This window comes from Mesorhizobium sp. M0598 (assembly GCF_040320865.1).
Classification (GTDB): Bacteria; Pseudomonadota; Alphaproteobacteria; order Rhizobiales; family Rhizobiaceae; genus Mesorhizobium.
Genome location: NZ_JAMYQL010000002.1, coordinates 218,640 through 331,130 on the forward strand (window position 1 = coordinate 218,640; position 112,491 = coordinate 331,130).

A 112,491-nucleotide genomic window follows, 5' to 3' on the forward strand; every position below is an offset into this window, starting at 1 on the left:
ACGGCGCGGCAGGCGCGCATGCAGCAGGCCTACGAAGACCGCATCTCGGCACTCCGCAGCCAGGTCGACCGCATCACCAGCCGCCAGCTACTCGATCAGCAACTGATGGAAACCAAGGTCAGCGAGCTGCTGGAACGGCAGAGCCAGCTCAGCCTGCGTCACGGCCGCCTCGGCCCGATCCTCGAACGAGCCGAAAACGAGGTCGCAACGCCGCCCGTGCCGACGGCAAAGCCGGACGAACATGCCGACGCGACCGGCAGCATCCAGCCGATGGCCTATTCCGTCGCCAGCCTTGCTGTGCCCCTTCCCAGCAACGACACCAGGCCGTTCTCACTGTGGTCGACCCGCGCCGATCCGCTGCCGAGCGAAAGTGCGGCCGACCGGGCAGACAAGCTCTTCGTTTCGATCAACAACTCGCTGAAGGCAATCGAGAGCCAGCAGCTCACCCGCATCGCCACACTTGCCGACAATGCCTACAAGAGCGCCGACGCGATCTCGCAGGCGCTCGAGGCCGCCGGCCTGCCCGTCGATAGCGAATTCGAAAAGAGCGACGTCGGCGGGCCGCTGATACCGCTCGACAGCTCGTTGGTTTTCGACAGCAAGGTCAAGGAGTTGGACGAAGCGCTTGACGCGTTGGATCATCTGAAAAAGGAGGCACGCCGGCTGCCGCTCGCCAACCCCGCCCCCGGCCGCAGCGTTACCAGCCCATTCGGCGTGCGCACCGACCCCATCCTCGGCACGGCCGCCTTGCATTCCGGCATGGATTTCAGGGCGCCGGTCGGTATGCCGGCCAAGGTCACGGCAGCCGGCGTTGTCGTCAAGGCCGGCTGGAACGGCGGCTACGGCCGCATGATCGAGGTCGACCACGGCAACGGTTTTGTGACGCGTTACGGGCATCTCAGCGAAATCGAGGTCGCCGTCGGACAGAAGCTCGATGCCGGAGACATCATCGGCAAGACCGGCAACAGCGGCCGCTCAACCGGCCCGCATCTGCATTACGAGGTCCGCCACAACGGCGAGGCAATCGATCCGCTGCGGTTTCTGACGGTCGGCAAGAAGGTCGAGCGGTATCTGTAGAGCCGGCGATTCATTCGGCGTGAAGCCTGGCGCGCGGCCAACCGCCCGCCAGGCAATATCAAAGATAGATCGCTTTCAGCCCTCAGCAGCAGCCATGAACGCGCCGAGCCGCCGGTTGAACGGCTCACCGGTCTGCTGAACGCTGTGCCCCGCGCCGGCGATCACGGCACGATCGGCACCAAGCACGTTTTCGAGCACGTCGCAGACGGCGTCGAATGCTGCGCTGTGCCCGCCGGATACCACCAGTTTCGGGAACGGCGCATCGGCAAGTTGCCGAAGCGGAATTTCGGCCTCCCATGGCCCGCGTTCGACGACGAGCATGGCCGCCCCTTGCGCGAGCGGGGGCGGCAGCGGGTCTGGCAATTGTATCGCCGAGCCGACCAGATGGAGGAACTGGCGCAAGAAAAGCGCGGGATCGTCGCGGGGTCCGCTTTGCCAGTGGGTCTTCAGGCGCGTCACGAGTTCATTCACGGCAACATCCCCGCGCGCAAGGTCAAAGGCCGGCGGCTCGATCACCGTGAGCGAACGGATTGCTCGCGGGCGCATCGCTGCTGCAAGAAGAGAGATGACGCCGCCATAGGAATGCCCGACCAGATGGACGCGGCTTTCGTCCCAGAGGTCATGCGTCCGATCGAGGAATCCGGCGACCAGTCTGGCGTCGACGACGAAATCTTCGCGTTCGGCAGGGGAACTTGATCCGTATCCGGGCCGGTCGACCACAACCAGCTTCCAGCGCTCCGCAAGCGGTTGCTGGGCGGACCATGTCATCATGCCGTTCGTGACGCTGCCGTGGACGAACAGAACCGGCGGCCCGTCGCCCCGCACCTCATAGCCGAGATCAATCCCGTCGAGGGTCAGCTTCGGCATCGCATCTCCTCCCGCAGACCGGCGAGAGGAAGTATGCTCCCTGCAACGGAAAGGCGCAACGAACTCCGATCCCTGGCCGGCTCACAGGCGGGTTCCGAAATGTGCTTCAGGGCGCTGATCGGATTGCCGGCCAAGGTCATGCCTGGCTCCCGTCCAGCCGGTGGCGCTTCATACTGGAAAATTACCAGAGTTGGCCCATCCGCCGGCGGGCGCGAATTCGCCGGCGTTAGAAGGACCTTGGCCACAGGCGAATTATTTTTGAATTCCATTTGACTGAATAAATCTTCAGTGCCAGTCTGGCCTCTCTCGAGGGCACAAGGCATGGCACTGCGGGGAACCAATCAGGAGTTCGGGCGGCCGTATAACCGGCGCATCGTGCTCGAATCCATCCGCCTTCACGGACCGATCGCCCGCGGCGACATTGCCAGGCGGGTCGGGCTCACCGTGCAGACGGTGTCTACCATCGTTCGCGAGCTGGAAGAGCACGGTTACGTGTTGTCGCTGCGCGAAGAGCCCAAGGGGCGCGGCCTGCCACCGGCAACGCTGCGCATCAATCCGGAAGGCGGCTACGCCGTCGGCATCCACGTCACCCCGCTGGGCATCAATGCCGCCCTGATCAACCTAAGCGGCGATGTTATCGAGAGCACCTACCGCGAAGCCCCAAATGCAACGCCCGACCACGCTTTCGAGCTGATCGGCGCCATGGTGCTCGAATTGACGGCATTGCGGCCCGGTGGCCGCGTTCTCGGCATCGGCATGGCGCTGCCCGGACCGTTCGGCGTGGAGTCCATGAGCTTTGTCGGGCCGACCACCATGACCGGCTGGAAGGATGTGGCGCTGCGCGAGCGGCTGGCCGCCTCGACCGGACTGCCGGCCTTTTTCGAAACCGATATGGCGGCGGCTGCTATCGGCGAGCGCCTCTACGGCCTCGGAACGGCATATTCCGAGTATTACTATCTTTATTTCGGCGTCGGTCTCGGCGGCGTCATGGTGCATGACGGGGCGGCATTGCGCGGCGCCTGGGGAAACGCCGGTGAAATCGGCCACATTCCCGCGGTGCCGGGCGGCGAGCCCTGCCCGTGCGGCAATCGCGGCTGCCTCGAACGGTATCTCTCGCTCGAGGCGCTGCGGCGCCGCAACATCGCCGACGCCGAGTGGGTGAGCGAGATTGCGCCGATCTTCCGCAACGCCGTCACCATCATCGAAAACCTGTTCGATCCCGAAACCATCATCCTCGGCGGGCTGGCGTCCACCGACCTGCTCGAAAGGCTTGCCGGCGCGGCCGCGCACCTGCCCAATTCGGTCTCGGCGCGAAGCGATCGCACGACGCCCCGCGTCAGCGTCGCACGCGGCGGCCAGCATGCGGTGTTGCGCGGCGCCGCCGCACTTGCCGTTTCGGGGGTGCTTTCGCCGCGCTTCGGCCAGATCTTCACCGCCGAACGCGAACGCGGTCGGGATCTCTTGCATAACAAGGGGATCGCAGCATGAGCGAACCGCTGCTGGTGCTCGACAACGTCGCCAAGAATTACGGCGCCATCGAAGCGCTGAAAGGCATCAGCTTTTCGATCGACAAGGGCGAAGTGGTGGCGCTTCTGGGCGACAACGGCGCCGGCAAATCGACGCTGGTCAAGATCATTGCCGGCGGCCTCGAGCCGACCTCCGGCCGCATGCTGTTCGAAGGCAAGGAATTCCTCGCCAAATCCCCCGCCGAGGCCAAGGCCGCGGGGATCGAGACGGTCTACCAGGACCTGTCGCTTTGCACCAATGTCGACGTGGTCGCCAATTTCTTCATGGGCCGCGAGATCACCAGGAAGGTTCTCGGCATTCCAGTGCTCGACGAGCGCGCCATGGAGCAGGTGATACAAAAGGCACTGGCCAGCGCCGGCACCCGCATTCCCTCGCTTCGCACCAATGTCGAGCACCTCTCGGGCGGTCAGCGACAGGCCATCGAGCTCAACCGGTTCGTGCATTTCGGCGGCAAGCTGGTGCTTCTCGACGAGCCGTTCGCAGCGCTTGGCGTCGAGCAGACGCGGCGCGGCCTCGACATGATCCGCCAGGTGGCGAGCCAGGGCATCGGCGTCGTCATAATCACTCATATCATGCAACAGGCCTTCCAGGTCGCCGACCGGATCGTGGTGATCCGGCAAGGCGTCGTGGCGGGCGACGTCGCACGCAACAAAACAAGTCCCGACGCGGTGATCAACATGATCACCGGAGAGACGCTCGCCGGTGCCGGACCGGCGAGCTGAGGGACAAATGAGGGGTCCGGCGCAAGAGGAGCGAACGACATGAAGAAAATACTTCTTTCCGTCTTCGGTATCCTGGCACTGGCCTTTGCCACGCTCACGCCGGCATTCGCCCAGTCCAAGGGCACCGTCTACTACATGGTGCCGACATTGCTCGATGAGTTCCAGACCGGCTCGGTGAGCGCGCTGGAATTGTTCCTGAAGCAGGTCGGCTACGAGATGAAGACGCTGAACGCCGACAACAAGACCGACGCTCAGCAATCGCAGATGAACGACGTCATCGCGCTGAAGCCGTCGGCGATCATTCTTGCCGCCGTCGATTTCAATGCGCTGAAACCGTCGATCGAGGCCGCCCGCGCCGCCGGCATCCCGGTCGTCGAGTTCGACCGCCAGATCACCTCGACCCCGTCCGACTTCACCTCGGTGGCCGGAACCGTCGAGATCGGCTACGTCGCCGCCGACCAGGCGCAAAAGCTCCTGACCGCGAAAAACGGCTCGGTGAAGGGCAAGATCCTGCAGGTGCTCGGCGATCCGGGCGATCCCTACACGCTCGATATCCAGAAGGGTTTCGAGGAGAAGATGAAGGCGTTCCCGGACGTCAAGATCATCTCGCTGCCGGCCATGCAATGGGCGGCGGATGCAGCCGGGACCATCGTGAACGACCAGCTGCTCGCCAACCCCGACATCGACCTGATCTTCAGCCATGCCGCGCATCTTTCGGTCGCTGCCGTTGCCTCGCTCGAGGCCGCCGGCAAGAAACCGGGCGACGTAATGCTGATGAGCTCGAACGGCGCTCCGGTCGGCCTCGACCTGATCCGCAAGGGCTGGCTCAATGTCGAAGTCGAGCAGCCGCTCTACGCCCAGGCCGCGGCGGTCGCGATGTTCATGGACAAGGTGGTCAACAAGCAGGAGATCAAGCCCGGCGAATATGATGTGCTTGGCCTGAAATCAACCCTGACCAAGGAAGCGTGGGGACCGAACATCAAGATCCCCGGCGCTGCGATCACCAAGGAAAATGTCGATAACCCGGCGTTCTGGGGCAACATGAAGCCGCCGACCGAAACCATAAAGCCGGTCGAATAGCAAACTCGCCAGAAGCTCCGGGCCATGCCGGCCCGGAGCCCAGCCCTGCAGCCTCAGTGCGTTCAAACGGACGCGCACGGGTATGCTGCAGCAATTTTCAACCGCGCCTGGTCTTTCCGAAGGACGAATGGTTTTCGGGGTCATGCGCCAACCGGATCCTGAGATGAACCCCCGCACGCGCCAAACCCTCGAGTTCATCCTCGACAATCTTGTCTGGTTCATGCTGGTCTTCGTGCTGGTGGTCTTTTCCATCCTCATCCCGAACTATTTTCAGCTCGGCATTTTTGCCAACATCATCGAGGCGTCGAGCGTGCTCGGCGTCATGTCGATCGGCCTGGCGCTGGTCATCATCGCCGGCCACATGGACCTGTCGGTCGAATCGGTGGCGGCGCTCAGCGCCATGGCGGTCGGCATCCTGTTCTGCTCGTCGGGCATCGGCCTTGGCATCCAGTTGCAGCCGCAATGGCTGATGGTTCCGGTTTCGCTGCTCATCGCGCTTGCCGTCGGCGGCCTCATCGGCGCCTTCAATGGCTACCTGGTGGTCAGGGTCAAGATGAGCGCCTTCATCATCACCCTGGCCTCTTACATCTGGGTGCGCGGCCTGGTGCTGGTTATCTCCGGCGGCCGCTCGGCGCAGGACCTTACGCCGGCAATCCGCTGGTTCGCCATCCAGCGCCTGGGCGGCCTGCCGCTGACCGCCTGGATCGCCATTGCGTGTTTCGTGGTGTTCTCGCTGATCATGGCCAAGACGCCCTTCGGCCGGCACCTGGTCATGATCGGCGGCAACGAGACGGCGACCTTTCGCGCCGGCATCCGCGTCAACCGCAACCTGGTCATAGCCTTCGTTCTCGCCGGCGCCATCGCCGGCCTTGCCGGCTGGCTGCTGGCGATCCGCACCTCCGGCGCGACAGCTAATCTCGGCGTCGGCCTGTTGTTCAATGCCTTCGCCGCAGTCGTCATCGGCGGCGTCAGCCTGAAGGGCGGCGTCGGCACCTTGCCCGGCGTCTATGCCGGCGTGCTGCTGCTCTCGGCCATCAACACGGCGATCAATTTGATGGGCCTGCCGGCCAACTTCACCCAGGTGATCCACGGCCTGCTCGTCCTCGCCGCGGTGCTGCTCGACGCATTCAAGCAAACCATCCGCCAGAGGCTCGCATGACCGGCCGTCTGGAAGATAAGGTCGCGCTGATCGTCGGCAGCGCACGTGGCATCGGCAAGGGCATCGCACAGCGTTTTGCCGAAGAGGGCGCGAAGCTGGTCCTGGCCGACACCGAGGCCGAGGCCGGGCAAGCGACCGCGAACGAACTCGGCGCCGCCTTCATCCGCACCGACATCTCGCAGATGGCCGATGCCGAGGCTGCTGTTGCACTGGCGCTCGACCGTCACGGCCGACTCGACATCATGGTGCAGAATGCCGGAATCTATCCCTGGCAATTGCTGGAAAACACCAGTCCCGACGATTGGGACCGGGTCATGGCGGTGAACTTGCGCGGCAGCTTCATCGCTGCTCGCGCCGCACTGGTGCCAATGAAGGCACAGCATTTTGGCAGCATGCTGTTCACCTCCTCGATCACCGGCCCGCATGTCACCAGCCCCGGCCACGGCCATTATTCGGCGACCAAGGCCGGCATCAATGGGCTGATCCGTTCGGCTGCGCTCGAATTCTCGGGCTACGGCATTACAGTCAACGGCGTCGAGCCCGGCAACATCCTGACCGAAGGCATAGAGCAGCATCGCGGTGCGGCCTTCATCAAGAACATGGAAGACGCCATCCCGCTCGGCCGTCTCGGCAGCCCTCGCGATGTGGCCAATGCCTTCCTGTTCCTGGCCTCTGACGATGCCAGCTACATCACGGGCACGACCATCATCGTCGACGGCGGGCAGCTTTTGCCCGAGGGCAAGGATTTCCGGCTGCTGCCGCCATGATCCTCGATTTCGGCGGCGGTTTCTTCCTGCGCCGGGCGACCACCGCCGATCGTGCAGCGCTTGCGATGATCTGTCTCAAGACCGGCGATGCCGGCAAGGACGCCAGCGGCCGCGAGGACGACCCGGAACTGCTCGGCCTCCTCTACACTATTCCCTACCAGGTGCTCGAACCCGAGCTGGCCTTCATTATCGATAGTCCCGCAGGTGCGGCCGGCTACCTGCTTGGCGCGGCCGATACGAGCGCTTTCAATGCCAGCCTGGCATCAGACTGGTATCCCGACCTGCAGCGGCGCGTGGCAGACCCGGGACCCGACAGCTCGCGCTGGCGCGGCAGCGACTGGGCGCGGCATCGGGTCCATCATCCCGATTTCGCTGTTCCGCCTGCGCTGACCGCCTATCCGTCGCATGGCCATATCGACCTGTTGCCGCAAGCGCGCGGGAAAGGCATCGGCAGGCGCGCGATGGCCTTCCTCGAGCAGGGGCTTGCCGCGAGCGGCTCGACCGGCATCCACCTCGAAGTCATGCCGGAGAACGATGGTGCGCTAAGGTTCTACAAGGCGATTGGATTTGAGGTGGTGCAGGACGCTGATTCATCGAAGTGTTGTGTTTATGTGGCGAAACGGATTGCTCATGCTCCGGCGATTGCAGACTGATCTGCGACAAGCCAATCGCCCAAGTTGCAAAGAACCGGGAGGCCTATGGAAGTACAATGCTGCCGTTCTGCAGCAGCCAGTTGCCCCGCGTGAACATCTTTGCCGCGGGAACGAAACCTTCGTCGCGTGCTCCACCGCAGACGCGAAAGTCACCAGCATCAACACGGTGCGGGGCTAATTCGAGTGTTGGCGGAGCGTCTACTAGTTCAGTATGGGCGGCAGGGGAACATCCGCGACCGTTCCCCCGGCCACAATCGAGAGCACATAAAGCAGATAAATGGCTAATACCAACAGGGCGAGGAATGAACCGCTGGCAAAGACTCCTGCAACCGCGGCGTCGGGATAAGCTTCGACTTGTTCTTTCTTGAAGGTGTCTTCTTCGTTACGGGTTGTCTTCACAACCCGTTCGCCTGGAAGCCGGTTTTTTTCAGCTTCCTTCGATATCTTATCCGCGAGATCTCCTGCGATCACGGGATCGTCCGGAAGATGACCCACAAGCCATCCAGGAATATTTTCGCTCCCGCCCATGCCCATACGCAATTGAGATACTGCAAGTTGTAGCTTTCGGCAATCGTTTCCCTCATGAGAGGCAAGCAGATCAGACTTAAGTCCCTGCGGAAAGACAGTTTGAATCAGACCAAAGTCCGAGTAGCACAGTGGTCGGATGCGTCTCACCTGGGCGATCAGCTTGAGCGGTGTAGCCCAAACTGAACACATCGAGGAAAATGGTGGGCGATGACGGGCTCGAACCGCCGACATCTTCGGTGTAAACGAAGCGCTCTACCAACTGAGCTAATCGCCCGCCCCGGGCCGGACCTTTAAGCAGTTAAGACCGGCTTCGCAAGGCCAAATGAGCGGCGAGTGGCTTGGCCGGGAGCCGGTTTCGGCAACAAAGTTCGGCTTGTCAAAAAACCTTCTCCTGTTTGCCGTTATGCTGTCCGGGTCCGCTTGACACCCGGTGGCTTACCCCTTATCCACCGCCCCAACGACGAACACGGCTGACACGTGCTCGTCCATGCGCGGGTGTAGCTCAGTTGGTTAGAGTGCCGGCCTGTCACGCCGGAGGTCGCGGGTTCGAGCCCCGTCACTCGCGCCATTTCTCAGTCAATTGCTGATTGAGAAGTGGCCAGTAGTCTGAATGCCAAACCGGCAATTCAGACTTTTCACGGATTCGGTCCAGCGAACCGCCTTCCTGACTTGAGAAAACGTCAAAGAGTCTGCGATCCCATTCCTATCGGCCAGAGGCTTCTGACGATCCAGAGGCTTCAGAAGATGTGGTGCCCTCTACCTCATAGTCTCCATCTTGATCCTCTGGCGGGCTAAGGCCTATGAAAATCTCTACTGCGTCAGACGCCTCGCTTGCCTCCGGCAGAGTGTGAACTGGCTCTTCCTTAAACACGAAGTGCGAGAACGCCGCCGAGCGAGCGATGCGATTTGCGCGATCAGAGGCTGCTCGGGCGACATTCCTCGCATAAGAAATCACATTGGCGTCCTGAGAACCCCAATCCTTTTCTTCCAATCGGAGCAGACTATCAACTCTATGACCGAAGGTGATGAGGTTGTTTGAGATTTCCAGCAACTTGTCCTCATTGAACGGAATCCTATCTTTTCGTCCGGCCAATTCCAAAAACATCGTGTAAAAGTCCGATTTTTTCTTCCATCGAGTCCCTGCTAATTTGGGTATTATTCTCCCCACTTCAGACGTGACCGCGCTAAAAGATTTTACAAGGTTATCTCGATCTTCAAACTGCTCTTCATAGAGCTGATAATAATGGTCGAGCCGATCTTTTTTGTTTTGAGGACCATGTAAATATGCAATAGCCAATTCGCTAATATACTCGTGATCGTTCATACGTCGGTGATCGTTTGCGGAGAAAATTCCACAGTCGGCCCAGAACGAATCCTCATCAGCCATATGTTGTATTGCCTTGATGAACGGCCCCCAATAGGTCGCGTTCCGAAGCTCTTGGTCCGTCAGTGCAACAACATTCTTATTCAACCTTGCGAAAATCCGGCGGATGTCCTCCTCTTTTAGTTCCGGTGGCAAAATACGAACGACAAACTTATAGTTAAAGATAGTTTTTTTGTCGTCGACAGACAGGTCGTCAAATTTTAAGCCGCGCCAATTTTTGGCAACATCGTTCCCCTCGAGCGAGAATGTGGCTAGAACATACTCAAGGACCGCTCGTATACGCTGCTGCCCATCGACGACGATATGCTTCTCTTCGCCGGTCTCATTTACAAGATCCTGCATATAAAGCTCAGGTATCGGCAACCCGTTCAGAACAGTGTCAAGCAAATATGATTTCTGAAGGTTCGTCCAAACCGGATTCCGTTGGAAAGGGGCGGCAAGAACAAGCTCATTGTTCGCGAACGCCTTTTTAAACCACGTAATTGTTCGATGTGTCGTATGGAGAAAGTTATCAGGCTGGGTCATTCGCCGTCCTCAATCAATATGTCGTCGCTGTCGTTATTTCCGATTGGTTCGGACTCAGCCTGCCCGCCGAGCGAATCTCGCAAACGCTCAACATTGCTAGCTTGGTAGTATCGCAAAGAATCAAAGTCCTTATAGAGACGCAGCTTGACGTCTCGCCCTTTTGTCGGATCGATCTGACTCATTGTATCAAGCGCCGCCTGCCACGTCTGGCCAAACGGAAGTATTCCAAGCATCTTATCGGCAGCAATGGTCCCTGCAAACACGTAAGTCTTACGATGGCTTGTAATTGCATTTCTAGTCGGCTGCGGGAGCGAAAGCCATGAGACTCTCAACTGCCTCAAATACCGCCAGGCTATATCAAAGTAGTAGCTGCTAACTACACCGCAATCAAAATCTGAACCGTTATCAAATGCCTTGAAATCGTTGTGCGGGTTCAGGCTGTAACCAACTGCCGCGCTTCCCGTCATCACGATATCTTGCGGATCGACGTCAAGTGCGTCCGCAAGTTTGCGTTTCCATTCAATCCACAGGGCGAGGTCATCTTTGAAAGCAAAAGGGATTGGTTCGAAAATGTGGTGCGAGACGAACGACTTCGGCTCTTTATTAAGTAAGGCAGCCTGCAAGGCTGCGACATCAGAAAACACGCAAGCTCCCCCAAGCGTTTGCAACGTTCTGTTCTACGGGATCCATATCCCAATTCTGTCGTCAGGGGCAGCTGCGAAATCGAACCAGTGAATCTTTCCGAGACGTCGTCGCCCTTAATTCTCGCTAGGCCTCTGTCGTCGCCGCTCTTAATTGTCGCTAGGCTTCTGTCGACGCGTCGGTTCCTATCCACCTATGATTTCAAACCCTTCTTCCTGCGGGAAGAGTTTCGCACGCAACAACACCTGTTTGTGGCTTTCGCCAAAAAGCTGAACGAGCACAGCTACCTGGGTGGTCATAGGAAAAGAGCTTACGATTTCGTCTCCAGCCGAAGCGGCAAGCTTGAATTGTGCGACTCTAGGTCCTCGACTTCTGTCTTCCCATCCTCGCAGGTAGTATTCACTAGGGTTCTCGATCACGTTCCCATCGATTTTGTATTCCATTACTCCTGTTGTCGAACCGTCGATCCCCTGAATTTCGAGGTCCCAGATTACCAGTCCGCGTCTATTCCAATTCACGATGCGAACTACAATCTGCTCATGGTCCTCAAGATCCAGCGTGATATCCATGGTAGGGGATGCGTCGCCGAGCTGAAACTCAGTCTGTTTCCTTTGCTCTTCAATCTGCCGGTAAAGCGGATAAATTGTGAGCGCGCCTACCAGAACAGCCAAATACCCCGCCGAAGATCCATACCATTCGCGGAAACACTCGCCAGCCGTTTCGTCGGCGCCGCAGAGATCTGCGAAATCCCAGTGGTACGTGAACCACATCGCCAGTAGGATTGCGGCAAACATCGCAATCGCCACGGCGACTGCCCAAGTCCCGTCCTTCCAAAACCCACCCATCATTCCGCAATATCACGACGGGCGATCACTTGTGAACAGGGTCAAGTGCTTACTGACCAGTTCAAAGTTCTTTCGGCTTGTCCGCATCTGTTTGAAGTAGGAGGAAATTCCAACCCGGCTTTGCATAGCCTGTCACGCGGGAGATCGCAGGTTCTAGCCGTATGAGCTTCGGCACTGACGAATCGAACTTCAACCTCTCGCCAGCAGCGCCTCGACCTCCTGCAGCGTTGGCATGGACGGCGCGGTGCCCCGGCGCGTCACCGAGATGCCGGCGACGGCGCAGGCGAAGCGCACCGCCTGCAGGGGTTCCATCGCCCTCGACAGCGCCGCAGCCAGGCCGCCATTGAAGGCGTCGCCCGCACCCGTGGTCTCGATGACCGGGCCGGCGGCGACCGCTGCGACATGCTCGGAACGGTCGGCCGTGTGCAGCAGCGCGCCCTTTTCGCCGAGCGTCACGATGACAGCGCCCACGCCCTTCTCGAGCAGGCTGTCGGCGGCACGGCGGGCATCGTCGATGGAGGATACCTTGATGCCGGTCAGTTCCTCGGCCTCAGTCTCGTTCGGCGTGACATAGTCGCAAAGCGTGTAGATACGGTCCGGAAGCCTGGCCGCCGGCGCCGGGTTGAGGATGGTGGTCACCCCTGCCCCGCGCGCGATCTCCAGCGCCCCCAGCGCCGCCTCGATCGGCTGTTCGAGCTGGGTGACGAAAACGCCGGCCGCGCGGATCAGGCCGGCATTTGCCTCGATATCGGCGGGCGAGATCAGCATCGCCGCACCAGGGCTGACGATGATCGCGTTGTTGCCGCTCGTCTCCTCGATGAAGATATAGGCGGCACCGGTGTAGCTTTCCGGCGTGTCGATGACGGCGCTCTTCACGCCGGCGTGCGACCAGGTCTGTCTCGCCATATCGGCAAAGGGATCGACGCCGAGGCGGGTAAGGAAGGTGACATCGGCGCCGAGCCGGCCGGCTGCCACAGCCTGGTTCGAGCCCTTGCCGCCTGGGCCGAGCGTGAAGGACGTGCCCAGGATCGTCTCGCCCATGCGCGGCTGGCGGGCGGCGCGGTAGGCCGTATCGGCGACGAAGACGCCCAATATGACAACCGGCTTCATGACGATCGGTTTCGCCGGCATGCCGCTACTCCGCATCCGGTGGCACGACGCCCTTGCGGAACGCAAAACAGCCATAGAAGCGGCGCTCGCCGGTCTGGATGACGCAATAGGCCTTCTTGGCGCGTTCGTAGAAGGCGTAGCGCTCGACCGAGATCATCGGCCAGGCCTTGCTCTCGGCGGCATCGATCTCTTTTTGCACTTCCTGCTGCACGGCGGGAATGTCGTCCGGCTTGCCGACGATCTCCATGCGCGCGGCCGCGTCGTCGACGAAGGTGTCCAGCGGATAGAGCGACAGTACCGCTTTGACCACGTCGGCCGCCGACGCATCGATGCGCAGCAGCCGGCCAAGCACGGTCTGGCGCGCCACCGAATCGGACGGGAAATTGGTGTCGGCGATAATCAGATCGTCACCGTGGCCCATCGCCCGCAGCGCCTGCAGCACATCGGCATTGAGCAGCGGATTGATTCCTTTGAGCATGGTATTCCTCGCGAAGTTTGCTGGGGCGAAATCAGAGACGCTTGCCGGTCTCTGCGTCGAAGAGATGCACCTGGTCGAGCCGCGGTTTCAGGTGCAGTGTGTCGCCCGGCTTGAAGTCGTGGCGCTCACGGAACAGCGCCACCATCTCGCCCTCGCCGAAGCGCAGGAACACCAAAGTCTCGGAACCGGTCGGCTCGACCACCGAAATCTTCGCCGGAACACCATCGGGATGGATTTCGAGATGCTCGGGCCGCACGCCGTAGACGACATTACGGCCATCCTCGACGGCGCTGGTCGCCGCAATCGGGAACGGCGTCCCGGCGATCTCGACGACGGGCTTGTCGCCCTTGCGCACAACGCCCTTGAGCAGGTTCATCGAGGGCGAGCCGATGAAGCCGGCGACAAACAGGTTGGCCGGCCGGTCGAATAATTCCAGCGGCGCGCCGACCTGTTCGATGCGACCGTCGCGCATCACCACGATCTTGTCGGCCATGGTCATGGCCTCGATCTGGTCGTGGGTGACGTAGATGGTCGTGGTCTTCAGCCGCTGGTGCAGTTCCTTGATCTCGGTGCGCATCTGGACACGCAGCTTGGCGTCGAGATTGGAGAGCGGCTCGTCGAAGAGGAACACCTGCGGGTTGCGCACGATGGCGCGGCCCATGGCGACGCGCTGGCGCTGGCCGCCGGAGAGCTGGCGCGGATAGCGCTTGAGGTACGGATTGAGGTCGAGGATGTCGGCGGCGCGCTTGACCCGCTCAGTGACCACCGCCGGGTCGGTTTTGCGCAGCTTGAGAGCAAAGGCCATGTTCTGCTCGACCGTCTTGTGCGGATAGAGCGCGTAGTTCTGGAACACCATGGCGATGTCGCGCTTGGCCGGCGGCAGATGGTTGACGACGCGCTCGCCGATGGCGATGGTGCCGCCGGAGACCGTTTCCAGCCCGGCCACCATCCTCAGCAGCGTGGACTTGCCGCAGCCGGAAGGCCCGACCAGCACCACGAACTGCCCGTCGGCGATGTCGACGCTGACATCGTGCAGAACCTTGACGGTTCCGAACGCCTTGGCCACATTGCGGATCGCGACTTGAGCCATCATTCCCCCTTCAGTTGCCGTGAAGCTAAACAACGCAAACGGCGAGGGCAAGTCAGTCTCTTATAGATAAAAAACCCATTCACGTTGACACCGCACTTCGTTGTGCGAATAGTGACAGTGTCCGGCTTGTGACCCTGTTCCGGGCGCACCGGTACGCTTGTCCGGCACTGAATGCCAAGCGTCGCGGGAGGGAGAATTCGGGCCGCTATTTACGGGAGTCGCTGTCGTTGGGGAACATAATCGGCGCTCCACCATCTGAACCAATTCACAATTGACCTTCTGGGAGGAACGAAATGAAAGTCAGCCTTTATAACCAACTTGTCCGCGCCGGGGCCACCCGCCGCGACGTGCTGAAGGGAGCGGCCAGCATGGCCGCCCTCGCGGCGGCCTCAAGCGCCGGACTTGGTGCGCTGACGCGCACGGCTGCGGCCGCCGACGACCTGCGTGCGCAGATCCTGCAGATCCCGGGTGTCGGCAAGGGTCAGCCGACCGATGCCGACTTCCAGCAGGTCGGCGAGCTTTGCCTTGGCGCCACCAAGGCCAATGTCAAGGAAGGCGAATTCGCCGGTGTCGAACTCACCTTCATGGGCCTCAACAATCAGAACCTGCACAATGTGCTGTTTCGCGGCTTCCTGAAGCCGTGGGAGACCTATACCGGCGCCAAGATCAACTGGATCGACCTGGCGCAGGCTGACTACAACGCCCGCCTGCAGCAGTCGATCGCGACCGGCACCGTCGATTTCGACATCATCGAAATGGGGGCACCGTTCGAAGGCGACGTCTGCGGCAAGGGTCTCACCTCCGAGATGCCGGACTGGGTCAAGGACCAGATCGACATGAAGGATGTCGTGGCCTATCTGCAGCCGCCGGTCGGCACCTGGGACGGCAAGCAGTATCGCGTCACGGTCGACGGCGACGCGCATAACTTCAACTACCGCACCGACGTGTTCGCCGATGCCGACCTCGCCAAGGCCTGGAAGGACGGCGGCGGAGAAGGCGAATGGGGCGTGCCGAAGACCTGGCAGCAGGTGCAGGCGGTGACGAAATTCCTCAAGGGCAAGCAGGTGAAGGGCCAGGATGTCTTTGGCTACCTCGATGCGCCCAAGCCCTGGGGCGGTTTCGGCTTCTATTTCCTCGGCAGCCGCGCCAGCGCCTACGCCAAGCATCCCGATGACAAGGCCTGGCTGTTCGATGCCGACACGATGAAGCCGCGCGTCAACAATCCGGCATGGGTGCGGGCGATCCAGGACGTCATCGATGCCCTGCCCTCCGAACCTGCCGACCAGATCAACGCCGACCCGAACACCACCGCCTTCCAGCAATTCCTGGCAGGCACCGGTTCGATGGTTACCTGGTGGGGCGACGTCGGTTCGAACGTCAAGACCAACGATTCCTCGGTCGTCGGCGACATCACCGGCTTCTCGATCCTGCCGGGCTCGGACGATGTCTACAACTCCAAGACCGGCCAGTGGGACAAGCTCGCCAGCGGCCCGAACCATGCGCCGAACTGCGCCTATCTCGGCTGGGGCGTTTATGTCATGGCCCGCGTCGACAGCGACGAAAAGAAGAAGAAGGCGGCATGGTCTGCCGCTGCCCATCTAGGCGGCAAGGACCTGTCGCTCTGGTGCGCGGCCTATCCGTCGGGTTTCCAGCCCTATCGCAACTCGCATTTCAACATTCCGGAATGGGTGGCGGCGGGCTACGACGAGGCGTTCATCACCTCGTATCTGAAGTCGGAAGCCGACAGCTACAACCATCCCAACGCGGCGATCGAGCCGCGCATCCCCGGCATCTTCCAGTACTACAGCGCTGCCGAGGACATTTTGGCCAACACTTTTGCCGGCAAGATGAAGGCGCAGGAAGGCGCCGACGCCATCGCAGCCGCCTGGGAGAAGCTGACCGACCAGATCGGCCGCGACAAACAGGTCAAGCTCTACAAGGCCTCGCTCGGCATGTAGGCTGAGATCGTGAAACCTGGTCCGGCAGCGCACAGCCGCCGGACCTCCGCTTGACCGGCCTGGCCTCGACCGGCTCGGCCGGATCATCGAGCCTCCTGTGAACGGGCAAGACGCGTGGCTGACCGGACCCTGGCTGACCAGACTTTGTCGACAAGTGAATGGCCGGCAGGCGCCGTGCCATCCGACCTGATACCGCGGAGCCGCAAACGGCTTGGCTGGGCGCTGATGGCTGCTGCGACGCTCGGCCTTCTGGCGGTGATCGCGCTGCAAATCCTCTACAAGAGCGAGGTCGACACTATCGGCTTTGAGACCTGGCGGCCGGTCGTCTACGCCTACGTGCTGTGGGGTGTCGCGCTCGGCATCGGCCAGGTACTGACGCGCGGCGAGGACGGCCAGCGCGCGCTGTTCCTGCTGCCGGCGCTGCTGTTTACCATTGCCATGGTGATCTTCCCGACGCTGTTCGGCTTCTACATCGCGCTGACCGACTGGAACCTCAGTTCCTTCAGCGGACGGCAGTTCAACGGGCTCGACAATTTCTGGCAGATGCTGAACGACGCCTATTATCGCAATGCGCTGTTCAACATGGTGCTCTACGTGCTGGCGGTGTTCGTCGAATATGTCATCGCCTTCGGCCTGGCGCTGCTGCTCAACGCGCAGATCCGGGCACGAAAATTCTTCCGCGTCGTGTTTCTCATGCCGCTGATGCTGTCGCCGGTGGCGGTGTCGTGGATGATCGGCAAGTCGCTGATGGAATACCGCTTCGGGCCCGCCGCGACGCTGGCGCGCCATCTCGGTTGGGAAAACCCGGCCTTCTTCTCCAACCCGATCACCGCCCGCATCTCGATCATGGTGCTCGACGCGTGGACGTTCATCCCGTTCATGATGATCATGCTGCTCGCCGGCCTGCAGGCGATGTCGCGCGAGGTGCTCGAGGCAGCGCGTGTCGATGGCGCCACTGCCTGGCAGACCTTCTGGCAGGTCACCTTCCCGCTGATGCTGCCGGTGTCGGTGACAGCGGTCATCCTGCGCATCATCTTCAAGCTGAAGCTCGCCGATATCATCATCACCGTCACCTCCGGCGGGCCGGGCGGCGCGACCGATTCGGTGTCCAGTTTCATCTACCGCGAATATCGCGACCGCTCGAACGTCGGCTACGGCACGATGCTGGCGATGGCCTATTTGATCATCATCATCGTGTTCGTGACCTGGCTGCTGAAATTCGCCAGCCGCTTCGTGCGCAACGTCAACTGATCGGGCCGGCGAGATGAGCGTTCAAACCACCGACTATGCCGCCTCCGAAATCCGCTCGCCGGCGAGCTTCGTCGCCAACCGCGTCTTCATCTACGGCGCCCTCATCTTCTGGGCTTTCATCTGCCTGTTCCCGATCTATTGGACGATAACCACCTCGTTCAAGACCGCGGTCGACGTCACCCAGGGCCATCTGATCCCGTTCGTCGACTTCCGGCCCGACTGGAAGGGCTGGCGTTCGCTCGGCCTGTCGCCGGACTCGATCTTTCGGACGTCGACGGTCCGCGACGAATTCATCAAGCGTTTCATGAATTCGGTCATCACCTCGGTCGGCGCGTCGAGCCTCGCCATCGTCATCGGCAGCCTCGCCGCCTACGGGCTGACCCGCTATCGTTACAAGTTCGCCTGGTTCAGGAACGAGGATATTTCCTTCTTCTTCCTGTCGCAGCTGATCCTGCCGCCGGTGGTTTTGGCCCTGCCCTTCCTCGTGCTTTACCGGGAGGTCGGCCTGCTCGACACACGCGTCGGGCTGATCCTGCTCTACACGCTGATGGTGTTGCCGATCGTCATCTGGATCATGCGCGACCAGTTCAACTCCATCCCGGTGGAGCTGGAGGAGGCAGCACTCGTCGACGGCCTGTCGATCTGGGGCGCCTTCTTGCGCATCGTCATGCCGATCGCGCTGCCGGGCATGGTCGCCGCCTTCATCCTGGCGATGGTGCTGTGCTGGAACGAGTATTTCTTCGCCGCGCTTTTGACCTCGACCGACGCAAAGACCATTCCTGTCATGGTGGCCAGCCAGACCGGCTCACAAGGCATCAACTGGTGGTCGATGGCAGCGCTTGCCACCGCCGCCATCACACCGCTCGCCGTCATCGGCATCGCGCTCGAGCGTTACCTGATCATGGGCATGACAGCGGGCGCGGTGAAATAACTGCGCCGGCTCTCCCTTCTCCCCTTGTTGTGGGAGAAGGGAAAAGCGCGCTAACCCGAAAGTGTTGCCCGCAAATGCTCGAGGATCATGGCAACCCCTTTTTGCCCCAATTCCGCCGAGGCTTCGGGCGCACTTGCCGTGTACCAGCCGGTGTTGTCGGCGAAGCGGCCGGCATCCACCGCTTCCGGGCACAGCGCCAGCATCAGTGACGTCTCGCCGGTGCCGGCATGGTCGAACGGGTACCGGCTGTGCATTGAAGCCGGCATCAGTGGATGCACCCGCACCCAGTTGAAGAAATTGCTGCCCTCGGCGTGCTCGGCATAATAGTCGGCCATAGCCGGAGAGCCCCACCAGCCTTCGCCACGTTCTTTCTCCAGGAAGCGGAAGATCGCCTGCCGGCCGGCGGCCTTGAAGGCGAGATCGGTCGGCATGCCGGCGGCAAAATTTTCGGTCTGGTGGTGAATGACGGCGTGGATGTTGCGGAAGCCGATGCGCAGCAGGCTGTAGAACAGTTCTTCCGCAAATGGCGCCAGCACATTGCCGCCGACCTGCAGCGAACCACTGCCCTCCGGTGCTGCAACAGCATAGCTCGCCGCGCCGTAATGGAAGGGCGGCAGAATGACGATCTCGGCTTCTTTTTCGAACAGTTCCAGGCTCTTGACCACCGCCAGCGTGTCCATTCCGACGGCCATGTGCTCGCCGTGATATTCGAGCACACCGAGCGGCAACACGACCGGCCGGTTCTCGGCGATCGCCTTGCGGATCTGGTGCGGCAGCATCAATTCGTAGCGCATGACACCTACTCCATATTGGTGTGGCGGGCGCGCATCGCTTCCGGCGAGACGCCGGTCAGATCCCTGAGCTTCAGCACCATCACTTCGAAGAGGACGAACAGCGCGCCTTCGAAAACCGAGCCCATCGGCAGGACGGATGTCTTTTCAGGGCCCTGGTCGTCGGCCATGGTCTGAGCCGGGATAAGCAGTGTGAAATCGGCCAGCTTCGCGGCAGTGCTGTCGGCTTGTGCGGTGAGCAGCAGGACTGTGGCACCGGCCTCGCGCGCGACCTGCATCAAGGTCAGCACCGTCGACGTCTCACCCGGGCCGGAACTGGCGAGGAAGACATCGCCCTCGCCCAGCGGCGGCGTGGTCATGTCGCCGACGACCGACACCGGCAGACCGAGATGGTAGAGCCGCATGGCAAAACCCTGGACCTGCAGCGCCTCGCGGCCGCAGCCATAGGTGACGATCTTTTTCGCGCCAGCCAGGATGGCGCAAGCCGCGTCGATGCGGCTTGCGTCGATACGCTCCAGCACGGTGCCAAGCTCGCTCAGCGCAATCCCAAACAGGTTTTCGCCGGCGTCCGTCATGACATTTGCACCAGCTTGCCGGTGCCGGAGAACCATTTGAATATCTCAGTCACATCTGCCCCGAACAGCTTGTTTTCACTCATGCTATCACCGCGAAAATCGGTGTCCAACGACACGCAGTGCTTTTGATGCGCCACAGCCGTGATAGTGTCACGGCAAATCGCAAATGAGGAAACGGCAGCATATGAAGACACGGCATTTCGACCGCATCGGCAATGGCGGCATCACCTTCACCGAGCTCGGCTTCGGCACTGCGCCGCTCGGCAATCTTTATCGCGCCGTATCCGATGAGGATGCCAATGCTACGCTGGAGGCGGCATGGCGGGTCGGCTGCCGCTACTACGACACCGCGCCGCTCTATGGGCTGGGCCTTGCCGAAACGCGGCTCAATCCGTTCCTGCGTTCGAAGAAGCGTGACGACTACGTGCTGTCCAGCAAAGTCGGGCGCATCATGCGCGCCTGCCCGCCGGAACAGCGCACCGGCATCGGCAAATTCTTCGACACCCCATCGCGCCGCGAGGTCTACGATTACAGCTATGACGGCGTCATGCGCTCCTTCGAAGCCTCGCTGGAACGGCTCGGCGTTGACCGCATCGACATCCTCTTCGTGCATGATGTCGACATCTTCACCCATGGCAGCAAGGAAGCCTCGGACCAGCGCATTCAGGAATTCATGAGCTCCGGCTACTACGGATTGCTGGCATTGCGCGACCAGGGCGTGATCAAGGCGTTCGGCGGCGGCATAAACGAGTGGCAGGTTGCCCAGACGCTGGCCGAGCGCGGCGATTTCGATCTGTTCCTGCTTGCCGGGCGTTACACGCTGCTGGAGCAGGAAGCGCTGCAGTCTTTCCTGCCGCTATGCCAGCAACGCGGCATCGGCATCGTTCTCGGCGGGCCGTACAATTCCGGCATCCTGGCAACCGGGCCGAAGCCCGGCGCCTACTACAACTATTCGGAGGCGCCGCAGGACATCATCGACCGCGTCACCCGCATCGAGGCCGTCTGCAAGCGCCACGGCGTGCGCCTGATCGAGGCGGCGCTGCAGTTCCCGCTGCTGCATCCTTCCGTCGTCTCGGTAATCCCCGGCGGCCAGCGGCCGGGCGAAGTCGAAAGCAATCGCTCGCTGCTCGACGCGAAACCGCCATCGGCGCTGTGGGCCGATCTCAAGACAGAAGGCTTGATGCGCGCGGATGCGCCGACGGCATAGTGCCGCCTTTCCAACGACGTTGCGGGCACAGAAAAGAAAAACCGGATATACCGGCTTTTCTTTTCTCTGAAAGACTTAAGGAGGCGCTTAGTTGACCGCGTCCTTGAGGCCCTTGCCGGCCGAGAACTTCGGCACGGTGCGCGCCGGGATCTTCACTTCCGCACCGGTCTGCGGATTGCGGCCGGTCGACGCGGCGCGTTGTGACACGGTGAAATTTCCGAAGCCGACAAGCCGGACATCGCCGCCCTTTTTCAGTTCGCCGGTGATGACGGAAAACACCGCATCAACCGCCGACTGCGCGTCACCCTTCGAAATACTCGCGGCATCGGCGACAGCGGACACCAGTTCGTTCTTGTTCATAAAAATTCCCTTCCATGAGAAAACCGGAACACTCGACTCATCCGGCAGGAAACGGACTTTAGAAAGAAGCGCTCCGGCAACCAAGTCGAAAAGCGCCGGGAAAGTCGAAAAAAGCCCGGAAATCCGGGGTTCTTCACATGAAAAAGCCGGGCTCAAGGCCCGGCTCTCTCTTTGTGCATTGCAACTTTAGCAAGAGCTAATGCGCCAGCGATTTACCAGCTTCGTCCCCGACATCGACCACGGCCGGCGCATTGACGGGTTCAACCCACTGGATCGGTTCCGGCATGCGCACCAGCGCATGGCGCAACACTTCGCCAACCCGTGAGACCGGAATGATCTCCATGCCGCTCTTCACGTTCTCCGGAATCTCCGCCAGATCCTTGGCGTTCTCTTCCGGGATCAGCACCTTCTTGATGCCGCCGCGAAGTGCGGCAAGCAGCTTCTCCTTGAGGCCGCCGATCGGCAGCACCCTGCCGCGCAGCGTGATCTCGCCGGTCATCGCCACATCGGCCTTGACCGGGATTCCGGTCAGCACCGAGACGATCGCCGTCGCCATCGCCACGCCAGCCGACGGTCCGTCCTTGGGCGTTGCGCCTTCCGGCACGTGGACGTGGATATCGCGCTTGTCGAACAGCGGCGGCTCGACGCCGAAATCGATGGCCCGCGAGCGGACATAGGACGCCGCCGCCGAAATCGATTCCTTCATAACGTCGCGCAGATTGCCCGTCACGGTCATGCGGCCCTTGCCGGGCATCATGACACCTTCCACCGTCAACAGCTCGCCGCCGACTTCCGTCCAGGCGAGCCCGGTGACCACGCCGACCTGATCGTCGCTCTCGACCTGGCCGAAGCGGAAGCGCGGAACACCAAGATAATCGGCAAGATTGTCCGCCGTGATGTTGATCGTCTTCTTCTTCGTCTTCAGGATCTCGGTCACCGCCTTGCGCCCGAGCTTCATCAGCTCGCGCTCCAGGCTCCTGACGCCCGCTTCACGGGTGTAGGTCTGGATGATGCCGCGGATCGCGTCCTCGCCGACGGAGAATTCCTTCGGCTGCAACGCGTGGTCGCGGATCACCTTGGGCATCAGGTGACGCTTGGCGATCTCGATCTTCTCGTCCTCGGTGTAGCCGGCGATGCGGATGATCTCCATGCGGTCCATCAAGGGCGCAGGGATGTTCAGCGTGTTCGCCGTCGTCACGAACATCACGCTCGACAGGTCGTATTCGACCTCGAGGTAATGGTCCATGAACGTCGAGTTCTGCTCGGGATCGAGCACCTCGAGCAAAGCCGATGACGGATCGCCGCGGAAATCCTGGCCCATCTTGTCGATCTCGTCGAGCAGGAAGAGCGGGTTGGATTTCTTTGCCTTCTTCATCGACTGGATGACCTTGCCGGGCATCGAGCCGATATAGGTGCGGCGGTGACCACGGATCTCGGCCTCGTCGCGCACGCCGCCCAGTGCCATGCGGATGAACTCACGGCCGGTCGCCTTGGCGATCGACTTGCCGAGCGAGGTCTTGCCGACGCCGGGAGGTCCGACGAGGCACAGGATCGGCCCCTTCAGCTTCTTCTGGCGGCTCTGCACGGCGAGGTATTCGACGATGCGGTCCTTGACCTTGTCGAGGCCGAAATGGTCGGTATCGAGCACGTTCTGGGCAAAGGCCAGATCCTGCTTGACCTTGGAGTTCCTGCCCCACGGGATCGACAGCAGCCAGTCGAGATAGTTGCGCACGACGGTCGATTCAGCCGACATCGGCGACATCGTCCGCAGCTTCTTCAGTTCGGCTTCCGCCTTTTCGCGGGCCTCCTTGGAGAGCTTGGTCTTCTTGATGCGCGCCTCGATCTCGGCGGCCTCGTCGCGGCCGTCCTCGCCCTCGCCGAGCTCCTTCTGGATCGCCTTCATCTGCTCGTTGAGGTAGTATTCGCGCTGCGTCTTCTCCATCTGGCGCTTGACGCGCGAGCGGATGCGCTTCTCCACCTGGAGCACCGAGATTTCGGCTTCCATGAAGCCCATCGCCTTTTCCAGCCGTTCCTTGACGGACAGCGTGGCGAGCATCTCCTGCTTCTCGGGGATCTTGATGGCAAGATGCGAAGCGACCGTGTCGGCGAGCTTGGAATAGTCGTCGATCTGGCTGGCGGCACCCACCACTTCGGGCGAGATCTTCTTGTTCAGCTTGACGTAGTTCTCGAAGTCGGTGACGACGGAACGGGCCAGCGCCTCGACCTCGACCTCTTCCTCCTCCGGTTCGACCAGCGCCGCAGCACGGGCTTCATGGAAGTCGGGACGGTCGGTGAACGCGACGATTTTCGCGCGCGAGGCGCCTTCGACCAGCACCTTCACGGTGCCGTCCGGCAGTTTCAGCAATTGCAGCACATTGGCGAGCGTGCCGATGTCAAAGATGGCATCGGGCTCCGGATCGTCGTCGGCGGCATTCATCTGGGTCGCAAGCAGGATCTGCTTTTCCTGACCCATCACTTCTTCCAGCGCCTTGATGGACTTTTCACGCCCGACGAAGAGCGGAACGATCATGTGCGGGAACACCACGATGTCGCGCAGTGGGAGGACTGCGAAGACGCCGTCGCTGGGAGCCTTGGATAATTTGGCCATTGTCCAACCTTTCATGTCGCGGCCGCCAATCGGCCAACCGCGAATCTCATATTAACGACCGGGGATCGTTCCGCCTACCACCGTTTGTGACGGGAGTTTTACAGCACAGAATTCGGCACCACGGCCTTCTGCCTTTAGTTGGAGGCACGGCGGGTAAAGATCAAGGGTCAACACGGTCCGTCCCTCCAATCCGCAGCCATTAGGCGGCGCCGTACGCGGTGTGCGACAGCAAAACGGCGCCCTGCGGCGCCGTTTCAGAAAAATCCATTGCCGGCTCACGTCAGGCGCTGACGTTGCCCTTCTTTTCCTTCTGCTCGGAATAGATGTAGAGCGGCCTCGCGTTGCCTGACACCACCTCTTCCGAAATAACGACTTCGCGCACGCCTTCCAGCGCCGGCAGCTCGAACATGGTGTCGAGCAGGATCGCTTCCATGATCGAACGAAGGCCGCGCGCGCCGGTCTTGCGCTCGATGGCGCGCTTGGCGATCGCCGACAGCGCGTTCTCGTGGAAGGTCAGGTCGACATTCTCCATCTCGAACAGCCGCTGATACTGCTTGACCAGCGCGTTCTTCGGCTCGGTCAGGATCTGGATCAGCGCCGGCTCGTCGAGGTCCTCCAGCGTCGCCAGGACAGGCAAACGGCCGACGAACTCTGGAATGAGGCCGAACTTCAAGAGATCCTCAGGCTCGACCAGGCGGAAAACATCGCCGGTGCGGCGATCCTCGGGCGAAGCGACGATGGCGCCGAAACCGATCGAGGTCTTCCTGCCGCGATCCGAGATGATCTTGTCCAGGCCGGCGAAAGCGCCACCGCAGATGAACAGGATGTTGGCGGTGTCGACCTGCAGGAATTCCTGCTGCGGATGCTTCCTGCCGCCCTGCGGCGGCACGGAGGCGACAGTGCCTTCCATGATCTTCAAAAGTGCCTGCTGCACGCCCTCGCCCGAGACGTCGCGGGTGATCGAGGGATTGTCCGACTTGCGCGAGATCTTGTCGATCTCGTCGATATAGACGATGCCGCGCTGGGCGCGCTCGACATTGTAGTCGGCCGACTGCAACAGCTTCAGGATGATGTTCTCGACATCCTCGCCGACATAGCCGGCCTCGGTCAGCGTCGTCGCGTCGGCCATGGTGAAGGGGACGTCGATGATGCGGGCCAGCGTCTGCGCCAGCAACGTCTTGCCGCAGCCGGTCGGGCCGATCAGCAGGATGTTAGACTTCGCCAGTTCGACGTCGTTGTTCTTGCCGGCATGGGCGAGGCGCTTGTAGTGATTGTGGACGGCCACCGACAGCACGCGCTTGGCGTAGGGCTGGCCGATGACGTAGTCGTCGAGAACCTTGAGGATTTCCTGCGGGGTCGGCACGCCCTCGCGCGACTTCACCATCGAGGTCTTGTTCTCCTCGCGGATGATGTCCATGCACAGTTCGACGCATTCGTCGCAGATGAACACCGTCGGCCCGGCGATCAGCTTGCGCACTTCGTGCTGGCTTTTGCCGCAAAACGAGCAATAAAGCGTGTTCTTGGAATCACCGCTGTTGTTGCCGACCTTGCTCATTTTCCTGTCCTTTCATGGCCGCCCGCCGATGGTCTGGTTGAAAGGGCGCATATTCAATCTATCGCGGGAATCCGCTGCCGCCAGTGCCCCGGCTCCCGCAACGCATTCCGTACGAAACACAAATCGGAAAACGGGGCAATGATTCGAACAACCCCACGCAAAGCTAAGCCGTCGAAAATCAACATAGCCTTAACGTAGGCAATTGCACCCGTCGAGGGAACAGCCAATTGTGGCCGAAATGCCGCAAGCCGCGCCAAAAGCGCGTGATCCCGCCACTCATTGCCACCGCGGGGCCACCGCGGGCCTATAAGGCAATACCTTCGACCGGCTCACGTGACGAAATGACCTTGTCGATGAGGCCGAAATCCCTGGCCTCGTCGGCAGTCATGAAATGGTCACGGTCGAGCGTTTTTTCAATCTCATCGTAGCTCTTGCCGGTGTGCTTGACGTAGACCTCGTTGAGGCGACGCTTCAGCTTGATGATGTCCTGGGCATGGCGCTCGATGTCGGAAGCCTGGCCCTGGAACCCGCCGGAAGGCTGGTGGACCATGATGCGGGCGTTCGGCGTGGCAAAGCGCATGTCCTTGTGGCCCGCCGTCAAGAGCAGCGAACCCATCGATGCGGCCTGGCCGATGCAGAGCGTCGACACGGCAGGCTTGATGAACTGCATCGTGTCGTAGATCGCCATGCCCGAGGTGACGACGCCGCCCGGCGAGTTGATATAGAGGTTGATTTCTTTCTTCGGATTCTCCGCCTCGAGGAACAGCAGCTGCGCGCAGACCAGCGTCGCCATGCCATCCTCGACCGGGCCGGTGATGAAAATGATGCGCTCCTTGAGGAGCCGCGAGAAAATGTCGTAGGCCCGCTCGCCGCGATTGGTCTGTTCGACCACCATCGGAACGAGGTTCATGTAGGTTTCGACGGGGTTCTTCATGGACTATCCCTTTTTGAGGATGGGATTCCGGCGCCGGAGATTTGCAATCGGGCAGAATCGGTTCTGGATCGTTATTGTGTAAATAGGATGCCGGCTCACCCTAGCGCAAGGCCGCCTCTCCTAGCCATCCGGTTAAGTCGAATCAAGGTTTCCAAACCAGTTTCGCCTGTCGCCGTGCCTGTAGCCCTCTCCTGCCGTGGGAAGGGGCGCTCATGCTTGGCCGTTGTTTAGCAGTTTCTTAACCGCATCGCTTAACGAAAAGTGGTGAAACCGCTTTTTCCGGCCACGGCTTGCCCTACAATTCAACGTTGAACTCGCTTCACGCAGTTCAAACAGGGGGAGTGCGATGATCAAGAAAGTTGCTTCCTTGGCCCTTGCCGGCATCAGCGTTCTCGACATGGCGTCCGAAACGGCTGCCGGCGGACGCGCGGTCGAATGCTACGAGCAGGTCAATCGGCCGGCCGTCTACGACACCGTCTACGAGGAGGTGCTCGTCAGCCCAGCCGGCCAGCAGGTGCAGTATGAAGCGCCAATCTACGGGACGCGTGAGCGCGTGGTGCAGATCGCGCCGGCGCGCGTCAGCTACGAGACCGTGCCCGCCATCACCCGCACCATCTACCGGTCCGTGAGGGTCGATGACGGCGGCTATTCCTGGGAATGGCGCATCATCGATGGCCGCAAGGTGCTGTGCAAGGTCAGGCACAAGGCGCGCTATGAACGCGTGGCCGAGATCGTCGTGGTTGAGCCGGAACGCCGGCGGCGCGTTGTCCTCCCCGCCGAATACGAGAGCGTCGCCGAAGAGGTTCTCGTGCGGCCGGAGCAACGGCGCATCATCGACATTCCTGCGTCTTATCAGACAGTGGCTCGCCGCGTGGTGGTCAGGGAGGGCTCATCCAGCTGGCGGCGCGTGCATATTCCGAGGCATTGCCGATACTAGGCGCTCAGGCGCCCTCCGCCCTGAGCCATATCTTCAGGCCGTCGACATCGCCATTGCCGACGCAGGCTGCAACACGCCGGCCGACCGCCGCGCCGAACTTGTAGCCGTGGCCGGAGCAGGCCGAGACGACCAGGCATCTGCCTTTCCGGTGGGCCAGAAATTTCTCGTCGGCGGTGAATGTGTAGGCGCAGGTGACCACTTCGGTGACCTTGTACTCCTCGATACGAGCGATCGGCGGCGAAAACAGGTTGCGGATCGCCTCACCCTCGCCCGGTACCGGCTGACGGTTCCAGTCTGCATCGCTGGTCGGCACCCTGTGCAGGCCCGAGCCGAATTTCATGCCGGCGCCGCCTGTCGGCGGGATGGCGTAGCCGTCGACAGTGCCGCCGATGTTGAGGACGACCGGTGCTGCCTGCCAGACCGCTTTCAGGTCCGTCGGCGGTTCGACATAGGCGAGCGCGGTGCGCCAGGTTTTCAGCTCGCCATCCAGCTCCGGGAACAGTTTTAGCACCCAGGCGCCGGCAGCGACGACGATCCGTTCGGCCTGCATCGTTTCGCCGCCCGCAAGCACAACATGCCCGGCGTCGGCGTCGATCTCGACCACCTTGCTGTTTTCGTAGACATTGGCGCCGTTCGCGCGCAGCCATCTGGCGAGGCCCGAGGCGATCTTGCGGCAGTGCAGCGCGCCGCCGTCCGGCGAAAAATACGCATAGCGGAATGAACCAGGTTCTAGGAACGGCCAGCGTTCGACCGCGGCATCCGGCTCGAACAATTCGAACGGGTAGTTCCCGGCTTCCATGCCTTCTCGGTATTCCTCGGCCTCGTCTCCCGGCTGGCGCGAAATGCAGACGAAGCCGCGCGGATCGAGATGGCTTTCACCGAGATCGGCCCACATCTCATCCCAGGCTTCATAGGCTTCGGTGATCAGGCGGCCGTAGCCCGTTCCGGCCCGGTAGGCGCGGCGGATGATGCGATGATGATCGCCGGAGGCGGCGAGCGGATTGGGGATCGGTCCCTGCTCGACGATCGAGACGAGGTGACCGGCCTTGGCCAGCGACCACGCCGTCGAAAGCCCGGCAATGCCCGCACCGATCACGATCACATTCATGAAACCGTCCTTCCGCAACCGCTTCGGCGGCTCACCTCACGGGAGGGCCAACATACGGTCTGGCACCAGACAGGCAAGCCGCGCTAATGATCTGGCATGACCGAATTGAAGCCGCCCTACCTTGCCTTTGATCCAGCCACGCGTCGCCTGCGGCTCGATCCGCACGAGCCGGCTTTTTTCCAAGACCCTTACGAAGCTTACGCCTTCCTGCACGGCGCATCGAACGCCTTCGTCTGGGAAGAATTTGGTTTCTGGTGCTTTGGCGGCCTCGACGACGTCAACCGTCTGCTGCGCGATCGCCGCTTCGGCCGGCAGAACCCGGCCGGCATTCCGGACAGCCGAGGCATCGGTCAGGACCGCACGCACCTCAGCGCCTTCGACGGCATCGAGGCCAATTCGATGCTGGAGCTGGAGCCGCCTGTCCACACACGGCTCAGAACGCTGGTCAACCGCGCCTTCGTCTCGCGCCAGGTCGAGCGGCTCAGGCCACGTGTCGAGGCGCTGGCCAACGAACTGATCGACCGTTTCGAACCAGGAGGAGTCGACCTGCTGCCGGCATTCGCAGCTCCCTTGCCGATCACCATCATTGCGGAGATGCTCGGCGTGCCGGTCGACATGGGGCCGCAGCTGCTCGACTGGTCGCATCGGATGGTCGCCATGTACATGCATGGCCGCACCCGCGAGACGGAGGACACGGCCAATCGCGCCGCGCGCGACTTTTCGAGTTTTTTGCGCGGCTATGTCGCCGAGCGGCGAAAGAGGCCGGGCGAGGATCTTCTGTCGCTGCTGATTGCGGCACAGGAGGACGGCCAGAAACTGTCGGAGGACGAGCTGGTATCCTCGGCCATCCTTTTGCTCAATGCCGGCCATGAAGCAACTGTCCACCAGACCGGCAATGCGGTGCGCTCGATCCTTGCGCAAGGCGGCGACCCGCGCCGCTTCTTCGCCTCACCGGAAGCAACAGCCGCGACGGTCGAAGAGTGCCTGCGCTTCGACGCGCCGCTGCACATGTTCACGCGCGACGCCTATCAGGAGGTCGAGGCCGGGCCGGGGATCATCGTCCAGCCGGGCGAGACGATCGGTCTGCTGCTCGGCATGGCCAATCGCGATCCAGTCGCCTTTGCCGAGCCCCTCGCCTTCAGGCCGAACCGCGCCGACCAGAAGAACGTATCGTTCGGCGCCGGCATCCATTTCTGCATCGGCGCGCCGCTCGCCCGGCTCGAATTGCAGGTGTCGCTGAAAACCTTGTTCGAACGGCTACCGCAGCTGCATCTTGCCGAACAGCCGCGCTTCCGTGACACCTATCATTTCCACGGGCTGGAAACGCTTGCCGTCAGAATCTGAGGACGGCTTCCGACGACAGGCTTCGAAAGCCGGCTCCGGCGAATTCCGGTCAAATAGGTAACATCTCAAGGGTCGCGAGTACCAAATAATCGCTGATCGAACGATGAAGCTACCGGAAGCAGGACCTCACACTAACAATCCCGGATGCCTATAGAAATTCGGTCATGAAGCTTGAAGAGAGACGGGATTTGAATCTTTTTGCGTCGTCTCGCGGACGATGTCGAGGAAGGCCTTCAGCACCGGCGAGGGTTGTTCATGCCGGTAGATGATTGAAGTGTCGATAGACAAGGTTCGTCCCTGGATAGGGCGATAAACGACGCCGCTCCGGCGCAAATTTTGCAGACAGGCGGGCAGCAGCGAGACGCCCAGCCCGACGGATACAAGTCCGATGATTGTCTGCTTCGGCGTTGCTTCTCGAACGATCCTCGGGCTGAACCCGGATGAACGGCACAACCCGACGATCTCGTCATAGAGGGATGGATTGATGCTGCGCGGGAACTGAATCAACGCTTCGGAGGCCAAGTCGGCTAGCGCGACCTCTGCTTCCGAGGCCAGCCGATGCGTTTCCGGCAAGGCCACGATCAGGGGTTCGACCAGTATGCTTTCGACCTTCAATGCGTTGTGAACGACGGGAGGATGAACAAAACCGATATCGAGCTGGCGTTCGGCCACAGCCCTGACTTGATTGGGAATGCGCAGGTCGGTCAGGCTCAACTCGACCTCGGGATAGCGCTTGGTGAAGCGTTGGACGACAGAAGGCACCACACTGTAGATAGCCGCGTCGATGAATCCGACAGCAAGATGGCCGGTTTCGCCACGATCGGCTTTGCGAGCAAGCTCCACCGCCTGCTCTGTCTGCTGAAGCACGGCCCTAACCTCATCAAGGAACACACGCCCCGCCGCAGTCAGTTCGACCTTGCGCTTGGTGCGCTCCAGCAAGCGCACACCCATCGCCTGTTCCAGTTGCTGGATCTGCTTTGTCAGGGGCGGCTGTGAGATATGCAAGCGCGCTGCCGCGCGCCCGAAATGCAGCTCTTCGGCGACGGCCATGAAGGACTGCATCAGCTTGTGGTTCATCTTCAGCCTTTAATTTCCCAAATAGAATTACCCATGGCTCAAACGATATTGGACGGAAAGTATCGGAATCTGCAAAACCCGGAAAGCTGCAAAATCCGGGAGACGCGCTTTGAAAAATTCCGAGATTTCACGCCGCCAGATGCTGAAAGTGCCGCTCATCGGCGCGACGATCGCCGCGGCATCTCAATCCGGTCTTGTCTGCGAGGCCTTTGCCCAACCCGTTCCAGCTTCGTCGCCAGCGCCCCCTGGCGCTTTCGCCCACAATGTCGAAGCAGTGGGCTATACCGATCTCGATCATCGCCCAGCCTTCAAAATGGCGATCAGGCAGGTTGGCGAACGTTGGTATCTCTACACTGGGCACTTCTGGCACTCCGGCTGGAGCATCGTGGACGTGACCGACCCGGCCAAGCCCGAGACGGTCAAGTTCGTGCCCTATCTCGGCACGAACACTTGGACTCTACAAATAGATTTGTCCGGCGACACGATGGTGACCGCCCTCGAAAAGCCCTTTGCTAATTTCGGCGGTGACCCCGACGCACCGTTCGGCGAAGGCGTTCTGATCTGGGATATCGCGGACCCCATCAATCCGAAACAACTCAGTCACTACCGCACCGGCGGAAACGGCACGCATCGCAACCTCTATCCCGGTGGACGTTATGTCCACCTTGCCGCCGGCATGCCGGGTTACAGGGGCAACATCTACGTCATCCTCGATATTTCGGATCGCTCGAATCCGCGCGAAGCCGGACGCTGGTGGGTGCCGGGCCAACACGAGGCCGGCGGCGAGAGCTTTGCGGCTGCGAAGCCCGCCGCCGACCAGGAGACCGCCGATCGCTACCGGTTGCGACTGAAGCCGCAATGCATGTGCGGCGCCTTCTGCGCCAGCACGGGCGAGGATGTCTCGCTGCACGGCCCGCCTTATGTCACCGGCGATCTTGTCTATTTGCCTTATGGTGCGGCGGGAATCGTTGTGCTCGATATTAGCGACGTCTCCCAGCCGAGGCAGGTCGGCGGCCTGAGCTTCAGCCCACCGTTTCATTCGCGCTTCGGTGTGCATAGCGTGCTGCCGATTCCAGAGCGCGGCATTGCCTTCGCCAATTCGGAGAACGTCACCTATGGACTTGGTCCGATGCATCACGCTTCGATCGTCGATATTTCCGATTCCAGTGAACCCTTCCTGCTGTCGCTGTTGCCCGAACCAGTGCCACCCGAAGGCGCTCCCTATTCGGATTTCACAACTCGTGGCGGCTGGCGCGGACCGCACAACATCAACCACCACCAGCATCATCCCGATGTCCAGAAACAAGGCGATCTGTTCTATATCGCGCACTTCAACGCTGGGCTCAGGGTCTATGACGTCTCGAATACTCGGCTTCCGCGCGAGGTCGGCTACTTCATCCCGCCGGAGCCAGTCCGACGCTACGGCCCTATGCCGGAAGACAAGCTGGTTGTTCAGACCGAGGACGTGGTCGTGGACCGGCGCGGCTTCATTTACATAACTGACAAGAACCAGGGGCTCTGGATTCTCCGCTACACCGGCCCGCGGCCGGAAACGGATCGAACGTGACGGTCACATTCACCCTGAATGAGGCCTTAGTCGGAGCGCGGAAGCGGAGGCAGTCATGATTTGCTGGGAAGTTTCGTAGCACCGCGACATGATGAGCCGATACGGATTTTCCGACACGGACATCGATCGCCTTTGTAAAGTCCGGCGCGATGCGAGATCAAAGCTTGATCACATACTCCTTGCGAGTCGTTTCAAGCACTTCCCAGCTCCCCTTGAAACCCGGCCTCAGCACGAAACTATCGCCGGCTTTGACGGTGCGCGCATCGCCGCCGTCTTCGGCGATCACCGAAACCCCTGACAGGATGTGGCAGAACTCCCACTCATCATATTCGATGCGCCATTTGCCCGGCGTTGCTTCCCAGATGCCGGCATAAAGGCCACCCGCCTGTTCCTCGACATTCCAGGTGCGGAATTTCGGTTCGCCTGAAATCAGGCGATCCGGCGCCGGTGCGCCATGCTCGGCTTCGACGGTGTCGACGCCGACGGAAAGAAATTTCGGCGTGGTCATGGCGATCAAACCTTGGCGAGAGCCTGTTCCAGATCGGCGACGATGTCGTTGACGTCCTCGATGCCGATCGAAAGCCTGACCGTGTCCGGCCCTGCCCCCGCGTTGATCTTCTGCTCGTCGGAAAGCTGGCGATGCGTGGTCGATGCCGGGTGGATGACCAGCGACTTGGTGTCGCCGACATTGGCCAGGTGCGAAAACAATTCGAGCGCCTCGACGAACTTGATTCCCGCGGCATAGCCGCCCTTCAGCCCGAATGTGAACACCGCGCCGGCGCCAAGCGGCGAGTACTTCTTCTGCAACGCGTTGTTCTTGTCGCTGGGCAGGCCGGGATAGGAAACCCAGGCGACCTTGGGATGGTTGGAAAGCCATCCGGCGACCGCCGCCGCATTGTCGCAGTGGCGCTGCATCCTGAGCGGCAAGGTTTCCAGGCCGGTCAGGATCAGGAAAGCGTTGAACGGCGAAATCGCCGCGCCGATGTCGCGCAGGCCGAGCACGCGAGCAGCGATGGCGAAGGCGAAATTGCCGAAGGTCTCGTGCAGGACGAGGCCGCCATATTCGGGGCGCGGCTCCGACAGCATCGGATATTTGCCCGACTTCGACCAGTCGAAGGTGCCGCCGTCGACAATGGCGCCGCCGATGGAATTGCCGTGGCCGCCGATGAACTTGGTCAGTGAATGCACGACGATGTCGGCGCCATGCTCGATCGGCCGCAGCAGGTAGGGGGAGGCCAGCGTGTTATCGACGATCAGCGGCAGGCCGTGCTTGCGGGCGATGTCGCCGATCTTCTCGATATCGACGAAGACGCCGCCAGGGTTAGCCAGGCTCTCGATGAAGATCGCCTTGGTCCTGTCGTCGATCTGACTCTCGAAGGTCGAGATATCGTTGGTGTCGGCCCAGCGCACCTGCCAGCCGAAATTCTTGAAGGCGTGGCCGAACTGGTTGATCGAGCCGCCGTAAAGCTTTGTCGCGGAAACGAAATTGTCGCCGGGCTGCATCAGGTTGTGGAAGACCAGCACCTGCGCGGCATGGCCGGAGGCGACGGCAAGGCCTGCCGTGCCGCCTTCGAGTGCCGCGATGCGCTCTTCCAGCACCGCCTGCGTCGGGTTCATGATGCGGGTGTAGATGTTGCCGAACGCCTTCAGCCCGAACAGCGAGGCGGCATGGTCGGCATCGTCGAAGACGAAGGAGGTGGTCTGGTAGATCGGCGTCGCGCGTGCGCCGGTCGCCGGATCCGGCTTGGCGCCGGCATGGACGGCGAGCGTATTGAAACCGGGCGTGCGGGCCATCGAAAAACCTCCCTCAATGGTGAATGGTGAATGGTGAATGGTGAATGGTGAATGGTGAATGGCAAAGTCGGCCAGCCCCACCCTGATTGCAAGCGGCTCATATGCCGCCTTGCCCGCCTTCCAGAAAAATCCTTCTATTCACCATTCACCATTCATTACCTACTTCTGGCGAACGCCGAAACTCTGGAACCCCGGCCGCATCAGCGGCTTCTTCGACGACAGCACGCCTGAATTGACGCCGGTCCAGCCGATCTCGCCGGACAGCTTGCCATATTCGATCTTGGGGCAACGGTTCATCACCACCTTGATGCCGGCGGCTTCGGCGCGTGCGGCCGCCTCGTCATGGCGTATGCCAAGCTGCATCCAGATGACCTTCGGCAGCGGATCGAGCCGCAACACCTCGTCGACAATGCCCGGCACGGCAGCGGAAGCGCGAAACACGTCGACCATATCGACAGGTTCCGGAACGTCGGCGAGCCTGGCATAGGTCATCTGGCCGAGGATCGCCTTGCCGGCCTGGCCGGGATTGATCGGGAACACCGAAAACCCCTTGCCGAGCAGATATTTCAGCACGAAATAGCTCGGCCGCACATCGTTGGCCGACGCGCCGACCATGGCGATGGTCTTCACGGAATTGAGGATGCCGGCGATATAGGCGTTGTCGTAGGCGTCGTGGTTCATGCCTCGTCATACAGCGCTTCGGAGTGAGGTGCCAACAGCCGAGCAAGTGGCTTGCAATGGGCCAGGGAGAACGTCGTCAGCCCGGCAGCGAAATCGATCCGTCTTCCGCGATCGGAAAAGCGGGATTGTGCGCGACTTCCCAGACATGCCCGTCCGCATCGGCGAAATAGCCGTACCAGCCGCCCCAGAAGGCGCGCCCGGCCGGCTTGACGATCTTGCCGCCGGCCTTCTCAGCCGCCGCAAGCACTTCGTCGACCTCGGCGTCAGAGCGGGTGTTGTAGGCAAGGTAGACGGCCGAAGGTGCCTTGCTGAAGGTCACGCCCGAATCCTCTTCGGCGCTTTGCCGCGGGAACAGGCCGAGAATGGCGCCGCCCATCTGGAAGAAGGCAACGCCCTCGGTGATCCCGGCATGGCGCTTCAGGCCCATCGCCTCATAGAAGCGCACCGCGCGGTCGAGATCGTCGGTAGCTATGGTGATGATGGAGATGCGCGGTTCCATATCCGCCTCCTATTCCTCCGGCCATTCCGGCTTGCGCTTTCCGATGAAGGCGCCAATGCCCTCTTCCCCATCGCGCGCCAGCATGTTCTCGACCATGACGCGCCCGGTGTAATCATAGGCCTCGGCCAGCCCCATTTCTGCCTGTTCGTAGAAGGCTTCCTTGCCGATCTTGACGACCAGGGAGGATTTGGACGCGATGGTTTGCGCGTATTTGGTGACAATCTGATTCAGATATTCGCGCGGCACGACGCGGTTGACCAAGCCGAATTCCTTGGCGGTTGCCGCATCGATCGTCTCGCCGGTCAAAAGCATCTCCATGGCGTGCTTGCGCGAGACGTTGCGCGACAGCGCCACCATCGGCGTCGAGCAGAACAGTCCGATATTGACGCCAGGCGTGCAGAAGGTCGCCTCGTGCGAGGCGATGGCGAGATCGCAGCTGGCAACCAGCTGCAATCCGGCCGCCGTCGCCAGACCGTCGACTACGGCGATCACCGGCTTAGGATGGCGAACGATCGCCTGCATCAGTGAAGCGCAGGCGGAAAAGGTCTTTTCGAAGAAGCCCCTGCCGCGATCGGCATCGGCGCGGTGCGCGCTCAACTCCTTGAGGTCGTGTCCGGCGCAGAACACTTTGCCGGCCGCCCCAAGGACGATGACGCGGACGGATTTGTCGGCCTTGGCGCGGTCGAGTTCCGTCATCAGCGCCGCCATCACTGCAAGCGAAAGAGCGTTGGCCGGCGGATTGGCCAGCGTCAGACGGAGCACGCCCTTGTCCAGCCTGGAGACGACGGGCCCTTCGGCAACGGCAGGTTTGATGGCAACGATTTCGGCCATGGGGTCCTTCCTCCGCGATTCCGGATCGGTGATCGACTAATCTAGTATGGCGTCTCGCTTCGTCCAACTCCCTCGTCCGCTTCTGCCATAATGAATGGGCTGTTGCCAGAAACGCCACGTCGCGTTCATACATGCAGGGCGCAAACCGGGAGACTGAAATGCCCGCCCACAGCAATCTCAAGCCGGTGCTGACGGCTGCTGAAATCAACGCGCTGATGGCGACCATTTTCCCGCAGCTCAACGACCAGTTCACCTTCTACGAGGCGTTGGAGGTGTTTCCAGGCGGCTGTGTCGTGCGGCTCAACGCCGACGAGCGCCATTTGCGTCCCGGCGGCACCGTGTCGGGTTCAGCGCTGTTCACGCTGGCCGACATAGGCGGTTATGTCTGCGTGCTCTCGCATGCCGGACCGGATGCGCTTTCGGTCACCACCAGTCTCAACATCAATTTTGTCCGCAAGGCCGAGGCCGGGCCGATCGACGGCCATTGCCGCGTCCTCAAGCTCGGTAAGAGCCTGATGGTGTTCGATATCGACATCGTCGCCGGCCCGGAGGGACACACGGTAGCGCACGCAACGGGCACCTATTCGATCCCGCCAAAGCGAGCGCCGGCCTGATGCTTTCGATTGAATTTTTCCTTGATGTGTATATATGTGCGCATGGGTGATCTTTGCTGGAGCGTGACAGCCGCAAAATCGTGAAGCGTCTCAAGGACGACGGTTTCGAGCTGGTTTCCATACGCGGCTCACATCACAAGTTCCGAAAGGGCGAGATCGTGTTGATCGTTCCGCATCCGGAGAAGGATCTACCAACCGGTACAGCTCGCGCCATCGCCAAGCAAGCGGGCTGGATATAGGCGACCTGAAGCGGCTTGGAGGCTGAGATGAAGAACTATTTCGCGTTGGTCGATAAAGATCCCGACAGCGCGTTCGGCATTCGCTTTCCCGACATTCCCGGCTGCTTTTCAGCCGCGGACGAGGCGGAAGACATCGTACCGAATGCAGTCGAAGCATTGCAACTGTGGGCGGAGGATATGCCTGTTCCCGAACCGTCCAGCCACGAGGCGATCATCGCGCTTGCGGATATACGCAAAGCACTTGCTGAAGGAGGCTATCTGGTCTCGGTACCACTCATCGACAATGACAGCGCCGTCGTGAGGGCGAATGTGACTTTCGAGCGTGGCGTTTTGCGGGCGATCGACGCCGCAGCGCGCGACCGAGGCATAACGCGATCGGCATTCCTCTCCAGCGCAGCTCGCAAGGAAATCGAGGCAAAGCACTGAGACTTGCCCGACACAGAGCCAAAATCGCGATGCGGTAAAATCATACCTTTAACACAAAACCTTGTTTTCATTTGGCTTTATCTTCTGGCAAGTGTTTCATGCGCCTTGACGCGATCGAACCCCTCCCCTATAAGCCGTGACGAAGCAGCGGCCCGCAAAGGCCGCCGTTTTGTTATTGGCGGCGGGCAAGCGCCTTTCGCCAATCCAAGCAACAAGAAACGCCTTCTTTTGAAGGTCCGAACCGAAAGCAACAATCCATGGCAACCTTTTCGCAGAAGCCTGCGGATGTGGTGAAGAAGTGGGTGCTGATCGACGCCGAGGGTCTCGTCGTCGGCCGTCTCGCCACTGTCATCGCCAATCATCTTCGCGGCAAACACAAGCCCACCTTCACCCCGCATGTCGACGACGGCGACAACGTCATCGTCATCAATGCCGACAAGGTGGTGTTCACCGGCAAGAAGTTCACCGACAAGGTCTATTATTGGCACACTGGCCACCCCGGCGGCGTCAAGGAGCGCACCGCGCGCCAGCTGCTCGAGGGCCGCTTTCCCGAACGTGTCGTCGAGAAGGCCGTCGAACGCATGATCCCGCGTGGCCCACTCGGCCGTCGCCAGATGAAGAACCTCCGCGTCTACGCAGGCACGGACCATCCGCATGTCGCCCAGCAGCCCGTCGTCCTCGACGTGGCCAAGCTGAACGCCAAGAACAAGAAGGTTTCGTAAGATGGCTGAGCTTTCCTCGCTCGCAGAACTCGGAGCTGCCACCGGCAATACCAACACCCAGCCGGCCGCACCCGTCCACGTCCAGAAACTCGATAAGTCGGGCCGCGCCTACGCCACCGGCAAGCGCAAGAATGCCATCGCGCGTGTCTGGGTGAAGCCCGGCTCCGGCAAGATCGTCGTCAACGACAAGGTGTTCGCCGAATATTTCGCGCGCCCGGTGCTGCAGATGATCCTCAACCAGCCGATCATCGCCGCCAACCGCGCCGGCCAGTACGACATCGTCGCCACCGTCATCGGCGGCGGTCTGTCCGGCCAGGCGGGTGCCGTGCGCCACGGCATCTCGAAAGCGCTGACCTACTACGAGCCGGCGCTGCGCGCCGTGCTCAAGAAGGGCGGCTTCCTGACCCGCGACAGCCGCGTCGTCGAGCGCAAGAAGTACGGCAAGGCAAAGGCCCGCCGCAGCTTCCAGTTCTCCAAGCGCTAAGCACTGCGCAATTACACGCTATCGAAAGGCCGCCTCCGGGCGGCCTTTTCCACAAAAAGGGGCACCAATCACCCCATCGGGCGCGGCTCGCACGCATGGTGGCAGACTTCAGGCCTTGATGAAGTCAATGAACGCCCGCAACGGTGCCGGCACGAGGCGCCGGCCGGGATAGTAAAGGAACGGCCCGGAGAAGCTCTGCCACCAGGGTTCAAGCAGCGGTTCGAGCGCCCCGCTCTCGAAGTGAGGGCGTAGCCAATCCTCGAACAGGCTGATGATGCCGGTGCCGGCGATGGCTGCATCGACTTTGAGGTCAGTCGCCCCGCCCAGGGTCACGAGAAGCGGCCCCGTCGGGTCGACCCGCACCACCTCGCCGTCGCGCTCGAATTCCCACGGCGGCATCGCACGACTGGCAAAGCGGCCGCGCAGGCAGGCGTGGCCGAGCAGGTCGCGCGGGTGTTGCGGCCGGCCATGACGATCCAGGTAGGCCGGGCTGGCGGCGGTGGCGAAGCGCTGCACGCGCGGTCCGATCGGCACAGCGATCATGTCCTGCTCCAGCCGCTCCTCATAGCGAATGCCGGCGTCGCACCCAGCCGCCAGCACATCGACGAAGCTCTCCTCCGAGATCACCTCCAACCGGATGCCCGGATAGGCGGCGAGAAAAGGCGGAACGATGCTGGGCAGTACCAGCCGCGCCGCGCTGACCGGCACATTGAGGCGCAACGTACCTGCCGGCCTGTCGCGAAAGCCGTTCACTACGTCGAGGGCCGACTCCACCTCGGTCAAGGCAGGACCGAGCCGCGCCAGCAGGCCTTCGCCGGCTTCCGTCAGGACAACGCTGCGGGTCGTCCGGTTGAGCAGCCTGACACCGAGCTGCGTCTCCAGGCGCCGCACCGCCTCGCTCAAGCCGGACGCACTGCCGCCGCTGGCGCGTGCCGCATCCCGAAAACCTCTGGCGCGCGCTACGGCCACGAAGGCGTTCAGGTCCCCGAGATCAATCTGCATTGTTCGTCATTCCGCACAGCCCGTGCGAATTGTACCCAATTATCATGAGATCGGACAACGTCTATCTGTGCACCGTTCCTGAAGGAGAAAGACCATGTCCAGCGTCGACCAGTCCGGCACATTCATCCTCGGCGACCGCAAGGTGAGACGGCTCGGCTACGGCGCCATGCAGCTCGCAGGGCCAGGCGTCTTCGGCCCACTAAAGGACCACGACGCGGCATTGGCCGTACTGCGCGAAGCCGTTGCACAAGGCGTCAACCACATCGACACCAGCGACTTCTATGGCCCGCACGTGACCAACCTGTTGATTCGCGAAGCGCTCGCACCCTATCCCGACGACCTCGTTATTGTCACCAAGATCGGTGCCCGACGCGGCACGGATGGCTCATGGCTGCCGGCCTTCTCGGCAGAAGAGCTGACACAGGCGGTGCACGACAATCTGCACAATCTCGGACTCGACGTGCTGGAGGTGGTCAACCTTCGGGTCATGTTCGACGCGCATGGCCCTGCCGAAGGGTCGATCGAGGCGCCGCTTGCGACGCTTGCCGAGCTCCAGCGACGGGGCCTCGTGCGCCACATCGGGCTGAGCAACGTCACCGCTGCACAGATCGCCGAAGGCCGCAGGATGTGCAGGATCGTCTGCGTGCAGAACCAGTACAATCTGGCGCATCGGGGCGACGATGCCTCGATCGACGATCTGGCCCGCGACGGCACCGCCTATGTGCCGTTCTTCCCACTTGGCGGCTTCAACCCGTTGCAGTCGTCGACCTTGTCCAAGGTCGCCGCACGCCTCGGCGCCACGCCCATGCAGGTCGCGCTCACTTGGCTGCTTCGCCGCGGACCCAACATTCTTCTGATCCCCGGCACGTCTTCCGTCGCGCATCTGCGGGAGAACCTCGCCGCTGCCGACCTCGAATTGTCGGACGATGTCATCAAGGAGCTGGATGGTGTGGCAATGGCGGCCTGCGGGTAGATTACCGAAGGCAGTGATGAGCCAATCTCCCCCAAGTGGGTTCCCTTGCGGGGGAGATTGCCGGCAGGACAGCGAAGGCGCGCGACCTCACAGGCGGGACAACCGAGACGCTGAAGGATCGTCGCATTTTTCTGCCACTACGCCACATTTTGTTCTTGCTTTGTGCCGGCAGCTATGCTACTAATCTGCGTATGGTGCTAATTGGCTCCAACGACCCGCCCACAGAGGCGGGTTTTCTGTTTCTGGGTTCCTTCGAAAGTTTGGCGCTGCCGGCCTGGGGTCGGCGGGACCTTCTGCCCTGCCGGGCATCGTCCCCACAAGAGGGAGATCCAGTTCTCGCCGCGCCGGTCTAGTTGATGCTGGCCGTGTTGGCCGGCTCGGCCGGGCGCTTCTCACCGGCATAGGGCACGCGAAAACCGTTCGCCGCCAGCCAACTGATGGCGGCCTTCGGTTCGTCGGTCTGGATGATGGTGGCGCCGCGCTCGACCCAGAAGCCGTAGGTCTCGCGCGGCAGGCTGGCCGCAACCGCCAACTCGTCGCCGCGACCGCCAGCGAGGAAGCCGCCCGGCTTGTTGACGATGGCATAGGTGTCGGCCCAGATGTGCCAGTCGCCCCTCACCGCCAGCGCGCGCATGCGCGGGCTGAACAGCGGGCCGCCGGTCTCGGTCAGTGTCTCTGATCCCATGCGCCAGTTGATCATCTCGACCGCGCGCATCGGGAAGGCTCGGCTCACTTTCTCGGCAAACATGGCGTCGCGAACCGCGTCATCGGCGATAATCGGCATGAACTGGAAGCCGCTGCCGATCGCGTCCATGGCGGCCTTGACACTGGCAATCCGCTCCGCATTCCACAGGTTCTCCTTGACGATCACCTGTTCGGCCATGCCGAGGTCGCGCGCAACCGCGACCATGCCGACGAGGCTTTCGGTATCGAGCTTGTTGTCGAGATTGATCAGGATCCTGTCCCTGGTCGTCATCAACATCTCGCGCAACGTCGAGACCGTCTCGCCCGTAACGGCGCCGGTGCCTTCGATCACCAACCGGCAAGTCTTGAGTTCGGCCATCGTGCGGTTGACCACCTCACCCTTGCAATTCGTCGTGCGGTCGAGCCAACTGTCATGCATGACGACGAATTGTCCGTCCTTCGAGCGCCTGATATCGACCTCGACGATTTCGGCGCCCATTGCGATCGACGCCTCGACGGCGGCGATCGAATTTTCGGGATAGAGCGTCTTGCCGGATTGCATGCCGCCGGCGCGGTGCGCGGCCACTATCACATGGTCGCGCCATTGGTTGGCGTGCTCGAAGCGGTCGAGAATCTGCCTGGCGCGCGTTTCGCCTGCCGATGCCTGGCCAAGGGAGAGCGCCAGCGCCGCGGAAAGCAGAAGGCTCAGCCAAATCGTTCGCATGAGACAAGTCGTTCGCACGAGAATCGCTCCGTACCGGGATCGCACCCCGGTTAAGCGATGCCCGTGACAGGCAGGTGAACGAAGCCGGCTTGCTAAATGCTGGAAAATTCAGGTCAGCGCCGGCCGAAGCAGCCGTTGGCGGCTACTTTCGGTTGCTTGCCAGGCAATCTCCTGGCGAGCCATGCCGGGTTCGCCTGGCGAGCAAGGATTTGTGACCGATTCGAATGGCCATGATCCTCCGCAGGGGTCGCAATTCTGAGAATTATGTCCAATAAGGTTGCGCGTCGACGCACAGGAGATCGCTTCATGCCGCCAAGGACCATCGATCACGCCTTCACCACCCGCTCCAGGACGGGTGCGTCGTTCGAGCCGACCTATGCCGGCGCCCTGTCGTTCATGCGGCGCAAATATTCGAAGGACGTGAAGGACGCCGATGCGGTGGTGTGGGGCATTCCCTTTGACGCTGCGGTCACCAATCGGCCGGGCGCCCGTTTCGGACCGCAGGCAATCCGCCGCGCCTCGGCCATCCTCGACAACGATCCGCAATATCCGTTTTCGCGCGACCTGTTCGAACAGCTTGCCGTGGTCGATTATGGCGACTGCCTGCTCGACAGCGGCAATCACCAGAAGACGCCTGCCACGATCGAACGCGAAGCGGCGAAGATCCTGAAATCCGGCGCCTTCCTGCTGTCGCTCGGCGGCGATCACTTCGTCACCTGGCCGCTGCTCAAGGCGCATGCCGCCATCCATGGCCCGCTGGCTCTGGTGCAGTTCGACGCACACCAGGACACCTGGCCCGACGACGGCAAGCGCATCGATCACGGCTCCTTCGTCGGCCGTGCAGTCAAGGAGGGCATCATCGACCCCGACCGGTCGATCCAGATCGGCATCCGCACCCATGCGCCCGACACGTTCGGCATCAAGATCCTGTATGGCCATGAAGTGGAGGAAATGCGTGCGTCGGACATCGCCTATGCCATCGTCGACCGTACGGGCGGCAAGAAGACCTACGTCACTTTCGACATCGATTGCCTGGACCCGGCTTTTGCGCCCGGCACCGGAACGCCGGTCGCGGGAGGCCCGTCTTCGGCAAAGATCCTGTCGGTGCTGCGCCAGATCAACCAGCTCGATATCGTCGGCGCCGACGTCGTCGAGGTTGCGCCAGCCTATGATCACGCCGATATAACGGCAATTGCCGGGTCGATGGTGGCCATGCACTATCTCGGGCTGTTGGCGGAACGAAAGGCCCGGCTCGAGGAAATGACCCAGGGCAATCACGGCGTTGCCGGATTGAATCAGGCGAGCGGCATATAGCTTTGAGAAAACAGGAATTTTGGCAGGCAATGAAACCGAAAATCTTCATCGACGGCGAGCACGGCACCACCGGTCTGCAAATCAGGGCGCTGCTTGCCGAGCGCGGCGACCTGGAAATCATCTCCATCCCGACCGAGCGCCGCAAAGAAACGGCAGCGCGTGCCGAGTTCCTCAATGCCGCCGATGTCGCGATCCTCTGCCTACCGGACGCTGCCGCCAAGGAAAGCGTTTCGCTGATCGCCAATGACACCACCAAGGTGATCGACGCCTCGACGGCACATCGCGTCGCCGATGGGTGGGAATATGGTTTCGCCGAAATGGACAAGGACCAGGCGAAGAAGATCGCTTCGGCGAAGCGCGTCGCCAATCCGGGCTGCTGGCCGCAAGGACCAATCGCGACGCTGCGGCCGCTGGTTGCGGCGGGGCTGCTGCCGGCCGATTTTCCGGTCACCGTCAACGGCATTTCCGGCTATTCCGGCGGCGGCCGGCCAATGATCGAGGATTATGTCGCCAAAGGCGAGGATGCGCCGGAATTCCTGCCCTACGGACTGACGCTGCAGCACAAGCACGTGCCGGAGCTCAGGACCTATGCCAGGCTTTCGCACGATCCGATCATGCAGCCGGCAGTCGGCAATTTCGCGCAAGGCATGATCACGGTGGTGCCGCTGCAACTCGGCGGCCTCGACCATGTGCCGACCGGCGCCGAGCTTCACGCTGCGATCGCCGATCATTTCGCTTCCATCGATGGCGGCGTGGTCGAGGTGGCGCCGTATCTGCATCAGGAACGCATGCCCGACATCGATCCGGAGATCTACAACGGCACCAACCGGATGAAGCTCTATGTCTTTGCCAATGATAACAGGGCGCAGGCGCTGCTGCTTGCCGTCTACGACAATCTCGGCAAGGGCGCCTCGGGCGCCGCCGTGCAGAACATGGATCTGATGCTCGGCCTCTGAATGGATGTGCCGGCATTTCCAAAGCGCTGGAAGGTCGGCGCGCCCGAACTCACCGTCGAAACGTTCAGCAGCCGCATCTGGAAGGTCGCGCGCGAGGACGGCTCGCCGGCAATCGTCAAGGATCTAAAGCCTTTCGACGATGTCGAGGACGAGTTGCGTGGCGAGCATTTCCTCGCCTGGCGACGCGGCGAAGGCGCGGTGCGGCTGCTGGCCCGCGATGGCCACCGGATGCTGCTCGAGTATGCCGGCGAAACCTCGCTGTCACAGATGATTGCGGATCAGGGCACAATGCCGCCACCGCGATCGCGGCGGAGGTAATGGCCAAGCTGTTCTCGCCGTCGAAGCACCCCGCCCCGCCGGACCTTCAGCCGTTGCGGACCCGGTTTTCCAGCCTGTTCAAAAAGGCGAAGGCCGATCGCGCCGCCGGCGAAGAGAGCCTGTATGTCGAAGCTGCCGAAATCGCGGAACGGCTGTTGTCCAATCCGCACGACGTACGGCCGCTGCATGGCGACCTGCATCACGACAACATCATGCACGGTCCGCGCGGCTGGCTGGCGATCGATCCGAAGGGCGTTCTCGGCGACCCCGGCTTCGATGCCGCCAATGTGTTCTACAACCCACTCGACCGAGACGATCTTTGCCTCGATCCGCGGCGGATCGCGCATATGGCGCATGTCTTTGCCGCAACGCTCGGCCAGTCGCCGCCCGCGATACTGGACCACGCCATCGCCTATGGCTGCCTGTCGGCTGCATGGCACCATGAAGATCGCAATGCGGTCGACGAAAACCGCGAACTGGCGATTGCCGCGGCAATCCGGCGGGTGCGGCTCAGCCTCTGAGAGCGATCTCGTGGGGCAGCGGGTAAGCGCCCTTGGTACCGCGCCAATGCGCGGCGGCGAAGCCCAGCAGGAACAGCGCGAATGCCTGATGCGTCAGGGCCATGTGCAGCGGCACATGCATCAATAGCGTGCCGATGCCGATCGATGCCTGCACCACGACAATCAGGAACAGAAGCGTCGCGCGTCGGGCATGCGTCGTGCCCGGCAGGCGCCGGCGTGTCGAGATCATGTGCCAGAGCGCGACCGCGAAGATCGTGTAGGCGCCGACCCGGTGGACGAATTGCACCGTCTTCGGATTTTCGAAGAAATTGCGCCATGCCGGCTCGAGCAGCAGCAGGTCGCCGGGGACCAGCTTGCCGTCCATCAGCGGCCAGGTGTTGTAGCTCAAGCCGGCGTCTAGCCCTGCGACCAGCCCGCCGAGATAGATCTGGACCAGCGCCAGCAGCACCAGCAAGCCGGCCAGACGTTGCGTCGAGCGGTCGGCGGCAGGTTCCGAGTGCGGCGCCAGCCCACGCGCGACCACCATGGTCGCCGTGAAGATCAGCGCCGCCAGCGTCAGATGCGTCGCCAGCCGATATTGGCTGACCGAAACCCGGTCGACCAACCCGGACGCCACCATCCACCAGCCTATCGCGCCCTGCAGGGCGCCGAGAAGGAGGATGCCCGACAATTTCGTGCCGAGGCCCCGCTCGATGCGGCGCGTCGCCCAGAAGAACAGCAGCGGCAGGGCGAAGACCACGCCGACACTACGCGCCAGGATGCGGTGCACCCATTCCCACCAGAAGATCGATTTGAACGCCTCGATGCTCATGCCGTTGTTGAGTTCGGCATATTGCGGGATCTGCTGGTAGCGCAGGAACTCCTCCTGCCACTCGGCATCATTGAGCGGCGGGATGACGCCGTGTATCGGCTGCCATTCGGTGATCGACAGGCCGGAATTGGTGAGCCTTGTAGCGCCGCCGACCAGTACCAGCGCAAACAGCACCAGGAGCACGGCATAGAGCCAACCGCGTACCAGCGCGCGGTTGCGAAGGTCGCGATCGCGGGCGGCGAAAGGCGCGGCATCGGATATGGCAGCAGCCATGGATTTGTCCCGGCAGTTGAAGTCGCGGATTGGTGAACCATCGCAACCCGGCTTGCAAGACCGGACAGCGCGGCACGCCGTCGCGCCGTTTCTGGCGGGTTGCGCGTATTGGCTGTTCGGCCTAAGCGATAGCGATCAACGAGATCGCGCCATGCCCATTCGCCTGAAAAAGCTGATCGGAAGCTTCCTGCTGGTAGTGCTGGTCATAGTCTATGCGCTGGTCGCCTCGATCGTGGCGGTCGCCCAATTGTCGCAGTCCGGGCCGCTGGCGCACTTCATCTTCTTCCTGCTCAGCGGGCTTTTGTGGGTGCTGCCGGCGATGGGCATCATCAAATGGCTGATCCTGGAGCCGCGGCCGAAGGGCCGAGGCAACAGTTAGATCGTCACCACCGTCTTGCCGGCATTGGCCAGCGGCGTCGTCACCCCCGACAACATTGTTCGGATGTGGGCGACGCTCTGATAGCGGCCATTGACCGAAATGCGCGGCAGGGCGTGCAGGAAGCCGGCATGCTCGGCGCGGAGTATGCCGTGGCGGGTCGTCACCGCCGAGGCATAGCCGGCATCGCGGACTAGGCCTACTTCGCGGCGGCCGACGGCACTGGCATAACCGTAGGGATAGGCGAAATGGCGCGGCTCCTCGCCGAGTTTGACCTGCAATATGCGCTTGACGTCGCCGATCTCATGTCGCGCATCGCTCTCGGAAAGCCGCTTCAGATTGCAGTGATTGACGCTATGTGCGCCGATCGTCACCAGCGGGTGCTCGGCCATGGTGCGGATCTCGTCCCAGTTCATCAGCGTGCTCGGGCGCGGACCACCCAATTCGATGCCGTTCGAGCGCGCCAGATCCCGCAACACCGCACGCTGGTCCTGCTCGCGCACCTTCAGCGTCAGATGAGCGTGCAGGCGCGCATTGGCCTGGACCTTTTTTCCCAGACTCGAGCAGTCGATTGTCACCGGGCCATCCGGCGTCGTCAGCGTCAGGCGATCGCGCGCATTGACGATGTCCTCGACCACGTCCCACCACAAATCGGCAGCGCCGTCGATCAGCCCCGGCGCGACGTAGATGGTGATCGGCGCGCCGTGTTTCTCCAGCACCGGCAGCGCCTCGGTCATGTTGTCTCGATAGGCGTCGTCGGCGGTGATCGTCGCAAATTGGCCGTCCTTGTCGCCAGCCTTGATGCGCTCGATCGCCTCGTCAAGCGTGACGAAACTGTAGCCGTTCGCCTTCATGTCGGCGATCACGGTGTCGAGGAACCCGGGCGCGATGTTCAAGTGGCGGTTGACGCCGTTCGGCTTTTCCGGCGTCGCGGTAACCCGATGCAACATCAGGATGGCGCCAAGGCCGCCGATAAACGGCTTGGCCAGCGGCGCGAGACCGGAATAGCGGGCGAGATTGAGCGCCAGTTTGCGGATTGCCTCGCCCCCGTCGATCATTCATTCACCTTTTGCGCCTAAGCTCATCAAGCATGGAATGCGCCTGCGCGGGACCCCCAATCGCGACGAATACGCCCTAAGGATTGAGGTATGGTTGACGCCACCGCGTCATTTGACGGCAATCGGCTGGCAAGCAGCGAGGCGTCGCCGTGTGCCTTGCCGGCCGGCAAAGCCGGCCTGTCAACCTCGGTCGCCGATAGTGCGGCGTTGGCGGCGTACGCAGAATTCTGCCATTCGGCGCTTTTTGCCCCTGCGCAAAGCGCAGGCTGGATCCTGAACTGGGCGGCACATACCGGCGCCGACGTTGTTGTTGCGACGCTGCGCGCCGGGGACAGGCCGGTTTTCTCACTGGCGCTGGAGGTCACTCGCAGTGGAGCGTTCCGCGTCGCCCGGTTCATGGGCGGCCGCCATGCAAACGGCAATTTTGCCGCCGCCGACCCGCAATGGCTGGCGAATGCCGATAGCGCGGCGATCCGCTCGATGCTGGCTGCGATTGCCAAGGCGCGGCGCGACATCGATCTTGTTGCGCTGGAGCGGTTGCTGCCCGATCTCGACGGCGTTGCCAACCCGCTCTCCGCCTTGCCGCATTTTTCAAGCCCCAATCTGTCGCTGGCCGCCGGTCTTGTGGGAGGATTTGACGCACTGCTCACCCGCGTGAGCGGCAAGCGCAGGCGCAAGAAGCATCGCTCGCAGGCGCGCAAGTTCGAGGCCGTTGGCAGCTATCGTCGCATCGAGGCGAGGACTGCGGACGAGGTGCACATGCTGCTCGATGCCTTTTTCGAGATGAAGGAATTCCGCTTCCGCAAGATGGGCATCGCCAATGTTTTCGGTGAGGCGGAGGTGCGCGCTTTTTTCCGCTCGCTGTTTGCCGACGCGCTTCAAGAGGAATATCCGTCCTTCGTCCTGCATGGGCTGGAAGTCGCCGGCAAACTTCGTGCAGTCACCGGATCGAGCCGCTCGGGCAAGCGGCTGATCTGCGAGTTCGGGGCGATTGCCGAGGACGACCTCGCACACACCAGCCCGGGCGACTTCCTGTTCTTCGAGAACATCCAGGAAGCCTGCGAGGCGGGTTTCGAAATCTATGATTTCTCGGTCGGCGACGAACCCTACAAGCGATTGTGGTGCGATGTCGAAACGCAGCATTTCGAGGTGCTGGTTCCGCTGACGCCGAAAGGTCGTGCGCTGGCGCTTGCGCTCAGGCACGGCGCAAGCCTGAAGGCATTCATCAAGCACAGCCCAATGGTCTGGAAGCTGACCAAGCTGCTGCGCCGTAAAGCCGTGGGGCGGACGGCACCGGCCGCAGGCGAAGACGACAGCTGATTTCGATTTGAGAGAAAACTGCCTCAGGCGGCCGAGCGCCGTCCCGGCATTGGGCCCGGCGCCACATGGCCGATGGGCGTGACCAGCGTCAGGTCGGGATAGCCACTCTCGATGAGCGCGACCGCGGCCTGCGTCACCTCGTCGTCCGGCTCAAGCATGGAGAGCAAGACCTCGGTCCCCTCGCCCACCAGGCGGCTGATGCCTTGCGCGTCGGCCGGTCCGCATTCGACCACGACCAAATCATAGGCGGTGGTTAGCGACTGCATGATGATCGGCAGCCGGTCGGCGGCGCGCATGGCGCGGACCGGATCGGCTGTGCCGACGGGAATCACGTGGCAGTCCGAATAGAGATCGGGGTGGATCACATCGCTGAACTGCGCTTGTGAGGCGAGCAGATCGGTGATGCCCGGAAACAGCCCGCTGTCCAGCATCGGCCGCGAGGCAGCACCCGAAGCGGTGAGATCAAGCAGCAGCACGCGTAGCCCGGCGTCGGAGACTGCGCGCGCCACCAGCACTGCCGAGGCGGCCGCCTCGTCGCCTTCCGGTGACACGAATATGGCGCGGGCGGCACCGGTGGCGATCAGTTTTTCCGCGGCCTTGTCGATGTCGACCTCGCCGAGGATAGAACGTGCCGGTTCAATGTCTCCAGCGGCCATTTCAGCGTACTCCGGTTCGATTTTCTCGGCAGCCGCTTCCGCCACCGCGACGGGTTCCGGCTCCACTTTGCTTTCAATGATATTGTCGTCGTCGGCCTCATCGATCTCAACGACTGCCGGTTCGGACCGGCCAACCGACGGGTCGGGCTCGGCCATCACGCGTTCGGCCTGGACAGCCGGCATCGCAACCTGCTCGATGCGCTCGAAATGGGCACCGGCGGCCGGACGCATGGCGCGGCCGGAAAACAGTTCCTGCAGCAGCGTGACGATCGCCATGATGAGCAACGAGCCGACAAAGGCCGCACTGACAATCGGACCAATCTTGGGGAAATAAGGTTCGGCCGGCACCTGGGCCTCCGAAAATACGCGAGCGTCGACGGGCAGATAGTTGCGATCCTTGCGTGCGGCCGCCTGGAGATAGCTGGATGAATAGAGATCGAGCTGCTGACGCTTGGTCGCGGCATCACGCTGCAGCGCATCGAGTTCCACCTGCTCTTCGCCGGCGCGGGCGGACGCCGCCTTCAGCGTGTTGACGTCTGCCACGAGTTGAGCCTCTCGCGCCTTCGCCGTCTCGGCCTGCGCCATCAGACCTTTCATGATCTTTTCCGCTTCGTTGCGGATCTGGCGGTCGAGATCCGCGAGCTGCGACTTCAGCGCGCGGATGCGCGGATGGTTGTCGAGCAAGGTGGTGGAAAGGTCGGCGATATTGTTCTTGAGTTCGACTTGCCGCTCGCGCAGGCGCTGGATCAGTTCGGAAGACAACACCTCCGGAACGGCATCCAGCGAGCCGCCATTGCGCAACGCCCTGCGCACGCTGTCGGCGGTCGCTTCCGCCGAAGCGCGATTGGCGCGCACGCGTGACAGTTCACTCGACAATTCGGACAGCTGCTGGGTGGCAAGCACCGAATTGTTGCCGCCCATCAAAAGATCGGACTGCGCACGGAATGCGGCAACCTTGGCTTCCGCCTCCTTCACCCGGTTCTGCAGATCCGCGATTTCCGGCGCCAGAAAGTCGGTGGCGGCGGAATTCGATTCGAGCTTGGCATTGCCCTTGGAGGCGATATAGGCGTTTGCAATGGCGTTCGGGATCGCGGCGGCAAGCTTTGGATCCTCTGACGAGAACTCGATTGCGATCGCGCGGGTTTTTTCAACGCCATAGACGTTAAGCTTCTCATGCATTGCGTCCAGCACGCGCTCTTCCAGCGGAATCTCGAACGGATCGCTTTTCAAGCCAACAAGGACAAGGGCGCGGCTCAGCGCCGACATCTTCAGCGCCTCGTCGAATTCGGGCAATTTCGCCAGGTTGAGCTTCGCCGCCACCTGCTTGAGGATGTCGGGGGACGAGATGATCTGGACCTCGGTGGCCACAGCCTCTTCGTCGGGAATCGACCGCTCGTTGCCGTTGGCCCCGGCTGGCCGCGTGAACTCCGATTCTCGAGGCCCGATCTCCAGCTTGGCTGCCGCCTTGTATTCGGGCGTTGCAAGCCAGGCGAGCGCAAAGGCCAGGCCGGTTACAACCAGTGCGACGACAAGGATGCGCAACCAGTTTCGCGCCAGGCTGGCGAAAAGCTGCCTGAGATCGACGTCGACATCTGCGGCCGCGGATTGAACGGACATGCATCCCTGCTCCGGTACTGAGTCAGCATGCACCGTAAACAACTATGGTAACTCAGCCGTTAATATCGCGGTAAGAACCTGTCAGGCTCTATTAACAAGCCGCAAACAAGAGGCTGAAAACCATCTGCATTTGTCGATCCGGCCCGCATCGGCCGCGCGCCTTTACCGGCCATTAACCCTAACAGGATGATAACCGAGCTCGATCGTTAAGGTTTGCCGCAGAGTCGCCGGCTATTCAAAGGTACGTGTCCGCTCATGAAAAGCACTGCTCCCCTTTTCCGCGCGCTGCTTGCCGTATCGATGCTTTCGGGCTGCTCCAGCTACCGGCCGACGCCGGCCGCATTCCATGAAGTTCTCGACCAGCCCTATCGCCTCGGCGCCGGCGACCGCGTCCGCGTAACCGTGTTCGAGCAGGAAGGACTGACCAATACCTACAGCGTCGACCAGTCCGGCTATCTCTCGCTGCCGCTCGTCGGCAACGTGCCGGCGCGCGGCCACACCGCCCAACAGCTTGAAAGCGAGATCGCCGAGAAACTGCGCCAGGGTTATTTGCGGGATCCCGATGTTTCGGTCGAAATCGATCGCTACCGGCCGATCTTCGTCATGGGTGAAGTGAGCGCGGCGGGCCAGTATTCCTACGTCCCGGGCCTGACCGTGCAGAAGGCCGTCGCCATCGCCGGCGGGTTCACGCCACGCGCCAACCAGGAAAGCGTCGACATTACCCGCGACATCAACGGCAAGGTGATAACCGGACGCGTGGTGACCTCCGACCCGCTACTGCCCGGCGATACAGTCTATGTTCGCGAACGCCTGTTTTGATGTGCTGACAAAGTGGCGGACACACTCAGGATCGTCCACTGCTTTCGCTCACCGGTCGGAGGCATCTTCCGGCATGTGCGCGACCTGACCGAGGCTCAGGTCGCCGCCGGCCATGCCGTCGGCATCGTCTGCGATTCGACGACGGGCGGCGATTTCGAGGAACGGCTGTTCGAACAGATGAAAGGCAGCCTGGCGCTCGGCATTCACCGCACCCCGATGCAGCGGCATGTCGGGCCAGGCGATCTCGCCTCGGCCCGGCGCACCTATAGGATCATAAAAGAATTGCGGCCGGACGTGCTGCACGGGCATGGCGCCAAAGGTGGCGCCTATGCCCGTCTGTTCGGCTCATTGTTGCGGGTATCCAGGTCTCGCGTAGCCCGCCTTTATTCGCCGCATGGTGGCTCGCTTCACTATGACGAGACCACCGCCACGGGGAAGCTGTTCTTCGCGCTCGAGCGCTTCATGGCTCGCTTCACCGATTGCCTGCTGTTTGTTTCCGATTATGAGCGGCGGACTTATCGCAGGAAGGTCGGCGAGCCGCCCATTCCGAACGCTCTCGTCCACAACGGCCTGCGCGCCGCCGAGTTCGAGCCGGTGCGGACCGAGCACAATGCGGTTGACCTCCTCTATATCGGCATGATGCGCGACCTCAAGGGCCCGGACATTTTCATTGACGCGCTGGGGCGAGTCGCGACACGGCTCGGCCGCCCATTGAAAGCGCTGATGGTCGGCGACGGCGACGACTTGCCGCGCTATCGCGCCCAGGTGAAGCAGCTCGGCCTCGAGGTCAGCTTCCTGGCGCCGATGCCGGCCAGGCTCGCCTTCACGCTGGCCGAACTGGTCGTCGTTCCCTCGCGCGCGGAAGCCATGCCCTATATAGTTCTGGAAGCGCTCGCCGCCGGCAAGCCGATCATCGCGACGGCGGTCGGCGGCATACCGGAAATCTTCGACACCGGCTCGCCTGCCCTGATCCGGCCCGACCCGCGCGAACTTGGCGACAAGATAAGCGCCGCATTGGCCGATCTCGACACCTACAAAGGCCTGATGCCCGGCCTCGCCGACCTCAAGGCACGCTTCGGCGCCGATGTAATGGCCGCCGAAATCGAAAAGGCTTATTTCGCCGCGCTCAAAAAATAGAGCAACGGGTTTCCACCGGGCTGCTCCTGGTGAAAAGCGTCTCCAAAGCCATCTGTTGTTTCAAGGGTTTCTTAGCTCTCTTTTGCTATTCACCTGAGGGAAACCTGCGGACGCCCAATGAACGAAATCGACCCAGCGCGCCGTTTTTCGCTAGACGCGGTGCGCAAATTCGACGCCCCTGCCGAGAACAATACGGCCGGCGGCATGAACGATGTTGCCCGCCAGGTCGCCTCGCAATACCGGCGCGATACGATGTCGCCGATCATGGTGAGCGGCGTCCTGCGCATGGTGGAATTCGCGCTGCTGTTGGTGTCAGGTCTTGCCGTCTATTTCTATTATGTCGGCTTTTTCAACTATCTTGCCTGGCAATACTCACTGACGATCGCCGCCACTTCGTTCCTCGCGGTCGTTCTGTTCGACGTCACCGACCGCTACCAGATCGTCGCGCTGATGCGGCCGATCGCCAATTTCGGCCGTCTCCTGCTGGTCTGGGCCGGAACATTCGCCTTGATGGCGCTCACCGCCTTCACCATGAAAATGTCGGAAGACTATTCGCGCCTGCTCTTCGGCACGTGGTTCGTCGTCGGTTTCGTGTTGATCCTGGGTCTCCGCCTGGTGATCTCGAAGCTGATCCGGCGCTGGGCGCGCGACGGGCGGATGGAGCGCCGCGCCGTCATCGTGGGCGGCGGCAAGGCCGCGGAGGTATTGATCCGCTCGGTCGAAAGGCAGCCCTACAACGACATCCGCATCTGCGGCATCTTCGACGACCGTGGTGACAAGCGTTCACCGCCGGTTGTCGCCGGCTATCCCAAGCTCGGCACGATTTCCGAGCTCATCGAATTTGCCCGCATCGCGCGCATCGACATGCTGATCGTTTCGCTGCCGCTGACCGCCGAATCGCGCGTGCTGCAATTATTGAAGAAGCTGTGGGTGCTGCCGGTCGACATCCGGCTGTCGGCGCATTCGAATGCGCTGCAGTTCAGGCCGCGCGCCTATTCCTACATCGGCTCGGTGCCGATGCTCGATATCTTCGACAAGCCTATCAACGATTGGGATTCGGTCGCGAAACGCGCCTTCGACATCGTCTTTTCGATCATCGGCATCATCGTGTTCTCGCCGGTGATGCTGGCGACCGCAATCGCGATCAAACTCGACAGCAAGGGGCCGGTGCTGTTCCATCAGAAGCGGCACGGCTTCAACAACGAGATCATCGACGTCTACAAGTTCCGTTCGATGTATACCGACAAGGCGGACCCGACGGCCAAACAGACCGTGACCAAGAACGATCCGCGCGTCACCCGCGTCGGCCGCTTCATCCGCAAGACCTCGGTCGACGAACTGCCGCAGTTCTTCAATTCGCTGTTCGGTTCGCTGTCGCTGGTCGGGCCGCGCCCGCACGCCATTGCCGCGCAGTCGCACAACCTCCTCTACAATGAAGTGGTCGACGGCTATTTCGCTCGCCACAAGGTCAAACCCGGTGTGACCGGCTGGGCGCAGATCAATGGCTGGCGCGGCGAGATGGACACCAACGAGAAGATTCGCATGCGGACGGAATACGACCTCTATTACATCGAGAACTGGTCGCTCCTGTTCGACCTCAAAATCCTGTTCCTGACGCCGATCCGCCTGCTCAACACGGAAAACGCATATTGAGCGCGACGGCCTATGAATTGCCGGCGGCGGCGGTCAACGCCAAGCTGATCGCACTGATTGCGTCGGGGGCGGTTTTCCTCGGCGTCTTCCTGTCCGGTTTCGTCATTGCCGAGCCCGCGCCGTACGACGTCTATATGATCGGGCTGATCGTGGTGTGGCCCTTGTTCGGCATGCGTATACAGCGCGCGGCGGTGCCGCTTCTGGTGCTGCTGGTTATCATGAACATCGGCGGCATGATCTCGATGACGCAGATGTCGGACCTCGCCGGCACGCCGCTCTATCTCGCCGTCTCGCTGTTCCTGGCCTTAACCGCGGTTTTCTTCGCTTCGGTAACGGCCGTCCGGCCCAGTCTCTACCGGGTGATCTTCGTCGCCTATGTGGTGTCGGCAGTGCTGACTTCGCTGGTCGGCATAGCCGGCTATTTCCATGCCTTTCCAGGAGCGGAGATCTTCACCAAATACGACCGTGCCGCCGGCGCCTTCCAGGACCCGAACGTGTTCGGTCCGTTCCTGGTGCTGCCCGGCATCTACCTGCTCTACCTGCTGCTTACCGGCTCGGTCGCACGCATGCCGCTATTGGCGGTGCCGTTGCTGATAATCACCGCCGGCATCTTCTTTTCCTTTTCGCGCGGCGCCTGGGGCATGTTCGCCGTTTCGGCGATCCTGCTGACCGGTGCCTTGTTCCTGCAGAGCGCCAGCGGCAAGTTCAAGCTGCGCGTCGTCGTCATGACCATCGCCGCCGTCGGACTGCTGGTCATCGCAATGATCGTCATCCTGCAACTGCCAGGCGTCGCCGAGATGTTCTCGAACCGCGCACAGCTCGAACAAAGCTACGACACCGCCCGGCTCGGCCGCTTCGCCCGCTATACGATCGGCTTTCAGATGGCACTGGAGCATCCGTTAGGCATCGGCCCGCTCGTCTTCGGCAAGATGTTCGGCGAGGACACGCACGACATCTTGCTGAAGATGCTGATGGATTACGGCTGGCTCGGCTTCGTGTCATTCCTGACGCTGACGTGCTGGACGATCGCCGCCGGCTTCCGCATTCTGCTGCGCGATCGGCCGTGGCAGCCTTATCTTCTATGCGCCTACGTCGCCTTCATCGGCAATATCGGGCTCGGCACCTTCATCGACATCGACCACTGGCGCCATGTCTACCTGCTGCTTGGCTTGATCTGGGGTGCCATCGCGCTCGAATACCGCCACCAGTGGCAGCTGCGGGCGGCGCAGCGACCGGCAATCCCCGTCGCGGTTGCTTCAGGCAGGACAGCAACCGAATTCGGTTGACCGGACCCGGTCTATCACGATACATCGCGACCGGTCCGGAGTGTAGCGCAGCCCGGTAGCGCACTTGACTGGGGGTCAAGGGGTCGTCGGTTCGAATCCGGCCACTCCGACCATTAAAATCCAAAGGCTTAGCCAGTTTTCCCCCAAAACTGGCTGTACAGACAATAGCCGCACTGCAGCCAGCGCAACATACGCAAGCGTGATCTCATCGAGGGAACCGATCACGCATCACTCGTGCGCGAGGCACGGAGGCTGGCGTCTAGCCAGAAGCCCACCGAGAAACCGCGCGGTAACGGCTAGGTAAGCTTTGCTGCGTACGCCAACCTTTATCGTGAGCCCGTATTCCAGCTTCCACAAGAAAAGGTCCCGCCGCACATGCCAGAACGGCGGGACTCGATCAGGCGCCTTGCATCAGGCAGGGGTGACTCGGGGGTTGGGCATGCCCGGTGCGCGCGGATCGTAGTGAACCCTAGGCGCATCAGCTGCAATGCGTCCACCAACCGTCGGTTGGAAAGAACTAATTCAATCCCGACGGCTGGCCTGGCCTGAACAGGCGCGCGCTCAAGGCTCGGTTTCTTCCCGGGGAGGAGCTTTTTGGTCAGGACAATCAGGATAGGGCAATTCTTCACACGGAGAGGGCCTGTCGCCAACGCTGCGATAATGTTCCGCGAGTTTTGCGAAACCGTAGGCGAAGGCGAAAAGAAGCGCGAGGACAACCGCTATTCGGACGGCCATACCGTATTGTAGCAGGATCCTCCCATTGGAGCGCGCGGCGTTTTGGTACGTTTGAATGTTGAGTTCGAAAAAGGTTGGCTCTAGTTGAATTGCCGTCGTCCGCAGTTGTAAGGGCGAGCGGACGCTTCGAAGACACCACGCGCTTTCGCCCTTTCCGGGAGAGATGCAATGTCGCTTCAAGGGGTTGCCTGTCGTGCCGATCTGACCATGTTGACCAAGGCACTTGATGCCCGATGCCGTGAACTAGGCCTCGCTGATGGAGATCCAGGCAGAGAAGTGCTCGGCCGCAGGGTGATGGATTTATTTGAAAGTGGTCAGCTCAGTGCCGAAGATTTGAGGCTGGCTCTGAGCGGCGAGATCTTTAACGCCAAAAATCCTCCGGCCGGAGCCAGTGGGCTTTGATACGGCAAGCGGCTATCCGCGCAACCATTTGAATTACTGGCCCAGCGTCGGCTTCCGTATGCGCAAGAGCGCGTGTGAACAAATGTGATTTTGCGGTCGGTGCCAGACGGGATAACTTTACCCATCGAACGAAAGAGGAGAATGATCATGAAGACATTCCTCGCAATAGCCGCGGCACTGACCATGTCCATATCAGCTGCCTCTGCGGATTGCCCCGCGCATTCCAAGGTCCAGGCATCGGTCGACACGCAGACGAAGACAGCAAGCGTCGAGAAGGCCGATATGTCGATTGTCACGGACGCTCAGACGATCAAAAAAGAAGAGCCACAGAAGACCGAGTAGCGGTAACGCTCAGCGGATCCCACGACCCGGATAAATGGCTACTGGCACACATCCACCCACTCGGCGTCGACGAGTTCGGCCAGGCGTTGCGGGCTGAGCCGTACGGCGGCATTCGTCGCGCCTGCCGCCGGGACGACCTCGTCAAAGGCGCGCAGCGAGATGTCGCAGTAGACCGGGAGCGGCGCCGGTAGGCCGAACGGGCACACCCCACCGACGGGATGATCGGTCGCGGCGAGCACCTGCTCGGCGTCCAGCATTCGCGCCTTGCCACCAAACCGATCCTTGAATTTGCGATTGTCCAGCCTGGAGATCCCGCTGGCCACGATCAGCATCGTCTGGTCGCCGGCGCGCAAGCAGATCGTCTTGGCAATCTGCGCCGGCGCTACGCCATGCGCTTCGGCGGCCAAAGGCACCGTCGCCGAGCTTGCCTCCGTGACGATGACATCAATGTCGGGCGCGTGTGCGGCGAAGAAGGCGCGAACGGATTCGAGGCTCATCTCCAGCAATTTCCGTCTGGCGTCGCCGTGACGGCCGGCAAGTCCACTACGTGGCCGAAAAAACGAAGCCCGCCAGGGCGACCCATGGCGAGCTCGTGGAATAAAAGCATGGCACGCCGCTACGACACGGATCGCCTTTTGGCAGACAACACGACTTCGTCAAACAGAGCGCTTTCCGGAAGTTGAAGCGCGGAGGCAATACGCCGACGTTTCGAGGGATCGGCATCCTTGCCGCTTTCAATGTCGGCAATCTCATAGGCTGCCAGCCCGCACGCCAGGGACAGCTCTTCGATGCTGTATCCACGGGCTTCCCGGGCGGTTCGGACGGCACTGCGTTCAGGCGTAACCGCGCTCGCCGCCAGTTCGGAGTAAGTTTCGCGTTTTGCTATTTGGGGCATTGGCAACTCCGTGGGATGAAAGAGTTAGATCAAATCATGTTGTTGCCTGAGACGATCGGGAGAATGCCCGCTCGCCGGTGATTTGCCAAGCATCAAAGATAGCGTCACGGCATCGTGAACCGACGGCGGAATGGATGGCGGATGCCGGCGAGCTGACATCTGGCCGGATCGTCAGCAGACACAGTTCGGAAACAAAATTCTACAGGCCGGAAAAACTGCCGAAAAACTCCAAGGCGATAGTCCCAACCGCAGCGCTCGAGTCACCGACCTGAATCAGTGACGCTCAAATTCCGCCTGCGCAAAAAGGAAACGATGTCATGAAGAAGCCTCTTCTCTCCGCCCTTGGACTTGCAATCGCACTTGCCCTCTCGATGCCGATCATCGGCGCAAGCAGCGCGAATGCAACGACGATGCACACCACCGTCAAGAAGCATCACCGCCATCACTACCATCACCGGGTCCACCACTACCGCCACCATCACAAGAAGGTTGTCGCGAAGAAGTACTGAAAACACCCTCGGGCGAACAACCCGCAATCAGGCGTTCTGGTGCTTGATCAAGGGCGGCGCGCTTGCCGGGCTTTCCGTGTCGGCGAAAAATGGCGGCGGTCCGCTGACCACCGCCATTTGCTTATCTCAACGTGCCGATCTTGAACGCGCTCGCGGTGCTTGTTGCTGCCGGCCGCCGAGGAACAGACTGGCGACGAGCCCGACCAGAACCAGCCCGACAGCGGCCGCCGTCGCCGGGTGATCTCGGGCGGTCTTCTCGATCGCCCGGCCTTGCCTTCTGATTGCCGGCAAGGCGTCGCCGAGGCGCTCAGTGATATCCGAATAATAATCCGACGCGGTATCGCGCCCGTCTTCGTAAAAGGCGCCGCCCCGCTTTAACACGGCTTTCTTCAAGGTGGCCAGTTCCCTGGTCAGGGCCGCGACCTGTTTGTCCAGATCGGTGTCGGAGATGCTCGAAAGCGATGCCATGACGTGCTTCCTTCATCTGTAGAAGGAAGCCTAACGCATGACCCTGAAGACCGTTCCGGTCAGCCCGGCGGGCTCTAGCGAACCTGATCGAGCAGGCGCTTGCATTCCAGGAGGTCGAACAGCGCCTCCTGCAGCAATGCGCGATTGTCACGGGAAAGTTTTGACGTGTCCGGCGGAACCGGACCTTCCTCGTCGGTCTTGCCTATACCGAAAAAACGACGGCTGGGTTTCACCCTCGGCTGGCCAACCAGCATTTCGTCGTCCGGGCCGCGCGACTGCGCCGCTTGCGTCAGCGGTACCGTGTCGGCCTGTCGGCGCTGCGAGATCGCCTCGACCGCCGCCATGTCGCCACTGCCGACGGCGATCAGAAACTGGTTGCCGTTCTCGCGCAACAGCTTCTGCACGCCCTTGATCGTATAGCCCTGGTCGTAGAGCATATGACGAATACCCTTGATCAGTTCTACGTCCTGCGGACGGTAGTAGCGGCGGCCGCCGCCGCGCTTCATCGGCTTGATCTGGTTGAAACGCGTCTCCCAGAAGCGCAGCACGTGCTGCGGCAAATCCAGATCCTCCGCGACCTCGCTGATGGTGCGGAAAGCATCAGGGCTCTTGTCCATGGGCGAATCCTCACGCTAGAGCATGATCGCGAAAGGCGGGAACCGGGTTCGGGCGACATCACGCTTAACAAGGAGAGCAGCTTTCCGTCCCGCCGGAACGGATCACACCCAAATACCGATCCGGCGTACCGAATCGCATCTTATTTCAGCGGTTTATGAAACAATATTCAAGCCCGGCGCAAAAGCAGGGTTCGCTTTTCAACCGAAGCCTGGAGCATGATTCTTGGCAAAGGGGGATTGGACGGCTACTTGCTGCCCTTGGCTTTGCTGGTTTGATGGGAGCGCAGGATACGGTTCTTCAGCACGTTCGACGACTTGAAGGTCATCACCCGGCGCGGCAGGATCGGCACTTCCTCACCGGTCTTGGGATTGCGCCCGATGCGCTCGTTCTTGGAGCGGACGTGGAAGGTCGCGAAGGACGACAGCTTCACCGTCTCGCCGCGAACGATCGCCTCGCAGATCTCATTCAGCACCGCCTCGACAAGCTCGGCCGATTCAGTACGTGACAGCCCAACCTTGCGGTAAACGGCTTCGGCGAGGTCGGCGCGCGTAAGTGTCTTTCCCCCCATACGAACCGTCCCATCAGCTCAAAAACATAAATCGATACAAGCAACGGCAGAACCTAAGTAATTGATCCGTCAAGGTCAAGGGACCCGAACCCGATAGTTCGGCACTTACCAGCGGAGCAGGACGGCACCCCAGGTGAAGCCGCCGCCCATCGCCTCGAGCAGTACCAGGTCACCCTTTTTGATGCGACCGTCGGCGACGGCCGCGGACAGTGCCAGCGGCACGGAAGCAGCCGAGGTATTACCGTGCAAATCGACGGTCACCACCACCTTCCGCTCCTCTATCCCGAGCTTTTTGGCCGAAGCGTCAATAATTCGTTTATTGGCTTGATGCGGCACGAACCAGTCGAGATCGGCGGCGCCGATGCCGGCCTGTGCGAACGTCGCCTCGATGACGTCGGTGATCATGCCGACCGCATGCTTGAACACTTCGCGGCCTTCCATCCTGAGGTGCCCGACCGTTCCGGTGGTCGACGGCCCACCGTCGACAAAAAGCTTGTCCTTGTGGATGCCGTCGGAGCGCAGGCTGGCCGCCAGAACGCCTCGGTCGGCGATGCCGCCTGCCCCCGTGCCTGCTTCCAGCACCATCGCGCCGGCGCCGTCGCCGAACAAAACGCAGGTCGAGCGGTCGTTCCAGTCGAGAATACGCGAAAATGTTTCCGAGCCGATCACCAGCACCCGTCTGGCCAAGCCGCCGCGGATATAGAGGTCGGAGGTCGTCACTGCATAGACGAAGCCGGAGCAGACCGCCTGCAGGTCGAAGGCAAAACCGTGGTGCATGCCGAGCCGGTTCTGGATCTCGACCGCGGTCGCGGGAAAGGTGTTGTTGGGCGTCGAGGTCGCCAGCACGATCAGGTCGATGTCGTCAGCCGTCAGGCCGGCGCTGTCGAGGGCTGCGCGCGCTGCCGCCTCGCCCAGCGAGGCCGTCGTCTCGTCGTCGGCCGCAATGTGGCGCTGGCGAATGCCGGTGCGCTGGACGATCCACTCGTCCGACGTCTCGACCATGCCTTCGAAATCGGCATTCTTCATAATGCGGCGGGGCAGCGCGGCGCCCGTGCCGCGCACGACTGATCTGATCAATGCTCTTTCCTATTCCTTTGCGTCGATGACGACGTCGGATTTCCGGATTGTCTGGGCATTCGGATTGCGGGCATGGAACAGGTCGAGATCGGCTTCGATGCGGTCAAGCAGATTGTTGCGCACCATGTCGTAGCCAAGCTCGATCGCCGCCGCGAAGCCATCCGAATCAGCCCCGCCATGGCTCTTCACCACGATGCCGTTCAATCCGAGGAAGACGCCGCCATTGGAGCGGCCGACATCCATCTTCTCGCGCAGGCGATCGAAGGCGGTCTTGGCGAAGATATAGCCGATCCTAGCCATCAGCGTCCGGTTCATCGCCGCGCGCAGATAGCCGGCGATCTGCCTGACGGTGCCTTCCGCCGTCTTCAGCGCGATGTTGCCGGCAAATCCTTCGGTAACGACGACGTCGACACTGCCCTTGCCGATGTCGTCACCCTCGACAAAGCCATGGTAGTTCATCGAGGCCATGTTGGCCTCGCGCAACATACGACCCGCCTCCTTGACCTCTTCCTGGCCCTTGATCTCCTCGACGCCGACATTGAGCAGGCCGACGCTCGGCCGTTCGATGCCGAAAACAGAGCGCGCCATGCCGGTGCCCAGAATGGCAAAATCAACCAGTTGATGCGCATCCGCGCCAATGGTGGCGCCGACGTCCAGCACCACGCTCTCGCCGCGCAATGTCGGCCAGAGCGCCGCGATTGCCGGGCGATCGATGGTCGCCATGGTGCGAAGGCAGAATCTGGACATTGCCATCAGCGCGCCGGTATTGCCGGCCGAGATGCAGGCGTCGGCAGTGCCTGCCTTGACCGCCTCGACGGCCTTCCACATCGATGACTTCCAGCGGCCATGGCGCAGCGCCTGGCTCGGCTTGTCGTCCATCCGCACTGCGATCTCGCAGTGGATGAACTCGCTCACTTCCGCCAGCTTGGGGAATTTGGCGAGTTCGGGCCGTACCACTTCTTCGCGCCCATAAATGACGAAGCGTATATCCGGACGGCGGGTGGCGACAGTCATGAGCGCCGGGATGACCACGCTTGGCCCGTGATCGCCGCCCATGGCATCGATGGAAATCCTGATCACGCGGTGTTCATCTCACGGTTGCTTGGCCAGCGGGCTTGCCAAGGTGCGGGGCTCGCGAAGGTTCGGCGAAAATAACGGTTTTGGGCTGCCGCACAACCAACTTTTCTCAAATTGGGTCAGCTATCAGGATTTTCCCAACAGTGATCTGAGCTTTTGCTGGAATTCATTCTCCACAGGCTCGGCATCGCCGGCGGCCTCCAGCGATACACCCGGCTTGCGCGGATATGGATCGATCGCCAAGCCAAAGAACTGCTCGGCAAGCGCCCCGACGTCGATCGCATCGCCGGAAAAGGTTTCCGGGCTGTCCGGGCCTTCGGCGTCGAGCAGGATCTCACCGCCGCCGTCGAAACCTTGCCGCCCGAGCTTGGATTGCTCCGGCAGGAACAGCGCTTCGACCGGCTCATCGATATGCGCCTCGACCGGGTCGAGGGTGACGATGCAGGCCTGCGTTATATCGGCCTCGACATGGCCGCTGACTTTCACCCCGTTGCGCTTCCAGGGCTCGACCAGGAGTTCGGCGCGATAGTTCTCGACCGAAAGCAGCTCGTGCTCGACGGCCAGCAGGGCGCGCTGCCCAGCGTCGGCATCGATGACCACCGGCAGCCCCTTTTGCGGCAGCCGGGCGACATTTGCCAGGAATGACACTGGGCTGTGGGTATCAGGGTGTTTCATCTTCGCCTCCACTTCGCCGCCTTCATCGGCCTGCCGTCGCTCAAGCGTTGGCCACGGGAAATGCCACCGTTCCGGAAACGATCGATTCGGTCGGCTGTTCCGCGAGTTGCCTTGATGCATCGGCGGCATAGAGTGCCAATTGCGACGCTTGCGGCCAGGCGCCGGCATCCGGCCTGACATTGCGGGCAAGGGCGGCGGCGAGTGCATCATGGTCATTTCGTTGCAGCGCATCATCATAGGCGGCGGTACGGCCATAGAACATCTTCGCCAGTTTCCGCATTCGCTTCGGCACGCCGACGTCGCCAATGCCCAATTCACGCAACGAATGTTCGACATCCATGAAGAACTCGTCGATCAGCACCTGCGCAACCTCTGCCGCGGCACCGCCCTCGCCGCGCAACCGGTGCTGGAACAGGAACATGTGCAACGACAGCATCTCGAAGCGGCCGAGCGGCGTGTCCGGCACGTCCCAGGCGGAATAAAACACCGTTTGCCGCGCCGCCGCCACGATTTGTGCGTAAAGCGCCTCGGTGATGGCGCGGTTGGCATGTCGTTCGTGGCCAAAGAGGCGCTGGAACATTTGAGGGTGGTCTCCCGGGACCGTTTGTTGAAGTGGCCTTGTTGCATCGGCAAGCAAGCTGGTTTACCGGTTTTGCGGCCCAGCGCAAGTTGCGGCCAGCTTATGGAGTTGTAGTTGCGCGCGCTGAAATTCAAGTCGACTTTCCTGCCCAGGCCCGGCGGTGCGGTTTCGCTGCTGGTGATCGCTGCGGCGCTTTCCGCCTGCAATTCGTCCAAGATGATCGGCGATCTCAATCCGAGCGAGACGCTGACGCAAGGCTACGTCATCGACCAGCAGGCGATCGACCTGGTGCCGGTCGGCTCAAGCCGCGAACAGGTGCTGCTGGCGCTCGGCACTCCCTCGACGAAGGCGACCTTCGATAACGAGGCCTTTTATTACATTTCTCAGACGCGCAAGCGCTATGTCGCCTTCGACAAGCCGCGGCTGGTCGACCAACATGTGCTGGCGGTCTATTTTGGCGATGACGGGCGCGTCACCCAGATCGCCAATTACGGCTTGAAGGACGGCAAGGTGTTCGACTTCATCTCGCGCACCACGCCGACCGGCGGCAAGGACCAGAACTTCCTCAGCCAGATCATCAGTGGCGCCAGTAAGCTGGCGCCTGGCGTTCCCGGCGCCAGCGGCGGCAGCACGCTCGGCGGCACCTGATCCGCCCGAGGGTGTCGGCTTCCTTCCGTTCCTTTCGCTTCCCTGTAAGCGGCATATCTCAGGCAATGAAAAACCCGCGGGAGCGATCCCGCGGGTTTTTGTCTTAAGGCCATAGCGACCGAGCTTAGCCGTGCGCGAGAACGGCCAGCAACAGCAGCGCGACGATGTTGGTGATCTTGATCGCCGGATTGACCGCTGGGCCGGCAGTATCCTTGTAGGGATCGCCGACCGTGTCGCCGGTCACCGAAGCCTTGTGCGCTTCGGAGCCCTTGAGGTGCTTGAGGCCGTCCTTGTCGACGAAACCATCTTCGAACGACTTCTTGGCGTTGTCCCAGGCGCCGCCGCCGGAGGTCATCGAGATGGCAACGAACAGGCCGTTGACAATGACGCCGAGCAGCGAGGCGCCGAGCGCGGCAAAGGCGGATGCCTTCGAACCGGAGATCAGGAGGACGCCGAAATAGACCACCAGCGGTGCCAGCACCGGCAGCAATGACGGAACGATCATCTCCCGGATCGCTGCCTTGGTCAGAAGGTCGACGGCGCGCGCATAGTTCGGCTTCGAGGTGCCGGCCATGATGCCCGGATCCTCGCGGAACTGCTTGCGCACCTCCTGGACGATAGCACCCGCGGCGCGGCCGACGGCGGTCATGGCGATGCCGCCGAACAGATACGGGATCAGGCCGCCGAAGATCAGGCCGGCGACGACGTAAGGATTGGAGAGGTCGAAGGAGACGTCGCCCATGCCCTGGAAGTAGGGGTATTTGTCGCCATTGGCGGCAAAGAACTTCAGGTCGTTAGAGTAGGCCGCGAACAGCACCAGCGCGCCGAGGCCGGCCGAACCGATGGCGTAGCCCTTGGTTACCGCCTTGGTGGTGTTGCCGACAGCGTCGAGCGCGTCGGTTGACTGGCGCACTTCCTTGGGCAGGCCGGCCATTTCGGCAATGCCGCCGGCATTGTCGGTGACCGGGCCGAAGGCATCGAGCGCGACGATCATGCCGGCGAGGCCAAGCATCGTCGTCACCGCGATCGCTGTGCCGTAGAGGCCGGCGAGCTGGTATGTCGAGATGATGCCGCCGACGATGACGATCGCCGGCAACGCCGTCGCTTCCAGCGAGACCGCGAGGCCCTGGATGACGTTGGTGCCGTGACCGGTGACCGAGGCCTGGGCGATGGAGTTCACCGGACGCTTGTTGGTACCGGTATAATATTCGGTGATCACCACGATGAGGCCGGTCACCGCAAGGCCGACGAGACCGCAGATGAACAGGTTCGTGCCGGTGATGGCCATGCCGGCGACGGTGCCGATCTCACCCCAGCCGATGCATGCCGAGGTGGCCACGGCAAGGCCGACAATTGACAGCAGGCCGGTGACGATCAGGCCCTTGTAGAGCGCGCCCATGATTGAGCCGCTGGAACCGAGCTTGACGAAGAAGGTGCCGACGATCGAGGTGAGAATGCAGGCGCCGCAGATGGCCAGCGGATAGAGCATGGCCGCGCCGAGAACGGCGGTGCCACCGAAGAAGATGGCGGCGAGGACCATGGTGGCGACGACGGTCACAGCATAAGTCTCGAACAGGTCGGCGGCCATGCCGGCGCAATCGCCGACATTGTCGCCGACATTGTCGGCGATGGTGGCCGGATTGCGTGGATCATCTTCGGGAATGCCGGCTTCAACCTTGCCGACGAGATCGCCGCCGACGTCGGCGCCCTTGGTGAAGATGCCGCCGCCGAGACGGGCGAAGATCGAGATCAGCGAGGCGCCGAAGCCGAGCGAAACAAGCGAGTCGATGACGACGCGATCGTCGGGCTGCAGACCCATGAACTGGGTCAGGATCAGGTAGTAGATCGAGACGCCGAGCAGGGCCAGGCCAGCAACCAGCATGCCAGTGATGGCGCCCGACTTGAAGGCGATCTCGAGGCCGGCAGCGAGGCTGTTGGAAGCCGCCTGCGCGGTACGCACATTGGCGCGCACGGAGACGTGCATGCCGATGAAGCCAGCGGCGCCCGATAGAACGGCGCCGATCAGGAAGCCGATGGCGGCGGTGATCGAAAGCAGCCACCAGGCAAGCAGCAGGACCACGACGCCGACGATGGCGATAGTGGTGTACTGGCGCGCCAGATAGGCCTGCGCGCCTTCGCGGATGGCCGCGGAAATTTCCTGCATGCGTGCATTGCCCTGATCGGCCGCGAGGACCGAACGTGTCGCCCAGATGGCGTAAAGGACTGAAAGCAGACCGCAGGCGATGACAGCTGAAATTATGGTCATTGCCGAATTTTCCTCGATTGGTGGCCCAAAAGAACCCCTCCCCGGGCCGTTGAGACAGGGACGAATTTTCCGCAACCGGAATCCGTCCCTTCGCAGCGGCTTATGCGAAACAGGGCTCGGAACGTCAAGATATTGTTCCGTTCCTGTCCGGCTTTCGCCCAAAAGATCCCGGGTTTCGTCCAAAAGGCTGGACGGCAGTGTGCGCCTGTCGACACTGCCATCCGGTTAGATCGGTTGAAATCGGCGAACGGCGGTCAGGCTTTACGCGGGTCGCCGTCCGGCTGGACGACGAAGACCAGCACCACCAGCATGGTCATGTAGAATTTGAACGCCGCCTCCTGACCATTCCAAATCGAAGACTGCCACATGGCGAACCACTCGCCGCCAACGACCATGAAGCCGAAATACCAAACAAGGAAACCCATTGTGGCGGCTATGATGACGAACTTCTTGGCATCGTTGAATGCCTGTCCGCTGGCTTTGCGCGCCTGCCAGAGTTGCCAGGCGGCGATTAGGTAAAGCAGGCAGGTCAGCGCCTCGCCAATGATGATCAGCCAGTAGCCAGCCGTCCACAGCGACGGGTTGGTGATCGAGCGGTACATCAGTGCATTGCCGGGAAAGGTCGTGTCCATGCTCAGCACATGCTGGACAAAGGCGAAGTTTGAGCCGTAATCGGTGATGTTGCCGAAGGCGACGAGAAAGGCGAAAGCCGCCAGACACAAACACATGACGATCTTGGAGAAACGCGCGGTCATGGCAAGAACTCCTGCTGAAAGATCGGGGCATCGCACTCATCAATCGCCGAGTCCCGAAGATCGCGCAACGGGTGGGCCAGTGATCATCGTGCTCACAGCCATTGCGAGACATTATGCCGGCAAGCAAGACATTGCCGAGACTGTCGAAGCCCTCGATCTCGACAGTGATTGCGCGGTGGGCGACTTGGTCTCTGTGGTTAGAGCCGACACACAGCACGATTTCGCCATCATCCGCCGCCGCTGGATCACCGGCGAGACGGGCACAACGCTGGAACTGACGCTCGATCATCCGACGCGGTTGACCGGCCACTGAAAAAAGACCGAACTTCGCCCCGAGACGCTACTCGGGCTCGCGTCCCATGCGCCGGGCGGTATAGCGCTCGACCGCCGACAGCCCGTCATAGATCAGCACGGCAAGGGCGGCGACGATCAGGCCACCCTGCAGGATGAAGGCGAGGTTGTTCGACAGCAGGCCTGCGATGATCACCTCGCCCAGTGTCCTCGCCGCTACCGTCGAGCCGATGGTCGCGGTGGCGAGGCTGATCACCACCGACAGCCGGATACCACCGAGAATGATCGGCGCGCTGAGCGGCAGCTCGACCTTGACCAGTCTTTGCCAGCCGGTCATGCCGGCGCCACGCGCCGCCTCGACTACGTTGGCCGGCAGCGTCGTCAGGCCGGTCAGCGCATTCTCAAAGATCGGCAGCAGTCCGTAGAGAAACAGCGCAATCAGCGTCGGCTTTTCGCCGAAGCCGACGGCCGGCACGGCAAGCGCCAGCACCGCCACCGGCGGAAACGTTTGGCCGATATTGACCAGGCTGCGCGACAGCGGCAGGAATTCGGCGCCGGCTGGCCTTGTGACCAGAATGGCGAGCGCGACCGCAACGATCGTCGCGGCAACCGTCGCGATCAGCACGGTCCGCAGATGCAGCAGCGTCAACGTCAAAAGGCTGCCCTGATTGTAGATTACCGGCGCGTTGTTCTCTGTCAGCGGCTTCAGCAGCGGTTCGAACCAGCCGGGATTGGTGACGAAGGCAATAAGCACCACCACCAGGGCCAGCCTGAACAGCGAGGGAAGCCAGGCTTTCATGCCGGCCTCGCCGCTCGCTTAACCAGCCCGTCCACAGTGACGCGGCCAAGCGGCTTGCCCTCGGTATCTTTCACCGGAAGTGCCGGGCGGCCCGACCACAGGAGTTCGGCGAGCGCGTCGCGTTGGCTGGCGTCACCGGGGATCGCCTCGCCTTCGGCCGTGCCTTTTTCTACCGCGTCGCGCACCCGGCCAAGCGACAACAGCCGGAACGGTTTTTCACTGGCGCCAACCAGGGTCTCGACAAACGCGCTGGCCGGTTTCGCCAGTATCTCGGCCGGCGCGGCATATTGCACTACTTTGCCGCCATCCATCACCGCGATCTTGTCGCCCATGTGAACGGCCTCTTCCATGTCATGGGTGACGAGGATGATGGTGGTGCCGAAGCGTTTCTGGATCGCCAGCAGATCCTCTTGCGCCTTGTTGCGGATGATCGGATCGAGCGCGCCGAACGGCTCATCCATCAACAGCACGTTGGGTTCCGCGGCAAGCGCCCGGGCGACGCCGACGCGCTGCTGCTGGCCGCCGGAAAGCTCATGCGGATAGCGTGGCCCGTAGGCTTGCGGGTCGAGCTGGTATAGCGTCATCAGCTCGTCGACGCGGGCCTTGATGCGGTTGGCGTCCCAGCCGAGCAATACCGGCACAGTGGCGATGTTCTGCGCCACCGTGCGATGCGGAAACAGGCCGTGGCCCTGGATGGCATAGCCGATGCTGCGGCGCAGCTCATAATCCGGCACCGAGCGGTTGTCGACGCCGTCGAGCTTGATCACTCCCGATGTCGGCTCGACCAGCCGGTTTATCATGCGAAGCAGCGTCGTCTTGCCGGAGCCGGAGGTGCCGACGATGACGGCGATGCTGCGCGGCTCGATTACCATCGACACGTCGTTGACGACTGTCGTCTCGCCGTAGCGCTTGGTGATGCCTTCGATCTCGATCATGCCGTTTCAACCCTGCGCTTGCTGGCGCTCATTTCGATCACTGCATCGAGCATGATGGCAGCGGCGAAGGCCAGCACCACCGTGGGAACAGCACCGAGCAGCACCAGGTCCATCGCCGTCTGGCCGACCCCCTGGAATACGAACACGCCAAAGCCGCCGCCGCCGATCAACGCGGCAATTGTGGCGAGGCCGATATTCTGCACCAGCACGATGCGGATGCCGGTGAGGATCACCGGGAAAGCCAGCGGAAACTCGACGCCGAACAGCCGCTGGCGGTCGGTCATGCCCATGCCGCGCGCTGCGTCGTTGGCGGCACGCGGCACACCGGCGAGGCCGACCACGGTGTTGGCCACTACCGGCAGCAGCGAATAGAGGAACAAAGCGACGAAAGCCGGCGCCGTGCCGATGCCGCGAATGCCGAGCGCGGCAGCTCCCGGCACATGCGAAGCGACCCAGCCGAGCGGTGCGATCAAGAGCCCGAACAGCGCAATCGAAGGAATGGTCTGGATGATATTCAGCACGTTGAGCACACCGGCCCGCAATTTCTCGACGCGGTGGCAGAGGATGCCGAGCGGAAGGCCGATGATCACCGCTGCCACCAGCGAACCCAGCGCCAGCGTCACATGCTTGGAGCCTTCCGCCCAAAAACTATCGGAACGATTGAAATATTCCTTGAGGATCGACAGGCTGTTCCAGCTTCCCGAGACGAGCAGCAGGCCGATCGCCGCTGCGGCGACAACAAGCACGCCGATCCGTGCCTGCGGCGACAGGTTCAGCCGCGTAAGCACGTCGGCGAGCAGAAGCGTGAAGGCGAAGATAAGCAGCCAGAAGCCCGAAGCCGGCGAGATACGGGCGAAGGTGTTGCCGGCGGGCGTCAGGAAGCTGCCGGCAACGCCGATCAGCAGCGCCAGCGCCGCAAGTGCAACCACACTGGCGGCGAGGCGCAGAGCAAGCGGCGTTTTCAGCAGCGCAATGAGCGCCGCTGCGACGACAATCGCCATCAACAGCGGACCGACCATTGCAGGCAAAGATTCGAGGATCGAGCGCGCCTCGCCGGGTACGATGCGATTGGCGCGGAACGTGGCGAATGGTGCCGCAAAAGCCGCATAGGCTGATATCGCCGCGATGACCACGCCGAGCTTGTCGAACCGGATGCGCACGCCCTCCTCCATCGGCCGATCCGGCGGACCTCGAAAGCGGCGCGCCTTACTTGAGGAAGCCGTTCTTTTTCAAAAAGTCCTCGGCGACGCCCTTGACCGGTTCGCCGCCGACCTGCACTCGGCCGTTCAACTCCTGCAGCGTGACAAGGTCGAGCTTGGCGAAGACCGGCTTCAGCAGCGTCTCGATTTCGGGATGCTCCTTCAGCACCGCCTCGCGGATGATCGGCGCCGGCTGGTAGACCGGCTGCACACCCTTGTCGTCCTCAAGCACGACGAGGCCGGAGGGCGCGATGCCGCCGTCGGTGCCATAGACCATGGCGGCGTTGGCGCCGTTAGTCTGGTTGGCTGCGGCGGCAATGGTGGCCGCCGTGTCGCCGCCCGACAGCGTGATCAACTGGTCCGGCTTTAGCGTGAAGCCATAGGTCTTCTGGAAAGCGGGCAGCGCGGCCGCCGAATTGACGAACTCGGCGGAGGCCGCCAGCACCACCTTGCCGCCGCCCGAGACATATTTGCCGAAGTCGGAAAGGGTGACGAGCTTATTGGTATCGGCGACCTCCTTGCGCAGGGCGATCGCCCAGGTGTTGTTGGCCGGTGACGGTGACAGCCAGACGATCTTGTTGGCGTCGTAGTCGAGCCTCTTGGCAGTCTCGTAGGCCTTGGCGGCGTCTTTCCACACCGGATCGTCGGCCTTCTCGAAGAAGAAGGCGGCGTTGCCGGTGTATTCCGGATAGATGTCTATCTCGCCGGCTGTAATCGCCTTGCGTACCACGGGCGTGCCGCCGAGTTGGATGCGGTCGGTGGTCTGGATATTATTGGCGTTCAGCACCAGCTGGATGATATTGCCGAGCACACCGCCCTCGGTGTCGATCTTCGACGACACCACCACCTGGGCACTCGCCGAGGCCAACGCAATTCCGAGCGCTAGTACAGCGCCGGCCAGAATCTTGATTGAAAACATCTCACAAATCCCTTGCTGTGAACCGGAATACGGCTGCCGCATATGAGCATGGCTTCGATGCCCCGTCGGGGTACACGGTTTCATAAGAGGGGGGATGGGCGCAATAATTTTGTTCGGATGTGAGTGAATCCGCTGCCGCGACGTCCCGACAGGGTGACGTCAGTTGGCCGCGCGCAGGCCCGTCATCTTCAACACGCCCAGTGCCACGAAGCACAGCGCGACGACCGGGAAAATCATCCAGTTCAGCATCTCCCAGCCCCAGGCATTGTAGACCGCCCCCGACATCAGTGAGGCGAAGGCGACGGAGCCGAACAGGACGAAATCGTGGAACCCTGGACCTTGCCTTTTTCGGATGACTGGTAGCTGTCGGCCACCATGGCGGTGGCACCGATGAAGCTGAAGTTCCAGCCAAGGCCGAGCAGGATCAGCGCCGTCCAGAACTGCCACAGTGCCAACCCTGACAGCGCCACTATGGCGCAGCCAATCAGCAGCACCAGGCCGATGGCCACGATCCGCTCAGCGCCGAAGCGATAGATCAGCGACCCCGTGAAGAAGCTCGGCGCGAACATCGCCATGACGTGCCAGGAAATGCCGAGCGTGGCGTCGTCGGTCGAAAGGCCGCAGCCGACCATGGCCAGCGGCGCGCCGGTCATCACGAAGCTCATCAGTGCGTAGCTGCCGATGGCGCAAAACAACGCCGCGACGAAGCGTGGCCTGGTGACAATTTCCGAGAGCGGCCGGGCGTCGCTGTCGGAAATTTCCACCTTGTCGGTTGCCTTGGCCGGGATGCGCAACAAAGAGAGAATGGCGGCGCCGACCGCCGCCAGCACCAGGATGGACGCAAACGAGCCGGCAAACTTCACCGGCGAGAACAGATCGCCGGTGAAGATGACGATCTGCGGTCCAAGGATGGCGGTGACGATGCCGCCGGCCAGCACGAAGGAGATGGCGCGCGCCTTGAATTCAGGCGGCGCATTGTCGGCGGCGGCAAAGCGGAACTGCTGGACGAAAGCGCCCCCGATGCCGATCACGGCCAAGCCGAAAGCGAATAGCCAGAAGCTGGGATGAAACAGCGCCAGCGTGGCGACCAGCCCGCCAAGCGCCGTGACCGCTGTGCCGGTCATGAAGCCGTCGCGCTGGCCGAGCCGGCGGATGATCGCCGCGGCCGGCAGGGAACCGAGCGCCACGCCGACATTGAAACCGGTGATCGGCGCGGTTGCCAGCGACTTGTCAGCATCGAGCAGGTACTGCCCGGCCAATCCGCCCATGGAAATGGCGATGGGTGCGGCCGAGCCGATGATCGCCTGCGAGGCTGCGAGGATGAAGGCGGCGCGACGCGCTTCCTTGCCCGCCCCAACGGCGACGATAGCAGTCATGAGGCGTCCTTGCCGCGGCCCTCGCCACGCACCCGGCGCGACACGCGATCAAGCACCGCATTGACCAGTTTCGGCTCGTCTTCCTCGTAAAATGCCTTGGCGATGTCGACATATTCGGAGACGATGACCGCCACCGGCACGTCCTCGCGCTGCATCAACTCGTAGACGCCGGCGCGCAATATGGCGCGCAACGTGGAATCGAGCCTCGACAGAGGCCAGTCCTCGGTCAGCGCCTGTCGAATGACTGGATCGATGGTCTTCTGGTGCTCGACAACGCCGGCAAGAATGGCACGAAACCATTGCGCATCGGCTTCGCGATAGAGCGCGCCGTCGACTTCCTTGCCGAGCCTGAACGCCTCGTATTCGGCGGTGATCTCAAACACACCGCTGCCGGCGACGTCCATCTGGTAGAGCGCCTGCACGGCGGCCAGACGGGCAGCACCGCGCTTGTTGGCATGGCGAACCGCAGGCTGGCCGGGCGAAGCGGGTTCGCTCACGTTCGCTCTCCCAGCTGTTCCTTTAGAGCGATCATGGTCAGCGCCGCACGCGCCGCAAAGCCGCCCTTGTCGCCTTCCGAACGCCTGGCCCGTGTCCAGGCCTGTTCGTCGTTTTCGGTGGTCAGGATGCCGTTGCCGATGCAGACCGCATCCTGCACGGACAGGTCCATCAGGGCACGGCTGGATTCATTGGCGACGATATCGAAATGATAGGTGTCGCCGCGGACCACCGTGCCGAGGGCGACGAAGCCGTCATAGTTCGTCCCGCCTTCGGAGGCACCGTCGAGCGCGAAGGAAATCACCGCCGGGATTTCGAGCGAGCCCGGAACAGTGACGACGTCGTATGTCGCGCCCGCTTCCTCGAGGGCCTTTGTCGCGCCTTCGAGCAACGCGTCGGCAAGGTCGTCGTGAAAGCGCGCCTCGATGACAAGAAGGTGGGCCTTCTTCTTCGGACGGATGAACGCTTTGCCGTGTTGGGATGTGCCTGCCATAGATGTCTCCGGGGATCGCCGGTGACTTAGGCCGAAGCCGGTTTGATCGCAAGCGGAAGATTGCCGAAGGAACTTTCAAGGCCAACTCGGCGGCGGTCGCATCAGGGAATGGGCTTTATGGACGAGCGCCTCAAAGCCCCTCCTTCGCCGCCTCCACCAGTCGCGCCGCGTAGCGGGCCATGGTGTCGATCTCAAGGTTGACGCGATCGCCGACCTGGCGTTCGCCCCAGGTGGTGACGGTCAGCGAATGGTGGATCAACAGCACGTCGAAGCGGGTGCCCTCGACCTTGTTGACGGTGAGCGAAGTGCCGTCGAGCGCGACGGAACCCTTGGGGGCGATGAATTTGGCAAGCTCGCGCGGTGCTTCCAGGGTGAAGCGAACGGCGTCGCCCTCTTCCTTACGCGCCACGATCTCGGCCATGCCGTCGACGTGGCCGGACACTATATGGCCGCCAAGCTCGTCGCCGATCTTCAGAGCCCGCTCCAGGTTGATGCGCGTGCCTGATTTCCAGCCCATCGCGGTCGTCAGCCTGAGGGCCTCTTCCCAGGCCTCGACCTCGAACCAACGTGCGTTGGCGCCATCTTCCGGCAATCCCGTTACCGTCAGGCAGACGCCGCCGCAGGAAATCGAGGCGCCGATGGCAATGGTCTGCGGATCGTAAGCGGTGTCGATACGCAAACCGACGCCTTCCCTGAGCGGCTTCACGGCAGCGACAGTGCCGACATCGGTGACGATTCCAGTGAACATTAGTTTGGCCCCGTGAACATCAGTTCGGTCCTAGATGTCTCTTATCCATTCCGCATATGTATCTTCGCCGAAACGCATGTTGCGCAATTTGCGAAATCCCGGCGGGATATTGTTGGCATCGATCGGCGATACAATGCCGCCCTCGCCGATCGCGCCCGGCCCCTGAAACAGCACGATACGATCGACCAGTTGTTCGTCGAGGAACGCCTTGGCCACCCTCGCGCCGCCCTCGACCAGGACGCTTGCCATGCCGAGCGCCGCCAGGTCCTCGAGCAGTTCCGGCAGCGCAATATCGCCTTCATAGGTCTCAGTACCGATGAAGCGAACGCCGGCGCGTTCGAGCGCGGCGCGCCGGTGCGGATCGGCCTCGGCGCAGGCAGCGACATAGAGCGGCACACGGTCGACGCCGGCGACCAGTTTCGAAGTCTCGGGTAGCCTGATCTGACGGTCGAGTACGATGCGCGCCGGCGAACGGCTCTCCAGTCCCGGAAGCCGAACCGTCAGCGCCGGATCGTCCTCCAATGCGGTGCCGATGCCGATCAATATGCCATCGGCTTCGGCGCGCATCAGATAGACTTCGCGCCGCGCAATATCGCCGGTGATGGAGACCTGTCCCTCGCCTTTCACGCCGATCTTGTTGTCGCTCGAAAGCGCAAGTTTCAGGATCACTTCCGGGCGTTTTTTCAGAGATCGAATTAAATAGCCGGCCATCTGCTCCGCGGCCTCGGCCGCCAACACTTTTTCCACCACTTCGACGCCGGCGGCACGCAAGATTGCATAGCCCTTGCCGGAAACACGCGGGTCCGGATCGCTGGCAGCGCCGACCACACGCGCCACGCCGGCACTGACCAGCGCATTGGCGCAAGGCGGCGTGCGGCCGTGATGGGCGCAGGGCTCCAGCGTTACATAGGCGGTGGCGCCGCGCGCCAGTTCGCCGGCCTCTGCCAAAGCCTCGGTCTCGGCATGCGGCCGGCCGCCGACGGCGGTGACGCCGCTGCCGACGATCCTCGGCCCGTCGCCGTCATCGCGCACGATCAGCGTGCCGACGGAAGGGTTGGTCGAGGTCCGCCCGGCATTCTTGCGCGACAGCCTGAGGGCTGCCGCCATATAGCGGCGATCGACGACCTCTTGCTCAGCCGTGCTGCGTTCGGACCCTGCCATGCTCAGCTGGCGTCCTCTTCGCTCTTCAGCTCTTCGCCCCTGGGCTCGTCGGTTTTGAGCTCGTCGCCTTTGAGTTCGCCCAACACGTCGTGGAAATCCTTGGCCTCGCGGAAATTGCGGTAGACGGAGGCAAAGCGCACATAGGCGACATCATCGAGCGACTTAAGCGCCTCCATGACCAGCCGGCCGACTTCCCCCGAGGCCACCTCGGTCTCGCCCGAGCTTTCGAGCTGGCGCACGATGCCGGTCACCGCGCGGTCGATGCGCTCCGGGTCGACGTTGCGCTTGCGTACCGCAATCTCGACCGAGCGCAGCAGCTTGTCGCGGTCGAACGGCACCTTGCGTCCCGACTTCTTCACCACGACGAGGTCGCGCAGTTGTACCCGCTCGAAAGTGGTGAAGCGGCCGCCGCAATCCGGGCAGACGCGCCGCCTGCGGATCGCTGCACCGTCTTCGGCAGGGCGCGAATCCTTCACCTGCGTATCTTCGGACTGGCAATAAGGGCAGCGCATGGAGAGCCTTCGGTTCGCGATTCTCGTGGAGCGAAAGGCTTAGAGGTTTTTGCCGCCGTGGCAAAGTATGGCCGATGACCGATCGCGCTTCAGAGATAGCGAGGCGCGAGGAAAATTGCGAGAGCGGCAATCAGTTGACAGCGGTCCGCCAATCAGGGCGCGACGTCGCCGGTCAGGAAGCCGCAAGACGTGCCGAGATAGCGATAGGCCTTGGTGAAGCCGTCCATCGATATGGTCGCGACCGGCTTGTCGGCGAAGCTGACATCGAGGGCGCTGGTGCGGCGCATGGCGCGCAGTACCGCGAGCGTGGTCTCGGACTTGTTGTCTATCATCCACTGTCCGTCGGCGATAAGACGAAAACCGGCCTTGATCTTGTCGTTGACGTCCCGGAACACCACCGGGATGTTATCGCCCTTGGGCAAGTCACTGTTTCTCACGGCGATGATGAGGCTCGGATAACCATCGGGTGGCAATACGTCGCCATTCGAGATGGCCAGCGTGAGGGTGCCACTGGTGCCGTTAGCGTCGAAAAAGACCGTCGAGGCGGCGCAGGTCTTGCGCACATCCTCGCCGGTGTTGACCTCGTCCACCGTGGTGGACCAACTGCCGAAGGTCTCTGTCTTGGGTGCTGCCGGGGTCGGCTCGGTCTGCGCAAAGGCCGCGCCGAGTAGCGGCGAGGTGGCTAAGGTGAGCAAGGCAGCGCCAACACTGGCGAAACGGAAAATTCGCATCATCATCAAGCGTCTCCGAGATGCAGCCGTGCCCAGTTGATCGGCGCCGTCACAGTTGGGGGAACGACGCCCTGCGTCAACCAAGATACGGGTAAAGCGGAAAACGATCCGTCAATGTCGCCACCTTGGCCTTCACGGTTGCCTCGACGGCCGCATTGCCCTCGTCGGAATTGGCGACCTTCAGTCCATCCAGCACTTCGGCGATCAGCTTGCCGATCTCGCGGAACTCGGCCTGGCCGAAACCGCGCGTGGTGCCGGCCGGCGTGCCGAGGCGCACCCCCGAGGTGACGAACGGCTTTTCGGGATCGAAAGGGATGCCGTTCTTGTTGCAGGTGATGTTGGCGCGGCCAAGCGCTGCCTCGGCACGCTTGCCCGTGGCATTCTTGGGGCGCAGGTCGACCAGCATCAGATGGTTGTCGGTGCCGCCGGAGACGATGTCGAGACCGGTTTCCTGCAGGCTGGAGGCGAGCGCCTTGGCATTGGCGGCAACGCTCTCGGCATAGAGTTTGAAGCTTGGCTTCAACGCCTCACCGAAGGCCACCGCCTTGGCGGCGATGACATGCATCAGCGGGCCACCCTGCAGGCCCGGAAACACGGCCGAATTCATCTTCTTGGCGATGTCCTCATCATTGCACAGGATTATGCCGCCGCGCGGGCCGCGCAGCGACTTGTGCGTGGTGGTGGTCACCACATGGGCATGTGGCAGCGGCGACGGATGCACGCCACCGGCGACCAGGCCGGCGATATGCGCCATGTCGACCATCAGATAGGCGCCGATCGAGTCGGCGATCTCACGAAAGCGCTTCCAGTCCCAGACGCGCGAATAGGCGGTGCCGCCGGCCAGGATCAGCTTTGGCTTGGTCTCCTGCGCGGTCTTCTCGATCGCATCCATGTCGAGCAGGTGATCGTCCCTGCGCACGCCGTAGGAAACGACCTTGAACCATTTGCCGCTCATGTTGACCGGCGAACCGTGCGTCAGATGCCCACCCGAATTGAGGTCGAGACCCATGAAGGTGTCGCCGGGCTGCAGCAGCGCCAGGAACACCGCCTGGTTCATCTGGCTGCCGGAATTCGGCTGGACGTTGGCGAAGTTGCAGCCGAACAGCTTTTTGGCGCGCTCGATGGCCAGTTCCTCGGCCACGTCGACGAACTGGCAGCCGCCATAGTAGCGCTTGCCCGGATAGCCCTCTGCGTATTTGTTGGTCATGATCGACCCTTGCGCCTCCAGCACTGCACGGGAGACGATGTTTTCCGATGCGATCAGTTCGATCTCGTGGCGCTGGCGGCCGAGTTCGTTACGGATCGCGCCGAAAATCTCCGGATCGGCATCGGCAAGCGTGGTTTCGAAGAAGGATTCGAATTTGTTCGACACTGCCGCTGCTGTTGCCATGCTTGAGATCCTTGTCGTCGGGGGGTCTGCCGCGCCATTAACACAGTTGCTTTCGCCCCGCCACGTTTGAGGCGCGAAATTTGCTGGCCGGAATGCGGCAGCGAGGCGAAGAGCCGGCTATTTCCTCGCCTGCCGACCCTTTAGTAAGGCCTCGGTGAGCGTGATCTCGGTCAACAGCGCCTGCATCGTATGGTCGTTGATCTCGCGGCTGCGGAACATGGCGCGCACGGCCGCGCGTTCGGCCTCGATCCCGGCGAACCTCAATTCAAGGTCCAGCCGTCCGGCTTCGCGGGCCTCGGCGCGTGCTTCGTCTGCCTCGTCGGAGGCAGCGATGCGGCGCCGGTAGCCGGCGACAATGCTGTCGGCCGCGGCGAGCCGGGCGCCGAGCACCGCGCCATCGCTGCCGTCATTGGCGATGCTCTCGATGCGGGCGATCGCCGCATTGGCCGCGCCGACGCGCGCCCGACGCTCCTCGGCGGCACCGGGATGCTCGCCCGGCTCGACCAGCCCGCGCGCTATCTTCGGCAAGGCAAGGCTGGCGATGACAAGCGAACAGATGATGACGCCCGCGGCGAGGAAGATCACCACATCGCGCGCCGGAAACGGCGAGCCGTCCGGCATTGCGAGCGGCAACGACAGGATGCCGGCCAGCGTGATGGCGCCGCGCACGCCCGCCACCGCGCCGGCGAGCCGCACGCGCAGGCCGAACGTCTCGGCCTTGCGCTTGCCAAATCGCGCGGCAAGGCGTGCCGCGATGTCACCAACCCAGATCCACAGGAAGCGCAGCCCGATCAGGCATAGGGTAAGGATCAGCACTGTCAGGATGGGCTCGATCAGCCAATGCCGGCTGCTCAACTCGGGCGGCACATGGCGGATGATGTCGGGAAGCAGCAGGCCAAGCAGGATGAACAGCGCACCGTTGAAGACGAAGGACAGCGTCGTCCACAGCGATATGGTCTGCATGCGCGCCGATACCCCGAGATAGCGGAATATGCCGGACCCACTGGTGAGCACACCGGCGGTGACGGCGGCCAGGATTCCGGACGCGCCGGCATGCTCGGCGCCGAGATAGGCAATGAAGGGGACCAGGATCATCACCAGCACCTGTGCCTCGGCCGGCACACCGCCGATGCGGTTAAGCAATTGTAGCGCCTTGGCGGCGGCGAACACCGCCACCACACCGGCCAGGATGCCGGCAGCAACGGCGTAGAGGAAAGTCAGCGAAGCGGCGGCGAAGGAAAAGCTGCCGGTCAGCACTGCTGCCACGGCAAAGCGGAACATGACGAGGCCAGACGCGTCGTTGAGCAGCGACTCGCCTTCCAGAATATGCATCAGCCGCGCCGGCACCACGTTCCGGTCGACGATCGAGGAGACGGCTACCGCGTCGGTCGGCGACAGCACCGCGGCGAGCGCGAAGGCGACGACCAGCGGGATGCTCGGCACCAGCCAATGCAAGGCATAGCCGAAGCCGACGATGGTGAAGAAGACGAGCCCGATGGCAAGGTCAAGGATCGGGCCGCGCAGCGCCAACAGTTCGCGCTTGGGCACGCCAACGGCGTCGCCGAACAAAAGCGGCGGGATGAACACCAGCAGGAACAGCTCGGGATCGATCTCGACATGGATGCCGCGCACCGGCCAAGCGAGTGCGGCTCCTATGGCAATCTGCAGCACCGGCAACGGCACCCGCACCAGCCGGACCAGCGCACCGGAAACCGCGACGAAGCCGAGCACGACCAAGATGAAGATGGCAACTTGCATGGCCCTGTACCGAACGACGCTTTCCGGACCTTGCGCAAAGCGCGCCCTCCAGCCGGATACAAAAAGGCCGCCCTCAGCGGCGGCCTTTCAGTAATAAGATCAGTCGCTTAGAGCGCAGAGGTGATCTGCAGCTCGTTGGCTCCATCGAGCCCGTAGATGTCGTCGCGGAACTGCACGACGCCAGGCCCCGTCGACCAGGCCGAGATGTAGAGGAAATAGACCGGCACCGGATTGTTGACCTGCACCGGGATGTTCTCGCCGCTCTTGATCGCCGACTCGAAATGCTGGCGGTTCCAGCCCGGCGTGTCGCGCAGGATCCAGGTGACGAGATCGCGCACGTTCTGAACGCGCACGCAGCCCGAGGAATCGAAGCGCATCATCTTGCCGAACAGACTCTGTTGCGGCGTGTCGTGCATGTAGACGCCGTCCGGGCTCGGGAAATTGATCTTGACCGAAGCCATCGCATTGCCGGCGCCCGGATCCTGGCGGAAGCGGTATTTCTCGGCGTCGTCGGTCGACCAGTCCACGGTCAGCGGATCGACCTCGCTGCCATCCGGTGCGAACAGACGGATCTTGCTGTCCTTGAGATAGTTGGGGTTCTTCCGCATCAGCGGAATGATGTCCTTGCGCACGATCGAGACCGGCGCGTTCCAGTAGGGATTGACGATGATCTCGTTGATCTTGGAATCGACGATCGGCGTCTGGCGGTCAATCTTGCCGACAATGGCGGTGTGGCGCAGCACGACGCGGTCGTTCTCGACCGCCTCGATCTGGGCGCCCGGGATGTCGACCAATACATAACGGTTGCCCAGCGTGCCGGCCCGCTCACGCAGCCGTTGCAGATTGGTCTGCAGCTGACCAAGCCGAACCGGCGCCGACACGTTCATTGCCGCGAAAGTATATTTGCCCGTGGTTCCGTCGGCCGGCAAGCCGTGACGCAACTGGAAGCGCTTGAGCGCCGAGTCGACGTAAGAATCGAATGCTTCCGAGAGCCCGGCGCTCTGCGCCAGGTCGCCCGATATCATCAAGCGCCTGCGCAGCGGCACCACATCGGGATCCTCGACGCCAAGCTGCAGCTTCTTGGTGTCTGGAACCTGCTCCCAGCCGCCTTGCGCGACGATATTCTGATACTGCATGATCACCTGCTCGGTGAAGGATACCGTCTGCAGGCTGAAGATCGGCAGCGTCGAGGCAACCTTGCCGCCTTCGCTGGCACGCGCATCGAATTGGTCGTCCCAATTGCCGCGCGCCGAGGATTTCAGGATATCCCCGATCACATCCTGCGCACTGGCGCGGCCGGCGACCATTGCGGCTGCGAGCGCGGAGGCTCCTGAAAGGAAGAAACGGCGGCTGGTTCTCATGGACGTTCCAGACATTCTTGCTACAATTCAACTCACCGGGCGGTCTCGCCCGCACTCTAGAGTTGGCTTCTTAACAATTAGCCAACCAGGCCCGCATCACTTCGGTGTAAAACCACAGGGGAAGTGACTTGAGCACAGGACAAATGCACGGCTTTGGCCCCAGCATCACCCGCATCTTCGGTTCCATTGGAATATGGCGGCAACGTGGCTGTTGCTCGAATTTGGATCGGCCGGCCTGACGAAACGGGAAGACCGGTGCTTTTCGGCACCGGCCTTTGGTCCACTCCGCGGCAGCACTTCCGTAGTCCAGCGTCAGATCTAGATGCGGCGGATGCGATTACATCCGGTAGGCGATGGTATCGTTCCAGAACCGATCCAGGCGCTGCAGGGCGCGGTTCATCTGCTTGAACTCTTCCGTGTTGATGCCGCCAACCTGCTCGATCGAACCGACATGGCGCTCGTAGAGGCCGGCGACGACTTCCGCCACCTCATTGCCCTTCGGCGTGAGCGAAACCCGCACCGAACGGCGGTCGATGCGCGAGCGCTGGTGGTTGATGAAGCCGAGATCGACCAGCTTCTTCAGATTGTAGGAGACATTCGAGCCGAGATAATAGCCGCGCGAGCGCAGTTCGCCGGCGGTCAGCTCCGAATTGCCGATGTTGAACAGGAGCAGCGCCTGGATGGCGTTGATGTCGGAGCGACCGTTACGGTCGAATTCGTCCTTGATCACATCAAGCAGACGGCGATGCAGCCGCTCGACCAGCTGCAGCGATTCCATGTACAGCGAACGGATCGCCTCGCGGCGGTCATCGGATACGTTGGCGGTCTTCGCCGCCGGACGCGAATTGATCATTGTCTTTGCCTCTCGTTTGTCGCCCGGTGATTTTTTGTTCTTCACCTTGATCGCGACACTATCGAATACTCATAAAATTCGACTTAAACGCCAAGGCTAACAAGAGCTTACCGGTAAGGGGTTTCGAAAGAGGCTTAACGGACGGTCACCCAAGCAAGGATAATTAACCTAAAGATTTAGCCAACGATCCTGGCCGGAATTGCTATCGCCGGGGTTGCCGCTTCTGGATCCAGATCACCACGCGGAACACTATGTAGAGCAGCGCCACGGCAAGGTGCGAGGCGACGATCAGCGGCCGGTGGCCGAACAGCTCGGGGAAGCCAGCATACATGACGCACTCGGTCACCGCGCAGATGAACCAGATCACGGGACCCCAGGACGCCAGCATCCACAGGCCGGCGGCAGCGAACGGAAAAAACACCGCCAGCACCACCGCCGCCACCTGCCAGTGCACCGGCATCAGGTCGAAGCGCCACAACGGGCCGGGGTAAAAGCCGATCAGCCGGATCCAGTACAAGATGCCGAACAGCAGACAGTAGCCAGCGATGACGCGCTGGAACCAGGCGAAGATGACCTCGATCGTCGAGGGCTGTAGCACCACGCGCCTCGAGGCGACCTCGCTCACAGCTTCAGTTCCCGTTCGCCGAGCGGTGCGAAATAGGCGTCGACGTTGGCGGCGCTGACGTCGTCGATGCCTGCCGGCCGCCATTGCGGCGTCGAGCCTTTATCGATGATGGCGGCGCGGATACCTTCATAGAAGTCGTGCCCGGCAAGCATGCGGTTGAGGATACGGAACTCCATTTTCATGCACTCGTCCATCGACAACGTCTGCCCGGCGCTAATCTGGCGCCATGCAACATGCAGGCTGGTCGGTGAACGTGTGCGGATAGTGGCCAGCGTCTTTGCCGCGAACTCGTCGGCAGCGGCTGCCCGCTCCAGACTGGCGACGATATCGGCCAGCGACGGCTGCGCGAAATGCCGGGCGATGGCTTCCAGCGTCGGCCTGTCGGTCTCGCGCCTGGCCGGGACGAAGCAGCCGCGCAGCACCGATTCCGGGTCGCCGCTTTCCGCCAGACGGTCGAGGAAGCCGGCCTGGTCCTCCGCCTTGATCGTATGGGTGGCGAGGCCCGACCACAAAGCATCGCCATAGCGGATGCGGTTGCCGGTCAGCGCCAGATACATGCCGAAGCTGCCGCTGAGATCCGGCAACAGATGGCTGGCGCCGACATCCGGGAAAAAGCCGATGCCGACCTCGGGCATGGCAAACTGGGCGTTCTCGGTCAGCACTCGCTGCGAACCATGGAAGGAGATACCTACGCCGCCGCCCATGACGATGCCGTCGATCACCGCGACATAGGGTTTCTTGAATCGGGCGATGCGGGCGTTCAGCCGGTATTCATCGGCGAAGAAATCGACCGGAGGCCTTCCTGCGCGGCCGGCTTCGTAGATGTGGAGGATGTCGCCGCCCGCCGAAAATGCCCTGCCCTCGGCCTTGACGACGACAACGTCGACGCCGTCGTCGCGCTCCCAACTGCGCAGCGCCTTGTCCAGCGCCTTGACCATGCGGTGGGTTACGGCATTGAGCGCCTGCGGCCGCGTCAGCGTGACGACGCCAGCCCTGCCCAATCTTTCGAAGCGAATCTCGTCGCCTCCGCCAAAATCCATCGCCAGAGAATCCCTCCCCGCGCCCGCCGGGAGTGAAGTGCTAAAGCGTGGCGCATGGCCGCGTCAATGGCGGCGGCCAATCCGCTGCATGGTCGTCGGCGTCACCCAGTGCTAATGCTGGCGCTTTGAACCGGAAGGTTGAACCATGCCTTGGTTGCCGCGCCTTGCTGTTGTGGTGGTCGGCCTGATCGCTGCGAACACTCCTCCCGTATCGGCCGAAAGCGTCGACGAGCTCGACCATCGTCACCGGCCAGGGCGAGGTCAACAGGCAGATCGGTTTCAAGGCCTGCCTCGATGCGGTGCTGGTTCGTGTGTCCGGCGATCAGCGGCTGCCGAAGAGAACTGAGATGGCGGCGCTGCGCGACAAGGCCGGCAGCTTCGTTGCCGAATTCCGCTATCGCGACCGTCTCGAAGGCATTCCAATCCATGACGAACAAGGCACCCATGACCGGCCGCATGATCTCACTTGTCTGTACAGGCCTGACGTTATCGATCCGGTGCTTGCCGCGCTTGGCAGCAAACCATGGCTTGGCGAGCGGCCACACCTGGCAATTTTCCTGGCGGCGGAGCAAGGCACAAGGCAGTTCGCGCTGACCGCCGACGATGAGCGCGGGGCGGCGATGCGCGAATCCTTCGTCAATGCCACCGGTCCGCTGGTCATGCGGATTGTGTTTCCCGAAGCGTCGCTGCTGTCGGCCTCGAAGCTTGACGACCAGGCCCTGCGCCATGCCGATATCACGACGCTGGACCAGCTTGCCAGGAAGGCCGGAGCCGACCAGGCGCTCGCCGGCAGTATCGTCTGGAGCGACAAGGAACTGGGCTGGATAGCCGACTGGCGGCTTGCCTTGAATGGCAAGAGCTACAATTGGCAAGTGCGCGGCGTCAGCTTCGACGAGGCATTCCGCGTCGCCATGCGGGGTGCTGCGCAGATCCTGTCGGGCAATGGCCAACCAGAATAGCGCCCGACAGGACCGCTGGCACAATCGTGTCGCATTGGTCAGCAGCGGAGGCTCGTGATAAAAGTCGCCTGATCCGGAGGTTTTGCGATGAACAAATTCACCCCTGCAAAGCCTGCCGGCGCGCGCAGCGTCGACGAGATCACCGGCAGCCGGCGGCTGCGGCGCATGCGCAAGGCCGACTGGTCGCGCCGCCTTGTCCAGGAGAACCGGCTCTCGGTCGACGATCTGATTTGGCCGATCTTTGTCGTCGACGGCAGACGAGTGCGCGAACCGATCGCCGCCATGCCCGGCGTGTTCCGCCTGTCGCTCGACCTCGCCGTCAAGGAGGCTGAGCGCGCGGCCAAGCTTGGCATTCCGGCGATCGCCACTTTCCCCAATGTCGAGCTCGGCCTGCGCGATCAGACCGGTTCGCACATCCTCGATCCGGAAAACGTCATCAACCGTGCCACCCGCGCCATCAAGCACGCAGTGCCGGAGATCGGCATCATCACCGACGCCGCGCTTGACCCGTTCACCTCGCATGGCCATGACGGCATCTTGCGCGAAGGCATTATCGTCAATGATGAAACGGTGGAGCAAGTGACGGCGGCGGCCGTCATCCAGGCGGCGGCGGGGGCCGACATCATTGCCCCCTCGGACATGATGGACGGCCGTATCGGTGCCATCCGCGATGCGCTCGACGCCAATGGGTTTCAGGATGTTGCGATCATGTCCTATGCGACCAAGTTCGCATCCGCTTTTTACGGCCCCTATCGTGAGGCGGTCGGCACCGCCGGCCTGCTCAAGGGCGACAAGAAGACCTATTATATCGATCACGCCAATTCCGACGAAGCGGTGCGCGAGGCCGAGCAGGATCTCGCCGAGGGCGCCGACATGCTGATGGTCAAGCCCGGCCTGCCCTATCTCGACATCATCCGGCGGCTGAAGGACGAGTTGCAGATGCCGACCTTCGCCTATCAGGTCTCGGGCGAATATTCGATGATCAAGGCCGCCGCCGCCAATGGCTGGATCGATGGCGAAAAGGCGATGCTGGAATCGCTGCTCGCCTTCAAGCGCGCCGGCTGCGACGGGATTCTCACCTACTTTGCGCCCGAAGTGGCGGCGATGCTCAAGGGGTGATGCGCCTTTGTAGCGTCTACATCGAGCAGTGTTCGTTCGTCCAAAGCGCGACGTGGAACGCCGCAGGACATCGCTTCAAGTTTACGCTGCCCTGCCGGGCATTTTCTCCCCGTAAAGTGGCAGGGAGAAAAGACGCGTTCGTAAAAGATTTCACCAATCTCCAGCGTTGCAAAAACATCGACGTTGCGGCCAGCCCCTTCTCCCCGTCACTATACAGGAAGAAGCTGCCGGCAGGCGGATGACGGGCGGCGCCGACATTGAGATTGGTTATTCCAACATTATTTGGAAGCGATTACCCCGCCGGCGATTCAAGATACCGCTTGCAAAATGCAATCAGTTAAGCTACCCCGATAACTGCTTGCTCACAATCGGTTATCGAGGAGGCTCTCATGTCCAAACTTCGCGTCAGCGCTTTCACCTTGTCGATCGACGGCTTCGGCGCCGGTCCCGACCAAGACCTGAAGAACCCGCTGGGTGTTGGAGGGGAAGCCCTGCACGAATGGATGTTCGGCACCCGCACCTTCCGCAAGATGGTCCTCGGCAAGGATGGCGGGACCACGGACACTGACGAGGCGTTCGCGGCACGCAGCTTCGAAAATGTCGGAGCATGGATCCTCGGCCGCAACATGTTTGGGCCGATCCGCGGCGAATGGCCGGATGACAGCTGGAAAGGCTGGTGGGGTGACAACCCGCCCTACCATGTGCCGGTCTTCGTGCTCACGCACCATGCGCGTGATCCCATTGTCATGGAGGGCGGCACGACCTTCTATTTCGTGACCGGCGGCATCCGCTCAGCGCTGGAGAAGGCGAAGGCAGTGGCTGACGGTAAGGATGTACGGCTGGGCGGCGGCGTTTCCACGATCCGGCAATATCTCAAGGAAAAGCTCATCGACGAAATGCATCTGGCGATCTCACCGGTCCTGCTAGGCGCCGGCGAGAGCCTTTTTGCCGGCATCGACATGCCCAAGCTCGGCTATCGCTGCAGCGAGCAGGTCGCGACGCCGAAGGCCACGCATGTCATCATCGAGCGCACCTAGCTTGTTGCAGGGCGCCGCCATGGAGGCGCCGCCCTCCTCGCCGCTTTAGTCAGTACTTCTCCGGCACATACAGTTCGCGCGGCAGTACCTGGCGCTCGTATTCGGGATTGAAGACGCGCTCCGGCAGTGTGATCTCTTCGTGCGGCACCTCCTCATAGGGCATCTGCTTGAGGAGATGGTCGATGCAGTTCAGCCGTGCCCGCTTCTTGTCGTTGCCCTCGACGATGAACCACGGGCTTCCGGGATATTCGTGCGGGCGAACGTTTCTTCCTTGGCCTTGGTGTACTGCTCCCAGCGCACGCGCGACTGGAGGTCCATCGGCGACAGTTTCCATTGCTTCATCGGGTCATGGATGCGCATCAAAAAGCGCATCTGCTGCTCCTCGTCGGTGATCGAAAACCAGTATTTGACAAGCGTAATGCCTGAGCGGACCAGCATGCGTTCGAAATCCGGAACGTCGCGGAAGAACTCCTCGACCTGATCCGGCTGGGCAAAGCCCATTACCCGCTCGACGCCGGAGCGGTTGTACCAAGAGCGGTCGAACAGCACGATCTCGCCGCCGGCCGGCAGATGCGGAACGTAGCGCTGGAAATACCATTGCGACTTCTCGCGCTCGGTCGGCGCCGGAAGTGCTGCGACGCGGCAGATGCGCGGATTAAGCCTCTGGGTGATGCGCTTGATAACACCACCCTTGCCCGCCGAGTCGCGGCCCTCGAAGACCACGACGAGCTTCTTCTTGTGATAGGCGACCCAGGATTGTAGCTTGATCAATTCGGATTGCAGCGTGATGAGATTGCGAAAATACTGCAGGCGGTCGATCGATGGCGGATGCGCATTCTTGTAGATCTTGGCGATCTCCATCGACAGCGCCGGCTCCGAGATTTCCAGCTCATAATCTTCGTCGAGCGTGTCGGCGAGTTCCGCTTCCAGCCAGTCCCTGGCCGGGGAATTCTGTTTTATCTCGGTCATTTGCGCTGCTCCGCTTACAGGCCTTGCCGGCCGCTGTCAGGCGCTCTGCCGCCCGGCCCGGCGGCCGGAAATCGAAGCGCTGGACCGATGTTAGTATAGGCCGGCAATGACGGTTTTATTGCACCCACTACTGCGCTGGCTGTGCGTTCAATCTGCAAGATGTGATCGAGCTTGCCCTGCGGGGCGGGCGACAAGCGGAACGAATTATCCTACAAATGCCCGGTTCACTGAGGGGCTGTCGTTTGCAACGCCCTTTCCCGATAAATCGTGAGGATACGACATGGAATACCGCACTCTCGGCCGTTCCGGGCTGAAGGTTTCGACCCTGACCATGGGCACCATGACATTCGGCGGCGGCGGCGCGTTTTCGGCGGTTGGCAAGACCGACCTCGACGAGGCGCGTCGGATGATCGACCTTTGCATCGATGCCGGCGTCAATGTCATCGACACCGCCAACGTCTATTCGAACGGGGTGTCGGAAGAGATCATCGGCGAGGCGCTCGGCGGCAAGCGCAAGGGCGACGTGCTGATCGCCTCCAAGGCGCGCATGCGGATCGGCAAGGGCCCCAACGATGAAGGCTTGTCGCGCTACCATCTGATCCGCGAATGCGAGAGGAGCCTGAAGCGCCTCAGGACCGATGTCATCGACATCTATTTCCTGCACGAGTGGGATGGCCTGACACCGCTTGAGGAAACCATCGCCGCGCTCGACACGCTGGTCGCGCAGGGCAAGGTCCGTTATGTCGGCTGCTCCAATTATTCCGGCTGGCAAGTTATGAAGGGGCTGGGGATCAGCGACCGTCATCACCAGCCACGCTTCGTCACCCAGCAGATCCATTACACGCTGGAAGCGCGCGAGGCCGAGTACGAATTGTTGCCGATCTCGGTCGACCAGGGGCTCGGCGTGCTGGTCTGGAGCCCGCTTGCCGGCGGGTTGTTGTCCGGCAAATACCACCGTGACCAGCCGACCGCCCGCCAGCTCAGCGGCTGGTCGGAACCGCCGATCCGCGACGAGGACCGGCTGTGGCGGATCGTCGACGTGCTGATCGATATCGGCAAGAACCACGGTGTGTCGGCAGCGCAGGTGGCGCTTGCCTGGCTACTCGGCCGGCCCGCTGTCAGTTCACTGGTGATCGGCGGACGAACCGAAGCGCATTTCAAAGACAATATCGCCGCTGCAAGCCTTGTGCTTGCCGATGAGGAGCGCACACGGCTCGACGTGGTCAGCAGGCCGCCCGTGCTCTATCCCTACTGGCACCAGCAATTCACGGCAAAGGACCGGTTCGGGCCGGCCGATCTCGTCCTCGACCGCGACGGCGCCTGAAAAGCCGGGCTCTCCGGACTGCGCCGAGATATGGAGCCCGATCGTGCCTTGCGGTGTTGTGTTTGCGGTCCAATGCTCCTAGGCAAAGGCCAAGCACAATGAAAGGAAACGATATGGCACGAGCACCGAACTACGGTCAGGAACGCAAGGAACGCGACCGGCAGAAGGCTGCCAAGAAGGCGGAAAAGCAGGCTGCCAAGGTCGCAGCCAAGGAGCGATCGAAGCCCGAGGGCGAGAGCGAGTCCCAAACCAAAACCGAAACGACCGAGTGATGACGCCCGGCCTGTCAGGCGGTCCGGGCCTCGGTCAAATCCCGCTATGCCTCAGGCGGGCGCCTTGTCGCTAACGAAGACGTTCACTTCACGAGCGGCGGCAATGAAGGCCCGTCTTGCGTTCATGGCCGGCTTGTCGCCGGCCAGCGCATCATGACAGGCTTGCAACGCTTCGCGGTGCTTGGGGCTGCGCTTGCCGGGCCAATTGTTGAGGAGGTAGTCGGAAGCCTCGCGGGCCGTACGCAAGAGCTGATTGCTTCCCGCCGCGCCCTTGACGGTCACGGGTGTGTCAAATCGGTTGTTTTCCATCGCCGCTCTTACGCCATCGGCATTTCCGAAGCGAGACCGAAAGTAGCATTCTTCGCTCATCTGCTCTTTTCGTGATCAATGGCAGCCGATCCTCACTCAAGCGACGACGGCAAATCCCCGGGCGCGCAGGCCGCGCCGGTCGTTGCGCAGCGAGGTCACCAGCCGGTCGCGGCTGCCGATGATATGGGCCGAAAGCAGGCGGGCGGCGCTATCGGCATCGCCGGCCCGCACCGCCGACAGAATGGCATGGTGTTCGGCCCAGGCACGGCCAAGCGCTGCCTCGTCGCGAACCTCGAGCCAGCGGGCGCGCGACAGGCGCGTCATCGCATCGCGAACCGCTCTGAACAGGAACTCGTTGCCTGATAGGCGTGCCAGCTCGATATGAAAATCCATGCCGACACGATGCCATTCCTCGCGCGGGGTTTGGTCGTCGCAGGAATCGAGCATAGCCTCGATAATTTCGACGGCACCCCTGTCCTGCAAGGCACAAGTCAGCCTGACTGCCGCGACCTCGACCGCCTCGCGATAGACGGCGATCTGCTCCAGCTCGGCAAGATTGATGGGCGAGACCGTCCAGCCGCGGCCGTCGCGGCAGATCAGGCCTTCAGTCTCGAGCCGCAGCAATGCCGCCCTGACCGGCGTGCGCGATGCGCCGAAGCGGCTTTCGACCCAGCGCTCCGTCAGCCGCTCGCCGGGACCGATCTCGAGCCCGAGGATCATCTCGCGAAGCTGCTTTTCGACGTTCTGCATCTGCGACATTGGCGTTCCGTTCAGGTCATTTGTTCCGGCAATCGGGTCACTGGCCGGCGTTGGCCAATCACGCCGGCCTTTGTCGATCATGTTTGAGAGACCCGCATTGACAGCGACGGGGCTTGCGTTCATGACAGATACCAGCTTGGTATCCCAAATTGGTATCCGTAGCAAGTTTCATGCAAGCTGGCCGGACAGGACATGACATGCCGCAAGACGCCGCCCTCGCCATGCAAGGCACGCACAACGTCCACTGGCGCCGCAATCTCGCCGTGTGTTTTGCCGGCTCGTTCAGCACGCTTGTAGCGATGACGCTGCTGTTGCCCTTCCTGCCGCTTTACGTCGAGCAGCTGGGCGCCGAGGGCCATGCGGCGATCGTGCAGTGGTCGGGTATCGCCTACGGCGCCACCTTCCTTGCTGCCGCGCTGGTCGCGCCCCTGTGGGGGCGGCTAGGCGACCGCTACGGCCGCAAACTGATGCTGGTGCGAGCCAGTTTCGGCATGGCGCTGTGTATGTCGCTGACCGGCATGGTGCAGACCGTCTGGCAATTGGTGCTCTTGCGCCTGCTGATCGGCTTTGCCGGCGGCTATTCTTCGGGCTCGACCATCCTGGTTGCCATGCAGACGCCGAAGGATCGCTCCGGCTGGGCGCTGGGCGTGCTGTCGGCCGGCATCACGGCCGGTGCCCTGGTCGGTCCGCTGCTTGGCGGCGCGCTGCCGCCGCTGATTGGCATCCGCGCCACATTCCTGCTCGCCGGCGGCGTCATTTTCCTGGCTTTTCTGGCAACCACCTTGCTGATCAAGGAGGCCCCTCGCCCGGTTGCCGCCAAGGCCGCGTCGGAAGAAAAAGTGAAAGACGGCTGGTCGCAGATTCCCGACAAGCGCCCCGTCGTCACCATGCTCGCGACCGGCATGCTGTTGAGTTTCGCCACCATGTCGATCGAGCCGATCATCACCGTCTATGTCCAGCAGCTCATCGAAGATCAGAGCCAGGTCACGCTGGTCTCCGGCATCGTCATGTCCGCGGCAGCGCTCGGCGCCATCCTGTCGGCGTCGCGGCTCGGCAAGCTCGCCGACCGTATCGGCCACTGGAACGTCATCGTTGCCGCACTCGCCGTCTCGGCGCTGCTGCTGATCCCGCAGGCCTTCGTTACCCAGGGCTGGCAACTCGTCGGCCTGCGTTTCCTGATGGGCCTGGCGCTTGGCGGTCTTTTGCCCTGCATCACCAGCGTCATCCGCCACAATGTGCCCGACGGGGTCGGCGGCAACGTGCTGGGCTTGTCGATCTCGGCGCAATATGTCGGGCAGGTCGCCGGACCGTTGCTCGGCGGCTTCGCCGGCGGCCATTTCGGTATGCGCTCGGTGTTTCTCGGCACATCCATTCTGATGGCGGGCGGAGCGGCCTATAACTGGCTGGTCCAGTCGCGCCGCGAACGCGACATGCTGGCGGAAGCCGGCAAATCCTGACACGGTTCGCGGCACTATCTCAGGCGGTCGCCAGGAATCGCGGAGGCGTGGAAATGAGCACAGATGAACACGCGGCAGGCGGCCGCATTCTGGTTCTTGCCGGCGGCCTATGCGGCGCAACCGGCGTGGCGCTTTCGGCGGCGGCGGCACATCTCGGCGGCGCTTTCGTCGGTACGGCCGCATCCTTCCTGCTCTTGCATGCGCCGGTCTTCCTTACCGTCGGGCTGCTCGGTGGCAATAGCATCCTGCGAACCGGAAGCCTCATCCTCCTCGTCGGGCTTCTGCTGTTCTCGGGAGATCTTTTGGCCCGCGACTTCCTTGGCTCGCGGCTGTTCCCGATGTCGGCGCCGATCGGCGGCACGTTGCTCATCGGCGGCTGGCTGATGATGGCCGCCTCGGCGCTGGTGCGGCCGCGCCCTTGACGTGGCAGCCACGTTCGCCGGTTCTGTCAGTCTTGGCGACGTTCGGGCCGGACTTGGCCGTCGCGTTTGGCCGTCTTGACCACACGCCGCCGCTCCGGCCGTTCGGTGGCCGGCGATATGCCCCAATAATTGCGATAGATGTCTTCGAACAGACGCTTGATCGGGTGCATGGTTTAATCTCCTCTAGTTTTTTGAATCGATCCAATCAGCGGGCACAAAAATAGGCCACCGATCAGCTCCGCTTGCGTCCTACGAGGAAACCCAGGTCGCGAATCCACGGACCGGTCCTGTCTCGCCGCTTCCGGGCCTCCGCGCTCGAACGGATGCTCCAGTCGTTCCGGTAAATGTCCTCGAACAGATAATTGACGGGGTGCATGGCGCTCTCCTCTTGTATCGATCCAATCTAGGGACGAAAAAAGCTCTTGGATCGATTCAAAGAATACGCATCGCACCACAAATGTCAAGCAAAAATTTGAATCGATCCAACGAAGGTGTTAGGTAGTCGGCGATACTGTTGGACCGGAGTCCCGGAGACAAACAAATGGCATCACTCACCGAAGGCAGGAGGCCCATCCGGCTGGCGGACATCGCCAAAGCCGCGGGCGTATCACACGGCACTGCCTCCAATGTCTTCAGCCGTCCCGAAATCGTACGCGAGGAAGTCCGCGAGCGGGTGAAGGCGGCGGCCGACGCGCTGGGCTACGCCGGCCCCGATCCAAAGGGCCGCCTGCTGCGCGCCGGCAAGGTCAATGCGATCGGCGTCGCCACAACCGAGCCGCTGTCCTATTTCTTCGACGACCCCTTTGCGCGCGTGATGATGGCCGGCATCTCGGAGGTATGCGACGCCACCGGCGCGGGAATAGCCCTCGTGTCGGCCGGCAACGAGGAAAAACTTGCCTGGAATATCCAGAGCGCCCTGGTCGACGGCTTCATCCTGTTCTGCATCGAGGGCGGTCCGCGCCTCGTCGAGCTGACGCGCGAACGCAAGCTCCCCTTCGTCGCGCTCGAGCTCGGCTCGCAGGACGACACGGTCTCGGCGATCAGTATCGACAATGCTGCCGGCGGCCGGCTCGCGGCGCGTCATCTGGCGGAACTTGGACATCGCCGCTTCGCCGTGTTGTCGCTGGCCTTCGCCGACGACAGCACTGGTCTTGTCTCGCCCGAGCAGGTCCGGACGGCGTCCTATACCGGGACCCGTGACCGCCTCCTCGGCTATTTCGAAGAGCTTTCCCGGTTTGGTGTCGACACCGCCAAAGTGCCGGTCTACGAGACCGAAAACGACAAGGCGAGCACAAGGGCTGGTCTCGAAACCATCTTCGCCTCGGCGGAACCGCCGACCGCCATCCTGGCGATGTCGGACCGGATCGCGATGGTCGCATTGGAATGGCTCAACGCACGGGGCATCGCGGTTCCCCGCGATGTTTCCGTCGTCGGCTTCGACGGCGTGCCTGAAGCCGCAATTTGCGAGCCTCCGCTCACCACCATCGCCCAGCCGATCGCCGAGATCGGCCGCCGGGCAGCGCGAAGAATCCTCGACTTCGACGGCACGGTGCGGCGAGAAACGCTCGATGTCGAACTTGTCGTCAGGGCATCTTCCGGACCGCCGCCAGGTACAGGCTGACTGGGCAGATCGGCTCCAAATCTTATCTATTGGCCGCCATGGGACCGATGCCAAAGGATGGACGGACAGGCGGCGCCTCGTTGCGGACCGGCTTGCCCTTGCCGGACCAGCCGATGGCGGACAGCCATTCCAGATAGAAGGCGAGCGCGAACTGCATGGCGATGCCGGCGGCGAGCAGCAGACTGTCATAGGCAAAGCCGCCCGGGTTGATCAGCTTCATCACCTGCGCCGCCATGGCAATCACCGTGCCGGCAATGAAAACCGGCAGCGAGCGTTTGCCCAATATGGCGAGCGGATTGTCGCGGCCGGTGCGGAACAGGTTCGAGACGAAGGGCAAGGCGACGACCAGATAGCTCATCGCCAGGATGTGCAGCAGCCGCGGCAACGACAGGAACGTCTTGTCGAAACCGGTCAGCACCACCGGCAGATCGAGCCACGACGCATGCCCCCACAGCGGGCTGTGCACCCAGACGAGCGCCGTCAGCACATAGGCGGCGGCCGCGCCGACCAGCCAGCGATTGACAGGGATGGTGCCGCCGCGCCGCACATGCAACACGCTGGCCATGCCGATATTGAACAGCAATTGCCATGACAGCGGATTGAGGAACCAGAAGCCGGGCTCCGGGTAGTTCGGCGGCGCGATCTGGTAGATTCCGGCAATCAGCCAAAGGGCTGCGGATACTGCGAGCGCCGCCAGTGGCCGGTAGCTGATGAACAGCAGGAAGACCGGCGCCATCAACAGCAGCGCCGCATAGACCGGCAGTATGTTGTTGTAACCGAGCTGATGGCCGAGCGTGACGATGCCGACCAGGACTTGTGGCGGGTTCCTGACGAGCGGCTCGATGTTGATCAGCGTCAGAAGATCCGGCCGTTTCGCAAACACCGCCGCGGCGCAGAAGATGGCCATCACCACCATCGTCGTGACGATGTGGGTGACATAGAGCACGCCGGCGCGGCGCCACATTTTCAGCGTTGCAATCAGCCGGTTTCCCGGCTGGAACTTAGTGCCGTAGGCGAGAGCGACGGACATGCCGGAGATCAGCACGAAGGCCTCGGCCGCATCTGAAAACCCGAAATTCTTGTAGGTCAGGGTTTCGAACACGGTGCCCGGCACGTGGTCGACGAATATGGTCAGGAGGGCGAGAGCCCGGAACACATCAATACGCGTATCGCGTTCCGGCGAAACTGGCATGGTCATCGATAAAAGGCCTTAAAGCTGGTTGTTCATGCCCGGCATGCGATCCCTCGGGCGACCACCCGGCGCACACTGCTTCGATCTCCCCCGCGGGGATTATATCGGCAAAGAAACGGACTGAAATGCGCCCGGTTCAATCAACTTTCGCGGAGCTTGAAAATATTCCGTTTTGAAGCCGGCAAATTAACGAAAGTAACGCGGAATCAAAAGGATGTGACTATGGCCGAGCAAAGCCTCGAAGACGGTATTTTGCAGGAGAATTCAGGCTTTTTCTACCGGCTCCATCGATCCGCCAATTTACCCGGTGACTGGCTGTTCCTGTTGCATGGATCGGGTGTCGACGAGACGACCTTGCTGCCGCTTGGTCGGCAAATCGCGCCGCATGCGGCGCTGGTTGCGGTCCGTGGCCGCATCCCTCAGGAGGACGGGTTCCGTTGGTTCACGCGAATCACCCCGACGCGATTCGAGCAGGCAAGCATCCGCGCGGAGGCAGATGCGTTTGCGGCCTTCGTCGCCGGCGTTGCGAAGCGCCACAGCCTCGATCTCCGCCACGCGACCTTTCTCGGCTATTCGAACGGCGCCAATCTGGTTTCGAGCGTCATGTTGCTGCATCCGGGCGTGATCGAGCGCGCTGCATTGCTGCGTCCTATGCCGGTGCTCGACGAGGTGCCGCCGGCCGACCTGTCGAAGGCACGGGCGCTGATCGTCGCCGGCGCCGCCGACCTGACCTACGCGCCTTTCGCCCCCGTGTTGGCCGCTGTACTGAGCTCGCATGGCGCCAAAGTCGAGGTCCACACCGTCGCCTCCGGCCATGAAATCGGCGATCCGGACGCCGAGATCGTCAAGCAGTGGCTGGCGGGGTCAGGCAACCGCTGAACGAGCGGATTGAGCGCACGCACGACGCGGACCCGACCATCGAATGTCAGTGTGCGGCGGGCTGGAATAGCTCGATCACATTGCCGGACGGGTCTTCGAGCAGGGTCTGCGAGCCGCCGACGCCGTTGATGATATCGTTGCGGAAGGCGAGCCCGGCGCCCTTCAGGCGCGCAATCTCTTGCTTCAGATCCGGCACCACCAGCAGGATGCGGTTCCACCCTCCCGGCACCGGCCGGCGGCCATCCGGCATCGCCCGTGCGCCCGAGCTCTCCGGCCCGCTCAGCAGAAGCCGCAGATCGCCGCGCGTGACCGAGCAGAAAGCCGGCCGCGCATCCCGTTCAATGGCAAAGCCCAGATGCTTCACGTAGAAATCGATGGAAGCGGCGACATCGTCGACAATATAGCGAACACTGACGGGCGTCATGACCGGGGACCTTTCAGTTTGAGTAGAACGTTTTATTAAAGGCTGCTCATCATCGGCAACGCCCCGGCAGCACTACGACGCCGCCGACACACTATGACCGTCGGTTCGCCAGGGAATCAGGGCAAGCAGACCAGCACTGCCGACCACGGCGAAGACAGCGCCGTAGATGAACACCGCCTCATGGCTTACACGATCCCAGAGCTGTCCGGCGACAACGCTTGCCGCGAGTTCCAGCAGGCCGACCGTGGGCCGGGTAGGAAATCAGCGCCGCAACGAGATTGAAGCCTGCGTAGATAAGAATGGTTGCCTCCAAAGAGGCACCGATATCCTGTGTTTGCAGAATCAGAAATGCATTGCTCGAATTGCCGATGCCGAAGAGAGCTGTCACCAAGAGATAGGTCCAATAGGCTTTGGGAAACTGCCGCAGATTGACGTCGATCTTGGCCTTTGCGGCTACGGCCAGTGGCTGCTCGTGCACCAACACCACCATGAGGAAGGCGAGGAGACCGGGAATGAGCGCGAGATAGAAGATCCAGCGGATATCGACTTTGAGCGCGATGAGAAGCAGCACCGCGAGCAGTGGCCCCAGATACGCTCCCAGATTGTCGCCAATGCCTTCTAGGCCGAATGCTTTGCCTCGGTGCTCGTCGGCCACGGACGAAGCAAGGAGCGCGTCGCGCGGAGCGGACCGGAAACCTGCACCGAGCCGATCCACAAACCGCGCGCCCAGGACCATCGGCCACACTGTGGCCACGCCGATCAGCGGTTTGGCGATAGAGGCCAGAAAATAGCCAATGAGGGCTATCGGTTTCCGCTTCTGAAGCCTGTCCGAGAGCCAGCCCGAAAAACCTTGAACGATGTTCTGCGTCGCCTGGGCGATTCCGTCGACCAGACCGACGACGCTCCCGCTTGCGTGCAGAGTCTGGGTTAGGAAGATCGGCAGGATCGGATAAAGCATCTCGGTCGAAATGTCGGCAAACAGGCTCGCCAGCGCCAGAAGCACCGTGTTTCGGGAAATCCAGGCGAAGGTTTCCCTTGGCGCTGCCCCAGTCATTGCTTTGCCCTGTTCGGCAATCCGTTTGGCTGAAACGCAACGGCTACCATGTCGGTTGCAATGCGCCACTGCTGAGTGTCCTGCCCCCATCCCGAAGGTCCGCGCAGCAAAACCGATGCCCACGCGGTCCTTCGATTCGGGATCATGGTCTACGCCCGCCCCATGCGGTTCCAAGCGTCCAGCCGAGCGATCTTGTAGGCTTCGGCCAGCGTCGGATAGTTGAAGGTGTTGTTGACGAAGAAGTCGACGGTGCCGCCGAGATTGATGACCGCCTGGCCAATGTGGATGAGTTCGGTCGCGCCCTCGCCGACGATATGGGCGCCGAGCAGACGGCGTGTTTCGATCGAGAACAGAAGCTTCAGGAAGCCGGTGTTGACGCCCATGATGTGGCCGCGCGATGTCTCGCGGAACCGCGCCACGCCGACCTCGTAGGCGGCACCACTCTCACGCACCTGCTCCTCGGATTGCCCGACCGTGGAGATTTCCGGCACGGCGTAGATGCCGTAGGGAAAGGTTTCGGGCGGCGGCGGCAAGGGCACGCCGAAGGCATGGCAGGCGGCCACCCTGCCCTGCTCCATCGAGGTCGATGCCAGGCTCGGAAAACCGATGACGTCGCCGGCGGCATAGATGTTGGACGCGCTGGTCTGGAAGGTCTGCGGATCGACCTTGATGCGGCCTCTGGAATCGGACTCGATGCCGACCGTTTCCAAGCCCAGGCTGCCGACATTGCCGGTACGCCCTGCAGCATAAAGCACGATCTCGGAACGTATGGTGCGGCCGTCGGCCAGCGTCACCTCAGCATAGTCGGGTTTCGAGGCGATCTCCTTGACGGCACTGCCCAATCGGATGGTCATGCCGCGGTCGCGCATCTGATGGATGAAGTCGTCGACGATCTCGCGGTCGACGAAATCCAACATCGTGTTGCGCGGCTCGACCAGTGTCACCGGCACGTCGAGCGCCGAAAAGATTGTCGCATATTCGACGCCGATGACGCCGGCGCCGATCACCGTCAGCGTGCGCGGTAGCCGGTCGAGCTCCAGCATCTCGTCGCTGTCGAAGATCCGTGTCTTGTCGAACGGCACGTCGCGCGGCCGGTGCGGCCGGGTGCCGACCGCGATCAGCGCATGGGCGAAGCCAGCCTCGCTGTAGTCGCCAGTGTCGGTGGTCAGGCTGACCTTGTTGGGGCCGAGGAATTTTACCGCGGCGCGCGCACTCTTGACCGTGTTGCGCATGAACTGGTGCTGCAGCACCTCGACCTCATGGTCGAGCGTCTTGTGCAGGCGCTCGACCAGATCGCCGACCGAAATGTCCTGCTTCACGCGGTAGCCGCGTCCATAAAAGCCGCGCTCACGCCAGCCGGAGAGGTTGAGCACCGTCTCGCGCAACGTCTTCGACGGTATGGTGCCGGTATGCACCGACACGCCGCCGAGACGCCGGCCTCTGTCGACCACCAGCACCGACTTGCCGAGCTTGGCCGACTGCACCGCGGCGCGGCGCCCGGATGGGCCGCTGCCGATGACCAGCATGTCGTAGTCCATGTCGCCCCGTCCCCTCGGCTCGGCGCGCTTTGTTGCGCCGCAGCAAACTAACGCTATCCGCGCCGTGAATTCAACAAGTCAGACGGCCCCAGGCACTCCGTCACCATCTACACGGCGGCGAAAGGCTCGATCTTGATTCCGCCGCGAACCTTCACCATTTCAGCAAGAAGCGGCCCCGTGCATTAACCCGGGTTCGATTACGAGGAAATGACATGAACGCTCGCGTTCTCGACGGCGAAATCATCACCAGCAGGCTCGAAGATGTCCGCGCCTATGAGGGCGTGCGCACGCGGCGCATTCTCGCCTTTGTCATCGATTATTTCATCGTCGCGCTGCTCACCATTCCATTCGCGATCCTGGTGTTCCTGTTCGGGCTGTTGACGCTCGGCCTAGGCTGGATGCTGTTTTCCATTCTCGTGCCGGCCGTCGCCATCCTCTACATCTGGAACACGCTCGGCAGTAAAGACCAGGCCACCACCGGCATGAAGATGATGGGCATCCGGCTCGACCGGCTCGACGGCAGCCGCATCGACGGGCTGACCGCCGTCGTGCATTCGGTGCTGTTTTGGGCCGGCAATGTCATCCTTTCGCCGCTGGTCCTGCTGGTGAGCCTGTTTTCCGACCGCAAGCGCACGCTGCACGACCTGCTGCTCGGCACCGTCGTCAGCCGCAGCGGCCGCTGAGCAGACTTTTGAAGCGCGGCCGCAGCCTTTGCGCACAAATGTGAAGACGTCCAATCAACCAGGCTTTCACAATCCTGTTGAATTTTTCGGCGTCCGCGCCAAAGGTAGAGCGATTCGCAGGAGTGTTTCCAAGGCTCGATGACGCAGCACCCGACCCAGTCGCCGCAGTTCTTTCTGACCGCGCCCTCGCCATGTCCCTATCTCGAGGGCCAGTTCGAGCGCAAGGTGTTCACACACCTGGTCGGCGACAAGGCCCCGGAGATGAACGATCTGTTGACGCAGGGCGGTTTCAGGCGGTCGCAGAACATCGCCTACAGGCCGGCCTGCGAGACCTGCCGCGCCTGTGTGTCGGTGCGCATCCTGGCGCAGGAATTCACCGCCAGCCGCAACATGAAACGGGTCATACAGCATAATTCGGATCTGGTCGGCGCCATGCACGACGCCGAGCCCTCCACCGAGCAGTATTCGCTGTTCCGCAGCTATCTCGACGCCCGCCACCGCCGCGGCGGCATGTCAGACATGACCGTGCTCGACTACGCCATGATGGTCGAGGATACCCATGTCGACACCAAGGTCATCGAATACCGTCGCCGCGGACCTGACAGCTTCATCACCGGCAAGGGCCAGGGCGAGCTGATCGCCGTGGCGCTTACCGACAAGATGGCCGATGGCCTGTCGATGGTCTATTCCTACTTCAACCCGGACTTCGAGGACCGTTCGCTCGGCACCTTCATGATCCTCGACCACATCGCCCGCGCCAGGGCGATGGGCCTGCCCCATGTCTACCTGGGTTACTGGGTCAACGGCTCGCGCAAGATGAATTATAAGATGCGCTTCCAGCCGCAGGAGCATCTCGGCCCGAAAGGCTGGGAACGCTACAATCACGAAGCGGTTTTGCGCTGATCTTCGCTTTCGGTATTCACTCTTAAATTGTTTCGAGGAGGATGCCGCTGGGCTTCCGGCCGATCGGCTGGAAAACCGGGCGGGTCAATTTTGCGCCTCCAAGCCTACGCGAGAATTGCCGCATGTCTTCCCACAACGACCACCAGAGAGGCCTTCTGATCACCGCCATCGGCGGGCTGACGCTGACCGTCGACATTCCGCTGATCCGGCTCGCCGACGGCGAGGCGTGGACGATCCTGCTGTTGCGCACCGGCACGACCTTCGTCGCCACGCTTATCATCTGGGCTGTCTGGCGCTCGCTGAGCGCAAAGGCACCGCAGCTTGTGCCGGGCTGGTCAGGGCTCATCGTTGCCGGCCTCTACGGGCTCGGCTCGATCGCCTTCATCACCGGTGTCTACAATACCTCGACAGCAAACCTCGTTTTCATCCTGGCGTTCACAACCATGTTCGCGGCCCTTTTGTCATGGCTGTTCCTGAAGGAGAGGCCACGGCCCCTGACGCTTGCAGCGCTGGCACTGATGATCGTCGGCGTGACGATCATTGTCGGCGATTCCGTTGGAACCGGACATCTCTTCGGCGACCTGATGGCGCTATGCTCGGCTTTCATGATCGCCGCAGCCATCACCATCTCGCGCGCCAGCGGCAAGGATATGGGTTTCACGGCGCTGATCGGAGTGGTCCTGCCGCTGGCCGTCGCCGCCCTGATGGTTTCCAAGGTGGGTTTTCACGTCAACGCGCCATGGTGGATCGTCTTCAACGGTGCCGTCATCATGCCGATCTCGTTCTTCTGCCTCGCCAACGGCCCGAAATACATCTCCGGGCCGGAGGTGGCGATGTTCTACCTGCTTGAAACCGTGCTGGCGCCGGTCTGGGTGTGGATGATCTTCGCCGAAACACCGTCGCGCAACAGCCTGATCGGCGGCGCGATCCTCATCATGACCTTGATCGGCCATTCGCTCTGGCAGTTGCACGAGGGGCGCAAGCGCCGCGCCACGTTCGCCGTCAGTCACCCGGCCTGATTCTTTTTCGCGGCGGCGCGTCCGGCGACAATTTCGATCTGCGGAGGTGCGTCATCGTGCTCCGCCGGTTCGGCGGCAGCGAGCTCATCGGTCAGTTCCACTTCGCGCAGCCATTCGCGCCAGATTGCGACCAGCAGGGCCATCAGCACCGGGCCGATGAACAGGCCGAGAAAGCCCATTGTCTTGACGCCGCCAATCAGGCCGAAAAAGGTTGGCAGGAAGGGCAGCTTTATCGGCCCGCCGACCAGCTTCGGGCGCAATGTCTTGTCGACGATGAAGAGTTCGACCGCGCCCCAGATGAACAGCGCCAGCCCCGCCATCGGCGAGCCGCTGGCGGCGAGATAGATCGACACCAGCGTGAAGGACAGCGGTGCGCCGCCGGGGATCAGCGCCATGATGCCGGTCAGCGCGCCGAGCGTCACCGGCGACGGCACGCCGGCCAACCAGTAAGCGATACCCAGCACCAGCCCTTCGCCGATGGCGATAACGGTCATGCCGGTCACCGTCGAGGAGATCGTCGCAGGCACCACGCGTGAGATCCGTTCCCATCTGGCCGGCAGGATGCGTTCGCCGAGGCGATCGACCTGTCCGGCGAAATGCTCGCCGTCGCGATAGGCGAAGAACAGCGCGATCATCATGAACAGCAGCGTCAGCAAAAGGCCGAAGGCGCTGCCGCCGGCGGCAAGCACGCCGCGATAGATGCTGCCGATATTGGCGCCGCTGATCAGCTGGATCAGTTCGCCGATACCGCCGGGATGGCCAACGTTGACCGTCCATTGTTCATTGAGCCATTCGCCCACCACGGGCATGGTGGCGATCCAGTGCGGCGTCGGCGCACCGTAGCGGTTGGTCTCGATGGCCCAGCTGACCCATTCGCGCACCTCATTGATGGCGTAGGTGCCGGCAAGCGCAATCGGCACCACCAGGAAGGTCAGGATGAACAGGATCGCAAGCGTAGCGGCAATCGTGCGGTTGCCGCCGACGCCGGCGAGCAGCCGCCGATAGAGCGGCCAGCTGGCGAAGGCGATCACCAGGGCGGCAAGGACCGGAAACAGGAAGCCGTGGAAGAAATAAACGCCGGCGGCAACGATCAGCACCAGGAGCCAGCGCGCCGCCGACAGCGGCGGAATGACAGCGGCCCTGAGCGGCGTCGACAGGCCAAACAGGCGCTGCTGCCGCTCCGGCTTCTGTATCCTGACTTCCTTCAAGCGGCTACCTCTCCCTGGCCCATCGTATCGCTTATGCCCTGATATAGTGCAGCAATCGTGACGACATTCCAAATGTTTGGGTGGCGCTGCTAATCTCCCCCCTTGAGGGGGAGATGGCCGGCAGGCCAGAGGGTCGCCGCGCGTGAGACGCCAGTCTCCTCTGTCTGCGATAAGGGTCGCGTCTGGACGTTCCGACCCCCTCTGTCGCCTTCGGCGACATCTCCCCCTCAAGGGGGGAGATTACCGCTTCACCCGAACTTGCCAGTCCTCGGGAAACCCTTCGGCACCATGCGGCCGGCCGAGGCGCGGGCGCCGATCCATTCGGCAAGCTCGTCACGCGATTTGGTGAAGGTGCGGTCTGCCGAATCCTGCCAGGACAGGCCGCTTGCCAGCGTGAAGGTCTTGAGGTCGAGGACGCCGCCATCTTTGTATTTCTGCAGGCGCACGCCCTTGCCGCGCCCCATCTCCGGGATCTCGGCCAGCGGGAATACCAGCATCTTGCGGTTCTCGCCGACAATGGCGAGATGGTCGCCGGCGACGCTCACGCAGCGCTGGGCTTCGTCGGGCGCCTTGACGTTCATCACCTGCTTGCCCTTGCGGGTGTTGGCGACGACTTCTTCTTCCGGCACGATGAAACCGTTGCCGTCATGCGACACCAGCAGCAGCTTGCGCTTGGGATCATGGACGAAGGCGGTGACGATATCCTGGTCGTTGTCCATGTCGACGATGATGCGGATCGGCTCGCCATGGCCACGCCCACCCGGCAGCCGGTCGGCGCCGATCGTGTAGAACTTGCCGCCGGTGGTGAAGACCAGCACCTTGTCGGTCGTCTGGGCGTGGAAGGCGAGCTTGAGGCTGTCGCCTTCCTTGAAGGTCAGGGCCGAATGGTCGGTCAGATGACCTTTCATGGCCCTCAGCCAGCCCTTTTCCGAAACGACCACGGTGACCGGCTCGCGCTCGATCATGGCGTGGGCGATATCGGTCAGGTCATGCTCGGGTGCGTCGGCGAACTCGGTGCGGCGCTTGCCGATCTCGGTGTCGGGCCCGTATTTCTGGCGAACGTTGGCGACTTCCCACTTGATCGTCGCCCACTGCTTGGCGTCGGACGCAAGCAGTGCCTCGATCTGCTTCTTCTCGCCGGTCAGGCCATTGAATTCCTCGCGGATTTCGAATTCCTCGAGCTTGCGCAGCGCCCTCAGCCGCATGTTGAGGATGGCTTCAGCCTGGGTGTCGGTCAGTGACCAGCGCGCCATCATCACCTGCTTGGGCTCGTCCTCCTCGCGGATGATCCTGATCACCTCGTCGATGTTGAGGTAGGCGATCAAATAGCCGGCGAGGATCTCCAGCCGCCTTTCGATCTCGCCGAGGCGGTGCTTGGAGCGGCGGATCAGGACGTCGCGGCGGTGCTCCAGCCATTCCTTGAGCACACCTTTCAGCGACAGCACGTTCGGCACCTTGCCGCGCGACAACACGTTCATGTTGAGCGGAAAGCGGCTTTCGAGCTCGGTCAGCTTGAACAGCGATTCCATCATGATGCCGGGATCGACCGAGCGGCTCTTCGGCACCAGCACGACGCGGATGTCCTCGGCGCTCTCGTCGCGGATATCCTCGAGCAGCGGCAGCTTGCGCGCCATCAAGAGCTCGGCGATCTTTTCGATCAGCCTGGCCTTCTGGACGCCATAGGGGATTTCGGTGACGACTATGTTCCAGGTGCCCCTGCCCTGGTCCTCCTGGCTCCATTTCGCCCTGACGCGAAAGCCGCCGCGACCCGTTTCGTAGGCTTCGAGGATCGAGGCTCGGCTGTCGACGATGATGCCGCCGGTCGGGAAATCCGGACCTTGCACGAAATCCATCAGCTTGGTGACGGGCGCATCCGGATGATCGATCAGGTGAAGCGCGGCATCGCAAAGCTCGGCCGCATTGTGCGGCGGGATCGAGGTCGCCATGCCGACGGCGATGCCGGACGAGCCGTTGGCGAGCAGGTTCGGAAAGGCGCCGGGCAACACGGCCGGCTCCTCGTCTTCCTCGTTGTAGGTCGGGCGGAAATCGACGGCGTCCTCGGTGATGCCTTCCAGCAGCAGCGTCGACACTTCGGTCATGCGCGCTTCGGTGTAGCGCATGGCGGCGGCGTTATCGCCGTCGATATTGCCGAAATTGCCCTGCCCGTCGACCAGCGGGTAGCGCATCGAAAAATCCTGCGCCAACCGCACCAACGCGTCGTAGATCGACTGGTCGCCATGCGGATGGAATTTGCCCATCACCTCGCCGACAATGCGGGCGCATTTGGCAAAGCCCTGGTCGGGGTTAAGCCGCAACAGGCGCATGGCATGCATGATGCGACGATGCACCGGCTTCAGCCCGTCGCGCACGTCCGGCAGCGCCCGGTGCATGATGGTCGACAGCGCGTAGGCGAGATAGCGCTCTTCCAGCGCCTTCTTCAGATCGACCGGCTCGATATTGTCGCCGCCGCCAGTTTCAGGCGGCAAAAGCCTTTTTCCCATGGGCTGGCACTAGCCGAGCGGGTGATTCGCGGCAAGAGGCACCGGTATGCATCCCCCTAAAGCGAGTCGCATTCGACCGGCCCCATGCGACGCTTTAGGTCCTTGTTTTGATACATGCCGTTATCGCAAAACCCGCTGCACACTTTTGCGCGACATCCATTATGCAACAGGAATTGGAATCGTCACGACGCCGGCCAACATCAACCCGTTACATCCTGTTTCTATCGCAAGCCTGATGGATCGGGTTTGCCTTTGGCCGCGATTTTCGACCATTGTGCCGAGGCCCGCCATTTTCCGGTCCAGTTCGTCACCGAATGGTGACGACGCGACGATTTGAAAAGAATTTCAGGACACTCTCAGGGGAGCTCTCGATGACGATCAGACACTCGACATTTATTAAAAGACTGGCTTTTTCGACCTTTTTGCTGACGCTGCCGCTGAATGCGGCGTTCGCGCAGGATACCGCGGTCGCCGACCGGCTGAAGGCTGCCCTCGCCGCGCAGGGTGTCGACCTCTCCTGGACCGGAGTAGCCGGCGACACCTCCAGCATGGTTCTGCAAGGCGTGGCGGTCAAACCGGCGGCCGAAAAGGAGGCGCTCAAGATCGGCGACGTCAAGCTCGAAGGTGTGACCGAAGCCAATGGCGGCTATCAAATCGCGACCGTATCGACGTCGCCGTTCGAACACAGCGAAGATGGCGTCACGCTCAATCTCAGCCCCTTCGTCATCCACGACATGACGGTTCCGGCCGAAGGCGCAACCGGTCCGCTGGGCTCGCTGATGATGTACAAATCGGCCGAGCTCGACAACATGACAGTCAAAGTGGCTGACAAAACTGCTTTCTCGATGGACGGGCTTGCCATCGCAATCACGCCGCCGGCCGACGGCAAGGCCATGGCGTTTTCCGGCACTACGGAAAAATTCGCTGCCGACCTGACCCTGGTCGAAGATCCGAAGTCCAAGGAAGTCATCAACGCGCTCGGCTACCAGAACATATCAGGCAATCTTGAGATGGAAGGCACCTGGCAGCCTACCGACGGCAGGATGGACTTGTCGAAATACGAAATATCGGTCGACAATGCTGGCACGCTCGGCATGACCTTCGATCTCGGCGGCTACACGCTGGACGTCATCAAATCACTGCAGGAGATGCAGAAGAAGATGGCAGCGCAGCCCGAAGGCGCGGACAATTCGGCGCAAGGCATGGCCATGCTCGGGCTGCTGCAGCAGCTTTCGTTCAACAGCGCCTCGATCCGCTTCGACGACGATTCGCTGACCAAAAAGGTGCTCGATTATGCCGGCAAGCAGCAAGGCATGTCCGGCAAGGACATCGCCAACCAGGCCAAGGCGATCGTGCCCTTCGGCATGGCGCAGCTCAACAATCCGGAACTGACCGCGCAGGTTTCGGCCGCGGTCAACAAATTCCTCGACGACCCGCAAAGCATCGAGGTCTCGGCCGAGCCGCCGGCAGCGGTGCCGTTCGCGCTGATCATGGCGGGCGCCATGTCCAACCCGCTCGACCTGCCGAAAACGCTTGGCGTGACGGTTACAGCAAACGAAGACTGATCGAGACAGGCTTCAAGCAAAAAGCCCGGCAGCGATGCCGGGCTTCTTTATGAATCAACAGCACCGGTTCGGAGCGTTTTCTAATCCTCTTTCTTCGTCGCCACCACGCGCAGCGACAATTCGCGAAGCTGCTGCGGGCTGGCTTCCGACGGCGCGTTCATCAACAGGTCGTAGGCCTGCTGGTTCATCGGAAACATGGTCACTTCGCGCAGGTTCCTGGCGCCGACCAGAAGCATGACGACGCGGTCGATGCCGGCTGCCATGCCGCCATGCGGCGGCGCGCCATACTGGAAGGCGCGATAAAGGCCGCCGAAGCGCTCTTCGATGGTCGCGCGGTCCAGCCCGACGGTTTCGAAGGCCTTGACCATGGTTTCGGGCAGATGGTTGCGGATGCCGCCGGAGGCGATCTCGAAACCGTTACAGACCATGTCGTACTGGAACGCCTTGATGCCGAGCAGATCCTCGCCGTTAAGCGCATCGATGCCGCCTTGCGGCATCGAGAAAGGATTGTGCGCGAAATCGATCTTCTTCTCGTCCTCGTTCCATTCGAAGAACGGGAAGTCGACGATCCAGCACAATTCGAAGCGGTCGCGGTCGACAAGATTGAGCTCCTCGCCGGCGCGGGTGCGCGCCGCTCCCGCGAAGGAGACGAACTTCTTCGGATCGCCGGCGACGAAGAAGGCGGCATCGCCATCGGCAAGGCCGAGTTGTTGTCGGATCGCGTCGGTGCGCTCCTCGCCGATGTTCTTGGCCAGCGGCCCGGCGCCTTCAAGCTTCTCGCCCTCCTTGCGCCAGAAGATGTAGCCGAGGCCGGGCTGGCCCTCGCCTTGCGCCCATGAGTTCATGCGGTCGCAGAAGGCGCGAGACCCGCCGGTCTTGGCCGGAATGGCCCAGACCTCGGCCTTCGGATCGTTGGCAAGGATGTTGGCAAATACCTTGAAGCCAGAGTCGCGAAAATGATCCGAGACGGCCTGCATCTCGATCGGGTTGCGCAGGTCCGGCTTGTCGGTGCCGTATTTGCGCATGGCGACATCATAGGCGATGCGCGGAAACTTCTCCGTCACCGGCTTGCCGGCGGCAAAGGTCTCGAACACCCCCCGCATCACCGGCTCCATGGTGGTGAACACATCCTCCTGCTCGACGAAGCTCATCTCAACGTCGAGCTGGTAGAATTCACCCGGCAGACGGTCGGCGCGCGGGTCCTCGTCGCGGAAGCAGGGGGCAATCTGGAAGTAGCGGTCGAAGCCGGACACCATGATCAGCTGCTTATATATCTGCGGTGCCTGCGGCAGCGCATAGAAAGTGCCGGGGTGGATGCGCGACGGCACCAGAAAGTCGCGCGCCCCTTCCGGCGACGAGGCGGTGAGGATCGGCGTCGAGAATTCCGTGAAGCCGACCTCGCCCATCAGCTTGCGCATCTCGGCGATGATTTTGGTGCGCGCGACGATGTTCTTGTGCAGCGTATCGCGGCGCAGGTCGAGGAAGCGGTATTTGAGGCGGATGTCCTCCGGGTAATCCGGCTCGCCGAAGACCGGCAGGGGCAATTCCCTGGCCGCCGACAGTACCTCGATCTCGCGCGCGAAGATTTCGATCTCGCCGGTCGGCAAATTAGGGTTCACGGTGTCGGCAAGGCGCGCCTTGACCTCGCCGTCGACGCGGACGACCCATTCGCCGCGCAGGGTCTCGGCAATCTTGAAGGCGGGCGAATCCGGATCGGCGACGATCTGCGTCAGGCCGTAATGGTCGCGCAAATCGATGAACAGCAGGCCGCCATGGTCGCGTACGCGATGCACCCAGCCCGACAGGCGAACGGTCGAGCCGACGTCGAGCTTCCTCAATTGGGCACAGGTATGGCTGCGGTAACGATGCATTGTCATTCTTAAAGTCCGGATGTTGGGTTGCGGCCAAGGCATGATGGCCCAGCCTGAAAATTTTCGCGAAAAGCACATGGGAGGGTGCATTTGTCAAGGCAAGCGGCGGCTGGGTCGAGTTCGCGTTCTTCCCGCCCTATCCCACCGGCATCAATTCATGCTCGAGGCGTCAATCTGAGTTCGCTGGTCTGTGCCGGCAGTTCAACTATGCACTCACCCCTTCACCCCGCCCGCGGTGAGGCCGGAGATGATCTTGCGTTGGAAGATCAGGACAAGGATGACGAGCGGCACGGTGACGATCACCGATGCGGCCATGATGTTGCCCCACGGGATCTCGAACTGCGAGCTGCCGGAGAGCAGCGCGATCGCGACCGGCACGGTTCGCTGCTCGTTGCTGGAAGTAAACGTCAGGGCGAACAGGAACTCGTTCCACGCACCGATGAAGGCGAGTAGCCCGGTGGTCGCCAGCGCCGGCCACATGAGCGGCAGGAAGACGCGGCTGATGATGATCCAGGGCGTGGCGCCATCGAGGATCGCCGCTTCCTCCAGTTCGATCGGCAGGTCGCGAACGAAGGCGTTGAGCACCCAGACGGTGAACGGCAAGGTGAAGATCATGTAGGACAAGATCAGCGCGAACGGCGAATTGTAGAAGCCGAAGGTGCGGATCAGCTCGAAAAGACCGGCAAGCACCGCCAATTGCGGGAACATCGAAACGGACAGGATAGTGAGGAGCAGAGCCGAGCGGCCGCGGAAGCGGATGCGCGCCAGCGCATAGGCAGCGGTGACGCCCAGGAACAGCGAAATGACGACAACGGCGCTCGAGATGAACAGCGAGTTCACGAGGTTGCGCAGGAAGGTCCCCTCGGTGAACACGGTCCTGTAGTTGCTGAAGGTAATCGTCGTCGGCCAATAGTCGATCTGGAAGAGCGCCGTCCCCGATTTCAGGCTGGTGATGATGGCGTAGTAGAACGGGAACACCGCGACGACGACGATAACGGCGACGAGGAGGTAGAAAGCCGTGCGCTTGACGATCCACATGGTCAGTAGTCCCCCATGATCAATAGTCCTTGTCCAGTCTTATCCGGCCGAGCCAAAGAACGAGCATGGTCAGCAGAGCGAGGATAAGGAAGAGAAGCGTCGAGGCGGCGGAACCGGAAGCGAACTTGTCGAACTCAAACAGGCTCTCGCGGGCAAACACCGACATCGACTTGGTGTGTATGTTGTTTGGCGTAAGCACGTAGATCAGATCGAAGATGCGCAGGGCATCGAGACCGCGAAAGATCACGGCCACCATCAACGCCGGTCGGATGAGCGGCAAGGTGATCTTCCAGAAAATTCTCCACGCGCCGACGCCGTCGAGCTTGGCGACCTCGTAGATTTCTTGTGGAAGCATCTGGAGGCCGGCGAGAATGAGAAGCGCCATGAAGGGGGTCGCCTTCCAGATGTCGACGACAAGGACGGCGACCATCGCCGTGTCGGCGCTGGCCGTCCAGGCGATCTTGGTGCTGATCAGGCCGAGCTTGAGCAGGACGTCGTTGATGATGCCGAACTGGTCGTTGAGCATCCACTGCCACATTTTCGCCGAGACGATCGTCGGGATCGCCCAAGGGATGAGGATCGCGGCGCGCACGATGCCGCGGCCGCGAAACTTGGCGTTGAGCACCAGCGCGACGATCATGCCGAGCACCGTCTCGCAGGTCACCGAAATCACCGCGAAGCGCACCGTGTTCCAGACGGCGCGCCACCAGACCGGATCGGCGAGGAGCCCGTCATAGACGACGCGGCCGCTCGGCATTTGCACGACGGAGAAATAGTTGGCGAAGCCAACCCAGCGGCGGGCTTCGAGGTCGGCGAGCGAGGCATCGGTGAAGCCGAAATAGATCGTGCGCATCAACGGCCAAGCGGCAACGGCGGCGAGCACGATGAGCATCGGGGCAAGCAGCAGCCATGCCGAGCGCGTACGCTGACGCGCCAGCAGCGAGCCTGAGCGCGGCGAGGTCACCAGGCGGTGCCTTTGAGCCTGGTCAAGGAGAACTCCAGATCGGCAAGGTTGTCGGCGGCTGTGCCCTCGCCGGAAATGGTGTTGTGGACGGCGGTCCAGAACTCGCTCGATGCCTCATTGTACCTGGTCTTGGCCTGGGCCGAGGGACGCGGCACCGCGTTGAGGACGACTTCCTTCCAGCGCGGAATGACCGGCTGCGCGCCGGCGATGTCGGCATCGTCATAGAGTGCCTGGATGGTCGGCAGATATGCCCCCTTCAAGGCGCGGTACTTCTGCATCTGAGGCGAGGCGATCCATTTGACCAGCTCGATCGCTGCATCCGGGTTCTTCGAATATTTGGAAACCGCGAGATTCCAGCCGCCAAGCGTTGCTGCCGGGCGCGCGCCCTCACCCGACCCCGGCGGCAGCGTGGTCACCTTGAACTTGCCTTTGATGGGGGAGCTTTCGCTGTTGCCAAGCGCGTAGGCGTAGGGCCAGTTGCGCATGAAGACGGCGTTGCCGGTCTGCCAGACGCCGCGCGACTCTTCTTCCTGGTAGGCCAGAACGCCGGGCGGCGAGATGGTTCCCACCCAGCTCCTCGCCATTTCCAGCGCCGCAGCTGCTTGCGGATTGTTGATGGAGATCGTGCCGTCCGGCTCGATAATCTGGCCGCCGCCGT

General features: G+C 62.1%; 112 protein-coding genes, 3 tRNA genes and 3 pseudogenes (2 of these 118 running past the window's edge). 49 read left to right on the forward strand and 69 right to left on the reverse strand.

The features are described 5' to 3' along the window. Positions 1-1,077 carry the 3' portion of a M23 family metallopeptidase gene (locus NKI59_RS04155; protein WP_352681546.1) on the forward strand. It extends 204 nt beyond the left edge of the window, so 1,077 of the gene's 1,281 nt are visible here — the last part of the coding sequence; its start codon lies beyond the left edge, outside the window; it ends in the stop codon at positions 1,075-1,077. 75 nt (positions 1,078-1,152) lie between these two features. On the opposite strand, the gene NKI59_RS04160 is transcribed toward NKI59_RS04155, so the two are convergent. Further along, on the reverse strand, positions 1,153-1,944 hold the full coding sequence (locus NKI59_RS04160; RefSeq protein ID WP_352575968.1) for an alpha/beta fold hydrolase: 792 nt from the start codon (positions 1,942-1,944) through the stop codon (positions 1,153-1,155). Positions 1,945-2,265: 321 nt separating this feature from the next. Here NKI59_RS04160 and NKI59_RS04165 point away from each other — a divergent pair, with 321 nt between their 5' ends. The 6 genes from NKI59_RS04165 (at position 2,266) to NKI59_RS04190 (ending at position 7,852) form a co-directional block, all read left to right on the forward strand. Next, positions 2,266-3,432 carry an ROK family transcriptional regulator gene (locus NKI59_RS04165; RefSeq protein ID WP_352619162.1) on the forward strand — a complete coding sequence of 389 codons (1,167 nt, stop codon included), beginning with the start codon at positions 2,266-2,268 and terminating at the stop codon, positions 3,430-3,432. Next, positions 3,429-4,193: an ATP-binding cassette domain-containing protein gene (locus NKI59_RS04170; protein ID WP_352702533.1), complete on the forward strand. Its 765-nt coding sequence runs from the start codon at positions 3,429-3,431 to the stop codon at positions 4,191-4,193. The genes NKI59_RS04165 and NKI59_RS04170 overlap by 4 nt, the downstream gene beginning before the upstream one ends. 39 nt (positions 4,194-4,232) lie before the next feature. Further along, positions 4,233-5,273: a sugar ABC transporter substrate-binding protein gene (locus NKI59_RS04175; protein WP_352571438.1), complete on the forward strand. Its 1,041-nt coding sequence runs from the start codon at positions 4,233-4,235 to the stop codon at positions 5,271-5,273. Between the two features lie 163 nt (positions 5,274-5,436). Beyond that, positions 5,437-6,432 carry an ABC transporter permease gene (locus NKI59_RS04180; protein ID WP_352702535.1) on the forward strand — a complete coding sequence of 332 codons (996 nt, stop codon included), beginning with the start codon at positions 5,437-5,439 and terminating at the stop codon, positions 6,430-6,432. Further along, positions 6,429-7,199, forward strand: a complete 771-nt coding sequence (locus NKI59_RS04185) for an SDR family oxidoreductase (protein WP_352646515.1) — start codon at positions 6,429-6,431, stop codon at positions 7,197-7,199. The genes NKI59_RS04180 and NKI59_RS04185 overlap by 4 nt, the downstream gene beginning before the upstream one ends. Then, positions 7,196-7,852 (forward strand): GNAT family N-acetyltransferase, encoded by a 657-nt coding sequence (locus tag NKI59_RS04190; protein WP_352702538.1) that lies wholly within the window; start codon positions 7,196-7,198, stop codon positions 7,850-7,852. The genes NKI59_RS04185 and NKI59_RS04190 overlap by 4 nt, the downstream gene beginning before the upstream one ends. A gap of 201 nt (positions 7,853-8,053) precedes the next feature. Here the strand turns inward: NKI59_RS04190 and NKI59_RS04195 are convergent, their stop codons facing one another. Next, on the reverse strand, positions 8,054-8,527 hold the full coding sequence (locus NKI59_RS04195) for a hypothetical protein (RefSeq protein WP_352702540.1): 474 nt from the start codon (positions 8,525-8,527) through the stop codon (positions 8,054-8,056). 51 nt (positions 8,528-8,578) lie between these two features. Beyond that, a tRNA-Val gene (locus NKI59_RS04200) sits at positions 8,579-8,654 on the reverse strand. Positions 8,655-8,871: 217 nt separating this feature from the next. Between NKI59_RS04200 and NKI59_RS04205 the strand changes: the two genes are divergently transcribed. Continuing rightward, positions 8,872-8,948, forward strand: a tRNA-Asp gene (locus tag NKI59_RS04205). Positions 8,949-9,083: 135 nt separating this feature from the next. Here the strand turns inward: NKI59_RS04205 and NKI59_RS04210 are convergent. The 6 genes from NKI59_RS04210 to NKI59_RS04235 all read right to left on the reverse strand — a co-directional run bounded on the left by NKI59_RS04210 (position 9,084) and on the right by NKI59_RS04235 (position 14,454). Beyond that, a complete protein-coding gene (locus NKI59_RS04210) occupies positions 9,084-10,289 on the reverse strand; it encodes a GmrSD restriction endonuclease domain-containing protein (protein ID WP_352495333.1) in 1,206 nt (401 codons plus the stop codon). Further along, complete coding sequence (locus tag NKI59_RS04215; RefSeq protein ID WP_352495332.1) at positions 10,286-10,933, reverse strand: hypothetical protein; 648 nt, start codon at positions 10,931-10,933, stop codon at positions 10,286-10,288. Before NKI59_RS04215 ends, NKI59_RS04210 begins: the two co-directional genes overlap by 4 nt. Before the next feature lie 183 nt (positions 10,934-11,116). Continuing rightward, positions 11,117-11,737: a hypothetical protein gene (locus NKI59_RS04220; RefSeq protein WP_352495331.1), complete on the reverse strand. Its 621-nt coding sequence runs from the start codon at positions 11,735-11,737 to the stop codon at positions 11,117-11,119. Between the two features lie 228 nt (positions 11,738-11,965). After that, positions 11,966-12,907, reverse strand: coding sequence for a ribokinase (gene rbsK / locus NKI59_RS04225; RefSeq protein ID WP_352495330.1), 942 nt, complete (start codon positions 12,905-12,907; stop codon positions 11,966-11,968). Between the two features lie 4 nt (positions 12,908-12,911). After that, on the reverse strand, positions 12,912-13,364 hold the full coding sequence (locus NKI59_RS04230) for an RbsD/FucU family protein (protein WP_352495329.1): 453 nt from the start codon (positions 13,362-13,364) through the stop codon (positions 12,912-12,914). A 31-nt stretch (positions 13,365-13,395) separates the two neighbouring features. Further along, positions 13,396-14,454 (reverse strand): ABC transporter ATP-binding protein, encoded by a 1,059-nt coding sequence (locus NKI59_RS04235; protein ID WP_352456634.1) that lies wholly within the window; start codon positions 14,452-14,454, stop codon positions 13,396-13,398. 293 nt (positions 14,455-14,747) lie between these two features. Here NKI59_RS04235 and NKI59_RS04240 point away from each other — a divergent pair, with 293 nt between their 5' ends. From NKI59_RS04240 to NKI59_RS04250, 3 genes are all read left to right on the forward strand, one after another. Beyond that, entirely contained in the window at positions 14,748-16,412 is a 1,665-nt protein-coding gene (locus tag NKI59_RS04240) for an ABC transporter substrate-binding protein (protein ID WP_023674663.1), read from the forward strand. A gap of 129 nt (positions 16,413-16,541) precedes the next feature. Beyond that, the gene (locus NKI59_RS04245) at positions 16,542-17,663 is read left to right on the forward strand and encodes a carbohydrate ABC transporter permease (RefSeq protein WP_031211226.1); all 1,122 of its coding nucleotides are present in this window, start codon (positions 16,542-16,544) and stop codon (positions 17,661-17,663) included. Between the two features lie 13 nt (positions 17,664-17,676). After that, positions 17,677-18,594, forward strand: coding sequence for a carbohydrate ABC transporter permease (locus NKI59_RS04250; RefSeq protein ID WP_352614125.1), 918 nt, complete (start codon positions 17,677-17,679; stop codon positions 18,592-18,594). A 50-nt stretch (positions 18,595-18,644) separates the two neighbouring features. Here NKI59_RS04250 and NKI59_RS04255 read toward each other — a convergent pair whose 3' ends face one another. Both NKI59_RS04255 and hxlB read right to left on the reverse strand, forming a co-directional pair. After that, positions 18,645-19,388, reverse strand: a complete 744-nt coding sequence (locus tag NKI59_RS04255; protein ID WP_352700517.1) for a creatininase family protein — start codon at positions 19,386-19,388, stop codon at positions 18,645-18,647. Between the two features lie 5 nt (positions 19,389-19,393). Beyond that, positions 19,394-19,960 (reverse strand): 6-phospho-3-hexuloisomerase, encoded by a 567-nt coding sequence (gene hxlB, locus NKI59_RS04260; RefSeq protein WP_352702542.1) that lies wholly within the window; start codon positions 19,958-19,960, stop codon positions 19,394-19,396. A 184-nt stretch (positions 19,961-20,144) separates the two neighbouring features. Between hxlB and NKI59_RS04265 the strand changes: the two genes are divergently transcribed. Next, a complete protein-coding gene (locus tag NKI59_RS04265) occupies positions 20,145-21,167 on the forward strand; it encodes an aldo/keto reductase (protein ID WP_352681562.1) in 1,023 nt (340 codons plus the stop codon). 87 nt (positions 21,168-21,254) lie between these two features. Here NKI59_RS04265 and NKI59_RS04270 read toward each other — a convergent pair whose 3' ends face one another. From NKI59_RS04270 to NKI59_RS04285, 4 genes are all read right to left on the reverse strand, one after another. Then, positions 21,255-21,527: an HU family DNA-binding protein gene (locus NKI59_RS04270; protein WP_023674657.1), complete on the reverse strand. Its 273-nt coding sequence runs from the start codon at positions 21,525-21,527 to the stop codon at positions 21,255-21,257. A gap of 196 nt (positions 21,528-21,723) precedes the next feature. Next, complete coding sequence (gene lon / locus NKI59_RS04275) at positions 21,724-24,135, reverse strand: endopeptidase La (protein WP_023674656.1); 2,412 nt, start codon at positions 24,133-24,135, stop codon at positions 21,724-21,726. A 280-nt stretch (positions 24,136-24,415) separates the two neighbouring features. Beyond that, positions 24,416-25,690, reverse strand: coding sequence for an ATP-dependent Clp protease ATP-binding subunit ClpX (clpX, locus tag NKI59_RS04280; protein ID WP_006332719.1), 1,275 nt, complete (start codon positions 25,688-25,690; stop codon positions 24,416-24,418). Between the two features lie 304 nt (positions 25,691-25,994). Continuing rightward, positions 25,995-26,624 carry an ATP-dependent Clp protease proteolytic subunit gene (locus tag NKI59_RS04285; protein WP_023674655.1) on the reverse strand — a complete coding sequence of 210 codons (630 nt, stop codon included), beginning with the start codon at positions 26,622-26,624 and terminating at the stop codon, positions 25,995-25,997. 346 nt (positions 26,625-26,970) lie between these two features. Between NKI59_RS04285 and NKI59_RS04290 the strand changes: the two genes are divergently transcribed. Next, entirely contained in the window at positions 26,971-27,561 is a 591-nt protein-coding gene (locus tag NKI59_RS04290; protein ID WP_352702544.1) for a hypothetical protein, read from the forward strand. A 4-nt stretch (positions 27,562-27,565) separates the two neighbouring features. Here NKI59_RS04290 and NKI59_RS04295 read toward each other — a convergent pair whose 3' ends face one another. Further along, the gene (locus NKI59_RS04295) at positions 27,566-28,669 is read right to left on the reverse strand and encodes an NAD(P)/FAD-dependent oxidoreductase (protein ID WP_352702547.1); all 1,104 of its coding nucleotides are present in this window, start codon (positions 28,667-28,669) and stop codon (positions 27,566-27,568) included. Positions 28,670-28,765: 96 nt separating this feature from the next. Between NKI59_RS04295 and NKI59_RS04300 the strand changes: the two genes are divergently transcribed. Next, complete coding sequence (locus NKI59_RS04300; RefSeq protein WP_352702549.1) at positions 28,766-30,013, forward strand: cytochrome P450; 1,248 nt, start codon at positions 28,766-28,768, stop codon at positions 30,011-30,013. A 162-nt stretch (positions 30,014-30,175) separates the two neighbouring features. Here NKI59_RS04300 and NKI59_RS04305 read toward each other — a convergent pair whose 3' ends face one another. After that, positions 30,176-31,090: a LysR family transcriptional regulator gene (locus NKI59_RS04305; protein WP_352682001.1), complete on the reverse strand. Its 915-nt coding sequence runs from the start codon at positions 31,088-31,090 to the stop codon at positions 30,176-30,178. A 109-nt stretch (positions 31,091-31,199) separates the two neighbouring features. Here NKI59_RS04305 and NKI59_RS04310 point away from each other — a divergent pair, with 109 nt between their 5' ends. After that, positions 31,200-32,657: an LVIVD repeat-containing protein gene (locus NKI59_RS04310; protein ID WP_352702551.1), complete on the forward strand. Its 1,458-nt coding sequence runs from the start codon at positions 31,200-31,202 to the stop codon at positions 32,655-32,657. Between the two features lie 157 nt (positions 32,658-32,814). On the opposite strand, the gene NKI59_RS04315 is transcribed toward NKI59_RS04310, so the two are convergent. The 5 genes from NKI59_RS04315 to NKI59_RS04335 form a co-directional block, all read right to left on the reverse strand. Further along, entirely contained in the window at positions 32,815-33,165 is a 351-nt protein-coding gene (locus NKI59_RS04315) for a cupin domain-containing protein (protein ID WP_352449343.1), read from the reverse strand. A 5-nt stretch (positions 33,166-33,170) separates the two neighbouring features. Next, positions 33,171-34,451 carry an O-acetylhomoserine aminocarboxypropyltransferase gene (locus NKI59_RS04320; RefSeq protein WP_352702554.1) on the reverse strand — a complete coding sequence of 427 codons (1,281 nt, stop codon included), beginning with the start codon at positions 34,449-34,451 and terminating at the stop codon, positions 33,171-33,173. Between the two features lie 159 nt (positions 34,452-34,610). Continuing rightward, positions 34,611-35,132, reverse strand: coding sequence for a CoA-binding protein (locus NKI59_RS04325; RefSeq protein WP_352542616.1), 522 nt, complete (start codon positions 35,130-35,132; stop codon positions 34,611-34,613). A 76-nt stretch (positions 35,133-35,208) separates the two neighbouring features. Further along, positions 35,209-35,631, reverse strand: coding sequence for a VOC family protein (locus NKI59_RS04330; protein WP_352702557.1), 423 nt, complete (start codon positions 35,629-35,631; stop codon positions 35,209-35,211). 9 nt (positions 35,632-35,640) lie between these two features. Then, positions 35,641-36,462, reverse strand: a complete 822-nt coding sequence (locus NKI59_RS04335; RefSeq protein WP_352702559.1) for an enoyl-CoA hydratase — start codon at positions 36,460-36,462, stop codon at positions 35,641-35,643. 158 nt (positions 36,463-36,620) lie between these two features. On the opposite strand from NKI59_RS04335, the gene NKI59_RS04340 reads away from it, so the two are divergent. The 5 genes from NKI59_RS04340 (at position 36,621) to rpsI (ending at position 38,947) form a co-directional block, all read left to right on the forward strand. Next, the gene (locus tag NKI59_RS04340; protein ID WP_352702560.1) at positions 36,621-37,076 is read left to right on the forward strand and encodes a PaaI family thioesterase; all 456 of its coding nucleotides are present in this window, start codon (positions 36,621-36,623) and stop codon (positions 37,074-37,076) included. Positions 37,077-37,132: 56 nt separating this feature from the next. Beyond that, positions 37,133-37,315, forward strand: a complete 183-nt coding sequence (locus NKI59_RS04345; protein WP_352449435.1) for a type II toxin-antitoxin system HicA family toxin — start codon at positions 37,133-37,135, stop codon at positions 37,313-37,315. A gap of 27 nt (positions 37,316-37,342) precedes the next feature. Next, positions 37,343-37,741, forward strand: coding sequence for a type II toxin-antitoxin system HicB family antitoxin (locus NKI59_RS04350; protein ID WP_352449337.1), 399 nt, complete (start codon positions 37,343-37,345; stop codon positions 37,739-37,741). A gap of 257 nt (positions 37,742-37,998) precedes the next feature. Beyond that, entirely contained in the window at positions 37,999-38,463 is a 465-nt protein-coding gene (gene rplM, locus NKI59_RS04355) for a 50S ribosomal protein L13 (RefSeq protein ID WP_352702562.1), read from the forward strand. 1 nt (position 38,464) lies between these two features. Next, positions 38,465-38,947, forward strand: a complete 483-nt coding sequence (rpsI, locus tag NKI59_RS04360; RefSeq protein ID WP_023674644.1) for a 30S ribosomal protein S9 — start codon at positions 38,465-38,467, stop codon at positions 38,945-38,947. 108 nt (positions 38,948-39,055) lie between these two features. Here the strand turns inward: rpsI and NKI59_RS04365 are convergent, their stop codons facing one another. After that, entirely contained in the window at positions 39,056-39,949 is an 894-nt protein-coding gene (locus tag NKI59_RS04365; protein ID WP_352702565.1) for a LysR family transcriptional regulator, read from the reverse strand. 94 nt (positions 39,950-40,043) lie between these two features. Between NKI59_RS04365 and NKI59_RS04370 the strand changes: the two genes are divergently transcribed. Further along, positions 40,044-40,922 (forward strand): aldo/keto reductase family oxidoreductase, encoded by an 879-nt coding sequence (locus tag NKI59_RS04370; protein ID WP_352681586.1) that lies wholly within the window; start codon positions 40,044-40,046, stop codon positions 40,920-40,922. Positions 40,923-41,271: 349 nt separating this feature from the next. Here the strand turns inward: NKI59_RS04370 and NKI59_RS04375 are convergent, their stop codons facing one another. Next, the gene (locus NKI59_RS04375) at positions 41,272-42,330 is read right to left on the reverse strand and encodes a glycerophosphodiester phosphodiesterase family protein (RefSeq protein WP_352681588.1); all 1,059 of its coding nucleotides are present in this window, start codon (positions 42,328-42,330) and stop codon (positions 41,272-41,274) included. 306 nt (positions 42,331-42,636) lie between these two features. Between NKI59_RS04375 and speB the strand changes: the two genes are divergently transcribed. The 3 genes and pseudogenes from speB (at position 42,637) to NKI59_RS04390 (ending at position 45,439) form a co-directional block, all read left to right on the forward strand. Continuing rightward, positions 42,637-43,644: an agmatinase gene (speB, locus tag NKI59_RS04380; protein ID WP_023674641.1), complete on the forward strand. Its 1,008-nt coding sequence runs from the start codon at positions 42,637-42,639 to the stop codon at positions 43,642-43,644. A gap of 29 nt (positions 43,645-43,673) precedes the next feature. After that, positions 43,674-44,600 (forward strand): N-acetyl-gamma-glutamyl-phosphate reductase, encoded by a 927-nt coding sequence (gene argC / locus NKI59_RS04385; RefSeq protein WP_352501535.1) that lies wholly within the window; start codon positions 43,674-43,676, stop codon positions 44,598-44,600. After that, positions 44,601-45,439, forward strand: a pseudogene (locus NKI59_RS04390) (aminoglycoside phosphotransferase family protein). Here NKI59_RS04390 and NKI59_RS04395 read toward each other — a convergent pair. Then, a complete protein-coding gene (locus NKI59_RS04395; protein WP_352702568.1) occupies positions 45,429-46,523 on the reverse strand; it encodes a COX15/CtaA family protein in 1,095 nt (364 codons plus the stop codon). The pseudogene NKI59_RS04390 and the gene NKI59_RS04395 overlap by 11 nt on opposite strands. A gap of 151 nt (positions 46,524-46,674) precedes the next feature. On the opposite strand from NKI59_RS04395, the gene NKI59_RS04400 reads away from it, so the two are divergent. Continuing rightward, positions 46,675-46,902 (forward strand): DUF2842 domain-containing protein, encoded by a 228-nt coding sequence (locus tag NKI59_RS04400; protein WP_023674629.1) that lies wholly within the window; start codon positions 46,675-46,677, stop codon positions 46,900-46,902. Here the strand turns inward: NKI59_RS04400 and NKI59_RS04405 are convergent. Next, positions 46,899-47,957: a polysaccharide deacetylase family protein gene (locus NKI59_RS04405; RefSeq protein ID WP_352702570.1), complete on the reverse strand. Its 1,059-nt coding sequence runs from the start codon at positions 47,955-47,957 to the stop codon at positions 46,899-46,901. The two genes, NKI59_RS04400 and NKI59_RS04405, sit on opposite strands and share 4 nt — an antisense overlap. A 90-nt stretch (positions 47,958-48,047) precedes the next feature. Between NKI59_RS04405 and NKI59_RS04410 the strand changes: the two genes are divergently transcribed. Beyond that, positions 48,048-49,277, forward strand: a complete 1,230-nt coding sequence (locus NKI59_RS04410; RefSeq protein ID WP_352702572.1) for a GNAT family N-acetyltransferase — start codon at positions 48,048-48,050, stop codon at positions 49,275-49,277. 23 nt (positions 49,278-49,300) lie between these two features. On the opposite strand, the gene NKI59_RS04415 is transcribed toward NKI59_RS04410, so the two are convergent. Next, positions 49,301-51,550 carry a GumC family protein gene (locus NKI59_RS04415; protein WP_352702575.1) on the reverse strand — a complete coding sequence of 750 codons (2,250 nt, stop codon included), beginning with the start codon at positions 51,548-51,550 and terminating at the stop codon, positions 49,301-49,303. A 255-nt stretch (positions 51,551-51,805) separates the two neighbouring features. Between NKI59_RS04415 and NKI59_RS04420 the strand changes: the two genes are divergently transcribed. From NKI59_RS04420 to NKI59_RS04450, 7 genes are all read left to right on the forward strand, one after another. Next, on the forward strand, positions 51,806-52,369 hold the full coding sequence (locus tag NKI59_RS04420; protein ID WP_352491882.1) for a polysaccharide biosynthesis/export family protein: 564 nt from the start codon (positions 51,806-51,808) through the stop codon (positions 52,367-52,369). Between the two features lie 12 nt (positions 52,370-52,381). After that, a complete protein-coding gene (locus tag NKI59_RS04425; RefSeq protein ID WP_352702577.1) occupies positions 52,382-53,506 on the forward strand; it encodes a glycosyltransferase family 4 protein in 1,125 nt (374 codons plus the stop codon). A 117-nt stretch (positions 53,507-53,623) separates the two neighbouring features. Further along, positions 53,624-55,159: an undecaprenyl-phosphate glucose phosphotransferase gene (locus tag NKI59_RS04430; protein ID WP_352702579.1), complete on the forward strand. Its 1,536-nt coding sequence runs from the start codon at positions 53,624-53,626 to the stop codon at positions 55,157-55,159. Next, positions 55,156-56,445 (forward strand): O-antigen ligase family protein, encoded by a 1,290-nt coding sequence (locus NKI59_RS04435; protein WP_352702582.1) that lies wholly within the window; start codon positions 55,156-55,158, stop codon positions 56,443-56,445. Before NKI59_RS04430 ends, NKI59_RS04435 begins: the two co-directional genes overlap by 4 nt. A gap of 36 nt (positions 56,446-56,481) precedes the next feature. Next, positions 56,482-56,558: transfer RNA gene (locus NKI59_RS04440), tRNA-Pro, on the forward strand. 790 nt (positions 56,559-57,348) lie between these two features. Beyond that, complete coding sequence (locus tag NKI59_RS04445) at positions 57,349-57,582, forward strand: hypothetical protein (protein ID WP_352619219.1); 234 nt, start codon at positions 57,349-57,351, stop codon at positions 57,580-57,582. A 147-nt stretch (positions 57,583-57,729) separates the two neighbouring features. Further along, positions 57,730-57,924, forward strand: coding sequence for a hypothetical protein (locus NKI59_RS04450; RefSeq protein WP_352702584.1), 195 nt, complete (start codon positions 57,730-57,732; stop codon positions 57,922-57,924). A 38-nt stretch (positions 57,925-57,962) separates the two neighbouring features. On the opposite strand, the gene NKI59_RS04455 is transcribed toward NKI59_RS04450, so the two are convergent. Both NKI59_RS04455 and NKI59_RS04460 read right to left on the reverse strand, forming a co-directional pair. Further along, positions 57,963-58,421, reverse strand: coding sequence for a YbaK/EbsC family protein (locus NKI59_RS04455; RefSeq protein WP_352449319.1), 459 nt, complete (start codon positions 58,419-58,421; stop codon positions 57,963-57,965). A 119-nt stretch (positions 58,422-58,540) separates the two neighbouring features. Continuing rightward, a complete protein-coding gene (locus tag NKI59_RS04460) occupies positions 58,541-58,819 on the reverse strand; it encodes a helix-turn-helix domain-containing protein (RefSeq protein WP_352702587.1) in 279 nt (92 codons plus the stop codon). Between the two features lie 317 nt (positions 58,820-59,136). Here NKI59_RS04460 and NKI59_RS04465 point away from each other — a divergent pair, with 317 nt between their 5' ends. Next, positions 59,137-59,328: a hypothetical protein gene (locus NKI59_RS04465; RefSeq protein WP_023674514.1), complete on the forward strand. Its 192-nt coding sequence runs from the start codon at positions 59,137-59,139 to the stop codon at positions 59,326-59,328. 126 nt (positions 59,329-59,454) lie between these two features. On the opposite strand, the gene NKI59_RS04470 is transcribed toward NKI59_RS04465, so the two are convergent. The 7 genes from NKI59_RS04470 to NKI59_RS04500 form a co-directional block, all read right to left on the reverse strand. Beyond that, complete coding sequence (locus NKI59_RS04470; RefSeq protein WP_023674512.1) at positions 59,455-59,796, reverse strand: hypothetical protein; 342 nt, start codon at positions 59,794-59,796, stop codon at positions 59,455-59,457. 74 nt (positions 59,797-59,870) lie between these two features. After that, positions 59,871-60,413 (reverse strand): MerR family transcriptional regulator, encoded by a 543-nt coding sequence (locus tag NKI59_RS04475; RefSeq protein ID WP_352702589.1) that lies wholly within the window; start codon positions 60,411-60,413, stop codon positions 59,871-59,873. 245 nt (positions 60,414-60,658) lie between these two features. Beyond that, positions 60,659-60,982 carry an integration host factor subunit alpha gene (locus NKI59_RS04480; RefSeq protein ID WP_352525270.1) on the reverse strand — a complete coding sequence of 108 codons (324 nt, stop codon included), beginning with the start codon at positions 60,980-60,982 and terminating at the stop codon, positions 60,659-60,661. 105 nt (positions 60,983-61,087) lie between these two features. Then, positions 61,088-62,059, reverse strand: a complete 972-nt coding sequence (locus NKI59_RS04485; protein ID WP_352702591.1) for a beta-ketoacyl-ACP synthase III — start codon at positions 62,057-62,059, stop codon at positions 61,088-61,090. A 9-nt stretch (positions 62,060-62,068) separates the two neighbouring features. Then, positions 62,069-63,139, reverse strand: a complete 1,071-nt coding sequence (plsX, locus tag NKI59_RS04490; protein ID WP_352449317.1) for a phosphate acyltransferase PlsX — start codon at positions 63,137-63,139, stop codon at positions 62,069-62,071. Between the two features lie 123 nt (positions 63,140-63,262). Further along, on the reverse strand, positions 63,263-63,811 hold the full coding sequence (locus NKI59_RS04495) for a YceD family protein (protein WP_352456592.1): 549 nt from the start codon (positions 63,809-63,811) through the stop codon (positions 63,263-63,265). A 40-nt stretch (positions 63,812-63,851) separates the two neighbouring features. Then, positions 63,852-64,391 (reverse strand): ubiquinol-cytochrome C chaperone family protein, encoded by a 540-nt coding sequence (locus tag NKI59_RS04500; RefSeq protein WP_352702593.1) that lies wholly within the window; start codon positions 64,389-64,391, stop codon positions 63,852-63,854. A 114-nt stretch (positions 64,392-64,505) separates the two neighbouring features. Here NKI59_RS04500 and NKI59_RS04505 point away from each other — a divergent pair, with 114 nt between their 5' ends. Next, positions 64,506-65,039 carry an outer membrane protein assembly factor BamE gene (locus NKI59_RS04505; RefSeq protein ID WP_023674505.1) on the forward strand — a complete coding sequence of 178 codons (534 nt, stop codon included), beginning with the start codon at positions 64,506-64,508 and terminating at the stop codon, positions 65,037-65,039. Between the two features lie 124 nt (positions 65,040-65,163). On the opposite strand, the gene NKI59_RS04510 is transcribed toward NKI59_RS04505, so the two are convergent. Both NKI59_RS04510 and NKI59_RS04515 read right to left on the reverse strand, forming a co-directional pair. After that, a complete protein-coding gene (locus NKI59_RS04510) occupies positions 65,164-67,305 on the reverse strand; it encodes a sodium-translocating pyrophosphatase (protein WP_352681621.1) in 2,142 nt (713 codons plus the stop codon). A 254-nt stretch (positions 67,306-67,559) separates the two neighbouring features. Further along, entirely contained in the window at positions 67,560-68,060 is a 501-nt protein-coding gene (locus NKI59_RS04515) for a DUF2165 family protein (RefSeq protein ID WP_352456589.1), read from the reverse strand. Positions 68,061-68,139: 79 nt separating this feature from the next. Here NKI59_RS04515 and NKI59_RS04520 point away from each other — a divergent pair, with 79 nt between their 5' ends. Further along, positions 68,140-68,373, forward strand: coding sequence for a hypothetical protein (locus tag NKI59_RS04520; RefSeq protein ID WP_352702597.1), 234 nt, complete (start codon positions 68,140-68,142; stop codon positions 68,371-68,373). A 27-nt stretch (positions 68,374-68,400) separates the two neighbouring features. Here NKI59_RS04520 and NKI59_RS04525 read toward each other — a convergent pair whose 3' ends face one another. The 17 genes and pseudogenes from NKI59_RS04525 to NKI59_RS04605 all read right to left on the reverse strand — a co-directional run bounded on the left by NKI59_RS04525 (position 68,401) and on the right by NKI59_RS04605 (position 84,746). Next, on the reverse strand, positions 68,401-69,150 hold the full coding sequence (locus tag NKI59_RS04525; RefSeq protein WP_352702599.1) for an ABC transporter permease: 750 nt from the start codon (positions 69,148-69,150) through the stop codon (positions 68,401-68,403). Next, complete coding sequence (locus tag NKI59_RS04530) at positions 69,147-70,085, reverse strand: ABC transporter ATP-binding protein (protein WP_352702602.1); 939 nt, start codon at positions 70,083-70,085, stop codon at positions 69,147-69,149. The genes NKI59_RS04525 and NKI59_RS04530 overlap by 4 nt, the downstream gene beginning before the upstream one ends. After that, a complete protein-coding gene (locus tag NKI59_RS04535; protein ID WP_352702604.1) occupies positions 70,082-71,257 on the reverse strand; it encodes an ABC transporter permease in 1,176 nt (391 codons plus the stop codon). Before NKI59_RS04535 ends, NKI59_RS04530 begins: the two co-directional genes overlap by 4 nt. A gap of 34 nt (positions 71,258-71,291) precedes the next feature. Next, positions 71,292-72,203, reverse strand: a complete 912-nt coding sequence (gene osmF, locus NKI59_RS04540) for a glycine betaine ABC transporter substrate-binding protein OsmF (RefSeq protein ID WP_352702607.1) — start codon at positions 72,201-72,203, stop codon at positions 71,292-71,294. Positions 72,204-72,362: 159 nt separating this feature from the next. Continuing rightward, a pseudogene (locus tag NKI59_RS04545) lies at positions 72,363-73,579 on the reverse strand (MFS transporter). Continuing rightward, a complete protein-coding gene (gene nusB, locus NKI59_RS04550; protein WP_352449306.1) occupies positions 73,576-74,076 on the reverse strand; it encodes a transcription antitermination factor NusB in 501 nt (166 codons plus the stop codon). The pseudogene NKI59_RS04545 and the gene nusB overlap by 4 nt, the downstream one beginning before the upstream one ends. Then, positions 74,073-74,567 carry a 6,7-dimethyl-8-ribityllumazine synthase gene (ribH, locus tag NKI59_RS04555; RefSeq protein WP_352449305.1) on the reverse strand — a complete coding sequence of 165 codons (495 nt, stop codon included), beginning with the start codon at positions 74,565-74,567 and terminating at the stop codon, positions 74,073-74,075. The genes nusB and ribH overlap by 4 nt, the downstream gene beginning before the upstream one ends. 130 nt (positions 74,568-74,697) lie before the next feature. Next, positions 74,698-75,315 (reverse strand): riboflavin synthase, encoded by a 618-nt coding sequence (locus NKI59_RS04560; protein ID WP_352449304.1) that lies wholly within the window; start codon positions 75,313-75,315, stop codon positions 74,698-74,700. Between the two features lie 30 nt (positions 75,316-75,345). Beyond that, on the reverse strand, positions 75,346-76,476 hold the full coding sequence (gene ribD, locus NKI59_RS04565) for a bifunctional diaminohydroxyphosphoribosylaminopyrimidine deaminase/5-amino-6-(5-phosphoribosylamino)uracil reductase RibD (RefSeq protein WP_352449303.1): 1,131 nt from the start codon (positions 76,474-76,476) through the stop codon (positions 75,346-75,348). A gap of 2 nt (positions 76,477-76,478) precedes the next feature. Then, positions 76,479-76,988 (reverse strand): transcriptional regulator NrdR, encoded by a 510-nt coding sequence (gene nrdR, locus NKI59_RS04570; protein WP_023674492.1) that lies wholly within the window; start codon positions 76,986-76,988, stop codon positions 76,479-76,481. A gap of 152 nt (positions 76,989-77,140) precedes the next feature. After that, on the reverse strand, positions 77,141-77,719 hold the full coding sequence (locus tag NKI59_RS04575; protein ID WP_502894791.1) for an invasion associated locus B family protein: 579 nt from the start codon (positions 77,717-77,719) through the stop codon (positions 77,141-77,143). A gap of 76 nt (positions 77,720-77,795) precedes the next feature. After that, positions 77,796-79,109 carry a serine hydroxymethyltransferase gene (gene glyA / locus NKI59_RS04580; RefSeq protein WP_352702610.1) on the reverse strand — a complete coding sequence of 438 codons (1,314 nt, stop codon included), beginning with the start codon at positions 79,107-79,109 and terminating at the stop codon, positions 77,796-77,798. 117 nt (positions 79,110-79,226) lie between these two features. Then, positions 79,227-80,867 carry a Na+/H+ antiporter gene (locus NKI59_RS04585; protein WP_352702613.1) on the reverse strand — a complete coding sequence of 547 codons (1,641 nt, stop codon included), beginning with the start codon at positions 80,865-80,867 and terminating at the stop codon, positions 79,227-79,229. 107 nt (positions 80,868-80,974) lie between these two features. Continuing rightward, the gene (locus NKI59_RS04590) at positions 80,975-82,228 is read right to left on the reverse strand and encodes a L,D-transpeptidase family protein (RefSeq protein WP_352702615.1); all 1,254 of its coding nucleotides are present in this window, start codon (positions 82,226-82,228) and stop codon (positions 80,975-80,977) included. Positions 82,229-82,565: 337 nt separating this feature from the next. Then, positions 82,566-83,081 (reverse strand): transcriptional regulator LdtR, encoded by a 516-nt coding sequence (gene ldtR, locus NKI59_RS04595; protein ID WP_023674486.1) that lies wholly within the window; start codon positions 83,079-83,081, stop codon positions 82,566-82,568. 202 nt (positions 83,082-83,283) lie between these two features. Next, positions 83,284-83,706, reverse strand: coding sequence for a DUF6163 family protein (locus NKI59_RS04600; protein ID WP_023674485.1), 423 nt, complete (start codon positions 83,704-83,706; stop codon positions 83,284-83,286). Continuing rightward, positions 83,703-84,746 carry an enoyl-CoA hydratase/isomerase family protein gene (locus tag NKI59_RS04605; protein WP_352449296.1) on the reverse strand — a complete coding sequence of 348 codons (1,044 nt, stop codon included), beginning with the start codon at positions 84,744-84,746 and terminating at the stop codon, positions 83,703-83,705. Before NKI59_RS04605 ends, NKI59_RS04600 begins: the two co-directional genes overlap by 4 nt. A gap of 272 nt (positions 84,747-85,018) precedes the next feature. On the opposite strand from NKI59_RS04605, the gene NKI59_RS04610 reads away from it, so the two are divergent. The 3 genes from NKI59_RS04610 to NKI59_RS04620 all read left to right on the forward strand — a co-directional run bounded on the left by NKI59_RS04610 (position 85,019) and on the right by NKI59_RS04620 (position 87,861). Beyond that, positions 85,019-85,705 carry a DUF8605 domain-containing protein gene (locus NKI59_RS04610; RefSeq protein ID WP_352702730.1) on the forward strand — a complete coding sequence of 229 codons (687 nt, stop codon included), beginning with the start codon at positions 85,019-85,021 and terminating at the stop codon, positions 85,703-85,705. A gap of 87 nt (positions 85,706-85,792) precedes the next feature. Further along, positions 85,793-86,824 (forward strand): porphobilinogen synthase, encoded by a 1,032-nt coding sequence (gene hemB / locus NKI59_RS04615; protein WP_352449294.1) that lies wholly within the window; start codon positions 85,793-85,795, stop codon positions 86,822-86,824. A gap of 389 nt (positions 86,825-87,213) precedes the next feature. After that, positions 87,214-87,861, forward strand: a complete 648-nt coding sequence (locus tag NKI59_RS04620) for a dihydrofolate reductase family protein (RefSeq protein WP_352702618.1) — start codon at positions 87,214-87,216, stop codon at positions 87,859-87,861. Positions 87,862-87,910: 49 nt separating this feature from the next. Here the strand turns inward: NKI59_RS04620 and ppk2 are convergent. Further along, positions 87,911-88,830: pseudogene (ppk2, locus tag NKI59_RS04625) on the reverse strand (polyphosphate kinase 2). Positions 88,831-89,110: 280 nt separating this feature from the next. Here ppk2 and NKI59_RS04630 point away from each other — a divergent pair. After that, entirely contained in the window at positions 89,111-90,154 is a 1,044-nt protein-coding gene (locus NKI59_RS04630; protein ID WP_352449292.1) for an aldo/keto reductase, read from the forward strand. A gap of 113 nt (positions 90,155-90,267) precedes the next feature. Further along, positions 90,268-90,426: a hypothetical protein gene (locus NKI59_RS04635; RefSeq protein ID WP_352449291.1), complete on the forward strand. Its 159-nt coding sequence runs from the start codon at positions 90,268-90,270 to the stop codon at positions 90,424-90,426. Positions 90,427-90,477: 51 nt separating this feature from the next. Here the strand turns inward: NKI59_RS04635 and NKI59_RS04640 are convergent, their stop codons facing one another. After that, entirely contained in the window at positions 90,478-90,735 is a 258-nt protein-coding gene (locus tag NKI59_RS04640; protein WP_023674477.1) for a DUF982 domain-containing protein, read from the reverse strand. A gap of 96 nt (positions 90,736-90,831) precedes the next feature. Then, the gene (locus NKI59_RS04645) at positions 90,832-91,494 is read right to left on the reverse strand and encodes a GntR family transcriptional regulator (protein WP_352702620.1); all 663 of its coding nucleotides are present in this window, start codon (positions 91,492-91,494) and stop codon (positions 90,832-90,834) included. A gap of 197 nt (positions 91,495-91,691) precedes the next feature. On the opposite strand from NKI59_RS04645, the gene NKI59_RS04650 reads away from it, so the two are divergent. Together NKI59_RS04650 and NKI59_RS04655 are read left to right on the forward strand one after the other, a co-directional pair. Further along, positions 91,692-92,951, forward strand: coding sequence for a multidrug efflux MFS transporter (locus NKI59_RS04650; protein WP_352702623.1), 1,260 nt, complete (start codon positions 91,692-91,694; stop codon positions 92,949-92,951). A gap of 53 nt (positions 92,952-93,004) precedes the next feature. After that, positions 93,005-93,373, forward strand: coding sequence for a DUF423 domain-containing protein (locus NKI59_RS04655; RefSeq protein WP_352449288.1), 369 nt, complete (start codon positions 93,005-93,007; stop codon positions 93,371-93,373). Between the two features lie 26 nt (positions 93,374-93,399). Here NKI59_RS04655 and NKI59_RS04660 read toward each other — a convergent pair whose 3' ends face one another. Continuing rightward, positions 93,400-93,543: a hypothetical protein gene (locus NKI59_RS04660; protein ID WP_352702625.1), complete on the reverse strand. Its 144-nt coding sequence runs from the start codon at positions 93,541-93,543 to the stop codon at positions 93,400-93,402. Positions 93,544-93,914: 371 nt separating this feature from the next. On the opposite strand from NKI59_RS04660, the gene NKI59_RS04665 reads away from it, so the two are divergent. Then, a complete protein-coding gene (locus NKI59_RS04665) occupies positions 93,915-94,994 on the forward strand; it encodes a LacI family DNA-binding transcriptional regulator (RefSeq protein WP_352702627.1) in 1,080 nt (359 codons plus the stop codon). Positions 94,995-95,016: 22 nt separating this feature from the next. Here the strand turns inward: NKI59_RS04665 and NKI59_RS04670 are convergent, their stop codons facing one another. Then, positions 95,017-96,192, reverse strand: coding sequence for an OpgC family protein (locus NKI59_RS04670; RefSeq protein ID WP_352702630.1), 1,176 nt, complete (start codon positions 96,190-96,192; stop codon positions 95,017-95,019). 216 nt (positions 96,193-96,408) lie between these two features. Here NKI59_RS04670 and NKI59_RS04675 point away from each other — a divergent pair, with 216 nt between their 5' ends. Further along, a complete protein-coding gene (locus NKI59_RS04675; RefSeq protein WP_352449284.1) occupies positions 96,409-97,065 on the forward strand; it encodes an alpha/beta hydrolase in 657 nt (218 codons plus the stop codon). A gap of 46 nt (positions 97,066-97,111) precedes the next feature. Here NKI59_RS04675 and NKI59_RS04680 read toward each other — a convergent pair whose 3' ends face one another. From NKI59_RS04680 to sthA, 3 genes are all read right to left on the reverse strand, one after another. Beyond that, the gene (locus NKI59_RS04680) at positions 97,112-97,489 is read right to left on the reverse strand and encodes a VOC family protein (RefSeq protein WP_352449283.1); all 378 of its coding nucleotides are present in this window, start codon (positions 97,487-97,489) and stop codon (positions 97,112-97,114) included. Positions 97,490-97,667: 178 nt separating this feature from the next. After that, positions 97,668-98,666: an MFS transporter gene (locus NKI59_RS04685; protein ID WP_352702633.1), complete on the reverse strand. Its 999-nt coding sequence runs from the start codon at positions 98,664-98,666 to the stop codon at positions 97,668-97,670. A gap of 26 nt (positions 98,667-98,692) precedes the next feature. Further along, positions 98,693-100,081, reverse strand: coding sequence for a Si-specific NAD(P)(+) transhydrogenase (sthA, locus tag NKI59_RS04690; protein WP_352702635.1), 1,389 nt, complete (start codon positions 100,079-100,081; stop codon positions 98,693-98,695). 212 nt (positions 100,082-100,293) lie between these two features. Here sthA and NKI59_RS04695 point away from each other — a divergent pair, with 212 nt between their 5' ends. The 3 genes from NKI59_RS04695 to NKI59_RS04705 all read left to right on the forward strand — a co-directional run bounded on the left by NKI59_RS04695 (position 100,294) and on the right by NKI59_RS04705 (position 102,686). After that, on the forward strand, positions 100,294-100,764 hold the full coding sequence (locus NKI59_RS04695; protein WP_023674465.1) for an RDD family protein: 471 nt from the start codon (positions 100,294-100,296) through the stop codon (positions 100,762-100,764). Positions 100,765-100,902: 138 nt separating this feature from the next. Further along, on the forward strand, positions 100,903-101,667 hold the full coding sequence (locus tag NKI59_RS04700; RefSeq protein WP_352621047.1) for an arginyltransferase: 765 nt from the start codon (positions 100,903-100,905) through the stop codon (positions 101,665-101,667). 122 nt (positions 101,668-101,789) lie between these two features. Then, positions 101,790-102,686, forward strand: a complete 897-nt coding sequence (locus NKI59_RS04705) for a DMT family transporter (RefSeq protein WP_352702637.1) — start codon at positions 101,790-101,792, stop codon at positions 102,684-102,686. On the opposite strand, the gene NKI59_RS04710 is transcribed toward NKI59_RS04705, so the two are convergent. Together NKI59_RS04710 and parC are read right to left on the reverse strand one after the other, a co-directional pair. After that, positions 102,674-103,894: an AI-2E family transporter gene (locus NKI59_RS04710; protein WP_352702639.1), complete on the reverse strand. Its 1,221-nt coding sequence runs from the start codon at positions 103,892-103,894 to the stop codon at positions 102,674-102,676. The two genes, NKI59_RS04705 and NKI59_RS04710, sit on opposite strands and share 13 nt — an antisense overlap. A 248-nt stretch (positions 103,895-104,142) precedes the next feature. Then, complete coding sequence (gene parC / locus NKI59_RS04715) at positions 104,143-106,395, reverse strand: DNA topoisomerase IV subunit A (RefSeq protein WP_352449279.1); 2,253 nt, start codon at positions 106,393-106,395, stop codon at positions 104,143-104,145. Positions 106,396-106,766: 371 nt separating this feature from the next. On the opposite strand from parC, the gene NKI59_RS04720 reads away from it, so the two are divergent. After that, on the forward strand, positions 106,767-107,960 hold the full coding sequence (locus NKI59_RS04720; RefSeq protein ID WP_352702641.1) for an aq_1923 C-terminal domain: 1,194 nt from the start codon (positions 106,767-106,769) through the stop codon (positions 107,958-107,960). An 80-nt stretch (positions 107,961-108,040) separates the two neighbouring features. Here NKI59_RS04720 and aspS read toward each other — a convergent pair whose 3' ends face one another. The 4 genes from aspS to NKI59_RS04740 form a co-directional block, all read right to left on the reverse strand. Then, the gene (gene aspS, locus NKI59_RS04725; RefSeq protein ID WP_352702732.1) at positions 108,041-109,831 is read right to left on the reverse strand and encodes an aspartate--tRNA ligase; all 1,791 of its coding nucleotides are present in this window, start codon (positions 109,829-109,831) and stop codon (positions 108,041-108,043) included. A 213-nt stretch (positions 109,832-110,044) separates the two neighbouring features. Beyond that, on the reverse strand, positions 110,045-110,869 hold the full coding sequence (locus NKI59_RS04730; protein WP_352702644.1) for a carbohydrate ABC transporter permease: 825 nt from the start codon (positions 110,867-110,869) through the stop codon (positions 110,045-110,047). Positions 110,870-110,888: 19 nt separating this feature from the next. Further along, positions 110,889-111,761 (reverse strand): carbohydrate ABC transporter permease, encoded by an 873-nt coding sequence (locus tag NKI59_RS04735; RefSeq protein ID WP_352702734.1) that lies wholly within the window; start codon positions 111,759-111,761, stop codon positions 110,889-110,891. 68 nt (positions 111,762-111,829) lie between these two features. Next, positions 111,830-112,491, reverse strand: the 3' portion of a protein-coding gene (locus NKI59_RS04740; protein ID WP_352702646.1) for an ABC transporter substrate-binding protein. Its footprint extends 607 nt past the window's final position; only the last 662 of its 1,269 coding nucleotides appear in the window; its start codon lies off the right edge, out of view — the gene reads right to left on this strand; it ends in the stop codon at positions 111,830-111,832.

Coding starts and splice junctions, on each gene's coding strand:
- NKI59_RS04160 (WP_352575968.1), bottom strand. CDS start 1,944: ATGCCGAAGCTGACCCTCGACGGGATTGATCTCGGCTATGAGGTGCGG.
- NKI59_RS04165 (WP_352619162.1), top strand. CDS start 2,266: ATGGCACTGCGGGGAACCAATCAGGAGTTCGGGCGGCCGTATAACCGG.
- NKI59_RS04170 (WP_352702533.1), top strand. CDS start 3,429: ATGAGCGAACCGCTGCTGGTGCTCGACAACGTCGCCAAGAATTACGGC.
- NKI59_RS04175 (WP_352571438.1), top strand. CDS start 4,233: ATGAAGAAAATACTTCTTTCCGTCTTCGGTATCCTGGCACTGGCCTTT.
- NKI59_RS04180 (WP_352702535.1), top strand. CDS start 5,437: ATGAACCCCCGCACGCGCCAAACCCTCGAGTTCATCCTCGACAATCTT.
- NKI59_RS04185 (WP_352646515.1), top strand. CDS start 6,429: ATGACCGGCCGTCTGGAAGATAAGGTCGCGCTGATCGTCGGCAGCGCA.
- NKI59_RS04190 (WP_352702538.1), top strand. CDS start 7,196: ATGATCCTCGATTTCGGCGGCGGTTTCTTCCTGCGCCGGGCGACCACC.
- NKI59_RS04210 (WP_352495333.1), bottom strand. CDS start 10,289: ATGACCCAGCCTGATAACTTTCTCCATACGACACATCGAACAATTACG.
- rbsK (WP_352495330.1), bottom strand. CDS start 12,907: ATGCCGGCGAAACCGATCGTCATGAAGCCGGTTGTCATATTGGGCGTC.
- NKI59_RS04230 (WP_352495329.1), bottom strand. CDS start 13,364: ATGCTCAAAGGAATCAATCCGCTGCTCAATGCCGATGTGCTGCAGGCG.
- NKI59_RS04235 (WP_352456634.1), bottom strand. CDS start 14,454: ATGGCTCAAGTCGCGATCCGCAATGTGGCCAAGGCGTTCGGAACCGTC.
- NKI59_RS04240 (WP_023674663.1), top strand. CDS start 14,748: ATGAAAGTCAGCCTTTATAACCAACTTGTCCGCGCCGGGGCCACCCGC.
- NKI59_RS04250 (WP_352614125.1), top strand. CDS start 17,677: ATGAGCGTTCAAACCACCGACTATGCCGCCTCCGAAATCCGCTCGCCG.
- NKI59_RS04255 (WP_352700517.1), bottom strand. CDS start 19,388: ATGCGCTACGAATTGATGCTGCCGCACCAGATCCGCAAGGCGATCGCC.
- hxlB (WP_352702542.1), bottom strand. CDS start 19,960: ATGACGGACGCCGGCGAAAACCTGTTTGGGATTGCGCTGAGCGAGCTT.
- NKI59_RS04265 (WP_352681562.1), top strand. CDS start 20,145: ATGAAGACACGGCATTTCGACCGCATCGGCAATGGCGGCATCACCTTC.
- NKI59_RS04270 (WP_023674657.1), bottom strand. CDS start 21,527: ATGAACAAGAACGAACTGGTGTCCGCTGTCGCCGATGCCGCGAGTATT.
- lon (WP_023674656.1), bottom strand. CDS start 24,135: ATGGCCAAATTATCCAAGGCTCCCAGCGACGGCGTCTTCGCAGTCCTC.
- clpX (WP_006332719.1), bottom strand. CDS start 25,690: ATGAGCAAGGTCGGCAACAACAGCGGTGATTCCAAGAACACGCTTTAT.
- NKI59_RS04285 (WP_023674655.1), bottom strand. CDS start 26,624: ATGAAGAACCCCGTCGAAACCTACATGAACCTCGTTCCGATGGTGGTC.
- NKI59_RS04290 (WP_352702544.1), top strand. CDS start 26,971: ATGATCAAGAAAGTTGCTTCCTTGGCCCTTGCCGGCATCAGCGTTCTC.
- NKI59_RS04295 (WP_352702547.1), bottom strand. CDS start 28,669: ATGAATGTGATCGTGATCGGTGCGGGCATTGCCGGGCTTTCGACGGCG.
- NKI59_RS04300 (WP_352702549.1), top strand. CDS start 28,766: ATGACCGAATTGAAGCCGCCCTACCTTGCCTTTGATCCAGCCACGCGT.
- NKI59_RS04305 (WP_352682001.1), bottom strand. CDS start 31,090: ATGAACCACAAGCTGATGCAGTCCTTCATGGCCGTCGCCGAAGAGCTG.
- NKI59_RS04315 (WP_352449343.1), bottom strand. CDS start 33,165: ATGACCACGCCGAAATTTCTTTCCGTCGGCGTCGACACCGTCGAAGCC.
- NKI59_RS04320 (WP_352702554.1), bottom strand. CDS start 34,451: ATGGCCCGCACGCCCGGTTTCAATACGCTCGCCGTCCATGCCGGCGCC.
- NKI59_RS04325 (WP_352542616.1), bottom strand. CDS start 35,132: ATGAACCACGACGCCTACGACAACGCCTATATCGCCGGCATCCTCAAT.
- NKI59_RS04330 (WP_352702557.1), bottom strand. CDS start 35,631: ATGGAACCGCGCATCTCCATCATCACCATAGCTACCGACGATCTCGAC.
- NKI59_RS04335 (WP_352702559.1), bottom strand. CDS start 36,462: ATGGCCGAAATCGTTGCCATCAAACCTGCCGTTGCCGAAGGGCCCGTC.
- NKI59_RS04340 (WP_352702560.1), top strand. CDS start 36,621: ATGCCCGCCCACAGCAATCTCAAGCCGGTGCTGACGGCTGCTGAAATC.
- NKI59_RS04350 (WP_352449337.1), top strand. CDS start 37,343: ATGAAGAACTATTTCGCGTTGGTCGATAAAGATCCCGACAGCGCGTTC.
- rplM (WP_352702562.1), top strand. CDS start 37,999: ATGGCAACCTTTTCGCAGAAGCCTGCGGATGTGGTGAAGAAGTGGGTG.
- rpsI (WP_023674644.1), top strand. CDS start 38,465: ATGGCTGAGCTTTCCTCGCTCGCAGAACTCGGAGCTGCCACCGGCAAT.
- NKI59_RS04365 (WP_352702565.1), bottom strand. CDS start 39,949: ATGCAGATTGATCTCGGGGACCTGAACGCCTTCGTGGCCGTAGCGCGC.
- NKI59_RS04370 (WP_352681586.1), top strand. CDS start 40,044: ATGTCCAGCGTCGACCAGTCCGGCACATTCATCCTCGGCGACCGCAAG.
- NKI59_RS04375 (WP_352681588.1), bottom strand. CDS start 42,330: ATGCGAACGATTTGGCTGAGCCTTCTGCTTTCCGCGGCGCTGGCGCTC.
- speB (WP_023674641.1), top strand. CDS start 42,637: ATGCCGCCAAGGACCATCGATCACGCCTTCACCACCCGCTCCAGGACG.
- argC (WP_352501535.1), top strand. CDS start 43,674: ATGAAACCGAAAATCTTCATCGACGGCGAGCACGGCACCACCGGTCTG.
- NKI59_RS04395 (WP_352702568.1), bottom strand. CDS start 46,523: ATGGCTGCTGCCATATCCGATGCCGCGCCTTTCGCCGCCCGCGATCGC.
- NKI59_RS04400 (WP_023674629.1), top strand. CDS start 46,675: ATGCCCATTCGCCTGAAAAAGCTGATCGGAAGCTTCCTGCTGGTAGTG.
- NKI59_RS04405 (WP_352702570.1), bottom strand. CDS start 47,957: ATGATCGACGGGGGCGAGGCAATCCGCAAACTGGCGCTCAATCTCGCC.
- NKI59_RS04410 (WP_352702572.1), top strand. CDS start 48,048: ATGGTTGACGCCACCGCGTCATTTGACGGCAATCGGCTGGCAAGCAGC.
- NKI59_RS04415 (WP_352702575.1), bottom strand. CDS start 51,550: ATGTCCGTTCAATCCGCGGCCGCAGATGTCGACGTCGATCTCAGGCAG.
- NKI59_RS04420 (WP_352491882.1), top strand. CDS start 51,806: ATGAAAAGCACTGCTCCCCTTTTCCGCGCGCTGCTTGCCGTATCGATG.
- NKI59_RS04430 (WP_352702579.1), top strand. CDS start 53,624: ATGAACGAAATCGACCCAGCGCGCCGTTTTTCGCTAGACGCGGTGCGC.
- NKI59_RS04445 (WP_352619219.1), top strand. CDS start 57,349: ATGTCGCTTCAAGGGGTTGCCTGTCGTGCCGATCTGACCATGTTGACC.
- NKI59_RS04450 (WP_352702584.1), top strand. CDS start 57,730: ATGAAGACATTCCTCGCAATAGCCGCGGCACTGACCATGTCCATATCA.
- NKI59_RS04455 (WP_352449319.1), bottom strand. CDS start 58,421: ATGAGCCTCGAATCCGTTCGCGCCTTCTTCGCCGCACACGCGCCCGAC.
- NKI59_RS04460 (WP_352702587.1), bottom strand. CDS start 58,819: ATGCCCCAAATAGCAAAACGCGAAACTTACTCCGAACTGGCGGCGAGC.
- NKI59_RS04465 (WP_023674514.1), top strand. CDS start 59,137: ATGAAGAAGCCTCTTCTCTCCGCCCTTGGACTTGCAATCGCACTTGCC.
- NKI59_RS04470 (WP_023674512.1), bottom strand. CDS start 59,796: ATGGCATCGCTTTCGAGCATCTCCGACACCGATCTGGACAAACAGGTC.
- NKI59_RS04475 (WP_352702589.1), bottom strand. CDS start 60,413: ATGGACAAGAGCCCTGATGCTTTCCGCACCATCAGCGAGGTCGCGGAG.
- NKI59_RS04480 (WP_352525270.1), bottom strand. CDS start 60,982: ATGGGGGGAAAGACACTTACGCGCGCCGACCTCGCCGAAGCCGTTTAC.
- NKI59_RS04495 (WP_352456592.1), bottom strand. CDS start 63,811: ATGAAACACCCTGATACCCACAGCCCAGTGTCATTCCTGGCAAATGTC.
- NKI59_RS04500 (WP_352702593.1), bottom strand. CDS start 64,391: ATGTTCCAGCGCCTCTTTGGCCACGAACGACATGCCAACCGCGCCATC.
- NKI59_RS04510 (WP_352681621.1), bottom strand. CDS start 67,305: ATGACCATAATTTCAGCTGTCATCGCCTGCGGTCTGCTTTCAGTCCTT.
- NKI59_RS04515 (WP_352456589.1), bottom strand. CDS start 68,060: ATGACCGCGCGTTTCTCCAAGATCGTCATGTGTTTGTGTCTGGCGGCT.
- NKI59_RS04525 (WP_352702599.1), bottom strand. CDS start 69,150: ATGAAAGCCTGGCTTCCCTCGCTGTTCAGGCTGGCCCTGGTGGTGGTG.
- NKI59_RS04530 (WP_352702602.1), bottom strand. CDS start 70,085: ATGATCGAGATCGAAGGCATCACCAAGCGCTACGGCGAGACGACAGTC.
- NKI59_RS04535 (WP_352702604.1), bottom strand. CDS start 71,257: ATGGAGGAGGGCGTGCGCATCCGGTTCGACAAGCTCGGCGTGGTCATC.
- osmF (WP_352702607.1), bottom strand. CDS start 72,203: ATGTTTTCAATCAAGATTCTGGCCGGCGCTGTACTAGCGCTCGGAATT.
- ribH (WP_352449305.1), bottom strand. CDS start 74,567: ATGGCAGGCACATCCCAACACGGCAAAGCGTTCATCCGTCCGAAGAAG.
- NKI59_RS04560 (WP_352449304.1), bottom strand. CDS start 75,315: ATGTTCACTGGAATCGTCACCGATGTCGGCACTGTCGCTGCCGTGAAG.
- ribD (WP_352449303.1), bottom strand. CDS start 76,476: ATGGCAGGGTCCGAACGCAGCACGGCTGAGCAAGAGGTCGTCGATCGC.
- nrdR (WP_023674492.1), bottom strand. CDS start 76,988: ATGCGCTGCCCTTATTGCCAGTCCGAAGATACGCAGGTGAAGGATTCG.
- NKI59_RS04575 (WP_502894791.1), bottom strand. CDS start 77,719: ATGCGAATTTTCCGTTTCGCCAGTGTTGGCGCTGCCTTGCTCACCTTA.
- glyA (WP_352702610.1), bottom strand. CDS start 79,109: ATGGCAACAGCAGCGGCAGTGTCGAACAAATTCGAATCCTTCTTCGAA.
- NKI59_RS04585 (WP_352702613.1), bottom strand. CDS start 80,867: ATGCAAGTTGCCATCTTCATCTTGGTCGTGCTCGGCTTCGTCGCGGTT.
- NKI59_RS04590 (WP_352702615.1), bottom strand. CDS start 82,228: ATGAGAACCAGCCGCCGTTTCTTCCTTTCAGGAGCCTCCGCGCTCGCA.
- ldtR (WP_023674486.1), bottom strand. CDS start 83,081: ATGATCAATTCGCGTCCGGCGGCGAAGACCGCCAACGTATCCGATGAC.
- NKI59_RS04605 (WP_352449296.1), bottom strand. CDS start 84,746: ATGGATTTTGGCGGAGGCGACGAGATTCGCTTCGAAAGATTGGGCAGG.
- hemB (WP_352449294.1), top strand. CDS start 85,793: ATGAACAAATTCACCCCTGCAAAGCCTGCCGGCGCGCGCAGCGTCGAC.
- NKI59_RS04620 (WP_352702618.1), top strand. CDS start 87,214: ATGTCCAAACTTCGCGTCAGCGCTTTCACCTTGTCGATCGACGGCTTC.
- NKI59_RS04630 (WP_352449292.1), top strand. CDS start 89,111: ATGGAATACCGCACTCTCGGCCGTTCCGGGCTGAAGGTTTCGACCCTG.
- NKI59_RS04635 (WP_352449291.1), top strand. CDS start 90,268: ATGGCACGAGCACCGAACTACGGTCAGGAACGCAAGGAACGCGACCGG.
- NKI59_RS04640 (WP_023674477.1), bottom strand. CDS start 90,735: ATGGAAAACAACCGATTTGACACACCCGTGACCGTCAAGGGCGCGGCG.
- NKI59_RS04645 (WP_352702620.1), bottom strand. CDS start 91,494: ATGTCGCAGATGCAGAACGTCGAAAAGCAGCTTCGCGAGATGATCCTC.
- NKI59_RS04650 (WP_352702623.1), top strand. CDS start 91,692: ATGCCGCAAGACGCCGCCCTCGCCATGCAAGGCACGCACAACGTCCAC.
- NKI59_RS04655 (WP_352449288.1), top strand. CDS start 93,005: ATGAGCACAGATGAACACGCGGCAGGCGGCCGCATTCTGGTTCTTGCC.
- NKI59_RS04660 (WP_352702625.1), bottom strand. CDS start 93,543: ATGCACCCGATCAAGCGTCTGTTCGAAGACATCTATCGCAATTATTGG.
- NKI59_RS04665 (WP_352702627.1), top strand. CDS start 93,915: ATGGCATCACTCACCGAAGGCAGGAGGCCCATCCGGCTGGCGGACATC.
- NKI59_RS04670 (WP_352702630.1), bottom strand. CDS start 96,192: ATGACCATGCCAGTTTCGCCGGAACGCGATACGCGTATTGATGTGTTC.
- NKI59_RS04675 (WP_352449284.1), top strand. CDS start 96,409: ATGGCCGAGCAAAGCCTCGAAGACGGTATTTTGCAGGAGAATTCAGGC.
- NKI59_RS04680 (WP_352449283.1), bottom strand. CDS start 97,489: ATGACGCCCGTCAGTGTTCGCTATATTGTCGACGATGTCGCCGCTTCC.
- sthA (WP_352702635.1), bottom strand. CDS start 100,081: ATGGACTACGACATGCTGGTCATCGGCAGCGGCCCATCCGGGCGCCGC.
- NKI59_RS04695 (WP_023674465.1), top strand. CDS start 100,294: ATGAACGCTCGCGTTCTCGACGGCGAAATCATCACCAGCAGGCTCGAA.
- NKI59_RS04700 (WP_352621047.1), top strand. CDS start 100,903: ATGACGCAGCACCCGACCCAGTCGCCGCAGTTCTTTCTGACCGCGCCC.
- NKI59_RS04705 (WP_352702637.1), top strand. CDS start 101,790: ATGTCTTCCCACAACGACCACCAGAGAGGCCTTCTGATCACCGCCATC.
- parC (WP_352449279.1), bottom strand. CDS start 106,395: ATGGGAAAAAGGCTTTTGCCGCCTGAAACTGGCGGCGGCGACAATATC.
- NKI59_RS04720 (WP_352702641.1), top strand. CDS start 106,767: ATGACGATCAGACACTCGACATTTATTAAAAGACTGGCTTTTTCGACC.
- aspS (WP_352702732.1), bottom strand. CDS start 109,831: ATGCATCGTTACCGCAGCCATACCTGTGCCCAATTGAGGAAGCTCGAC.
- NKI59_RS04730 (WP_352702644.1), bottom strand. CDS start 110,869: ATGTGGATCGTCAAGCGCACGGCTTTCTACCTCCTCGTCGCCGTTATC.
- NKI59_RS04735 (WP_352702734.1), bottom strand. CDS start 111,761: ATGCTCATCGTGCTCGCCGCCGTTGCCGCTTGGCCGTTGATGCGCACG.